Here is a 115,343-nt window from a genome sequence, read left to right as displayed (position 1 = left end):
GCCAGGCCGCTGACGCCGCCGTTATAGGTGGCGGCCGGCTGGTCTTGCAGCTGGACGATGTAAGCCTTGCGCTCATCTTGCGCGACAGCGGACAGGGTAATGCTGGACAGCAGCGCCAGCACTGCCAGTGCGGCTGGACGTTGTTTCAAATTCAGTTTCATGGATTCTGTTCCGGTTCAGGTTAGCAGGGAGATTCAGCGCGCGCGGCGACGGCGGCTGGCCAGGGCCAGGCCGCCCATGCCAAGGCCGAACAGCGCCAGGCTGCCCGGTTCCGGGATCGTCGCGATATCGTCGATCGCAAAGTTCGCCATGCCGCCGCCGCGGTAGCACTTGCCGTCGCTGTTGCACTCCAGGCCGAACACCAGCACGTAGCTGTAGTAATCGGTCAGCTTGCCCAGGTTGAAATGCTGGAAGCTGAACTGGCCATTCTCCGGTGCGGCCAGCGCCAGGCGCACCAGCGGCCCCATTTCTTCATCCTTGGCGTTAAAGCCTTGCACCAGCAACTGGCCGGCCATGTCCGGGAAGCTCTCCTGGCCGGCGCCGACGAAGCTGGCGTTCAGGCTGCCCAGGCGGAAGGAGGAATTGTCATTACGGCCGAAGTAGAAATAGCCATCGTTGAGGCCGGTGTAATACTGGCTGACATTGTTGACCGGGCAGTTGCCCGTGGCGCAGGTTTCCGGTTCGCTGCCTTTGACAAAGGCCCCCACCATATCGCCCTGCTGCTCGCCGCCGTAGGCTTCCATCCAGTAGTCGCCAATCTTGACATGCTGGCCGGCCAGCATGAAAGGCGATTGCGGATTGCCCTCAAAACTCAAAGTCCCCGCCTGGGCGACGCCGCCCATGGCCAGCACTGCCGCCAACAGGATGTGACTGACTGCTTTTCCTGCGCGAGGTGTTTGATTATTAAAAAATTTCACCGTCGATTCCTCTGCGAATTGTGATCATGAAAGGGCGTACGGAACTTTTGGTCCGCTCCGCCCCGGCTCCACTAAACGTTCTACTTATGAGCAACTTTACTTGCGGAAATTTTGGTAAGCGCAAGTTGCCGGTAGGAAGCATGATTCATGCCAAGATAATAATTATCAAAGGAATCAATGTGTTATCTTGGCAAGATTTATTTAACTACAAAAAGTGTAAAAATTTCCGACACTTTGCATACGAATGCACGACAAATAGCCGACACTTGGCCGGCTGCTTGGGAATCGGGACGGGAATTAGCGGTCGAGTGCGCCGCCCAGCTGGCATTTGCCGGCCACGCACTGCGCGCCGGGGTCGGCGATGAAGCGGCAATCGCTGGCCATGCCGGAGCGGGCATTGGCATCGCTGCGCTCCTTGCGGTAGCGCTCCGCCAGCTGCGCCACCTTGGCCGGGTCGCTGCGCGCGGTCGAATAGGCAAGGTAGCCTTCCGGCCCGCCGCAGGATTTGGCGCCCAGCGCCACCGTGCGGCACTGCTGGTCGCTGCTGCAGGCGGCATCGCTGCCCAGGGCGCGCAACTGCGACAGGGTGTCGGGGTTGGCGTGGCTGCAGGCGGCGGCGCCCAGGCAGGCCAGCAGGATGGCAAGTTGTTTCATCAGAATTGCTCCGAATGCGATGGCCTATGATCGGTCCTGCCGCCCGCCCGGTCAACCGTGCCGGCAGCGGGTGCAATAAAAAATCCGCCCTGGCATGCGCCGCGGCGCACACCAGGGCGGACTGTCGCCAGCCGTCGTTTAGTCCTGCAGCTTGGCGGCCGCTACGCGGTCGGTCTCGGCAATCGGCACGGCCGCGGCGCCGGTGCTGACATTGACCAGGGTGGTGGCCTGCACCACCCCGTTCAAGTCCAGGAACTGGGCCGCGCCGACATAGCTCTGGTTATTGTCGAGGCCGGACCAGCTGACGCCCACCGTGGTGTTGTTGCCCGCCACCACCTTGCTCGGCACTGCCACCACGAACTTGCCGCCCGTGTCGGCCGTGCTGACCACCCACGATGCCAGCTTGTGCTGCATGGCTTCCGGCGTCGTGCTGCCATACGCCACCACGCACACGTTGTAGGTGCCCGCTGCGGGCGATGCCAGTTGCACCGACTCGTTGCTGCCATCGTTGCCGGAGTAGCTCCAGGCGCCGCCTGGCGTCAGCACGCCCAGGTCATGGTCGTCCGAGGCCCCGGAATCCTTCTGGAACAGGGCGAACTTGGCGGCCACGGCGCCGGCCGGGACGCTGACCTTGTAGACCTTGACGTTGGCCGTATCGGCACCGGCCGTGCACAGGGTTTTCAGGACGGCCGAGCTGGTCGACTTGGCTTCCAGCGTCACCGCATCGCCATAGCTGGCGGCCTTCAAGCCGCCTTTGGCATAGCCCATGCGGCCGGAGAAGCCGGTCAGGACCGGGAACAGGCGGCTGCCGGACGCTTTGTCGCCGCTCAGGATCGCCGGCGCCGTCACCGCCTTGCCCACCTTGGCCTGCACCGGAATGCGCACATTATGGCTGCCATCGTTCCAGGCCAGGCTGCCGAACTGCCAGGCGTTGGCCGGTGCGCCGTTCGGGGTCAGCTTGACGGTGAAACTGCCGCTCTGGCCGGTGGCCAGCGTCAGCGACGACGGCGAAACCACGACGCTGAAGCCAGGCAGCGACGCCGTGGCGGTATAGGTGGCTGCCGGTCCCACATTGGTCACCTTGCGGCGCACCGTGGTGCCAACCCCGCCCAGTGCCGTGGACACCGTGATCGAAGGCAGGTTCAGGTTATAGGTCTCGTCCAGCGTGCCGAAGTTGCTGCAGTCGGCGGCCGGTACGGCTGGCCGGTTGACCTTGCACTGGTACTGCACGTAGTCGGCCTTGCCCATGTCGTACACCAGGCCCGGGTCGACCGCCTTGTTCGGATCCACATGGCCGGCGCCTTGCGACCATGGCAGCAAGCCGTTCTGCGCGCCCGGCAAGCCATCGTTCAGGGTCGAATAGGTGGTGGTCATCAGGGCCGACTTGACGGCGGCCGGCGACCAGTCGGGATGCGCCTGGCGCAGCAGCAGGGACAGCCCCGCCACGTGCGGGCTCGACATCGACGTGCCCTGGTAGGACTCGTAAGCGGCCGGCGGCACGAAGCTGCCCGCGACCACCGCGCTGTGCTGGGCCGGTGTCAAGGCCGCCGACACGCTGGCGATGATGTCCACCCCTGGCGCGGTCAGGTCGGGCTTGAGCACGTTGGCGTCGCCCATATTCGGGCCGCGCGACGAGAAGCCAGCCATCACCGGCGCCGGCTTGCTGCCCGGGTAGAAGGTGCCGATGGCGGTCGTGGCGGCGGCGCCCTGTGCCAAGGCATACGCCTTGATGGCGGCGCCGTCGGCAGCGGAGATGTGCACGCTCGGCACCGAATGGGCTTCGGCCACCAGGCCGCCGCCGTTGTCTGCCATCACCATGCCGACGCCGCCGGCATTCAGCACAGCCAGGCTCTTGTCGACACGGGCATTGGTGCCGCGGGTGCAGATCACCACCTTGCCGGCCACCTTGGCCGGATCCAGCATCACCTGGCCGGCCGGCGGCGAGCTGCTGAAACACAGGTTGGCGTTGCCGCCGCCCAGGCCGGCGTCCTCGGCACGCACCAGGGCCGTTTGCGGCAGTGCCTTGGTGTTGAGCGAAGCGCCGGTATACTTGCTGCCGCTGCCCGTGGTGGCATCGGCCACCAGGTTGCGGTCGTGGGTCGAAGCAGCCACCGTGGTCAGCCATGGGCTGATGTGGGCCACCGCATTGGCTGGGCCGCTGTTGCCGGCCGAAGCGGCAACGAACACGCCCGCCAGCGAAGCGCGGTAGAACGCCTGTTCGACCGCATCGTTGACCGTGTTCTGGGCGCCGCTGATCGAGAAGTTGATGGCGTTCACGCCATCCTTGACCGCGTCGTCGATGGCCTGCACCGAATCGGAGTTGAAGCAGCTGTTGGAGGCGCCGGTGCCGTCGTCGGCAGTGGGATCATCATAGGTCCAGCATACCTTGTAGGCAGCCACGCGCGCGCGCGGCGCGACGCCGGAGGCCGGGCCCATCGGGATGCCGGCCACCACGGCAGGGACATTGCTGTTGCCGGCGGCGGTAGAAGCAGTGTGGTCGCCATGGCCGCCATGGCCGCTCGTTACGCCATCGCCGCCGACATTGGAATCGCGCGGCGAATAGAATTCCGTCCAGTTCTTGGGACGGCCGCTGGCCAGGAAGCCGGCGTTGTAATACTTGGCGCCCACCAGCTTGTTGTTGCAATGGATGGCCGGATCGAAGCCCTCGCCCGCCGCGCAGCCGCCGGTAAACGAGGCCGGCGCCGTGTTGTAAGCCAGGCTGCCGCCGGCATCAAAGGTCGGCACGCCATTGCCGTCGACCCGGTCGGCAAAGGCCGGGTTTTCCGGCCAGATGCCGCCGTCGACGATGCCGACCACCATGTTTTCGCCTTTGACCTGGCTGCCGCCGGCAAATTGCGACCACAGGCCGCCTGCCGTGCTCAGGCCCAGGAAGCGCGGCGTGGAAATGGTATCCATGCGGCGCACCGCATCGGCCTGCACGTCCGCCACGGCTGGATTGCCTTTCAGGGCCAGCACTTCGCTGTCGGTAAGCAGGGCGGCAAAGCCGTTCAGCACCACATCGTAGTTGGCAATCACGACCGGATTGCCGACGCTGGCCAGGACGTCGGCTTTGCGGTCGCCCAGGTAGCGCACATAATTCTGTACTTTGGGATCGCGGTAGTCGAACACCGCGCCCGGTGCCGGCTGGGTGGCCGGATAGCCGCTGACGCCGCCGACATAGGTGGTGGCCGGCTGGTCGCTCAATTGCACGATATAGGTTTTGCGCGCCTCTTGCGCGCCGGCGCCCACGGTCAAGCTGGACAGTACGGCCAGCACCGCCAGCGCCGCAGGACGCAGTTTCATGGTCATTTTCATTTGGATTCCCGGATCAGGTTAGCGAAAGAGCCGCGGCTTAGCGCACACGGCGGCGGCGGGCGGCCAGGCCAAGGCCGGCCATGCCCAGGCCGAACAGCGCCAGGCTGCCTGGTTCGGGAATCGTGACGATATCGTCGATAGCGAAGTTGGCCAGGTTGGAGTTGCGGTTGCAGCTGCCATTGGCATCGCAGGAGTAGCCAAGCACGCGCACAAAGGCGAACTGTTCCTTGATCGAGCTCAGGTCGAAAGTACCGAACTGGAACTGGCCGCCGCTCGGGCCGGACAGGCCGAGCTGGCGCGCGCCGCCCAGCGCCTGGCCCAGGGCGTCAAAACCTTGCAGCACCAGCATGCCGGCGACAGCCGGGAAGCTGGCCTGGCCGGTGCCGATGAAGCTGGCGCGCAGGCTGCCGAGGCGGAACAGGGAATCGTTATTCTGGCCAAAGTAGAAATAACCGTCATCCAGGCCGGTATAGTACTGCGATGCATTATTGACCGGGCAGCTGACACCGAAGCAGCTGGCAGGATCGCTGCCGTCGACAAAGGCGCCGACCAGGTCGGAAGTCTGGCTGCCGCCATAGGACTCGATCCAATACCCGCCGACCTTGATGTGGTCGCCGGCGAAAACGAAGGGCGAATCGACCTGCCCTTCAAAATTGAGCACTCCTGCCTGCGCCACACTGCCTGCGGCCAGTGCTGCGACGCACAGGAATTGTTTGATCGCCTGGGCTGCGCGATGTGTTTGGATCTTAGAAATATTGGCCACGGAATCCCCTGGATGGTTGAACTCTCGAAAATGGCAGCCTGCCTCGTGGACAGCTGCCTGACTCAAATCTATTGCCTACAACACAACTTTACGCACGGCTATGCTGCCGCGTGCGGGAGGGCGCACGCAAAAATCATGCCCAATCAACATTTCCAAAAGAATCAACCAGTTGATGAAGTGCCATTATTGGCACTTCATCAAAGTGTAAAAATCTTCGACAAATCTGCAAGCGGCGGGATGGGGAATTGCGCCACGGCGTGGGCGCGGTTGTTGACGCCGAGCTGGCGGTACAGGCGCTGCAGGTGGTTCTTGACGGTCAGGGGACTGATGCCGAGCAGGCGGCCGATTTCCCCGTTGTTCTTGCCCTCGCGCAGCCACTGCAGGATTTCAGCCTGGCGCGGCGAGACGGCTGGCGCCGGGGCCGCGCTGGCGATGCGCTGCAGCGCCAGGTGCAGGTAGGGCAGCAGCAATTGCAGCAGCCAGGATTCGCGTACGCCGGCCGCCGCCGGCATGCCAAGCAGGACCATGGCACTGCCGCCGCAGGCCAAGGGCCCGCAGCCGTGCAGCAAGCCGTGCCCCATGGCGCCGGCCTGCAGCGCCAGCGGCTGCCCGCCGCCCTGTTGCCACTGGCGCAGCCAGGCCGGGGCCGGCCCTTGCCGGGCGTCGCACAGCAGGGCGCTGGCGGAGGCCGCCAGCACGCTGCTGTGCAGGCACTCCACCTTGCGCGCCCGGCCCTGCTCGTCGAGCTGGATGCACAGCAGTACGCCATGCGGCAACAGGGCCTGCAAGGCGCCCTGGCTCCACAGGAATAATTCGCCCTGCGTGGCCAGGCCATGCGCGCCATCGATGGCGTGCAACAGGTATTCCTGCTCGCGGGCGTCGGAATTCAGCATTGGGCGTGGAAGCGGTAGCCGCTGCCGCGCACGGTCTGGATCGCTTCATGCATGCCGCTGGGTTGCAGCGCATTGCGCAAGCGCCCCACATGGGCGTCGACCGTGCGTTCGTCGAGGAAGACATGGCTGCCCCACACCTGGTCCAGCAATTGCGCGCGGCTGTGCACGCGGCCCGGGTGGTGCATCAGGTAGTTCAACAGGCGGAATTCCACGCGCCCCAGGTTCAGCTGGCGGTCGCCTGCCGTCACGCTCAGGGTATGCGGATCGAGGCGCAAGCCCGCCACCTGCAAGGCGCCCGGCATGCCGGCTGGACGCCGGCGCCGCAGCACCGCATGCAGGCGGGCGATGGTTTCGCGCGGCCCGAACGGCTTGCAGATGAAATCGTCGGCCCCGCTTTCCAGCGCCAGCACCTTGTCCTGCTCGGCGCAGCGCGCACTCAGCATCAGGATCGGCAGTTCGCTGGTGCGCGGCGCCGCGCGCCAATGGCGGATCAGCGACACGCCCGACTGGCCCGGCAAGTCCCACTCCAGCAATACCGCTTCCGGCAAGCTTCCCTGCAGTGCGGCAAGCGCCGTCATCGCATCGCCGTGGCACTGTACCGCATAGCCCGCCTGCCCCAGGTTATGGGCCAGCAGTTGCTGCACAGCGGGGTCGCTGTCGATGACGAGAATGTTGAAGGACATGGCAAAAAACGCAGGTCGTTATGCGGAAAACTATGAATCATGCCAAGTCCTGCACGCTAATACAATTTTAATTAAGTATTAATATTCTGCCGAAATAAATCCCCCCACTCCCTCTGTGCCATCCAAATGAAAAAGCACCTTGGGAGCCCAAACTCCCAAGGTGCCTGTGGTGTTTGTGCAACCGCGCTGCTTATGCGCGGCGGCGAACCCAGGCCAGCATCAGCAGGCCCAGCGCCGCCAGCGCCAGCGACGCCGGCTCCGGCACTGCGGCCGGGAGCGCCACGCTGGCGATTGCGTCATTGATGCTGAGGATCTGCAGGTCGGGGCTGCCGTCCGCTGCCGCGACAAACATCAGGTCCAGGATCTTGCCCTTGATCGGGTTCTGGTCGATGTCATAGGCCACCACGCCGAAATTGGAATTCAGCAGCGCCGAAGGATCGCCGGAAATCGTCAGCAGGAAGCTGAACACGCCACCGAACACGCCCTGGTACAGCACATCGTTGGGGCTGCTCGAATTGAGCATGGCAAAACCGCCCGGCACCGCGGCGGCATCGCCCCAAGGCGAAAAATTGGCCGGGTCCATATTAAAGCCCTGCAGTTGCGCCATGGTTGCAGTCGCGGCAGGCGCCCCGTCCACGCCATTGAAGGTGAAGTCCAGGTAGCCTTGGCGGCCGGCGCCGTAAATGGAGGTATCCAGCGTCACCAGGCGCATGACGTCCGCCATGGCGTGGCTGCTGGCGCCAAAGGCCAGCAACAGCGCGGCGATGCGCAGGAATCGGGTCAGAAGCTTGTTTTGCATGGTTCAGGTCCTCAGAAACTGCCGTTGTAGACTTTTGGCGTGTAGTTGACGGCGACACGGCCCGGATTATTGAATTGCAGCTGGACGGTTGCCTGGGCACCGGCAGCCAGCGCCGGCGCGGCGGTGATGTAAGGCATGCCGTTGATAGAGCCGCTGGCATTGGCCAGGGTGACCCCGGCCGGCAGCCCTTGCAGCACATACTGCAGCGGTGCGGCCATGTCGGCGCCGCTGCTGTTGGTCAGCCAGGCAGTGGCGGTGGCGATGCTGCTGAAGCGGCCCTGCACCAGGCCGGAACGCTGGATCTGCACACTCGAAGTCACGTCCACGTACGATGGCGCCAGGTTCAGGCTGATCACCACCGGATCGTGGTCGGAAGCGCGGTAAGGCAGCGTGTTGTACAGGGCCTGGGCGGCGGCATTCTTGCCATCGAGGTTGAAGTCCAGCACTTCCGGCTCGTCGGCGTTGGCGTTCCACTCCATGGCGCCGGCTACCTGCGAACTCATGGCAGCGCTGGCCAGGGCGTGGTCCAGGTAGCCGCTCTCGCCGCCGAATACATAGGAATGCGGCATGCCGTTCGGGCGCACGAAGCGTTCGACCTGGTTCTCGAAGCGCAGCGGGCGCTCGGCGGCGGTCAGGTACATGATCGGGTCTTCCATGCCGTAGGCATTGAAGTCGCCGATCAGCAGCACATCCGGGTCGCCGGCCGCCGCCACCACTTGCGGCACGAAGCTTTCGGCCAGCTGCTGCGCCTGCGCCATGCGGTCCGCGTTGTAGCAGCTCTGGCCGTCATTCTGGTCGGCATTGGCGCCGCTGGCGCCGTTGCAGCGCTTGGATTTCAGGTGGTTGACGATGACGCTGAACTTCGCGCCGTTATTGGCCTTGAAGGTCTGCGCCATCGGCGGCCGGTCATTGACCTGCGCCGCATCGGACAGCGCAGCGCCCGCCAGCGCCACCTTGGCCGGCTTGTAGATCATCGCCACCCGGATCGCATCGGTGCCGGTCGCAGGCGGCTTCGGCACATAAGCGTATTCCACCCTGCCGTATGCCGAGTTCAGGCTGTCCACCAGGTAGCTGGTGGCATAGTCGCCGTTGTTCTGGATCTCCATCAGGCCCACCACGTCGGCATCGATCGCCTTCAGCCCGGCCACGATCTTGTCGCGCTGGCGCACGAACTCTGCCATATTGTCGGCGCCGCGGCAGTTGGCTTTGCTGTTGCCGCTGCCCAGGGTGCAGCCCTGGCCGGTCTGTCCCAGCACATCGGTGCCGTCCATGAAGGTGGTGAAGAAGTTCAGCACGTTGGCGCTGGCCACCTTCAGGTTGCCAGCCGCCACTTCCGGCACCGGGGTGCGTGGATTATCGCGCGAGAAGACCGGCGCTTCGGTCGGCTGCAGCTTGAAGCCCGCGCCGCCGCTGCCCAGGGCGCCGAAATCGATCACGCCGGTCAGGCCGCTGACGGTATAGCCGACGCGCACCGTGCCGTCCTGGTCCAGGTAGGGCACCGTCGCCGGCGTGACGAACAGGCCGTCGTCCAGCGTGATCATATTGGCGGCATTCTGCGCCGCCAGCGCGAGCGCATCCGCGCTGCGGGCCGGATAGCGGTTGGTCGGGATCTCGCGGCGTCCGGCAGACAGCGTGAGTTCGCCGCGGCTGGCCAGCGAATCGGTAGCGTTGACGGTCAGCGCGCCCGGGAAGCGCACCAGCATGCCTTCCACATTGGCCAGGCTGGTGCTGGACAGGTCGATATTGGCCGGGGTAATGCTGTTGCCGGTGCTCTGGGTGAGGACGCTGGTCACGCTCGACAGCTCGGTATAGGACCGTGTTGCCCCGCTTGGCTTGTACTCGGTCACGGTGCCGCTCACGCGCACCAGGTCGCCGACCTTGGCCGCCATCGCAGCCGCCCCCATGTAGACGAACATGCCGTCGGAAGTATTCGGGTCGCCGTCGCCGGCCACGTCCTGGATGAAGAAGCCGCTGCCGACCGTGGCAGTCACCACGCCCTCGGTGGTCAGCTTCGCACCGCTGAACGGGCTGCTGGCGCCCGAGCCCTGGATCTGCGGTACCGGCACCACCGTGCCGGCGCCGACTTCCACGGTCAGGCTGACCGTGCAGCTGGCTTCCTGCCCCTGGTCGTTGGAGAACTTGACCGCAACCGGGTAAGTGCCCGCCGCCAGCGATGGCGAGGCCAGCAGCGACACGCTGGCACTGCCGCCAACCCCGCCCGCAGGAAGCAGCTTGCCCAGGCTCAGGCCAGGCACTGCGGCCGACGTAAGGAGCGCGTCGTTGACGATGCCGTCGGCGTCGGAGGCCGACAGCGCGATGCTGCCGCCGGCGCCGAAGTTGAGCTTGGCGGCGGCCGGGCATAGCGGCACGATTGGCTGCGGCAGCGGCCCGTTGTCGCACATATTGGCCGGCGAAGCGGCCGTGCGGAATTGCGGTGCGACGGCGCTGAAGTCGGCCGCGTTGTTGTTGCTGTCGGTGCAGCCGTTGTTGGCGCGCAGCAGGCTGGTGGTGGCGCTCATGCCGGTCGCGGCAGCTGTTTCGGAGAAGTTGGCCGAACCGTAGCCGACCACGTCCTGGATCGATGCGCTGCCCGGCTGCGCGCCGCTCAGCGCCGTATTGTTATTGACCAGCGCTACCTTGCCGGACGCGCCGCTCATGTTCACGCTGGCGCTGTAATGGTCGGCCGCGAAGTCGGCGCCGACCGCGACATTGCTGCTGGCCAGTTTGAGCAGGAAGTATTTGCCCGGGTCGATGCTGGTGCCGGCCGGCAGTTCCGCCTTGCCCCAGGTGGTGCCGCTGGCAGACGCATACTGGATGGTCCAGCCGCCCACGGCCACCGCAGCGCTGCCGCGGTTGAACAGTTCAACGTAATCGTAGCGCAGGGTAGCGCCGTTATTGCCGCCCGCGCCGTACATCTGGCTGATCACCACGTCGGCAGCGAAAGCCGGCTGGCAAGCCAACAGGGCGGCCAGCGCGCTAGCGCGCAAAGGAATGCGTTTGTCCATGAAAATGAATACCCCCAGAATATGTACCAAAAGGAATTTTTTATTGTTCTTTTGCATATTAACTGTTTGATATGACTAGTTGGTGACACACGATTAGTCCAAACGGACTAACGGGGATAGGGCCGCGCCAGCGGGTCTCCTATGAAAAGGCCCTGCGCGGGCCATGCCACGCTGCGCCAATAGGCTTCGATCGCGGTGGCTCCGCTGAGGTAATGCTGCAACAGGATTTGCGGATGAGGAAATTTCTGCCAGTGATTGCAGGGCTCGCTGACCGTGCCATAGCTGGCGGTGGCGCCCGCCTCCAGCCAGCGCAGGCTGCTCATCTGGCCGCTGCCCAGCAGGTCGCCGCCATAGGACGTCAGGTGGTCGGCCAGGGCGCCGGGCAGGAAGCGCAAGGTCTCCAGCTTGCCGACCTGTGCCAGTCCGGTCTGGTAGAGCATGACATCGCGGGCTCCTTCCAGCACGTCCTGCTGCAAGGTGTGGATCGTCAATTTGCGCGCCGGGATGGCGCCGCTGGGCGGAAAGAAGCGCGCCCGGGTATTGCGCGCCGCCTCGCTGGTCTGCAGGAAATAGGCGCCCGCTTGCGGCACACTGAAACCGGCCGCCTTGCCGCGTTCGGCCACCGCGCGCGCCACCTCCAGCGGTTCGGCCGGCAACAGCATCGACAGCCGCATGCCGGGCGGCAGCAGCTTGCCATTGAAATAGGGATTTTTGCGCCCGGGCGCGCAGCTGCGCTCGCATTGCGCCGCATCGAAGCCCAGTGTATAGGCCGAGGTCAGGCTATTGCATTCCACCGCATAGGGAGCGGTCCAGGCAAACAGCACGGCGCGCGCGTCGCCAGGCAGCTGGCGGTCGATTTCGGTTTTCAGCCGCGCAAAGGCATCGGCATCGAGGCGATGCGGCTGGCCGGGAATACTGACATGGGCGATGCGCGCCGATGGGATGCCGCGCAACCGGGCGTAGTAAGCGCCCAGTGCCACGCTGGCAGGATCGGCATCGTTGACCACCAGCCCAAGCTGGGCCGGCTGGAGTTGGGCGCGCGCCCCGGCTGCCGACAGCAGGAGCGCGGCAACAATGCAGCGTCTAGCCGCGATGGTAGACATCCTCGAAGCGAACGATATCGTCCTCGCCGAGGTAGCTGCCCGACTGCACTTCGATCAGGTGCAGCGGCAGCTTGCCCGGATTCTCCAGGCGATGGCTCATGCCGATCGGGATATAGGTCGATTCGTTCTCGGTCAGCAGGCTGACCTTGTCGCCGCAAGTCACGCGCGCCGTCCCCGATACCACCACCCAATGTTCGGCGCGGTGATGGTGCATCTGCAGCGACAGCTTGCCGCCCGGGTTGACGATGATGCGTTTGACCTGGAAGCGCTCGCCCACGTCGATGCCTTCGTACGAACCCCAGGGACGATACACCTTGGTATGGTGCAGATGCTCGGTGCGGCCGCTGGCTTTCAGGTGGTCCACCACCTGCTTCACGCGCTGCACATGGTCCTTGTGCGCCACCAGCACCGCATCGGAAGTCTCGACGATCACCAGGTCCTGCACGCCGATTGCCGCCACGATGCGGCCCTCGGCGCGCACCAGGCAGTTCCTGGCATCATCGGTGTACACGTCGCCGCGCGTCACATTGCCGTTGCCGTCGGCCTCCAGCACGTCGACCAGCGCCGACCAGGAGCCCACGTCGTTCCAGCCGATCGCCGCCGGCGCCACGACAGCCTGCCTGGTGTGCTCCATCACCGCGTAGTCGATGGAATCGGATGGGCAGGCCGTGAAGGCCGCCTCGTCGAGGCGGCAGAAATCCAGGTCGCGATAGCCCTTGCTGACCGCTTCCTCGCTGAATCTGGCCATCTCGGGCTGGAATTGCGCCAGCTCCTTCAGGAAGGCGTCGGCGCGGAACAGGAACATGCCGCTGTTCCAGAAGAAGTTGCCGGCATCGATAAAGCCCTGCGCCGTCTCGCGGTCCGGCTTCTCGACGAACCTGCCGACCTTGTAGCAGCCTTCGGCCGGCAGCGGCTCGCCGCTCTGGATATAGCCATAGCCCGTTTCCGGCGCGGTCGGCACGATGCCGAAGGTGGCCAGTGCGCCGCCTTCGGCCTGGGTCGCGGCGCGCTCGATCGCAGCGTAGAAAGAGTCCACGTCCTTGATCACATGGTCGGCCGGTAGCACCAGCATGAGCGCTTGCGCATCGATCGCCTGCAGGTAATGGGCGGCGGCGGCCACCGCCGGCGCGGTATTGCGCCCCACCGGCTCCAGCAGGATGCCAAGCGGGCTGACGCCGATTTCGCGCATCTGCTCGGCCACCAGGAAGCGGTGCTCGTTGCCGCACACGATCAGCGGCGCCATCATGCCGTTGCGGCCAGCCAGGCGTTGCACGGTCTCCTGCAACATCGTCTTGTCCGATACCAGCGGCAGCAGCTGCTTCGGCAACGCCGCGCGCGACAAGGGCCACAGCCGGGTACCGGCGCCGCCGGACAGGATGACGGGATAAATTTTCATATTAAAGTTGTCTCTTTGGCAACATTATGCGCGGCACGCCGGGTCGCACGGCGATCCCGCGCATTAGCCCAGCCTCCGCCTTCTGCTTGCGAAATATGCTGCATTTCGCCAGCGCGGTCGACACTATACTCTTTGAACACGATTAATTCGTCGAGTGTAACGTCCGGTAAGACTCGAGTATATTCGAACAACACGCTGCGCACTACCCTTGCCCCGCTGCGAATGTGGCTGCCGTGGCCAATCCACGTCGGCCCGATGATGGTGGCGCCGGCCTCGATGCGGCAACCGGAGCCGATATAGACCGGCCCGATGATGCGGGTGCCATGCCAGTCGATGCTGGTGTTCAGGCCGACCCACACGCCCTCCTCCACCTGCACGCCCGGCACCGTCATGTGCGCCACGCCGCCGGTCAGCACGCCTTGCAGCACTTCCCAGTAATCCTTGACGCTGCCGATATCGATCCAGTCGAATTTGCGCGTCTGGCAGTAGAACGGCAAGCCGCGCTGGGCCAGCAGGGGGAACAGCTCGGAGCCGATATCGAACTCCTGGCCGGAGGGAATCAGGTCGATCACTTCCGGTTCGAACAGGTAAATGCCGGTGCTGGCGCAATTCGACTTGGCCTGCGCGCGCGATGGCTTTTCCTGGAATTCGAGCACCCGGCCGCCGCCGTCGCTGACCACCACGCCATAACTGCTCACCTTCTCCCACGGCACTTCACGCGTAATCACGGTGGCCAGGGCGCCCTTGCGCCGGTGTTCGTACAGTGCCGACTTCAAATCCAGGTCGATCAGCGCGTCGCCGCACAGCACCACCACCGTCTCGTCGAAAAACCCGCCGAACTCCTGGATCTTCTTGATGCCGCCGGCGGACCCGATCGGCTGCGGCACGACCTCGCCCTGGTCGTTGGTATAGCCTTCAAAGGAATAGCCGATCTGCACGCCGAACTGGTGCCCTTCGCCGAAATACTCTTCGATCTTCTCATGCAGGTAGCTGACATTGACCATGATCTCGCTGACGCCATGCCGCTGCAGGTGCTCAACCAGGTAGGCCATCACGGGCTTGCCGAGGATCGGGATCATCGGCTTCGGCAGTTCATAGGTCAAAGGGCGCACCCGCGTGCCCTTGCCGGCCGCCAGAATCATCGCTTTCATAGGTTGTCCTTTTCCAGAATCAGCTCGGGCGCCGAGTACAGCCGCTCATAAGCTGCCAGCAGCTTGGGCGCCTCGTATTCCCATTCAAGTTCATTGACCACACGGTTGCGCCCATAAGTACCCATGCGCGCGCGCCGCTCCGGATCATCCAGCAACTCCACAATCTTCAGCGCCATGTCGACCGGGTCGTTCCTGGCCGCGTACAGCGAAGCTTCCTGCGCCGATACACGGCCCTCGGTCAGGTCGAACTGCACGATCGGCTTGCCCAGCGCCATGTACTCCATGATCTTGTTCATGGTGGACTTGTCGTTCATTTCGTTGGCAACGTCAGGATTCACGCACACATCGGCCGTGTTCAGCATTTCCAGCAACTGCTGGTCGGGCACCCGCCCCGTAAACGTCACGTACTCGGCTACGCCGAGCTCGCGCGCCAGCGTTTTCATCTCCTCCAGCGAAGTGCCGCCGCCAACCAGGCCGAAATGCACGTCGCGCCGCCCCATCTCGTGCACCACCACGCGCACGCTTTGCAGCAGCAGGTCGATGCCTTCCTGCGCCCCCATCACGCCGACATAGCCGACCAGGAAACGCCTGCCCTGCTTCAGCTGCTGCAGCGGCGGCAGCACGCGCAGGCGGTCCAGCTTGGGTCCGCTGCGCACCACGTACACCTTGTCGGGATCCATGCCGCCGCGACCGATGGCGATGCGCTTATACGAATCGTTGGTGGCAATCGACACGTCGGCGGTGCGGAACGACAGCCGCTCCAGCCAGACCATCAGCTTGTAGAAGAAGTCGCGCCGCCCGAACTTGGCTTCATACAGTTCAGGATTGATGTCATGGTGGTCGAACAGGAAGCGCTTGCCCAGCAAGAACTTGAAGAAGCCGCCGACCAGGAACAGCAGGTCGGGCGGATTGCAGGCATGGATGACGTCGAAACCGTGGCGTAACAGCACCTTCCACGCCAGGCGCGAACTATGGAACAGCGCCGCCGAATACTCGATGGCATAGCCCAGGGCGCCCTGCGCCTCCATCGGCAGCTTGTAGCGGTAGATATGGATGCCGTCCAGTTCCTCGTAGCGCGACTCATAACCCTTGCCGGTCGGGCAGATGATCGCTACCTGGTAGCCATTGGCATGCAGCGTCGTCGCTTCCTGCCATACGCGCCGGTCAAACGGCGATGGCAGGTTTTCGACGATGATAAGCACACGGCGCTGCTCTTCGCGGTTACCAGCAGATGCCATCGTACGCCCCTTCGCTCTGCTTGCCCGAGACGCGCACCAGGTCCACCAGGTGCTGTCCCGGCCGCAGCTTGTCAGGTACGGCCTGGAATTCCGGCGCGCCATTGCCGATCACCACCGTGTCGGCAAACGCAAGGACCGCATCCATCGAATCGACCATCAGCCGCGAGATGTGGGGAATGATGTTCATGATGTAGTCCTGGTTGGCGCCGGTCAGCGCCGCCAGCTTCACATTCCTGTCGTACAAGCGCAGGTCGTAGCCCTTGCCGATCAGGTGCTCGATCACGTCCACCAGCGGCGATTCGCGCAGGTCGTCGGTGCCGGCCTTGAAAGAGAAGCCGAGGATGCCGACTTTCCTGCCCGGCTTTTCCATCACCATCTTCAAGCCCTTTTCCACCTGCTTGTGGTTGGATGGCAGGATGGCGTTCAGCAGCGGCAGTTCCAGGTCGAGCTGGCGCGCCTTGTAGATCAGCGCGCGCACGTCTTTCGGCAGGCAGGAGCCGCCAAAGGCAAAACCTGGCTTCATGTAATACGGCGAGAGATTCAGCTTGGTGTCCTTGCAGAAGATCTCCATCACCTCGTGGCCGTCAATGCCGACCGCCTTGCAGATATTTCCGATCTCATTGGCGAAATCGACTTTCAGCGCGTGCCAGGTATTGTCGGTGTACTTCACCATTTCCGCCGTCTCGACGTCGGTGCGCACCACCGGTGCATCCATGCCCGCATACAGCTGCAGCAGCAGGTCGCCGGAGCGCTCGTCGGTCTCGCCGATCACCGTCTTCGGCGGGTGGTGGTAATCGTGCACCGCCGTGCCCTCGCGCAGGAATTCCGGATTGCCGCACACGCCGAAATCGATGCCCGCACGTTTTCCGGACGCCTGCTCCAGCGTCGGAATCACCAGCGAACGCATGGAGCCGGGCAGCATCGTGCTGCGCGCCACCACCACGTGGAAGCTCTCCTTCTCGCGCAGCGCATGGCCGATCTGCTCGCACACCTTGCGTACCGCGCTCAGATCGAGGTTGCCGTTCATCTGCGATGGCGTGCCGACGCACACCAGCGAGATCTCGCTCGACATCACGGCATCGCGCACACTGTCGGTAGCGCGCAGGCGGCCGTCACGCACCGCATTTGCAATCATCTCGCCGATATCCTTTTCGATGATCGGCGTCCGTCCTTCGTTGATCAGCCCAACCTTGGTGCGGTTCGGGTCGACCCCGATGACCGTATGGCCTTCTGCCGCCAGGCAGCCTGCCGAAACTGCACCTACATAGCCCATGCCAAAGATACTGATCTTCACGATGACGCTCCTTCCAGTAAGGTAATTTCGGTCACGATCGTGCTGGTGCCGCGTATCGCTCCGCGCCACGCTGCTGTCGTGATGCCGGCTTTGCTGTCAAAGCTGCGCGAGATCCATCCCGCGATTGGCGCCGTGCTGGCGCAATGGAGTTGCGGCCCATTCCCGAACCGGCATGACATGTGCAAACCCTTATCCCGCTTGGCGATATGCAAAGCTTGCCCAACCGTTTCGGCATGGCAGCCTTCTGCAAAATGCCAGTGCAGGGCTACCTCGTGCTCGCCAAAACATTCTAGGATATCTTCAACAACGAGCGCGTTCTTTTGGGAATCGAAACGAATGATGCGCCGGTGCATGACAGGATCGCGCAAGCGCATATAGCCGTCTTGTTTTCCCTCAAAGAAATGAGTCGCGTCGTGCGACAACGCCACAGCGTTGGCCTTACGCAGCCACATGAAGTTGCCGCCGATTTCCGACTGGTCCAGCCCATCGACTTGCACGGTGTTATGCGCCGCAGTACTGCGGAAATAGTCGCGCCACTGGCGCTGCGTGTGGTAGGCGTAAGTACCGGGATCGACCAGCATTTCCTGCCCGCCCATGGAGAGCGTGAAGGCCAGCGCATCGGCATGCCCATGCGCTGCCAGCGAGAGATAGCCCAGCGGTCCGCAATCGACCACGATGCGCACTTCCTGCGGCGTGCCGAAATCCTTTCCAAGCAGGTAATAGCCGCCTTGCGGGAAAGCCAGGCGCGGCGTTTCCCGTTCACCCGGCACGCCAGACGGCAACGCGGCCCAGCGCGCATCGGCATCGGCGAACAGCCAGCGGTTGCGCTCATCCAGCGCGCCGGCCTTGGCCTTGAAGTCGGCGCGCCCGAACAGCAGCGCCGCGCTGGCAAGCAGGGAGCGGTACGGCGCTGCGCCAGATGCGTCCAGGCGCAGCATGCGGGCATCATCGGCATCGCCGGTCATCGGCACATTGCCGCCCACGTCCATCAGCGCCGCGAGGAATTCCGCCATGCGCTCAAGGCGAGCCAGCCACCCGGGCGGGAAGCTGGCGCCGTTGGCTTGCGCGGCGAGCTGGCATAGCAGCATCATGTCCATCACCTCGTGGTGATAATAGATCGCCTGCTCCTTGTTGACGCCATCCTCCCAGTTCTGCTGCAAGCCCTGCTCGGCCAGGCCGCGTTCGGCGCGCGCGCGCCAGCGTACGCTCTCGGGCCAGCAGGGCCATTGCACGCTCGCGATGTACAGGCCCATGTACTCGCCGAGCAGATGGTTGTTGGCGGACGAGTGGCGCGACAGGTGGTGGCTGATAAAGTGGCAGTGCTTGTAGACCGCATTCAGCCAGCGGTGACGCCAATCGTCGTCAAGGCTGCCGTCCAGCAGTTGCCAGGCGGCCGACCAGTTCAGCAGGCGCACGCCGAGCTCCAGCGAACTGGCCCAGTGCACGCCTTGCGGATAGGGGCATTGATCGAGCCAGGAAATGAGCAGCGTGCGCGCACCGTCGCGGTATTTCCGCTCGCCGCTGCAGCGCCATGCCTGGGCCAAGGTCACCAGCTCCAGGTGCCGGCTCGGCTCCCACAGGTATTTGATATCGCCCACCAGCGACGCGTCGCGGTAATCGATGGACGGCCCCGGCGCCATCGGCGCGCTGGTGCCGCTGCGCGGGTCGCGGTTCCACTGCGGCGGAAAGCCCAGCGGCGCCCCTTCCAATGCAAACACGTTCCAGCGCCCTGCCAGCAGCGCATCGGCTGCCATGCACAGCGCGCCGGCCTCCACCTCCGCTGGTGCGGCAAGAAAGGCGGCGCCGAAACGATCCAGGGCCGGCACCGGCGGATAGCTGGCCAGCCCCAGCCCCATCGCGGCGGCTTTGCGGCGCGCCAGCTGGTGCATACGCCAGACAACTTCGGCAGGCCCCATCAGTTTGAGGCGATTGATTTTCCAGGCCAGTGCAGTCATTGCGGCAAAAATCCCAGTTCGCGATACAGCCGCTCAAGCCGCGGCAATACGGCATCGCTGCTGAAGGTGGATTCCACCTTGCGCCGCGCTGCCTCCCCCATGCGCCGCGCCAGCGCATCGTCTTCCAGCAGTTGCGCCAGCCGCGCCGCCAGCGCATCGACATCGCCCGGCGCAACGAGGAAGCCCTCCACGCCGTCGGCCACCGCTTCCGGAATGCCGCCCACCGGCGTGGCCAGCACGGGCAGGCCGGCCGCCATCGCCTCCAGCACGCTCATCGGCAAACCTTCGTTATACGAGGGCAGCGCGTAGAGGGAGGCCAGCGCCAGCTGCTGCCGGCGGCTTTCCGCCCCGACCCAGCCCAGCAGGTTGAGCTGGCTGGCAATACCCAGCTGCGCGGCGCGCTGGCGCACCGCATCGAGCTCGCCATCGCCGCCCAGCCGCAATTCCAGCACAGCGACCTGCGGCGCCACGCGCGCCGCCGCCTGCAGCAGGTCGTAGCTGCCCTTGCGCCGCCCCAGCCGGCCCAGCGACAGCACCGCGCCGCGCCGCCGCTGTTCCCAGGAACTCGCGGCCGGCAGCAGCACCGGGTTGTATATCGCCTCGACATGCGGGTTGCGCGACATCCCCTCCACCCAGCAGCGCCATGCCTCCGACAGCACCACCACGCGCGTGCTGCGGTCGAAAATGAAACGCACGAAGCGCTTGCGCCAGGGCCCGCACTCCTCGCCGTAGAACATCGCAAACTCCGCTCCGTGCAGGTGCAGGATCGCCGGCACGCGCGCAGCGAAAGCCAGCAGGAAAAAGCCCGACTTGCGCCAGAAGCTGGCGCGCGAAGCCACGTGCACGTGCACCAGCCCGACCTGGCCGCGCAACAGCATCGCGGCAAACGCCGCGTAGGCAGCCAGCATCGCGCGCAGCTTGCGCCACCGGCTGCCATCGCAATGCGTGGCCAGGTAGCGTACGCCGAAGCGCCGCAGCATGCCGGCCTGCTGATACACCCTCACCACGGAAGCGATGCCGCCCATGGTGTCCATCCCGGTTCCCAGCATGACGATGGTTTTCATGTACGCTGTCCGTCCTTCCATTCATTGACCACCCAGCGGAACTTGCCGGCCGCCGTATTCGGCAGCTCGTCGCGCAGCACCACCCTTACCTGCACCGTCGCATCGACCAGGTGGCGGATGTTGTGCAGCAGCTTGTCCTGGTCCGCCTGCGAGAAGCGCACATCGGGCACCAGCCGCAATTCCCAGATGCCCGGCCCGACCTGGGCCACCTGCGACTTGCGCACGTTTTCCACGCCCTTGAAGGCAAAAGTCAGTACCGAAGGACTGACTTCGGAACCGTCGCCGCCGGTGATGCGGTCTTCCAGCTTGCCGCTGACCGGCTCGATCATCGGGAACGGCCGGCCGCACAGGCAATGGCCGTGGCGCCAGCGCGTACGGTCGCTCAGGCGGTAGCGCACCAGCGGCATCGCCAGGTTATGCAAGGTGGTGCCAACCACATGCCCGTAGCCGTCGGTCGGCTCGCCATGGTCGTCCAGGATTTCAACGTGCGAATAGTCCGGATTGACGTGCATCGAACCGTACTCGCACTGCGTGGCAAACGCCACCCGCTCCGCCATGCCGTACATGTCCATGATCTTTCCGGCCAGGCGTTCGCGGATCAGTTCCTGCTGGTGCGGGTACAGCGGCTCGGAAGCCGTGAACAGGCGGGGAATGGACAAGGACGTGCCGCGCCGCTCCAGCTGCTGCGCCAGCGTGTAGGCGGTGGACGGGTAAGCCTGCAGCATGGCCGGCGCGAATTCGCGCAGCTTGTCGATGATGGGATCGATGCAGCGGTCGGTCAGGTGGCGCGACGACAGCAGCAGCTGGCGGTTGTAGCGGTTCTCGAACCAGAACGGCGGGCGTTGCCGCTCCAGCCCGGCCACCATGTCGCCGCGCAGCGTGGCGCGCGGCATGCCGTCGACATAACCGCCCCAGCTCCAGTGGCGCTTGATGAAGGCCTGTTCCATCTGCACCGAATGCAGGCTGCGGATGATCACCAGCGGCGTGCCCGTGGTGCCGCTGGTCTTGCCCAGCGCCTGCCATGGACGCTTGCTGCCGCGGTTCGGATACAGCGCCAGCGGATGTTCCAGCAAGGTCGCCTTGTCGACAATCGGGAACAGCTCGCGCAAGGCCTGCCGCGCCTCAACCGGCGAGAAGTCGGTCGTGATGTGCGCATAGTAGGGTAGCTTGCCGATGGCCGCTTGCAGGCTGCGGTGCAACAGGCGGTCGCCCAGCACCTTCAAGGCATAGTCGTCCATCAACTCATGCCGGCGCAGGCGCTGCACCAGGCGCTGGCTCAGCGCATTGTCGCGCACCAGCGCGCGCCCGCCGTACAGGAACTCTTTACGCAATTCGGCCAGCATGATCGCCTCCCACCAGGTTCTGATAGCGCTGCGCCACCGCTGCGCCCAGCACGCGGTAGCTGCGCGCCGCTTCGATATAGGCCGGGCCAGCCGCGGCGCGTTCACGGGCGGCCTGCGGGTCGCGCAGGATGGCCAGCAAGCCTTCGGCCATGGCCCGCGGCGTACTCGCCGCCAGCCAGCCGGCACCGCTCGCGGCCAGCACCGCTTCCTGGTCGGGGATATCGTTGCCGACGCAAGGCATGCCCAGCGCCAGGTACTCCAGCAACTTGGTCGGCGAGCTGACGTCGTACAGTGCGCCGCGCGGCACATACGAGATGGCGGCCTGCGCACCGAGCAGGAATTCCCAGGCTTGCGCGGGCGGCAGCCAACCGGTGACCTGCACCGCATCGGCCAGTCCCTTGGCGCGCGCGGCGCCGAGCAATTGCGGCACATCGTCCTGCTGCGGCGAACTGCCGATCAGCAGCAGTCTCGCATCCGGCAGCTCGCGCCGCACCAGTACCAGCGCATCGAGCACGCGCTCCAGGCAGCGCGCCCGGTCCAGCGTGCCGAGGTAGGCCACCACCGGCCGCCCCTCCCAGCCAGGCCAAGCGCGCGCCGCCGGCCGCAAGCCGGGCTGCGCCAGCGCTTCCATGTCGACCCCCATCGGCACGGCACTGATGCGCCCCGCAGGCACGCCATGCCGCGCCACCAGGGCGGCCATCGCCTCGCTTTGCACGAACACATGGTCGGCGCGCGGCAGCAGCACGCGGTACAGCAGCCAGCGCTCGGCAAGCCCCTTCGCAAGCACGAGGCGCGCCCGCAGGCGGCGCAAGCCGCTGCGGCCCTGCAGCCGCGCCAGCTCATCCTGCGCCCGCTCGATGCGTCCTTCGCTCATCAGGTAAGACAGCCAGTACATCATCGGCAATCCCTTCATGCGCGCCACCAGCAATGCCAGCAAGCCTATGCTGACCATATCGCGCACTTGCACCGCATCGTGGCTGCGGCGGTCAGCGCCAAGCAAGGCGCGCAGGCATAGCCAGAGAAAAGACAGTTCCGCTTTCCAGCGCGCACCGGCCCGCGCCCGCCGTGAAGAGGCGAAGCCCTGGTTATCGGCTGGTGCCGCGCTGCCTTTGCCGACCAGGTGGCATTGCACGCCATGGCGCGGCAGGTATTTGCCAAACAGGGTCGCCACGTCGGCGCGAAAAGTCGGCAGGGGTTCCGGCACGAGCTGCAAGATGCGGACTGGGCGGGCCATGCTTCATCCTAGCAAGAACTGCTCAATTTCAGCGCCCGGTTCGCCTCGCCCTTCCAGCTTTCCCGCGGCCAGCCGCACGCGCTGCGCCAGCTCCTCGCGCCGAGCCGGATGTTCGAGCGCATGGGCCAGCGCCTGGCGCATCGCCTGCACATCGTCGTGCGGCACAAAGCCGGGATAGTCTGCGCCAAGATACGCTTCGATCGCTTCGTGGCGGGTCGCCACCAGCGGCTTGCCGTGCCGCAGCACGCGCAGCAGGACGCTCTGCCCGCATGCTTCGCCGAGGCCGCGCAGCGGCATCGCCACCACGCTGCTGCGCGCCAGCAGGCCTTCAAATTCAGCCTCCGGCAAATCGCGCAGGATGCGCGTGCTGCCGCGCGCCGGCTGGCGGATCTGGTTGCGCTGCGAAGCCACGATCACCAGCGGCGCCGGCAGCGGTTCGGCCGCCTCCAGCAGCAAGTCGTAATCGCGGTTGGAAAAGCCGCCGGCGAAAATGCTGCCGTCGTCGCCCTGCGGCGAAGCGCGGCCATCGAGTTCCTGCCGCCACAGATGGCAATGCACGTCGTGCTCCGCCATGCCGACGTTCTGCACCAGGTTGCGCGCCTCGCCCGGGGAGAAGGCGATAAAGCCCAGGCCCGGCACGCGCAGCGCTCGCAGCACGCGGTCGGCAAGCCGGCGCGCCCGCTTGCCGTGCACGAAGCAGCTCATCACCAGCAGGCGTTCGGGTCGCGGCAGCAATCGCGCCTTGACCAGCGCCAGCACCGGCAAGGCTTGCCAGCCGACGACCAGTACGCGATCCGTCCGCTTCCATAAGCCGAAACAGCGCAACAGCTTTGGCGACAACATGGACATCACGATCGCGCGCTTGCCGCTCATGCCCTGCGCGCCGGATGCCACGACTGTCACCTGCGCACCGCGCTCGCGCAGGTACCCGGTGATGTCGCGATAGCTGCCGGCTTGCGGCAGGAGCACGTGGATCATGGCCGCCGGCCCTCCGCCACCACTTCGCGCAGGATCTGCAGGTACTGCCGGCTCACCACGTCCGCGGTATGCTCGGATGCGTAGCGCAAGGCGCCGCCGTCCTGCAGGGTGCTGTAGTACTCCGCGTCGTCGTACAGGCGGTTGATGGTGGCCAGCATGGCCGGCACGTCCTGCGGCATCATGCCGGTCCAGCCGGGGACGATGCTGAAGGTCGACTGCGGGCACAGGACCGGGGTGCGGGTCGACCATGAATCGCACAGGAAGCCCCAGCCGGAATTGCTTTCGGTATAGGAGAACCACGCCGACGACAGGCGCTGCAAGGCTTCGGCACGGGTCACGCCTTCCACGTGTTCGACGCGCTCGCCAAGGCGCTCCTGCAATTGTTTGACGATGTGGGCGTAGGGCCCGCGTCCGATGACCACGAAACGCTCCACCGGCGTGTGCTCCAGGATGGCCGGCACAGTCTCCAGCCAGCGCTCGCAATTCTTGTGGCGGATCAATGAACCGACGTAGATCATTTCCCCCTGCCGCCGTTCGCGCGCCGGCCGCCAGTCCGCCGGCCGCTGCGCGCAATGTGCCGCGTAATATGCCCGCCTTCCGCGCAAGCCGAGCGCCGCCAGTTGCGGCAGGTCGGCCGGATCGTTGCTCATCAGCGCATCGACCTGCCCGCACACCTGCCACCAGCGCATGCGCCCGGCGACGCGGCCGATCGCCGGCACGCCGCCGTAATAGCGCCGCCGCAGCAGTTGCACCGGATCGGCCGATTCCACCCGCAGCAGCACCGGCACCGGATACAGCGGGCGCAGCATCTCCAGCAGCGGCAAGGTGTGGAAGGAATTCACCAGCAGCACATCGGGCTTGAAGGCATCGGCGATTTCACGCACCTGCGGCAGGTAATGCTGCGCTTCGTGCGACAAGGCACGCAGGCTGGGGAAGATGCGGTGAATCGGCACGCCCTGGAAATTCTCGTATGCCGCGCCCGGCTCCGAACTCTTAAGCGCCGACACGCGCGACGTCACGACTTCCACTGCCACGCCCCTCGCAACCAGCGGCGGCAGCACATACGCCACCTCGTCGAAGGTAGGATTCAATCCTGGATAGATGGCAAGCACTTTCATGTAGCCTCGCGCAGTAGTTGGCGTCCCAGCACTCGATTGATGAGCTGTCGATCTTTCTCATCAATTGCACCCGACAATAACAGCGCTACCGTAAAAACGGCGCACAACAGCAGGGTTCCCACAGCAGCAGCAAGCACGCCTTGCCCCGGCAACAGCCATGCCACAACGGCTGCCGCAGCAATCGCCAACAGCGCGCGCGCCCACCAGCGCAATCCCAGCGGCCATGCAAATCCACGGCGCCGCATGCCGGCCACGACCAGCCCGTTTACGATCAGCTCATTGCCCAGCAAGGCGGCCGGCACCAGCCACAAGCCAAGCGCCACCGAACCGAGCCAGGCCAGCAGGGGCAGCACCAGCAAGGAGCACAGCGACGCCAGCGCCCACATGCCCATCAGGCCAACCGCATTGCAAACCACGTTGAGGATCAGGCGATGCAGGCGCAGCGCCAGCCAGCCGCACAGCACCGCAAACAGCAAGCGGTACTCGCCAAAGCGGCCGCCGCTGGCCAGCTGCAGCACCAGGTCGCCATACACCGCGGCCACCGCCAGCACCGGCAGCAGGCTCAATGCGCTGACCTTGAACACGAAGTGCGCCCAGCGCTGCAATTCGCCGTAGTCGCGATTGCCGGCATAGGCGCCGATCATGCGCGAACGCACTACCGAAAAAATTACCATGCCCGGCATGTAGTTGCGGATGATGTCCGTCAAACGCAGGACGAATCCCAGCCCCGCCATGGCTTCCGGTGCCTGGCTGCGCGCCAGCAGCAGGATCAGGCAGGACGGCGAGTACAGGTATTCGACAATGCCGCTGGCGTAGTTATGCAGCGCCACCGCACGCATTTGCGCACGGCTGGGCGGCTGCCACCCATCCTGCGCCCGGGCCGGCAGCTTGCGCACGGCATGGGCCAGGAAACCCGCCGCCAGCAGCAGCGCACCAAGGCTTGCTGCCAGCTCGGCCAACAACAGCTGGCGCGCCGTGCCGCTGCCCATTGCCAGCAAGGCGCAGGCGATGACCGCGCCGCGCAGCAGCGTGACGATTTGCATGCGCGACTGCAGGGCCAGCGCCTCCAGCGTGTTGTCGCGCAAGATGCGCATCACGCCTTCCACCACCAGCAGGATTGCCGCCACGCCGGCCAGCTCAGGCGGGAAGCTCGCTGGCAGCCAGCCCTGCCCGCGCGCCGACAGCAGGCCGCCGGCAACCACCGCCAGCAGCAGCAGGCGGCTGGCGGCGACGGCAACCACCAGGCGCGCCAGCGCATGGCGGCTGCCGCGCAAACGATATTCAGGCAGGAAGCGCAGCAGGACCCAGTCGAGGCCAAAGCTCGACAAGCCAAGCACGAGTTCCACCAGCGCCATGGCGATCACGTAGTGGCCGAATTCGACAGCCGGCAGGACGCGTGCCGACAGCCCGAGCACGCTGGCTGTCAGCACGGCGGTAGGCACCTTGCCTACCAGGAAGGCGGCAATATTGCGCCGCGTTTGGGAACCCGAGTATGGTGCTGTCATAGCATGGCTCTGTCCCCCTGGCGGCTCAAGGCAGCGGCAAGGTGATGGTCTGGCTGCCCACCGTCAGCACGCGGCTGGTGGTGCCCGTGGTCAGATTGACCGCCGGCTTCTTGCAGCCCACATCCAGCAGCACCACGAATTCGCCCTTGAGTGCAGCCGGGCGCGTAAATGCCGCATGCTCCTCGATGCCCGTGCGCGGCGCCGGCCCGTCGCGCTTGACCAGGCTTGCCCCCGGCGTGAGCGAACTCACGCACAGCGAACGGTCGCCATTGACGATGGTGGCCGTGCCGCCTGAATTGACCGTGATCGCTACCGCGGCATGGAAATTCCACTCCCAGGCATGGGCCACCGGCGCCGTCAGCGTATCCATCACGACCGCTGCGTCCTGGCTGCGGAAGTACCACACCTTGCGGCGATTGAGCGACAGCGCACCTTCAAACGCCGGCGTGGCGTCGCCCTCCACATAGTCCATGGCGGAGGTAGTCGAGAAGCCGGTGATCTTGCCGTTGCGGCCCAGGTTCACCGTATTGCCCTCGATCCGCTGCCCTATGCCATTGTCGTAAGTGACCGCATTATGCGACTTGGTGGCGCGGTACCAGCTGCTCCACAGCGGTGAGCCGTACCAGTCGTAATACCCGGCCTCGATCAGCAGCCGTTTGCCCCCGCTGTTGAGCACGATTGAATTCTGGTCGCCATGGCTGTGGTTATACGAGCCGTAGGGGCTGGACTTGAAATACAGCGAAGTGCGTTTCGTGTCCGCCAGGGAACTGTGCATCGCGGCCCATCCCACGCTCGGATAGAACGCGCCGTTCGGCGGCGGCACCGCGGTCGTGACGGTGCTGACCGGCAGCGGCGATGGCGCCTGCAGCAGGGTCAGCGGATCTTCCACCCCGGCCATGCCGTTGTAGTACCACTTGGCCGCCGGCGTATTGAAGCGCGAAGCAAAAGCCTTCAGCAAATAGGTATTCGGCACGTCCTCGTGGCCATCGCCAAACACATGGTTCGGCGCCCCAGGAGGAACGAAGTGTGCCATGAAGCGCAGGAAGCCGTCCGACCAGGGCTTGCGGTAGATCGACACCCCCAGCGCCTGGCTCAACGGGTCCCAGATCTGCACCGAAAAGTCGGCTGCGGCCTGGCCATATGCGGTACCGTTGGCATAGCCGCCTTCCGGGCCGCTCCAGGTGTAGACCTGGTGCACATAGGTGCGCACTGCGAAGTCGAACCAGGTCTGGGCCGCCGGCACGTCGCCCAGGTTCAGCGCAGCGATCAATGCCAGGAAGCCCAGCGTATTGCCGCCGTGCGCATCGTATGGGTATTGGTCCATGCGCCCGTTGCTGCCCGAAAGGTCGTTGTAGATATCGCTCGTGCGGCGTGCAATATTCGATTGCCAGCTTGCCTTGCGCGTCGCGTCGAGGTTATTCCACAGCATGTCCAGCGCCTTCGACAGCGACATGGCAATGGTACGGGTAGCCTGGTCCTGGTTGGCATAGCTGGTTGGCCCGGTCGGGCTCAGTGCGGCCAGTTCATCGCCCCGTTTGATCGCTTCGTTCAGGTATGCGGTGGCAATCGCTTCCCCCTGCTTCAGGCGGTACAGCAGGGCCGCTGCTTCCACCTGGTGCGAAGTGCGGTTGATGCGATTGCGGATGTCGGAATTCTGGTTGCTCAGCGCCGTCGTCATGGTGCCGCTGCTGATGAGCGGCCAGTCGCTGTCCTTGACCGGCGCCATGGTCATGCGCGACTGCACGGTTTCGATCAGGCGCCGCACCTGGTCGCCGCGCTCGGTGACCATGGCCGAGTTCCATTTCAGGTAAGGCAGGAAAGTCGGCGACAGCATGCGTGAACGGCCATGCCGCAACACATTGTCGCGCAGGGTTGCATTGTCGTACACCTCGAATTTGGTGGCGCTGCTGTCGATGGTGAAACTGCGCACCGTCGACCAGTCCTTGGCCACCGCTTCCGCCAACGGCACCACCGCCGCTTCGGCCGCGGCTTCGATCTGCGCCAGGTTGGAACCGGCCGCCTTGGCCTTGCTGCGCGCTGCCGCATCGGCATCGTTCATCGCCTGGGTGCGGGTGAAGGGCGCAACTTTCCAGGTATAGATGCCGGCAGTGGGGAACGCATGGGTCGGCAGCAGCCAGTTGCGCGGCACCACATACTTGACCGGCGATGCCGTGCCCGGCGGCTGGATGATCACCAGGTACCACGTCGATGACGTGGCAATCGGATAACGCGACCAGGAAAAGCCGGGGGGGTTCTGTGGCTGCAATTGCATTTTGTCCGGCGCCGGGCGCACGGCTTCGATGTTGGCAGAGATCGCCCAGTCAGCGCGACTGGCGGGGGCGAAGGTGGTCAACGCTGCGAAAACAGCATAGGGCAAGAGGGAATATTTAACGAATTTCATGTGATACTCTCCAGACAATTTCGTTTGCGAATCAATAAGTTAACCGCGATTTGATCCGTCACAACAAGGAAAGTCTACATCACGCATTTCACAAATTCGTTTCTGTGCGACAAAAGTTTTGTAACAATGTCGCCCAAAAATGACACGATTCCCTAGCCTTGGGACGAGCCGAACCGGCACAACTGGACTATCGTCCCCATGCACATCATCAGGAGCAGCTGGGCGGTGGGTTCATCCATCAGCGCGCGGTTATAGACCAGCATCATCAGGAACAGCAGCATGGCTGCGACGCAGGTATCGGCCAGCGCGAGCTGGGCCACGCTACCTTGTTTTCGGCGCACGTAGCGCCAGGCAGCTAGCAGGGAAAACAGTAGCATGGAGCCGTAAGCGAGAGCGCCCAATAGGCCCACATCCCAAAGCAAAATGCCGAGCGCCGTGGCATCGAGGTGCAAGGGCTGGTACCGTTTGGCGACCTCCCCTGCCCCGAGCAAGCCGGACGGTTTGGACGCGCCCGGCCCGTACCCGACCAGGCGGCGCGGCACCGTTGCCAGCGGGTCGTTCGACCATAGCGCAAGCGAGGCGGCGCGGCTGATTTCACCGGTGCGGTAGTTGACGTTGTTGGGGTCAAAGAAGTAGCCGCCGCCACGGTCGAGTTTCTCAGCCATATTGTGCGCCGACTGCACCTTCTTGCCCCAATACAGCGTTTCGTACACGGTGTACGTGGTGCCGACGAAGGCTGCGACCAGGACGGCGAAGCCGATGAAGGCGCCGATGCTGCGCAGGATGCGCCGCCGCAGCACCCAGGCCAGCACCAGCGGCAACCAGATGAAGGCCGCTTTCACTTCGCCAAGCAGGATGATGGCGAAGCCGATCGCCTGCAACGCCCACATCGCCTTGCCCGACATCTGGCCGGCGTTCCAGCGTGCCGCGGCATAGCCCATCGCCAGCACGGTGAACAGGACCATGATGGCGCTATTGCCGCCAAAGCCGGGCGTACCGCCGAAGGTGCCGACAATCGAATCGAAGGTAGTGGCCGAGGCGACGAAGAAATGCTGGTACAGCACCACGGGCACCTGCACCAGCACCACCCAGAACATCATGCGCCAGCTGGTCTCCAGGTGGCTCTCCTTCCAGCGGAACCAGTACAGCGCAAACAGCACCGAGAACATCGGCAGCATGGCTTTCGCCGCCGAAAAAATCTGCGACTTCGGGACCCGGTTGAATACCAGGCTGATGACAAAGGCCGCCACGAACAGCAGCGCCGCCAGTTCAACCGTGGAGCCGTCGCCCTTGCGCATGCGCCGCTGTTCGCGCTTGTGCACCACCAGGTCGAGTAGCGCGCGGCAGAAGAACAGGATGGCCAGGCCGAAGGCAAGCCAGGCCGCCGGCCGCAACTTCAGGAAATACACGGCAGAACCCTGCAGCAGGAAGGTCAGCACGAAAAGGCACCAGAACATGCCGTGCAGCGGCAGCACGAACAACATCAGCACCGACAGCACCGCCGTGCCGACGATGGCCACCAGCGGCGGCGAATCAAGTCCGCCGACCACGCCGACGAAGATCGCCAGCAGGATAAAGGGCAGCAGCAACATCAGGGGCAGTCCGCGATTCGGGCGTACCAGGGCATGCGCGCCGGCTGGCACGGCCGCCGCGGCTGGCGAACGGTGGAACAAAGGCAAGCGCATCGTCCTCCCCCTAGCCGCCGAAGACGCCGACCAGGCGCTCGCGCGCCGGCTTGTCGAGCGCCGCCAGCAAGGAGCGCACGAACTGGTCTTGCAGCGCATAAGCCGCACCGGCTTCAGCGCCGATGCTCGACACCCGCACCAGCATCCCGTCCGGCACCGTGCCGCTCAAGCCGTAGCGCAGCTCCTGCAAACGCTGGTCGACACCGGGCATGGTGGCCTTGCGCCCGACCGTGATCCAATAGGTAATCGGCTCCTGCCGCGCACCGGCAACAGCGAACAGGCGCTTTACCGGCAGCACCCCGCTGCCCGTATCGAGGCTGCTTTTCTCGCCATCGCGCACGGTAAAGCCCTGCGCCGTGTAGCACACCTCCGGCTTGTGCACGCCCATATTGTCGCTCTGGTCGCCGCCGTAGGCGATCGACAGCATGATGCGCTCGCCATTGCGGTTGATATAGGTGCGCCCCAGCGTCTGGTTGTAGATCTTGTCCAGCTTGGCCTGGGTGGCAGGATCGACCTGCAGCGGCATCACCCGCGTATCGACCTGCCACTCGCCAAAGCTGCGCGGCACCATCTGTTCCAGGCTGAAGCGCCCTGCCGTGTCGGCCATGCGTGCGGTCGGCGTCAACGCCCGCGTCACCGCTGCCGAACAGACCATCAGCGCACCCAGCACCACGCTCACCATCATTGATTTTTTCATGAGTTGCGCCACCTGACGAACCATTGCAGGAAAGCGTCCACGCCGATAATCAGCAGCAGCGCCGTAATGAACAGCACCATGCCGGCAAAGCCATGCAGGAAGCCCTGCCCTGCCGCGTCGCCGAGGTAATAGGTCACCAGCGACAGCGTAATCACGCGGATCACGTTGGCGGTGAAGGAAATCGGGATGATCAGCAAGGCCAGTGCCACATTGCGGAAAGCCGAGGAATGGCGCACCACGTTCAGGTAAAACAGTCCCAGCGCTTCCAGCGTCAGCAGGGTTTGCAGGCCGGCGCAGGCATCGGCCACCAGCAGCTGGTACTGCCCCACTTGCAGGATCACGCCGCTGCGCGCAATCGGATAGCCCGCGGCATACATCAGATGTTCGGTGGCCCAGGACACCGCCATCTTCATCGGCATGGTCAGCATGCCGACCAGGGGACCGGGCAAGGGCACCATGAAGGCCATGAAGAAGAAGGCAAACCATTGCACGCGCAGTGCGCCATGCCCGCATTTGAGCATCAGCACCGCAGCCAGCAGCAGGATGAAGGAGGCAATCTCGAACGCGATGATGCCTTGCGAGCGGCCCAGTATGTACGCCAGCAGGCCGACACCCAGCACCGGCCAGCCGAGGGTGGAAGGCTGGCCATCGGCACGCGCCAGCATGGCCGGCCACTGCCGGTACATCAGCCACAGTGCCAGCAGCAGGATGATCGGGCCGTGCGCCTGTTCCTCGGTGGCCCACAAGCCGCTGAACAGGCGGTAGAAGGTGGGAACGTACAGCACCAGCATGCCGGCCAGCACCGGCGCCCAGTCGGGCAGCGCATCACGCAAGGCGGCGCGTATCGCGGCTTGCGGGCGGATCGCCAGGCCCGGGTCCATGTCAGAACTCCAGCAGCACCGAGCCTACGACTTCGGCGCCGGCATACCGCACCTGTTCGCTGAGCGCCGCCACGTCGTACAGCGAGGTGGCGTTACGGTGCACCACCAGCAGCACGCCGCGGGCGCGCGCCATCACCGGCAGCGCATCGTGGGCGGTCAGCACATCCGAGGTGTCGTACAGCACGATATCGTGCAGCGCTTCGAGCTGGGTATTCAGGCCGGTGAAATCCTTGCGCGCCAGCAGTTCGGCCGGATTCGGCGGCAGCGTGCCGGCGCCCAGCACGGCCAGCGACTCGAAGGCATCGATACGCGTCACCGCCGCCATGGAGGCGCGCCCGGCCAGCATGTCGGACAGGCCGCTCTTTCCCTGCAGGTTGAAGATCTCGTGCTGCGACGGCTGGCGCAGGTTGGCGTCCACCAGCAGCGTGCTCTGCCCCAGCTGCGAGAACACCACGGCCAGGTTGGCGGCGAAGAGGCTGGTGCCCGAACCGGGCTCGACCCCGACGATCGCCAGCGACTTGTGGCCGCGTGCGAACCAGCGCAGCATCAGCTGCCCGCGCACCGCGCGCAGCTTTTCCACCTGGCGGCTGAACGGGTCATAGGCCGCCACCAGGCGCGAAGAAAAGTATTTCTCGCCGGCCGGGACGTAGGGATAGTCGAACTGGCGCGCCAGCACTTGCTGGATATCGGCGGCGCTGACCATGCCCAGCGCCTGCGCCGCTTCGCCGAAGCGGACCCCGGTTTCCTCCTGCATGCGCAGCACGGCATCGGTATTTTCCGGGGTCAGCTTGCCCGCTTCCTGCAGCAGCGCGCCGATGGTCGCATCGCCCACGCCGTGCGGCGAAGCGGGATTGAAATGCAATGGGCTGTTCATTCAGCTCCTCCTCAATTCAGGCGCAGCGTGCGCGGCGCATGCAGGTGCGGCAGCCCGAAGCGGCGCTGGCGCGGCGGATTCCAGTCGATCGTGGCCAGCACAGGAATGTGCACCACCTCGGCCAGGTCGGCTTCCGACCGCACCCGGCGATCGAACATCTCGGACAGCATGGCAATGCCGATGCCCAGCATGGTCCCCAGCAGCAGCGACAGCACGGTGTTCAGCACCACGCGCGGACCGGCCGGCTCGATCGGCGCCACGGCGGGATTCAGCACCGACACGTCGGACTGGTCGTTGCCGCCCTCGATGCGGGTCTGCGACGAGCGCTGCGAAGCATTGTCGAAGGCACGCTGGGCGCTCTCGACATCCTTGTTCAGCACATTCATTTCATCGCGCTGGCGATTCAGCTGCAGCACCTTGGTCTTCTGGTCCGCCAGCGCCGTGCGCAAGGCCGCTTCGCGCTGGGCAAAGACGTTGGCGTTGTTGCTGACCGAAGAAGTGACCAGTGCGGTCTGCTCGTTCAGGCCGGCCCGCAGGCGCGCCACTTCCGCCGCCGCGCTCTGGTATTGCGGGTGGTTGCGGCCCAGGCGCTGGCCCATTTCCGCCAGCTTGGATTCCTGCTGCGCCAGGTTCACGCGCAGGTTCTGTATCACCGGGCTGGCCGTTACGTCGGGCGAAGCGCTGCCGGAGCCGTGCGCCACCGCCTGCCGCGAATTGGCTTCCATGGCCTGCGACTGCGCGGCCACCAGTTGCGCCGACAAGTCGTTCAGGCGCATCGACTCGACATCGAGCCGGTTGTCGACGCTGACGATGCCATGATCCTGCTGGTATTTGGACAGCTTGGCCTGCGCCACCTCCAGGTTATCGCGCAGCACTTTCAACTGGGAGTTGAAATAGTTGGTGGCCTTCTTCAGCGGCTCCACCTTGAGCTGGACATTGATCTTCTGGTACTCGTCGGCGAAGGCATTCGCCACCGCCGCCGCAAACTGCGGGTCGGAAGCCTTGAAGGTCACGTTCAGCACCGAGCTTTCCTTGGCCGGCACGATGTCCAGCTTCTTTTGCAGCAGCTCGGCCAGCCAGTCGCGCACCGTCCCCTTGCCGCCGGTCGACTCATTGAACTGGGCGATGACGGCCGGGCTTTCGGCCAGCTTGAGCTGGTCCACCACGCGCAGCGCGACATTCTTGCTGCTGATGATGTCGATCTGCGTTGCCATATAGCCGGGCATGAGCTGGCCCGGCAAGGCCATGCCGGTCAGCGGGTCGACGCCCTTGTAGTTCATCACCAGCGAACTGGTCGCCTCATACGTCTTGGGCAGCAGCAGGCTGACTACGAGGGTGGCGGCCACCGTGACCAGCAAGGTCAGCAGCACGATCTTCTTGCGCGCCTGGAGGATCAGCAGGAACTGGGCGAAATTCATAAATCCTCCTTAGAACCAGCTTTCCTTGATGAAGATGACGTCGTCGGTCTGCACCACGTCTTCATTTTTGGCAGCGATCACCTGTACCGCACCGTCGCCGCCGCGGCGTTTGATCTTGATGCCGCTTTCAGTGCCGCGCGGGGTCAGGCCGCCGCCCACCGCCAGCGCCTGGCTGACCGTCATGGTGCGCTCCAGCCGGAAGGAGCCGGGACGCTGCACTTCGCCATAGATGTAGAAGCGCGGCGAACGTTCGGCATAGATCACATCGTTGGGGCCGAGTTCGATCTCCTTGTCCAGCGCCCCATTGCGCACCATGTCGACCACGTCGATCACCGTCTTGCTGGTCTTGCCGTCGCGGGTACGCACCACGCTCACCGTATCGCCGCCATCGGCATTGAAGCCGCCCGCCTGCGCCAGCATGTCCATCACACCGCGCTTGCCGCCGTCGAGCGGATAGCGTCCGGGGCGGTTCACCATGCCCAGCACCGACACCTGGGCGCTCTGGATCTGCGAGACGATGATGCTGACCTGGGCATTTTTCAGGTAGCCCTTCTTCACCAGCTGCTCGCCAATCGCACGCTCGGCCTGCTGCACCGTCATCCCGCTGACCTTGACTTCCCCCAGCAAAGGGAAAGTGATCTTGCCCGATTCGCTGACCCGGGTTTCCGTCGCCATGTCCGGGTTGCCGAACACGGAAGCCTTGATGACGTCGCCAGCCCCCAGGGTCAGGTCGGCGGCCTGCGCCAGGCCTGCACCGAGCATAAAGGCCATGGCCACCATCCACATCAGTAGTCGTTTCATGATTGCTCCTCGATCTGGTTGTTATTTCAGGCCAGCCACGCCGCGTTCCAGGGCATTGGCCGGGGCGCCCGCGTCCGCCACTGGCGAGGGCTGGTTGATATAGGCAATCTTGGCGCTGGCGCGCAGGCGCTTGACTTCCTCCTCCGCCGCGTCCTTGCCCTTCTTGGCAGCCAGGTACTGCTCGATCTGCGGCCGCGCGGCATCCAGTTCCACCGGCGAGGAACGGATATCGGCAATGGTGACCAGCATGCTGCGTTCGCCTTCGCGCACGATGAACAGCTGGCCTTTCGCAAGCGCCAGCAATTTGGCCGACAGCTCAGGCGGCAACTCCGAGCCGCTGCGGCTCAATTGGGCTTTCTGGTACTTGACCTTGTGCTGGTCAAGCCAGGCCGCCACTTCGTCGAGCGAACGGGTCTTGTCCATTACCGCCTTCAACTCATCGGTCACCTCGCGCGTCGGCAGGACGATTTCCCGCATATCGAAATGCTTGCGCTGCGCAAAAAATTGCGGGTTCTGGCTGTAGTAGGCTTCCACATCCGCCGCGCTCGGCTTACCCGGCGTGCCCAGGCGCTTCTGCATATAGGCTTGCGCCAGGATCACCGAGCGTGCCCTTTCGATTGCCTGCACCACGCGCGGATCGCGGTCGACTTTCTCTTTCGCCGCTTCGCCGATCAGCAACTGGCGGTCGATCAGCGCCTCCAGTGCCTGCTTGCGTGCGGCTTCCTGTTGCGTGGCTGGAGCATTGCTGCGCGACAGCTCGTCGTTCAACTGCATGACGGTGATTTCCTCACCGTTGACGTTGGCCAACGCCTGGCCTGGTTTCTGCTCCACCTTGCTGCTGCAGGCTGAAACCAGAGCAACCAGGATGCCGGCGAACGCCATATTCGGGTTGATGTGCTTCAAAATATCCTCCCTCGACTGTTGCAACTCATTCTAATAGCGCGCCAAGCGCGCACGATTGACTCAGTACGCGTTTTGCCGGTTCAACACCACCTTGACTGTCCGCAAGACGATCCACAGGTCGAGCCACAGCGACCAGTGGCGCAGGTAGTCCAGGTCATAGCGGATACGCGCCTCCATCTTTTCCAGGGTCTCCGTTTCGCCACGCAGGCCGTTGACCTGGGCCCAGCCGGTGATGCCCGGCTTGACCTTATGGCGCAACATATAGCCCTTGATCAGCTTACGGTATTGTTCGTTATGGGCAACGGCATGCGGGCGCGGCCCGACAATGCTCATTGATCCCTGCAGCACGTTGATAAACTGCGGCAATTCATCCAGCGAGGTGCGGCGCAGGAAGGCGCCGATCTTCGTGATGCGCGAATCGTGGGCCGTGGCTTGCCGCACCACCGGGCCATCTTCGGTCACACGCATCGAGCGGAACTTGTAGACGATGATTTCCTCGCCGTACAGGCCATAGCGGCGCTGGCGGAAGATCACCGGGCCCGGCGAGCTGATCCACACGGCCAGCGCAATGACCAGCATCAGCGGCGCCAGTGCCATCAGGATCGCACTGCCGATGATCACGTCGCTGGCGCGCTTGACGATGCCGTCGAAGCCGACAAACGGCGTTTCGCAGATTGCCACCACCGGCATGCCGCCCACGCTGTCGAAGCGCGCCTGCATCAGGTCGAACACATAAATGTCGGGCAGGAAATAGACCGAGGCCGTGGTGTCCTGCAATTCATCGAGCAGCTTGCGGATGCGCGGCTGCGCCGAAATCGGCTGGCTGATAAAGATCATCTTGATGTGGTGGTCGCGCACGAAGCTGGCGACCTCCCCCATATTGCCCAGCACCGGATGCGACAGGCCGGACTTGCGGCGGTCGGCAGTACGGTCGTCGAAAAAGCCGCGCACGCTGAGGAACAGGTTGGGCATGCGCTCGACGGTGCCTGCGAACTTGGTGCCCACCTCGTTGGCGCCGACAATCACCACCGAACGCACCTCGCTTTCCTTGGCCGGATCGGTGCCGACATGGCGTGCCGCCAGGTGGCTCATGAGCAGTGCAAACGGTGTGGCCAGGAACCAGCTGAACACCACCGCTTCGTCGTAGTGGTAGGCCAGGCCGCTGACATTGCCTAGGAACACCAGGATCACGGCGGTGACGATCCAGCCCATGAAGATGTCGCGCGCATACGCCGTGATGCGGCCGCTGCGCCAGGTGCGGTAAGGATCAACGTGCTGGTACACCGCCGACGAGATGAAGAAGGCCAGCACCATCAGGACCAGCGAATATCCGGTAAACGGCTCCCCATACACCATCGATGTGGCATACAGCATCCCCATAATGATCAGCGGATCGAGCACGCGCTGGAAAAAGGAGACCAAGGGAATATCGTTTACCGTCATCGTCGCTCCTTGTCATTAAAACTGCATGGTCGCCATGAATGAAACGCCCTTGGCCTTGTAGCTGCCGGTACCGATCAAGGGCGTGCCGGTACGGCGGTCCTTGAAGCCGGTAACGCTCAGCTGGACCTTGCGCCAGGGCTGGTAGACCACGCCGATATTGGTGCTGCGCGTGGTGTCGCTCGGGTCGCCGTCGAAGCTGACATAGGGCATGCGCTCGAACTTCCGTTTCTCGCGCTTGAGGCCAGCGTTGGCTTGCACCTTGGCTGAAAGATCCCAGGTGGCATTCAGGCTGGCCCCCTTGTTGACGCTGTTGTTCACCACAATGCTTTCCACTGCGGCAAACTCGCGCCAGGCCTCGGCGGTGAAGCGCAGCTTGCTGCGCGGCCGCCAGTTCACGGTGGCACGGCCATTCAGCCCGCTGGTGTCGCGCTCGGTGAAGGTATCGTGCTTGCGCTTGGCGTAGCCGGCCAGCAATTGCAATTGCGTGATATCGCTGTACAGCCAGTTGACATTGGCTTTCAGTTCGTCCTGCGTATAGTTCTGGTCGAGGAAGGTGGCGCCAATGCGGCGCGGATTCAGGAAACTGCCTTTGATATGGCGCGCCACCAGGCCCACCCGGCTGCCGCTCGATGCGTGGTAATCGATACCGGCTTCGCTGCGGTCTTCCTTGCGGTTGTTCAGGCTTTGCGCTTCCAGCTCGTAGTCGAAGCGGTCGCGCTGGAAGCCGGTGTAAATGCGCCAGCTGGGATGCATGCGCCAGCCGCCGTTGGCATATTCGCGGCGCTGGGTGCGCAGGTTGCGTTGTTCCGAATGGAAATCATTGAACGGGGTCAGTACCTGCTGGTAGCTGCCGCCGATATTGCCGTCGAAATGATTGCCGACCACCCACGCCCAGTCCAGGCTGAAATCTTTTCCGTTGTAATCAAGCTGGTCGTAATGATCGAAAGTCACGCGCGAGACTTTCGCCTGGCCGGTAATTTTCTGGCGGCCGATCGGGCGCTCCAGCGCGATGCCTGCAATCGCCTGGGTTGAGCGGTCCGAACGCTGGATCGCATCCGGCGTATTCTCCGGCAGGCGCAGCAGGTTGTCGTCGTAAGTCTGGCCGACGCTGATAAAGGGCTTGAAGGTTTCGCTGATATCCGCCTGCGCAGGACAGCACGCCAGGGCGGCAGCCAGCGCCAAGGGAGTTGGCAGGATGCGCATATTATTTTTAGCCTTATTTAACACTACCAATAGGTCCAGCTGCCGGTCACCATGATCCAGGCAGCCAGCAAGCCGTTCGTCACGGCATGTCCCAGGATGGGAGTCCACAGCGTTTCGCTGCGCATGTACAACCAGGTGTAGGCGATGCCGGCGATGATGCCGGCCAGCCACAAGTTATGTTCGATACCGAACAGAAGAACTGAAATCGTCGTCGCGCGCAGGCCGGCACGTGCAGGCCGCAGCAAAAGGAAGTCACGCTGTTCAAGCCAGCGCAACAGGAAGGAACGCCAGAACAGTTCCTCCATCAAGGGCACCACCAGCGCTGCGCCGAAGGCACGTACGACAACCAGCGGCCAATCGATGCGGCCATCGCTGCCTGCGGCATCGAAGGCGCGCGGCGTTCCCAACTGCATCCAGCCCGCATCGAGCGCGATCCACAAAACAAAGACGCCGGCGCCAACAGCGATCGCGGCAAAGGCATCGCGCCGCGCAGGCAGCTCACGCAACTCCCGGTAATGTTTGCGCCACGCGAGCAGCATCGCCAGCACCAGTGCAATCTTGGCGGGATACAGCCAGCGCAGGGTGTTCGCGTGCGCACCGAATCGTTCAAGCACGTCGACGAAGATGATGAAAACAATGAAGGTGGCAAACGGCAGCACGCGCGGCATCGCACTGCCGCTATTGGTGCGCAGCGCGAGCACGGGCGCGGCAGCCGCAATCGCTTGCGGCTGTTGGGAAATGCGCTTAGGTGGCTGCTGTAAAGTCACAATATCTGCCTTCCCGTTGGAAATGCCGAGGCAGGACTGCCTCGGCATTAAGGTTGTCAGATATTACAGCGGGCAATCGTGCGCAAGCGCACGAAAGTGAGAACGTGCAAAGATTGGATTGCGTTACATCAAACGTTGTTGCGGCCTTCGATTGCTTCCCAACGTTCCAGCGCATTCATCAGCTCTTCCTCAATCTGCGCAACGCGCTCGTTGAGGCGCTTCGCTTCCGCCGGCGTCTTCTTATAGAAGTCCGGATCGGACAGCGCGAGGTTCAGCGCAGTCTGCTCATCTTCCAGTTTGGCAATGAGTTGTGGCAACTCTTCCAGCTCACGCTGCTCTTTGTAACTGAGTTTTTTGCCTTTTGCCTGCGCTGGCGCTTGGGCCGCCGAGACTGCCGCAGGGGCCTGCTTCGCTTCGTTCTTTTTCGCCCCCTGTGCCGCAGCACTGGCATCGCGCACGCGCTCCCAGTCACTGTAGCCGCCCACGTATTCTTTCCACCTGCCCTCGCCCTCGGCAACGATCACTTGCGTGACCACGTTATCGAGGAAGGTGCGGTCGTGGCTGACGAGGAAGACGGTGCCGGCGTAATCCTCCAGCAATTCTTCCAGCAGTTCCAGGGTATCGATGTCGAGGTCGTTGGTTGGTTCGTCCAGCACCAGCACGTTGGCTGGCTTGGCGAACAGGCGCGCCAGCAGCAGGCGGTTGCGCTCGCCACCGGACAGGGAGCTGACCAGCGAACGCGCGCGCTGCGGTTCGAACAGGAAGTCACCCAGGTAACTCATCACGTGCTTGCGCTGGCCATTGATCTCGACCCAGTCGGAACCCGGCGCAATGGTGTCGGCCAGCGTGGCGTTGTCGTTCAACTGGGCGCGCATCTGGTCGAAGTACGCCACCTGCAGCTTGGTGCCCTGCTTGATCGTGCCGCTGTCGGCCGACTCTTCGCCCAGGACCAGTTTCAGCAGCGTGGTCTTGCCGGCGCCATTGGGACCGATCAGGCCGAATTTATCGCCACGCATGATGATCGAGCTGAAGTCCTTGACGATGCTCTTGGCGCCGTAGGATTTGCTCACGTTCTCAAGCTCCGCCACGATCTTGCCGGAACGCTCGCCGGTGCCGACTTCCAGGCGCACCTGGCCCTGCTGGTCGCGGCGTGCGGCGCGCTGCTCGCGCAAGCGCTCCAGCCGGCGCACACGGCCTTCGTCACGCGTGCGGCGCGCCTGGACGCCCTTGCGAATCCAGACTTCTTCAGCCGCCAGGACTTTGTCGAACTTGGCGTTCTCGATTTCCTCGACGGCCAGCTGTTCCGCCTTGCGCACCTGGTAGGTGGTGAAATTGCCCGGATAGGACATCAGGTTGCCGCGATCGAGTTCGATGATGCGGGTCGCCACATTGTCCAGGAAGGAACGATCGTGGGTAATGAACAGGATGCTGCCCTTGAAATCGCGCAGCAGCGATTCCAGCCAGGTAATGGAGTTGAAGTCCAGGTGGTTGGTCGGTTCATCCAGCAGCAGCACATCCGGGGCGCCGACCAGTGCACGCGCCAGCGCAGCGCGCTTCTTGGTACCGCCGGAAAGGGTTTCGATCAGCACCGCGCCATCCAGGTTCAGGCGTCCGAGCACGGTTTCCACCTTGTTTTTCAGGTTCCAGGCATCGCCTGCATCCAGCTTGACCTGGATGTCGTGCATGCGCTCCATCAGCGCATCATCATCGCCCTGGCCGAACTTGCCGGTCAGCTCATCGTATTCTTTCAGCAGTGCCGGCAACTCGCCCAGGCCGGATGCCACCGCGTCGTGCACGCTCTGGCCAGCCTCGAATTGCGGCTCCTGCTCGACGTAGACGACTTTCAGGCCCTGCTGCATGACCAGCAGGCCGTCATCCAGCTTCTGGATGCCGGCAATGATCTTCAGCAGGGAGGATTTACCGGTGCCGTTACGCCCGATCAGGCCGACCCGCTCCCCGGTTTCGAGGGAAAATTCAGCGTGGTCCAGCAGGGCATGGTGGCCAAAAGCCAGTTGTGCAGATGTTAATGAGATGACAGCCATTGGGGTGCGATGTGTGACGGGAAAAGACGCATTTTACCTGTTGCCAGCCCGTCAGCTATAATTGCGCTCGCTTTGCGTCCTCCCCGTAGCACAATGGATAGTGCACATGCCTCCTAAGCGTGGGATACTGGTTCGATTCCAGTCGGGGGGACCAACAGCAACCGCGCGGTTAAAGCGGGAACAAACAGGTCCGCAATGCACTAGTCTACAATTACCTATTTGGCAATTATCTTGACCACTGCTGGAGACCGGCACCGTACGTACGCAATCAAGCACAGCCCGGACAGCAGCATCATCCAGGTGCCCGCTTCCGGCACCGCGAATATCCGCCACACTTCCATGTCGCCGTAGGTGACGTTGGGTGATTTGTAGTCGCGCCCATCGAGCAGGCTGGAATCGAAATTGCTGCGCTCGGGATCGATGTAGGAATACATGATCGAATAGCCGCCGTTGGTCAGGTCCCAGGGCACGTACAAGTCGTGACCGGCGCCGAATACCGGTCCGGTCCTGGCATCGTTCCAGGTCTGGAAGGAACCGACCGTATCCAGCGCGTAAGTGCGCGGTGTCTGGCGATGCATCTGGCGCGACGTCAGGTTGAACAGGAAGCCGGTGCGCTTTTCATCTTCGGTCGTGATGTGGAATTTCCCGGACGAATCCCAGCTTTGCGGGTTGTAGCCGCCCACCTTGAACATTTGCCCAAGCTCATTGGTGGCTTCCATCACGGTAAAGGTACGGCCCTTGCCGTCCACTGCCGCGTGGAAATCCGCTGCGGTTTGCCCATCGCGCTTTTTATATAAGCGCTCCAGCCGGATCGGGCCATTACCCAGCCAGGTCGATAGCTGGGCGATCTCCGCATCAGTCAATAGCGGCGTTGCGCCTTGCGCCGTCGATAGTACCAGCAGAAAGATAGCGCCCATCAGGCGCGCGAGAAGTTTAGCCATGGCATTGCACCTCCACGGCCGGACTATATCACTTCGTTAAAACTACGCGGGCACGACTGCCGTGACTTCGATCTCTACCCTTGCACGCGCCTCCAGCAGCCCAGCAACTTCGACTGCCGTCATGGCCGGATAGTGCTTGCCGATCAACTCACGGTAGATGGCGCCGATCTCCCGGTAGGCGCCCATGTATTCGTGCTTGTCGACCACGTACCAGGTCATGCGGGCAATGTGCTCCGGGCCGCCGCCTGCTTCTCTCAGTACGGTCAGGATGTTCTCGATTGCCTGGCGTACTTGTCCGGCGAAATCATCTGTTTGGAATTCGCAATTTGCATCCCAGCCGATCATGCCGCTGACAAAGACCATGCGGCCGGTGGCCGCGATGCCGTTGGAATAGCCGCGTGGACGCGCCCAGCCCGGCGGTTGTAATACTTGCATGGATACTCCTTAGCCTTCGCGCAGCAGTTCGCGCGCGATGATCAATTGTTGTACTTCGGTGGCGCCCTCATAAATCCGCAGCGCGCGGATTTCGCGGTACAGGCGCTCGACCGGATGCTCGCTGACCACGCCCAGGCCGCCGAACATTTGCACGGCGGCGTCGATCACCTGCTGCGCCGTTTCGGTGGCGGTCATCTTGGCCATGGCGGCTTCTTTCGTCACCTTCCGGCCCTGGTCGCGCTGCCAGGCGGCGCGGTAGGTCAGCAAGGCGGAAGAATCAACGCCGGTGGCCATCTGCGCCAGCTTCGCTTGCGTCAGCTGGAAGTCGGCCAGGGTCTGGCCGAACATCTTGCGGCTTTGGGCGTGCGCCAGCGCTTCGTCCAGCGCGCGGCGGGCCAAGCCCAGTGAGGCAGCGGCGACCGAGGTACGGAACACGTCCAGCGTTGCCATCGCTACCTTGAAGCCCTGCCCGGCCTCGCCCAGGCGCTGGCTGGCGGGAATGCGGCAGTTGCTGAACTTCAGGCGTGCCAGCGGGTGCGGTGCGATCACGTTGATGCGCTCCGCGATCCCGAAGCCTGGTGCGTCCTTGTCGACGATGAAGGCGCTGATGCCGCGTGCGCCGGGCTGTTCGCCGGTGCGGGCGAAAACCACGTAGAAGTCGGCGATGCCGCCGTTGGAAATCCAGGTCTTTTCGCCATCGAGCACGTAATGCTCGCCATCGCGCACGGCGGCGCACTGCATGGCGGCGACGTCCGAGCCGGCCTGCGGCTCGGACAAGGCGAAGGCGGCGATTGCTTCGCCTCGCGCGACGCGCGGCAGGTAGGCCTGTTTGTTGGCGTCGCTGCCGAACAGGCTGATGGCGCCGGAACCCAGGCCCTGCATGGCGAAGGCGAAATCGGCCAGCCCGTTGTGGCGCGCCAGGGTTTCGCGGATCAGGCAGATGGCGCGGGTATCGATGGCATCGAGCGCGCCGCCATATGCGGTGCCGCCGATGGCGTGGCGCAGCCAGCCCGCGTCGCCCAGTGCGCGTACCAGGGAACGGCATTGGGCATCGGTGTCGCTGCCGTGCGCGTCGCGCACATGGCCGGCGGCCCACGCATCGAGTTCGCGTTCCAGCGCGGCGTGGCGCTGTTCGAAGAAGGGCCAGCCAAGATAGGATTTATCGGCCATTTCAATCGCCCTCGAATACCGGTTTCTGTTTCGCCACGAAGGCGTGGTAGGCGCGATGGAAGTCGTTGGTGGCCATGCAGATCGCTTGCGCCTGTGCTTCCGCCTCGATGGCTTCGTCAACGCCCATATTCCACTCCTGCTGCAGCATCTTCTTGGTCATGCCGTGGGCGAAGGTTGGACCGCTCGCCAGGCCTTGCGCGAAGGCTTGCGCCGCAGCGAGCAGGCTTTCAGGCGCGTGCAGGCTGTTGAAGAAGCCCCAGCGCTCGCCTTCCGTGCCGGACATCGAGCGGCCGGTGTACAGCAATTCGGCCGCGCGGCCCTGGCCGATCACACGTGGCAGCAGGGCGCAGGCGCCCATGTCGCAGCCGGCCAGGCCGACGCGCGTGAACAGGAAGGCGGTCTTGCTGCGCTCCGTCCCGAGGCGGATATCGGAGCCCAGGGCCAGCATGGAGCCGGCGCCGGCGCATACGCCATCGATGGCGGCGATTACCGGCTGCGGGCAGGCGCGCATGGCTTTCACCACGTCGCCGGTCATGCGGGTGAAGGCCAGCAGGCCGGGCATATCCAGCCTGGTCAGCGGACCGATGATTTCGTGCACGTCGCCGCCGGAGCAGAAGTTTTCGCCGGCGCCGGCAATAACGATGACCTTGACGTCGTCGGCATACGCCAGGGCGCGGAACAATTCGCGTAGCTCGGCGTAGGAGTCGAAGGTGAGTGGATTCTTGCGCTCAGGGCGGTCCAGGGTGAGCGTGGCGACGCCTTGCTCCACCGTGAACTGGAAGTGCCTGGCCTGGTAGCCGGCGAGTTGCGCGCGGTTGCCTGGCAGGTGTTGCGGTTCCCCTTGCAGGTATTTCATGGTTTGTCCTTTTGTTCGCGGGCGTACAGGTGGCCCTTCATTTGCGACAGCAGCTCGATCAGCTGTCCTTTGTCTTCTTGCGAAATCTCTTGCAGCAGTTCGGCGACCCAGCTTTCGTGGACCTCGGCCATCTGTGCGAAAGCTTTGCGGCCGGCGTGCGTAAGCTTGACGCTGAAAGCGCGGCCGTCTTTCGGGTCGGGCACGCGGGCCACCAGGTTTTCCTGCTCCAGCTGGTCGGTGATGCCGGTGATATTGCCGCCGGTGACCATCATGCGCTTGGAAAGTTCGCCCATGCGCAATCCTTCGGGATGGCGCTCCAGCTGCGCCATCAGGTCGAAGCGCGGCAGCGTGATGCCGAACTCGCTGCGCAGGCGGCTGCGGATCTCGGTTTCGATCTTGTTGGTGCAGGAGAGCATGCGCAGCCACAGTTTCAGCGACTGGTGGTGGTCGTTGGTCAGGCGGCTTTCCAGGTCTAATTGCATCGTTCTGGTTTCCTTACATGACTTCACCGCCGGCGACGGCGATGGATTGGCCGGTCATTGCGCTGGAGGCCGGCTGGCAGAGCCAGGCCACGGCACTGGCGACTTCTTCGACCTGCACCAGTTTCTGCTGCGGGTTGCCGGCCGCCAGTTCGGCGCGCGCCTGCTCTTCGCTGCGGCCGGTTTTCTGCATGATGTTGGCGACGGCATCCTGCACGATGTCGGTTTCGGTGTAGCCGGGGCAGACGGCGTTCACCGTGATGTTCCTGGTCGCCAGTTCCAGCGCCAGTGCCTTGGTCAGGCCGACCAGACCATGTTTCGCGGCGACATAGGCGCTGACATACTTGTAGCCTTTCAGGCCGGCGGTGGAGGCGATGTTGATGATCCTGCCCCAGCCTTTTTCCAGCATCTGCGGCAATACCGCCTGCGTGCAGTGGAAGGCGCCGGTCAGGTTCACGTCGAGCATTTGCTGCCAATGCCGGCTGCTGGTTTTCGCGAACGGCGCGGGCTGCGCCTGTCCTGCATTGTTCAACAGGATGGTGATGGGGCCGAGCTGCTGCGCGGCTGCGGCGATTGCTGTGTGGACGGCTGCTTCATCAGTCACGTCCAGCACGCACGTTGCCACCCTCGACGCATCGATTTGTGCCGCGAGCGCCGCTGCGGCGGCGGCGAGCGAAGCGCCATCGCGGCCGGCGATGGTCACGCTGGCGCCCTGTGCCAGCAGCGCCCGCGCGCAGGCGAGGCCGATGCCGCGACTGCCGCCGGTAATGAAAGCGTGGTGGCCGGTGAGCTGCATCACTCAACCCTCCAGCAATTTGGCCGCCACCTGCTGCGGCGACAGCCCGGCGCTGGCGGCTGCCTGCTGGCGTTCCCGTTCAAGGTTGCGCTCAAGCTGCTGCTTGCCGGCCAGGTACTGCTTCGGCCAGGTCACGGGCGTGTAGCCAAGCCTGGCCGCCTCGCCCAGCGTCCAGGCGGGATTCGCGAGATGCGGCCGCCCTACCGCGCAAAGATCCGCACGGCCTGCGGCGATGATGCCGTTGGCATGGTCGGCCTCGAAGATCGAGCCCACCGCAATCGTTGGAATCCCCGCTTCATTGCGCACGCGGTCCGCAAACGGCGTCTGGAACATGCGGCCGAAAACCGGCTTTTCGAGCTTGCTGACCTGCCCCGACGAACAGTCGATCATGTCGGCGCCAGCCTGCTTGAACAGGCGCGCAATCCGTACCGCATCATCCGGCGTAATGCCGCCTTCCACCCAGTCATGCGCCGAAATGCGCACGCTCATCGGCTTATGCGCCGGCCATGCAGCCCGCATGGCCTTAAACACACGCAAAGGGAAGCGGCAGCGGTTCTCCAGCGAGCCGCCGTACTCGTCCCCGCGCTCATTGGTCAGCGGCGAAATGAAGGATGACAGCAGGTAGCCGTGCGCGCAGTGCAGCTCAAGCCAGTCGAATCCGGCCTCCTCCGCGGCCAGCGTTGCGCGCACGAAATCGGCTTCGATGCGGCGCATGTCTTCCCCGCTCGCGGTGCGCGCCACTTGCGACACGCCTGCCAGGTATTGCTGCTGCGAAGCCGCCACCAGCGGCCAGTTGCCTGTATCCAGCGGCAGGTCGATGCCGTCCCACATGGCGCGGGTCGAGCCCTTGGCGCCGGCGTGGCCAAGCTGCAGGCCAATCCTGGCGTCCGTGCTTTGGTGGATGAAATCAACGATACGCTTCCAGGCCATCGTGTGGGCCGGAGCATACATGCCGGGGCAGGATGGCGTGATGCGGGCGTCGGCGGAGACGCAGGTCATTTCCGCCATCACCAGTGCTGCGCCACCCATCGCGCGCGCACCCAGGTGGGCCATGTGCCAGTCGCCGACACAGCCGTCGACAGCGCTGTACTGCGCCATCGGCGACACCATGATGCGATTCTTCAAGACCAGGCCACGCACTTTGTAGGGGGTGAACATGGGCGGAATCGAGCGCCCCGCAGGCAGCACGGGCGCCGCAAGCCCGGCTTGCGCAAAAGCGCGTTCGGCCTGCCAGCGCTCGAAGCCGGCCACGTAGCCCTTGTCGCGCACGCGCAGGTTTTCATGCGACAGGCGCTGGCTGCGGGTCAGCATCGAGTAAGCAAACTGCGGCGCTTCCATGGCGGTGTAGCGCTGCACGTTCTCGAACCACTCCATCGAATTGCGGGCGGCGCTCTGGATCTTCAGCACTTCGACAGCTCGCACCTCCTGGTAGGTGTCCAGCGCCTCGCGTACGCTGCCGCGCGTGTCGAAGCAGCGCGCCAGTTCGATCGCATCTTCCAGCGCCAGTTTGGTGCCGGATCCGATCGAGAAATGCGCGGTGTGCGCGGCATCGCCCATCAGGACCACCGGCACGCCGTCATTCCAGTGCACCCAGTTCCGGCACACGATACGCGGGAATTTGATCCACACGTTCGAGCCGCGCAAGTGGGCCGCATTGCACATCAGCTTGTGCCCGTCCAGCCGCTCGGCGAACAGTTTCTCGCACCAGGCCAGCGCTTCTTCCTGCGACATGTCATCCAGCCCGGCTGCGCGCCACACCGATTCCGGCGTCTCGATGATGAAGGTCGAGGTCTCGCCGTCGTACTGGTAGATATGCGCCTGGAACCAGCCGTGCTCTGTTTGCTGGAAGTCGAAGGTGAAGGCATCGAATTTCCGGGTCGTTCCCAGCCACACGAAGCGGCACTGGCGTGCTTCGATCACCGGCTGGAACGCCGCTTCGTAGCGGGTGCGTACGCGCGAATTCAGGCCGTCCGAGGCAATCACCAGGTCGGCGTCATAGTGCGCCGCCAGCTCCTGGTCGTCCTGCACATCGGTCTCGAACACCAGTTCCACGCCCAGCTCTTCGCAGCGCTGCTGCAGGATATTCAGCAGGCGTTTGCGGCCGATGCCGCAGAAACCGTGGCCGCCCGAAGTGACCTTCTGCCCTTTGAAGAATACGTCGATATCGTCCCAATGGTTGAAGGACTGCAGGATCTCGCGCGCCGTCTTCTCGTCGGCCGCCACCAGGTTGCCCAGCGTCTGGTCGGAAAACACCACGCCCCAGCCGAAAGTATCGTAAGGCCGGTTGCGCTCCACCACGACGATGCGGTGCGTCGGATCCTGCTTCTTCATCAGCAGGGCGAAATACAGGCCGGCAGGGCCGCCGCCAATACAAACGATATTCATGCGATTCCTCAGGTGCTACGGAGTTTGAAGCGCTGCAGCTTGCCGGTTTCAGTGCGCGGCAGCGACGACAGGAAGCGGATCGAACGCGGGTATTTGTACGGTGCGATCTGTTCCTTCACGAAGTCCTGCAGCTGCGCCGCCATTTCGGCCGACGCTTCAAAACCGGGCTTCAGCACGACATGCGCTTCCACGATCTGCCCGCGCTCCTCATCGGGCTTGCCAACCACGCCGCATTCCGCCACGGCAGCATGGCGCAGCAGGACGTCTTCCACTTCGGGGCCGGCAATGTTGTAGCCTGCGGAGATGATCATGTCGTCGGTGCGCGAGCGGTAGAAAAAATAGCCGTCCGCATCCATTTCATAGGCGTCGCCGGTCAGGTTCCAGCCATTCAGGACATAGTCGCGCTGGCGCGGATCGTCCAGGTAGCGGCAGCCGGTCGGCCCTTTCACAGCCAGGCGGCCGACGATGCCGGGGCCAACCGGCGCGCCCTGGTTATCGAGCACGCAGGCGCGATAGCCGGGAATCGGCTTGCCGGTGGCGCCCGGGTGAATATCGTCGCCGGCAGCGGAAATGAAGATATGCAGCATCTCTGTCGCGCCAATGCCGTCGATCATGCGCAGCCCTGTGGCTTGCTGCCAGGCTTCGCGCGTCGCCACCGGCAAGGCTTCGCCGGCCGAGACAGACTTCTTCAGGCTGGACAAGTCGTACTTGCCGGCCAGGGCCGCCATCTGGCGGTAGAAAGTGGGCGCGGTAAAACAGATGGTGGCACTGTATTTTTCGATCGCCTGCAGCAGCGTTTCCGGCGTCAGCTTTTCCAGCAGCACAGCCGCGGCGCCCACGCGCAGCGGGAATAGCAGCAGGCCCCCAAGCCCAAAGGTAAAGGCCAGCGGCGGCGTGCCGATGAAAAGGTCAGCGGCGCCCGACTTGAGGATATGGCGCGGGAAGCAGTCGCAAATGGCCAGCACGTCGCGCTGGAAATGGATGGTGCCTTTGGGGACGCCGGTGGTGCCGGAGGTGAAGCTGATCAGGCAGATGTCGTCGGCCGCGGTGTCACACGCCGCTGCGCTCGCAGGCTGCACTGCCATCAGCGCATCAAGCGAGCGTTCCGGCGCAAGGCCGGCCTGCGCATCGGCCGGCACATTGAACCACAGGGTACGTTCGGGACGGTTTGGCACCGCTTCAATCTCTTCGCGCAGGGCATGGGCGCACAGCACCGCCTGCACCTGCGACTTCTGCATGATGACGCCCAGTTCACGCGCGCGCAGCAGCGGCATGGTGGGAACGGCGATCAGTCCGGCCTTGAGCACCGCCAGCACGGCAGCAGCCATCACCGGGTGGTTGGCGCCGCGCAGCAGCACCCGGTTGCCGGGCACCAGCCCCATTGGGCCGCGCAGCACATTGACGATACGGTCGACCTGCTGCTGCAGTTGCGCATAACTCCAGTTGATGCCGTCGCCGCGCAGGGCCAGGCGCGCGCCGCCGCCGGCAGCGACGGCCTTATCGAGGATCTCGGCCACGCAGTTCAGGCGCGCCGGATACTGCAACTCGGGGAGGTCGAACACCAGGTCCGGCCATTGGTCAGCCGGGGGAAGGTGCTGGCGCGCGAACTGGTCGAGATGCGCGCTCGGTTCTGCTGCAGTGGGTCTGTTCATGGTCGCCTGGGTAAGGTTCAGTTGAAAGTACAGCCTGCGGTGCAGACTACTTTAAACTTAAACTATATTTACCGCAAGGCCTGCTTGTTCAGCTTTGGCGTACCAGCGAGGATTGGTGCAGCACCGCCCGGATCACGTCCGTCAGCGCCGCCTGCACGGCTTCGTTGCTGGTGTGGCCGCCCATCAACGGCTTCAGCGATGCTGCAGCGCCGTACAGGCCCAGCGTGGCGCAGCCGGTATGCAGGCGCTCCAGCCGCACGCGAACCTCGGCCTGCTCGTCGTGCGCCAGCAGTGCATTGATCTCGTTGCCGGCCGCAGTCAGCTGGTTCTGGAAACCGGTCAGGTAGACCAGCAGGCGGTCGGCGGCAATCCCCAGCCGCACCAGGGTGGCTGCCGGCTCCTCCGCCCGGTGCTCGTAGCCGTTGGCCGCCTGGTCGAGGAAGGCGCCAAGGTGGGCGCGCACCTGCTCCGACTGGAACGGCTTGACGATATAGCCGGTGGCGCCGGCCAGGGTGGCCTGCTGCACTGTTTCCTTGTCGGTGGCGGAAGACACCAGCACGAAGGGCACTTCGGCAAGGTCGCCATGGCCGCGCACGCGCTGCAGCAGCTCGATGCCGGACAGGCGCGGCATGCGCAGGTCGCAGAAGACGATGCCCGGGCGCACGCCTTCCTCCAGTTGCTGCCAGGCGTCGGCGCCATCCTCCGCTTCGACGATTTCGAACTTGCCGCAACCATCGATCAGGTGCATCAGCACCATGCGTGAGACTACATCGTCGTCGACTACCAATACTTTCATTCTCTCTCCGCTTTTATTTTAGTGACGCGTTGGGGATACGACGTGTTCCAGCAGCAGCCGCAGGCGCGGCAGCTTTTCGCGGATCGCCGGCCACATGGCGCGATCCGCAGCGCGTTCCAGTTCACCGCACAGCGCATGCAGCTCGGCCTCGTCCAGATAGGCGGCGCTGCCCTTCATGCCATGGAACAGGCGCCCGGCCGCATCGGCATCGGCTGAAGCCAGTGCCTGGTCCATTTCGCGCAGGCGACCCGGCAAGTCGGCGATGAAGGCATCGCGCAGGCGCAGCTTGAGGGCTTGCCCGGCCTGGCCCGGCATCGGCGCCGGCGGCGGCAGGTCGCACACGCCGAACATGGCATCGAGCTCCGCCACCGAAGGGCGTTCTTCATTGCTGGCCCGCATCCGCGGCAGCTTCATGCCGCGCGCAAGCTGGCGTTCGATAGCGCGTTCGAGCTGCATGTGCAGCGCGCCTTCGTCGATCGGCTTGGTCAGGAAATCATCCATGCCGGCCGCCAGGTAGCGGCTGCGGTCCTCGTCGCTGGCGTTGGCCGTCAGGGCCACGATCATCAGGTGCGGATCCAGCACCGGCGCTTCGCGCGGGCCGCCGGAACGGATCAGGCGCGTGGCAGTGGAGCCGTCCATTTCCGGCATGCGGCCGTCCATCAGGATCAGGTCATAGCGCTGCTGGGCGCAGGCGGCCAGCGCCAGCGCGCCGTTGCCGGCGATATCGACCTTATGCCCCAGGTCTTCCAGCATCATGCGTACGATGATCTGGTTGGTCGGGAAGTCTTCCGCACACAGCACGCGCAGCTGATGCGAGTGCGGCTCGCGCGCGACATGCGGCGCCAGCGGCGGCGCCACGCCGTTGCGCAGCGGAACGGTAAAGGCGAAGCTGGAACCGGCGCCCGGGGCACTGACCACATCGATCGAGCCGCCCATCAATTCCACCAGCTGGCTGCTGATCGCCAAACCAAGGCCGGTGCCGCCGTAGCGGCGGGTGGTGGTGGTGTCGCCCTGTTCGAACTTCTGGAACAGGCGCGGCAAGGCGTCCGGCGGAATGCCGATGCCGGTATCTTCCACCACAAAGCGGATGCGGTGCCCTTCCGGCCCGCTGCTCTCGCGCTCCACCCGCAGCGACACCTTGCCGCGCTCAGTGAACTTGAAGGCGTTGCCGACCAGGTTGACCAGCACCTGGCGCAGGCGGGTCGGGTCGCCGACCACGAATTCCGGCAGATCCGGCGCGAAGTCGACTTCGAAGCCGACCATATTGGACATGGTCTGTTCAGCGAACAGGCTGACCACGTTTTCCACCATGCTGGCCAGCGCGAAGTCGATCGTTTCGATATGCAGCTTGCCGGCTTCGATCTTGGAGAAATCCAGCAGGTCATTGATGATCCCCAGCAGCGACTGCGCATTGCCCTGGCCGCGCTCGATCTGTTCGCGCGTGCGCTCGGCCAGCGCGTTGTCGCGCAGCGCGAAGCCCAGCATGCCGATCACGCCGGCCAGCGGGGTGCGCATTTCATGGCTCATATTGGCCAGGAATTCGGACTTCTGGCGGGTAGCGTCTTCCGCCCGCTGTTTGGCCAGCGACAGGTGCTTGTCGCGCTGCTCCAGCTCGCGCTTCTGCTCCTGCAGCAGCTGGTTTTTCAGTTCCACCTCGGCCGTGCGCAAGCTGACCTGTTTTTCCAGCTGCAGCTGCTGGCTGCGCAGCGCACGCACGCGCATATGGTAGGCGGCCCAGGCGCCGCCCATCGCCACCACCAGCATGCAAAGCCGGAACCACCAGGTTTTCCAGTACGGCGGCGCGATATTGATTTCCAGCGTGGCGGCATTGTCGTTCCAGATGCCGTCCTTGTTGGCTGCCTTGACGCGGAACTGGTAGGTGCCGGGGTCGAGGTTGGTATAGGTCGCGAAGCGCTTGCCCGCATCGGTCACCACCCAGTCCTTGTCGAAGCCGACCAGCTGGTAGGCAAAGCGGTTGCGCTGCGGCGCGGCGTAGTGCAGCGCCGCGAATTCCAGCGAGAATACGGAGTCGCCTTCGCGCAGCGACAAGGAACTGGTGTATTCGATGGCCTGCTGCAGCACGCCCCTGTTGGCGCCGCCCTGGCCCGGGCGCACCGGCTTGTTGAAGATCTGGAAATCGGTGATCACCGCGGTCGGCGCCGAACTGTTTTCCCGCACTTCCTGCGGATCGAATGCGGTGATGCCGTTAAAGCCGCCGAAGTACAGCGTGCCATCGGCCGCGCGCAAGGCGGAGCCGTCGAAATAGGCGCCCTCGATAGTGCCGTCCACGCCCGAATAATTGCGCACCTGGCCATTACCCATGTCGAGGCGGGAAATGCCGGTATTGGTGGACAGCCACAGGTACTTTCCACGGTCCGGCAGGATGCCGGCGATCGCATCGTCGGCCAGGCCGTCCTTGCGCAGGAAGCGGCGGAAGTGCACGCTGCCGTCCGGGCGCCGCTCCATGCGGTTCAAGCCTGCCGCGGTGCCGATCCACAGCATGCCGTCGTCGTCCTCGAACAGGTAGTGCACCTCGTTGTGGCTCAAGCTGCCCGCGTCGTTCGGGTTGTTGCGGAAGTGCGTGAAGCGGCCGGTCTTGCGGTCCAGCAGGTCAAGGCCATTGAAGGTGCCGATCCACAGATTGCCGCGCCGGTCTTCCAGCACCGGGCGCGAGACGCTGTCGGCCAGGCTGTGGACGTCGGCCGGATCGTGACGGAAGGTCAGCACGCCATTGCTGGACGGGTCGATGCGGTGCAGGCCGTTGCGGGCGGACGCCCAGACCATGCCTTCGCGATCGCCGAACAGGAAGCGGATCACGTCGTTCTCCGGATCGCCGTGCGACAGCATCAGCGGACCAAAGCGGCGCGCCTTGATATCGAAGCGGCGCACGCCGTTGCGGCTGCCGACCCACAGCACGTTACGGTCGCGCGGGTCATGCATCAGGGCCGTGACCTGGAACTCAATGCTGTCGCTGCCGGTACCGGTGCGATACAGCACGGTCTTGCCGGTCACCGGGTCGTAGTAATTCAGGCCATCGCTATTGCCGACCCAGATCTTGCCGTCGCCGGCGTCGAGCAAGGCGCGCACCTTGTTGTCAGTCAGCGTAAACGGCTGGCCCGGATCCTTGACCAGGCGCGCAAAGCCGCCGCTGCCCAGGTCGACCCGGCTGACGCCGCGATACCAGGTGCCGACCCACAAGGTGCCGACGTTGTCGCGGAATAGCGAAAACACATAGTTGTCCGCAATGCTGTGCGGGTCGCCCTGCTGGTGGCGGTATTGCACGAAACGGTCGTCCGACTGGCGCCAGCGGAACAGGCCGCCGGTCTGGCTGCCGACCCATAGCGTGCCGTCCTGGTCCTGGTAGATGCGCTTGACGGTACTCTGCGGCAGGCCTTCCGCCGCCCCCAGCACGCGCCGCTGCGGATACTTGCCGTCCAGCGTCCAGCGCTCGATGCCGTTCTGCGTGCCGACCCATAGCACCTGGTCGCGGTCCACCAGCAAGGACTGCGCGCCGCGTGCGCCGGCTGCCTTCAGCGGATAGTGGATGAAATTGCGCGCGCCGGCCTCCAGCATGTCGACGCCGGCCGAGGTGGCAACCCACAGCCTGCCCTGCTTGTCGCGCGCCAGCGCGTTGACCTGGTCATGCCCCAGGCTGTCCGCTTCGGTGCGTTCATGATGGTAAATGACGAACTTGCCCGAAGCCGGATCGAAGTGCTGCAGGCCGTCGGCGGTGCCGATCCACAGGCCATCGCGGCCGTCGTCGATGATGGCCTTGATATGGCGGTTGCCGCTGCCGCGCTTTTCCGGCTCGCGCGGCAGGTGGTGGGTGAATGCCTGGGTCTTGGGATCGAACAGGTCAAGACCGCCGTCGGTGCCCACCCACATGCGCCCGCGCGGATCGAGGTGCAGCACGCCAACCCAGTTCTCGGCCAGGCTGCGCTGGTCGCCCACGATATTGCGGTAGACCGTGACCTTGTAGCCGTCGAAGCGGCTCAGGCCTGCCTGGCTGCCGAACCACATGAAGCCCTGGCGGTCTTGCATAATCGCCAACACCGATTCCTGCGCCAGGCCGTCGTCCACGTCCAGCTGCTCGAAACGCAGGGTGCGCGGCGGCGCCGCCAGCGCCGGGAGGGCGAGCGTGCAAGCCAGTGCCAGTGCGGCCAGGCGCGTGATCAGTCGACGTACATTTCCAGCCACAGGGGTCAATAACCAGGAAGAAGCGGGGCAAAAGCTGCCATTTTACTATTTGTCGCCATCACGACCCGAAAAATGCCAGGACGTCGGCTCGCCGCGCCTGGGTATCGCGCTGGCCAAGGCGGATCAGCTCCTGGGTGTAGCTCGATTCAAACAGCAGGTAGGACGCCAGCGCCGAGCCACGCGCTTCGGTGGCGCCGATCCCGGACAGCATGGTGCGGATCGGCGCCGGCAGGCTGCCGATATGGCGCGCCGCCAGGTCGTCCAGCCGTTCCGACGGTGCAATCACCAGCAGTTCCACTGGCCGCAGCGGGGTCTTGGCCAGCAACTCCTCCGGCAGCACGGACAGGGTCTGGTTGACGCGGTTCAGGCGCTCGATGTCGACCGCCAGCCCGTCCAGGAAGATGGAGGACATGGCGTGGCCGGCAATCTGCGCCAGGCTTGGGTAGCGCGGCGTTTCCGTCATCTGGCGCGGCGGTTCGGTCAGGCGGCCGGCACCGACTACCAGTACCTTCTGCGCGCCAAGATGGATGGCCGGCGAAATCGGCGCCAGCTGGCGCATCGAACCGTCGCCGCAAAATTCCAGGTGGCCGCCCATGTACAGCGGCGTGGCCGGGAAGATGAAGGGAATCGCCGACGACGCCAGCAAATGCTCGACGCCGATCTGGTCCTGCATGGCCACGCGCTGCATCCGCACCCAGGGCGCGATTTCAGCGGCGGTCTGGTAGAAGGTGATGTGCTGGCCGCCGGTGTAGGACGAGGCGGTGACGGCAACCGCGTGCAGCAGGCCCTCCTGCAGGCAGTTGTCGAGGCGCGGCAGGTCCAGCATCCGGTGCAGCAGATTCACCAGCGGCGTGTTATCGAGCAGCGACTGCGGCGGCGTCGCCCGCCATTTTCGCAACAGCCAGCCGAATGAGAGCAGCGACAACCAGCGCGCACCGGAACGCAGCACGCCCAGCGAGTCGGCGCGGTAGACCTGGTTCGCTTCGAAATTGCTCCACACATCGAGCAGCTTCTGCACGCCTTCGCCGAAGTTGTCGGCACGGCAGGCCAGGGCGGTAGCGTTGATGGCGCCAGCCGAAGTGCCGCAGATGATCTGGAAGGGATTACGTGCCGGCGGCCATCCCTCTTCCCACAGGATTTCGGAGATCGCCTGCAAAACACCAATCTGGTAAGCCGCACGGGCGCCGCCGCCCGTCAGGATCAAGCCCGTTTTCTTTTTCATGCCCATTTATCAAGGGTAACATGCTGGCTGCGGGGCGGGAATGCCTGGCGCCCCGCCCGCCCTTAGCCTGTCGCGCGCCCGTCACTCGCCGCGCACGATGCCTTCGCGGCGCGGATCGGCGCCGCCGAACCAGCCCGCCGGCGTGCGCTGCAAGCCTTGCAGGCCCGAGTTCATTTCGACCTGGCGCACTTCGTGGCCGCGCGCTTTCAGCTGCTCCACCACTTCAGCCGGCACCCTGCCCGCTTCAACCTCGGTCGGGCCATTGCGGCTGCCGAAATTGGGCAGGCTGATGGACTGCTGCACGTTCAGTTTCCAATCCAGCGTGCCGACCAGCACCTTGGCCACGTAGTTGATGATGGTCGAGCCGCCCGGCGAACCGGCAGCCAGCACCAGTTTCCCCGTCTGTTTGTCGAACACCAGGGTCGGCGACATCGAACTGCGCGGGCGCTTGCCCGGCTGCACGCGGTTGGCGACCGGGCCGTTTTCATCGGCCGAATCCCACGAGAAATCGGTCAGCTGGTTGTTCAGCAGGAAGCCGTCCACCATCTGGCGCGAGCCGAAGGCGTCTTCCACCGATGTCGTCATCGAGATACCGTTGCCAAAGCCGTCCACCACCACCAGGTGCGAGGTGGATGGTTTGTCCAGCGCGGTATCGTCGCCCCAGGCCACTTTGACTTCGGCCGGCACGCCGGCGCGGGCGCGGCCCATCGACCGCTCGCCGATCAGGGTGGCGCGCTGGCGCAGGTAGGATTTATCCAGCAGGCCGCTGGCGCCCTTGCCGGGCAGCGGCACGAAGTCGGTGTCGGCCACGTAGCGGTTGCGGTCCGCGTAGGCCAGGCGCTCGGCTTCCGACATCAGGTGGATGGCGTCGGCCGTGATCACGCCGTTGACCGGCGCGTAGTCGCCGATCCTGCTGTTTTCCAGGATGCCGAGGATCTGTGCGATCGCCACGCCGCCGGACGATGGCGGCGGCATGCCGCAAACCGTGTAGACGCGGTAGTCGGCGCACAGCGGCTCGCGTTCCTTCGCCTTGTAGCCGGCGATATCGGCTGCCGTCAGGCCGCCGGGATTGCTCGGATGGCCCTGCACTTTGGCGGCGATGTCGCGTGCGATGTGGCCGCGGTAGAAAGCATCGGCGCCTTCAGCGGCAATCTCACGCAGCGTCTTGGCCAGGGCCGGATTTTTCAGGACGTGGCCGACGGGCCAGGGCTTCTTGTCCTTATCGAAGAAATAGGCGGCAGCGACCGGGTCGCGCTGCAGGTAGCGTTCGCTGGTCAGCAAAGCGTTCAGGCGCGGGCTGACTGCAAAGCCGTCCTCGGCCAGCTTGATGGCAGGCGCGAACAGCTTGGGCCAGGCCAGCTTGCCATACTCCTTGTGCGCCAGTTCCAGCATGCGCAGCACACCGGGCGCGCCGACCGAACGGCCGCCGACGACGCCATCCGCGCGCGGCAACGGCTTGCCGCTGGCGTCCTGGAACAGCGTTTCGGTGGCGACTGCGGGCGCGGTTTCGCGGCCGTCGAAGGAGCGGACTTTCTTGCCGTCCCAATGCATCATGAAGGCGCCGCCGCCGATGCCGGAGGATTGCGGCTCGACCAGGGTCAGTACCAGCTGGGTGGCGATGGCGGCGTCGACGGCGGAGCCGCCCTGTTTCAGCATCTGGTAGCCGGCTTCGGTGGCCAGCGGGTTGGCTGCGGCGACCATGAATTTTTGCGCGGACCACCCGGCTTTCTCCTGCCAGCCGGTGGCAATTTCAGGAGCGCGGTTGTCTTGGGCGTGGAGCGGGAGACTGGTGCAGCAGAGCGCTGCGAGGGCGAGGGCAATGGCTTTCATTTCTAAATGCTACACCAATTCGCCCTCGCCTTGCCGAGCTTACTTCGGCTGCATGCGGATCGCCCCATCCAGGCGGATCGTCTCACCATTCAGCATGGTATTTTCGATAATGGACTTCGCCAGCGAAGCATATTCGAACGGCTTGCCCAGGCGCGGCGGGAACGGCACCATCTTGCCCAGCGCATCCTGCACTTCCTGCGGCATGCCCAGCAGCATCGGGGTCTCGAAGATACCCGGCGCAATGGTCATCACACGAATGCCGGAACGCGACAGGTCGCGCGCCATCGGCAGCGTCATGCCCGCCACACCGGCCTTGGACGCGCCATAGGCCGCCTGGCCGATCTGGCCATCAAATGCGGCCACCGACGCGGTATTGATGATCACACCGCGCTCGCCCCACTCCGCCGCCTCGGTCTTGCCCATGGCGTCGGCAGCCAGGCGGCACATATTGAAGGTGCCGATCAGGTTGATGCTGACGGTGCGCGCGAAGGAGTCCAGCGGATGCGGGCCATCCTTGCCCACAGTCTTGATGGCAGGCGCCACGCCGGCGCAGTTGACCAGGCCGCGCAAGGTGCCCATGGCGGTCGCCGCAGCCACCACGGCCAGGCCGTCCGCTTCCGACGTGACGTCGCATTTGACGAATTTGGCTGCGCCCAGTTCAGCGGCCAGCTTTTCGCCCGCTTCCACCTGCACGTCCGCCAGCACGACTTTGCCGCCGTTGTCGACGATCATGCGCGCGGTCGCCGCGCCCAGGCCCGATGCGCCGCCGGTAATGATGAATACTTGGTCCTTGATTTGCATGCTTTGTCTCCCCTATTCACTTTACGTTACGTAAACGTCAATCGAGGCGTATTGTAGCCGAATTCAGTAGCAAGTCATCCATCCGCCGCTCTGGGAACACACTTTTCCGCCCGGGCTGATGACCTGCCCCGGCGGCCCGTGGTAATAGGTGCCGCTGGCGTCGCGGCAGCCGCCGGCATCGCACTGCACCGGGATCGGCATGCTGGGACCGGGCAGCGGCGTCGCCGGCGGCAGTGAGGGCTGGCCTGCCCGCGGCAGTTGAGCGATGGCTGTTGGAGGCGCATGCGGATCGCGTTTGCTGAGCATGGGCGCCCAGGTCAGGGAGGGGTCGGGCGCCGGCGCGATGCGCGGGGTGGGCGTGACTGTCATCGGCACCGGCCGGCGCGGCATATTCTTGCGGGCAGGCGCGGTACGGCAAGGCTCCCGCAGCAGGTGCTTGCCGTCGGCGCTGAGCCGGCACTCCGGCAAACGCCGGTAGTCTTCAAGGGATTCGGTGCCAGCGGCCGGGCCGGACAGCCCGGCGGCCAGCGCCAGCAGGAGTGGAAAATTCATGATGCCCTCCGCAGCGTACAGCCATCATACGCCGCGCAAGGCGGAAGCGGCGCGGCTTACCTGGCCGCCGGGGCCTCGCCCGCTTGCGCCGGTACCTCGGCCGCCGCTGGCGCCACAATCGGCGCCACAACCGGCGCCGCAACCTGCGGCGCCGCAGCCGAAGCCGGGGCCACCACCTGTTGCTGCGCCTGCATCGGCGCCATGGTCACCGACAGGATGCCCGTGGCCGGCAGCAGCGGCACCAGCAGCAGCGCCACGATGTTGATGATCTTGATCAGCGGGTTGACGGCCGGGCCGGCGGTATCCTTGTACGGGTCGCCCACGGTATCGCCGGTCACCGCCGCCTTGTGCGCGTCGGAGCCCTTGCCGCCGTGGTTGCCGTCCTCGATATACTTTTTCGCGTTATCCCAGGCGCCGCCGCCGGTGGTCATCGAGATTGCCACGAACAGGCCGGTGATGATGGTACCCATCAGCAGGCCGCCCAGCGCGCGCGGGCCGAGCAGCATGCCGACCAGGATCGGCACCAGCACCGGGAGCAGCGAAGGCGCGATCATTTCCTTGATGGCGGAAGCGGTCAGCATGTCGACCGCCTTGTCGTACTGCGGCTTGCCGCTGCCGTCCATGATGCCCTTGATGTCGCGGAACTGGCGGCGCACTTCCACCACCACCGCACCGGCGGCGCGGCCTACCGCCTCCATTGCCATGGCGCCGAACAGGTAGGGAATCAGGCCGCCGATGAACAGGCCCACGATCACCATCGGGTCGGACAGGTCGAACGTCATCGACATGTTGCGCGACTCCAGCGCGTGGGTATAGTCGGCGAACAGCACCAGCGCCGCCAGGCCGGCGGAACCGATCGCATAGCCCTTGGTCACGGCCTTGGTGGTATTGCCCACCGCATCCAGCGGGTCGGTGATGGCGCGCACGGAATCGGGCATGCCCGACATTTCGGCGATGCCGCCGGCGTTGTCGGTGATCGGACCGTAGGCGTCCAGCGCCACCACGATGCCGGCCATCGACAGCATGGAGGTCGCGGCAATCGCAATGCCGTACAGGCCGGCCAGTTTGAAGGAAACCAGGATCGCCACGCAGACGGCCAGCACCGGCCAGGCGGTGGACTTCATCGACACGCCCAGGCCCGCGATGATATTGGTGCCGTGGCCCGTGGTGGAAGCTTCCGCGATATGGCGCACCGGCGTAAATTCGGTGCCGGTATAGAACTCCGTGATATAGACCATCAGCCCGGTCAGCACGATGCCCACCACGGTCGCGCCCAGCATCTTGTAGCGCATGTCGTCGTCAGGCCACACCATCCAGGTCACGACCACGAAGCCGATCAGGGACAGGCCGGCAGCCCACCACAAGCCGGTGTACAGCGCGGACATGATCTTCTTGCCCGGCTTCGCCTTGACCATCGAGCAGCCGATGATGGAACCGATGATGGACACCGCACCAAGCAGCATCGGATAGATAGCCGCCTGCGCCGGCGCGCTGGTGATCATCAGCGCGCCAAGCAGCATGGTCGCGATCAGGGTCACCACATAGGTTTCGAACAGGTCGGCCGCCATGCCGGCGCAGTCGCCCACGTTGTCGCCCACGTTGTCGGCGATCACCGCGGGATTGCGCGGATCATCCTCGGGAATGCCCGCCTCCACCTTGCCCACCAGGTCGGCGCCGACGTCGGCGCCCTTGGTGAAGATGCCGCCGCCCAGGCGGGCGAAGATAGAGATCAGGGAAGCACCGAAGGCCAGGCCGATCATCGGCTTCAGCACTTCATGCACATTGAGCGACGGGGCAGGCGCAGACGGAGCGCCCATCACGGTGAGGACCCAGTAGAAACCGGCCACGCCCAGCAGGCCCAGGCCGACCACCAGCATGCCGGTGATGGCGCCGCCCTTGAAGGCGACATTCAGCGCCTCGTTCATGCCCACCGACGCAGCCTGCGCGGTACGCACATTGGCCCGTACCGACACGTTCATGCCGATAAAGCCGCAAGCGCCGGAAAGCACGGCGCCAAGAAGGAAGCCGATGGCGGTCTTCATGTCGATCGCCGCCCCGATGGCTACCAGCAGGACAACGCCGACAATGGCGATGGTGCGGTACTGGCGGGCCAGGTAGGCCGCAGCACCCTGCTGGATGGCTGTCGCGATTTCCTGCATGCGGGCATTGCCCGCGTCCTGCCGAAGAATCCAGCTGCGCGCCCACAGCCCATACACAACCGCGAGCACGCCACACGCAATCGCGAACCACAAACTTGCTGCCATAAATAGCCCCCTTACGTTATTAGAATCAAAAGCTACAAAACGAACTCGGTACGACCGAACTACGTACTGCGAAACTTTGACACTTCACGGCCAGGGGGCCGCTAAACCGGCAAGCCGGTTCAAAAAAGCGGGCACTTGGCCCGCTTTTCATTGAGTTTTAGCTGTTCAGGGCCGCGAACGCACGGTCGCGGATCTCGTCAACTGGACCAACGCCTTCGATCTTGCGATATTTAGGCGCACCAGGCTGGCCCGATTTGGCCCACTCGCCGTAGTAGCCGAGCAGGACTTCGGTCTGGTTGTGGTAGACGTCCAGGCGTTTCTTGACGGTTTCTTCCTTGTCGTCGTCACGCTGCACCAGGTCTTCGCCGGTGACATCGTCCTTGCCTTCGACTTTAGGAGGATTGAATTTGACGTGGTACACACGGCCCGAAGCCGGGTGGCTGCGGCGGCCGCTCATGCGTTCGACGATCTGGTCGTCCGGCACGGCGATCTCGAGGACGTAGTCGATTTTGACGCCTGCGTCCTTCATCGCGTCGGCTTGCGCGGTGGTGCGCGGGAAGCCGTCAAACAGGTAGCCGTTGGCGCAATCCGCTGCTTTCAGGCGGTCTTTCACCAGGCCGATGATGATGTCGTCGGAAACCAGCTGGCCCGCGTCCATTACTTTCTTGGCGGCCAGGCCCATTTCAGTACCTTCCTTGATTGCGGCACGCAGCATGTCGCCGGTGGAAATCTGCGGGATGTTGTACTTTTCCTTGATGAAGTTGGCCTGGGTGCCCTTACCGGCTCCTGGTGCTCCTAACAGAATGAGACGCATGAATGTTCCTAAACGATTTAATAATAATTTTTGATGATGCCTTAGCCACCTTGCTAGAAACTTACCACAAAAGTTGGCTTATCCGCCACTTTTGTAGAGTGCCTGCACACGCGCCAGGTCTTCCGGGGTATCCACGCCAGCGGCCGGGGCGGAATCGGTCACGTGTACGGCAATGGGGTATCCATGCCATAGCACGCGCAGCTGCTCCAGGGCTTCAATCCCCTCCAGCGGCGACACCTCCAGCGCCGGGTAGGCTTGCAGGAAGTCGTTTCGATAGGCGTAAAGGCCGATATGGCGCAGCGGGACGTAGCCGGCCGGCAGGGCCGACTTGTCCTGGGCGAAGGCATCGCGGTGCCACGGGATGGTGGCACGGCTGAAATACAGTGCGCGGCCCTGCTTGTCCAGCACCACCTTCACCACGTTCGGGTTGAAGGCGTCGGCTGCATCGTGCAGCGGGTGGGCGCAGGTAGACATCGGCACGTCAACGCCGATGCGGGCAGCTGCAGCTTGCAGCAGTTGCGGGTCGATCAGGGGCTCGTCGCCCTGCAGGTTGACCACTACGGCATCCATCGGCAAATTCATGGCACGCGCGACTTCGGCGATGCGGTCGGTGCCCGACGGGTGGTCGGCGCGGGTCATGAAGGCTTCGATGCCGTACTGTTCGCAGGCGTCTTTAATAGAGGTGTGATCGGTAGCCACCACGATGCGGGCAGCACCGGCTTCCCTGGCGCGTTCGGCGACGCGCACCACCATCGGCTTGCCGCCCAGGTCGGCCAAGGGCTTGTTGGGCAGGCGGGTCGAGGCCAGGCGGGCCGGAATGATGACGATAAAGGACACCGTTTACTCCGTGGTGTCTGGCAGGGAGCGCGCCTCGTCGGCCCACATGATCGGGATGCCGTCGCGAATCGGGTATGCCAGGCGATCGCCTTTGCAAATCATTTCCTGGGCTTTTTTGTCGTACTCCAGAGGGCCCTTGCACACAGGGCAGACCAGGATATCAAGCAGGCGTGCGTCCACGTAGTTTCTCCACAATTTGATCGGCCAGCGCCGCGTCGATACGGGCGCTGACTGGAACGACCCAGATTCTTGGATCGTTGCGTAATTCTTCAATTTGCCAGCATTTTACTGCATCCTTCTCCGTCACCAGGATAAAGTCGGCCTCGATTTTGGCGAAAGGACGGTCTTTAAAGTCGTGATGGTCGGGCAGCGGCAGCTCCTGCGGCTTGAGTCCTGCGCTGCGCAGCATGGCGAAGAATCGGCCAGGATTGCCGATGCCTGCCGCAGCGGCCACGCGCGCTTCGGTGCGTTGCGCCAGCTCGGCCAGAGTCATGCGCTCGCTGCGCTCGGAGAGCCGCTCGGCAACGTCGCCCGCAAGGCGCATCTGCCACGGAGACCCCGCCTGCACGCCCGAAGGCGCGACGTCGGCGCATAGCTGCGCCGGCAATTCCGGTGCATTGACCACGGTGAAATCGCGTTTGCGGGACGGCGCTTCGCGCAGCGGTCCTGCCGGCAAGGTCCAGCCATTACCGGCGCCACGGCCGTCAAACAGCACGATTTCGACGTCGCGCGCCAACGCGTAATGCTGCAAGCCGTCGTCCGTGACGATAACGTTGACTTCGGGATGGGCCGCAAGCAGCGCCTTGCCCGCCGCCGCACGTGCACGGCCAACGAAGACCGGGCAGCCGCTACGGGCTGCAATCAGGACCGGCTCGTCGCCCACCTCGGCAGGCGTCGACCCGGCGCTCACTTCGCGCGGCGCGGCATCCTTGCTGCCAAACCCGCGCGAAACAACGCCCGGCCGGAAACCGGCTGCGCGCAGTGCATCCACCAGCCAGATGGTCAGCGGCGTCTTGCCCGTGCCGCCAATAAAGATATTTCCCACGACGACGACCGGTACCGGCAAGCGCTCGGCGTGCGAGACGCCAACCGCATACAGACCGCGGCGCAGGGCAGCCAGTCCCCGGAACAGCAGGGACAAGGGCCAGAGCGCGCATGCCAGAGCGCCCCGCCGCAGCCACTCGCGCGAGAAGGTCGTCTCGAGGGAAGAGGCCATTACCTGGCCTGGGCCGTCTGCGCCTCGAAGGTCACGCGCTCAAAGCCAGCCACCCGCGCCGCTTCCATCACGTTGATCACCATCTGGTGCATCGCGAACTGGTCGGCGTTGATCTTGACGATCGGGTTGGCGTCCTTGGCAGCGGTCTTCATCTGCTCGGCCAGGCCGGCTACGTCATGGAACGCCACCGGCGTGCCGTTGATGGTGTAGTTGCCCTTGGCATCCACCGTCACGTTCAGGTCATTCGGCTGCTCCACCGTCTTTTCCGCCTCGGCGGTCGGCAAAGTGATTTTCAGCTCGGTGAACTTGCTGTAAGTGGTGGTGATCATCAGGAAGATCAGGATCACCAGCAGCACGTCGATAAACGGGATCAGGTTGATCTCGGGATCTTCGCGCTTCTGGCCGCGGCGGAAATTCATCGCCATAAACTGGTCCCCCGCTTATTTGCGGGTGTTGTGGACGACGTCCACGAACTTGACCGCCTGCTGCTCCATGTCGATGACGAAGGAGTCAACCAGTGCGCGGAAGTGGCGATAGAACACCAGGGTCGGCATCGCGATCGCCAGGCCGAAACCGGTGTTGTACAGCGCCACCGAAATACCGTGCGCCAGTTGCGCCGGGTTGGCGCCGGCAGAATTCTGCGAGCCGAAGATCTCGATCATGCCGACCACGGTACCAAACAGGCCCATCAGCGGTGCCAGGGTAGCAATGGTGCCGAGGGTGGTCAGGAAGCGCTCCAGTTCGTGCGCTACTGCACCGCCCACCTCTTCGATCGATTCCTTCATGACATCGCGTGGGGCGTTGACATTACGCAACGCTGCCGAAAGAACAACACCGAGCTGGGACGATTTTTCCAGCTTGGCGATAATTTCATTGTTGATGTTTCCGCTGCGATAGACGCGCACAACCTCGTCCAGCAGTGTCTTCGGAATGATGCGCGAACGGCGCAGATACATCAGGCGTTCGACGATCAACGCAAGGGCAACAATGGAAGCGATCAGCAGAGGCCAGATTGGCCAGCCGGCGGCCTGGAAAATTGCGAGCAAGACATACTCCTAAGAAAGAAAACCTAAACGCGCAATGTAGCGTGTCGAGAGCTATCAGGCAAGTGTGCGCATTCTTCACATTTTCTGTGGACAACATTGTTGGCAATCCAACTATTTTGCGTTAACCCCATGATTTGATTATGATTTTTTCTAATGCAAAAATTTTCATCAGCTCTGGAAGGGGCAGTTCTACACATATTCTGTGGACAAAATTGTGGGGAATGGCGGCTTTTATATGCTAAGCCTTTGATCGCAAAGCGAATTATTCTCAAGCACAAAAAATGCGCAGTGGCACTTTTCCTGCTTATCCCCAGCTGTGCACTTCTTCACATATTCTGTTGATAAGATTGTTAGCAAGGCTATGCTTGAGGGGTGAAGTACTTGATCCATAAGGACTTTCTTGCCATGCGTAAAAATTTCGCATTGTCATGTCCGGATTCGTTCCCGCCCCCGAAGTGGACATTTTTGCCGCTTCTGCACAAATTCTGTGGACAAAAGTGTGAGCAAGGCCGCAGGAGGTGATGCAAGTCTTTGATATGCAACGACAATCACGCTGCGCTCAATTTTGAGGCAGCAACTTTCCCCACAGCTTCTGTGGATAAAATTGTTAGCAAGGGACAGACTGGAGTGCCAAGTCCTTGATTTCTAAAATGAAAGTTACCCTGCAAACATTTTCATCACGCAAGTTCTGACGGCGAAAAGTTCCTCACACATTCTGTGGATATCTTTGTGCGTAACAGCCGTTCGCTATCGCAAAGTCCTTGATCTATAAGGAAATTCGCAAATTGCCCGCTTATGAAGCATTGACGTTTACCCTTAATAATCAGGTGTTTACAAAAAATACTTGCGATATGAAGTGATATATGACATAAGCATGACCGCTTTCAAAAAGTGTGGACAGGTCAATGATCAACAGCCCCGAACCCAACCAGGTTATTTCAGTCAGCGCCCTCAACCAGGCCGTCGCACGCCTGCTGGAGCGCTCTTTCCCCTTGCAGTGGATATCTGGGGAAATCTCGAATTTCACTCGAGCAAGCTCGGGCCATTGGTATTTCACGCTCAAGGATGACGCCGCCCAGGTGCGCGCCGTCATGTTCCGCGGCCGCGCCCAGTACGCCGGTTTCGTGCCGCGCGAAGGCGACAAGGTTGAGGTGCGGGCCCTGGTCACCCTGTACGGGCCGCGCGGCGACTACCAGATCAATGTGGAGGCAATCCGCCGGGCCGGCGTAGGTTCCTTGTTTGAAGCCTTCCAGCGCCTGAAAGAGCGCCTGGCCGCAGCCGGCTTGTTCGATACCGAACGCAAACGCGCCCTGCCCCTGTTCCCGCGCACCATCGGCATCGTCACCAGCCCGCAGGCGGCGGCCCTGCGCGACGTGCTGATCGCCCTGCGCCGGCGCGCGCCGCACGTCAACGTGGTGCTCTACCCTACCCTGGTGCAGGGCCAGCAGGCCGGCGCCCAGATTGCGGCCGCCATTGAGGCCGCCTCGCGCCGGGCGGAATGCGATGTGCTGCTGGTGGTGCGCGGCGGCGGCAGCATGGAAGACCTGTGGTGCTTCAACGAAGAAGTGGTCGCTTACGCCGTGGCCAACTGCAATATGCCGGTGGTGTCCGGCGTTGGCCACGAGACCGACTTCACCATCTGCGATTTTGCCGCCGACGTACGCGCCGCGACGCCGACCGCCGCCGCCGAACTTGCCGCGACGCCGCGCGCCGACTGGCTCGGTTCCCTGCGTGCCGACGCCACCGACCTGCGCCGCGCCATGCGCCGCGCCCTCAGCGATGCCACCCAGACCCTGGACAACCTGCAGCGCCGCCTGCTCAGCCCGACAGCCCGCATCGCACAGCAGCGCCTGCAGCTGCAAAGCCTGTCCACCGCCATGATGCACGCCACGCGCAACCCGCTGCAGCAAGCCCGCTTCACGCTCGACCGGCTGGCCGGCCGCCTGGCTGCGCGCAAGCCCGACGCCAGCAAAGCGCGGGCAGCGATGGAAGCCCTGCAGCACCGCGCCGGCGCCAGCATGCGTTCGCAACTGCTGCAGCGGCGCGATGCGCTGAACGCGCTGTCGGCACAACTCGAATTATTGAATCCCCAGCGCACGCTGGAACGCGGCTACGCCATCGTCACCGACGCCGCCGGAGCCGTCTTGCGCGACCCGGCGCATATCAAGCCGGGACAATCGCTGGGCGTCCGGCTGGCCGAGGGCGGCGCCGAAATCGGCGTCGCCACCGTGCAGCCAACGCTTACCTAGCGTTCGTATTACAATAGTCGCCGTTTCGGCAAAAATAACTTTTCGTCTCAATCAAAAGGAAACATTCATGGAACATACCCTGCCACCACTGCCGTATGCAATGGACGCGCTGCAGCCGCACATCTCCAAGGAAACCCTGGAATTCCACTACGGTAAGCATCACCAGGCTTATGTCACCAACCTGAACAACCTGATCAAGGGCACCGAGTTCGAAAACCTGTCCCTGGAAGAGATCGTGAAGAAGTCTTCCGGCGGCGTGTTCAACAACGCAGCCCAGGTTTGGAACCACACCTTCTACTGGAACTGCATGGCTCCCAACGCCGGCGGCGCACCTACCGGTGCCCTGGCTGACGCCATCAATGCCAAGTTCGGTTCCTTCGACAACTTCAAGGCTGAATTCACCAAGTCCTGCGTCGGCAACTTCGGTTCCGGCTGGACCTGGCTGGTGAAAAAGGCTGACGGCTCCGTCGAGATCGCCAACACCTCCAACGCAGCTACCCCGCTGACCGGCGCCGACAAGCCGCTGCTGACCTGCGACGTATGGGAACACGCTTACTACGTTGACTACCGCAACGCACGTCCAAAGTACGTGGAAACCTTCTGGAACCTGGTGAACTGGAACTTCGTGGCCCAGAACTTCGCTTAATCGCGGTTCTTCGCCAACAAAAAAAGCTCGCGATAGGCGAGCTTTTTTTTCGCCCGATTCGGTGCCAAAGATTCGGTGCCAAGATTCGGTGCCAGGTCTGTCAATTGGACAGACAGCGCTCCCATTTGATACTTCTCAATACGCGAATTCCACCGAAATTGCGTATTGAGATTTGTCAAAGAAACCGCTCGCGTGTCCGAATGACAGACCTGGCACCGAATTTATTCAATAGCGCGGCTTGACGCTGATCACGACTTTACCGAAGTGGTTGCCGGAGGCGAGGTGCTGGTAGGCTTCGCGCGCCTGGTGGATGTCGAACACACGGTCTACCACCGGCTTGATGTTGCGCTGGGTGACCAGGCGCGACAAGTCTTCCTGCATTTTGCGGCTACCCACATAGATGCCGCTCATGCTCTTGCCGCCGATGACGATCCCGAGCAATTGCAGGCTGGTTTCGAAGCCGCCACCCAGGCCGCCAATCACCGCCAGCTTGCCACCCATGCTGGCCGATGCGATCGAGCGCGCCACAGTGTCCTGGCCGCCCACTTCCAGCACCAGGTCGACGCCCTCGCCATCGGTGGCGCGCAGCACTTCTTCCTGCCACTCGGGAGTCTTGCGGTAGTTGATCAATACGTCGGCGCCCATTGCCCGTGCCCGTTCCAGCTTGGTGTCGCTGGACGAGGTGACGATGACGCGTACGCCTGCGGCCTTGGCCAGTTGCAGTGCCCAGACCGACACGCCGCCAGTGCCAAGCAGCAGCACGGTCTCGCCCGCTTTCAGGCCGCCTTCCACGAACAGCGCATTCCAGGCCGTGACGCCGGCGCAGGTCAGCGTGGCCGCTTCTTCATAACTCAGGTGCGCCGGGACGGCAGCCAGGCCGCCTTCGTGCATCACCAGTTCTTCCGCCAGCACGCCGTTGCCGCCCGCACCCAGCGTCACCGCCGTCTTGCCGGGAGTGACCTTGCCCTCTTCCCAATCAGGGAAGAAAGTGCTCGCTACACGGTCGCCGACGCGGAAGCGCTCCGCGCCCGGGCCGACTTCAATTACCTCGCCGGCCGCGTCGGAACCGGGCACGACGGGACCTTCGCCGCTGGTCGGATAGGTGCCCTGGGCCACCATCAGGTCGCGATAGTTCAGCGAAACGGCGTGCACTTTGACGCGCACTTCATGGAATTGCAGTGCGCGTTTAGGCAGCTTGATCGCTTCCAGGCTGTCGATCCCGCCGCCAGGGGTGATTTGGTAAGCATGCATTTGGAGCTCCTTGCAGGTTGTGGTTAAGTGAGAAGAACTATATAGTTTCCCTACACTCCACAGTGGTGGAGTTTTCTCGACATATTGTCGACTAAATGGAAACAATATGAATGAACGCCTGAATGGCATCAACGTCTTCGTGCAGGCGGTGGAGGCCGGCAGCTTCTCCGCTGCCGCGACCCGGCTGCACCAGACCCGCTCCGCTGTGGCCAAGTCCATCGCGCGGCTGGAAGAGCGGCTTGGGGTGCGCCTGTTCCACCGCACCACGCGCAGCCAGAACCTGACCGAAGCCGGCCAGTCTTATTACGAGCGTTGCGTGCGTGCCCTGGCCGAACTGGATGCGGGCGAGGCCTGCATCGGCACCGGCCGCAGCGAACCGACCGGGCGCCTGCGCATCAGCGTGCCGGTGCTGTTCGGCCGCCAGTTCGTGGCGCCGCTGATGATGGACCTGGCCCAGCGCTACCCGCAACTGACCATCGATATCTCATTCAACGACCGGGTGGTGGACCTGCTGGACGAAGGCTTCGACCTTGGCCTGCGCGTCGGCCCGCTGCCGAACAGCAGCAGCCTGGCCGCGCGCCACCTGGGCCAGCAGCGCATGCTGATCTGCGCCGCTCCTTCTTACCTGGAGCAGCACGGCGAGCCAAAGAGCCTGCAGGAGGTGGCCGGGCACGTCGGCATCCTGTACTCGCGCGGGCGCGTGGTGAAGGAGTGGACGGTGTCGACGCCGGATGGCCGCACGCACGACCTGCTGCCGCGGCAGCGCATGCTGCTGGATGACCTGCAGGTGATTGCCGATGCGACGGCGCGCGGCATGGGACTCGCCTGGCTGCCCTGCTGGCTGGTGGCCCCGTACGTGAAACGGGGCGAGTTGAAAGTGCTGTTCGATTGCGGGGAAATGGAAGCCTCACAGATGCATCTGGTGTGGCCCCATACCCCTTACATGCCCGCCAAGCTGCGCGTCGCGATTGACACGCTGCTTGAGGTCACGCCAATCTATCTGGCAAGCGCAGAGCAGAACCCGGCCCTGCCCCACATACGCCAGCGCAAGGACAAGCCGAACACGCGCTCCAAGACCCCGCCTGGCTAGCGGGATCCTCCTGGCCGGCCGGGCTTACATCTTCCAGTGCAAGCCAGCCGAGACCGAACGACCGGTCTGGACCGTACCGAAATTGCTCACCTGCGCGTTACCCGCATTGCCGAAGTGGTAGTACTGCTGCTGCAATTCGTTGGTCAGGTTGACCCCACTGATATCGAACGACATGTTCTCGTTGATTTTGTAGGAGATCTGGAAGTCCACGCTCTTTTCCGGATGACGCCAGATGCCGATCGGATTGGCAAACAAGGCGGCTTCGTTGCTGGCCAGGAAGCCGGAGCGCCAGACATAAGACAAGCGCGCGCTGACCGGGCCCTTTTCGTATGCCAGGGTGGCGTTGTAGGAGCTCCTGGAAACGCCGAAGAACGGTGTCTCGAGCTGGGCGACGATGACCCCGGCGTCATTGGCGTCGGGGACGTTCTGCGACGAGCTGAGTCGCGTATAGCTGCCCTGGAAGCCCAGGCCGTCGAGCAGGCTCGGCAGTCCTTTCGGGAAGTAGATCAAGCCCAGCTCGGCGCCCTTGATCGTGCCGTTGGAGGCATTGACCGGCGAATTGATGACGTAGTCATAGCCGTTCGTATGGTCGCCGCCCGAGGTCGAGTTGCGGAACGGGTCGTTCGCCGGATCGACGTGAACCTTGTGACGCAAGTTCACGACCAGGCCGTCGATCTTGCGCTTGAACACAGTACCGTAGAGTGCGCTGTCCTTCTGGAAATACCACTCGGCCGTCAGGTCAAGGTTCTTGGAGCGCGTCGGTTTCAGGTCCGGATTGCCGCCGCTGCCCGAGCCATATCCCACCTTTGAAACGTCGTCAGCGAGCTGCAGGACCGGATTCAGGTCACCGAAGTTCGGGCGGCGCAGGGTTTCACCGTAGTTGGTACGCAGCACGACGTCCCTGGACGCGTCGTAAATCAGCGTCATGCTGGGCAGGAGCTTGCTGGTCGACTTGCTGGCACTGGACGAGGTGACCGCCTTGGTGCTGGCATCCACCTTATAGAAGGTCATGTCGGTATCGACCTTGACGTAGCGCACGCCGAAATTGCCGCGCAGGCGATGGCCGAACAGCTCGTTTTGGGTATTCCCCATCAGGAAGAGGTTGCGCGTCTTTTCATCGATCTCGAACGTCTTCTGCAGGCCCAGCTTGTCCGTCGTCTGGAAGTTCGTATCGGTCGAATTCATGAGCTTGCGCCAGTCGTCGATATGGTCGCGGATGTAGTAGGCGTTGGGCTCGACCCATGTGCGCGGAACATCCGAGGTGTCGCTGCCGAAGTTCGAGTTGGTGGAGGAATACTCCGGACCCAGCGAGGCCAGGTTGCGGTTCAGTGTGCCCGATTGGGTCCGGTTAGCCTCGGACGCCTTGCGGTCGTCGAAGCGCACGCCGAACTGGATCGTCTCCAGCGCCCCCCAGTTGGCATCGTAGACGCCCGACAGGTTTGCCGTCGCAGCGCTGCCCTTATTGCGGTTGGCGGTATCGAAGAACTGCGCAACATTCCACTTGGCCGGGTCGGCCAGGTCGGCATCGTTATTGAAGTGGAATGCCGTGTTGCTGCCGCCGGCATTGAAGTCGACGTCGATAGACGGTGCAACGCGATCAATCCGGGTGGCGGTGAATTCCGAGTGATAGCTGCTCGATTGGTACGACAGGTCACCATCGAGCTTCAGGCGGTCGCCAAGGTTCCACTTGCCGTTCACGGCATAAACGCGGGAATCGGTTGCCGACGTGGTGTAGTCGCCGCTGTTGAAGCCGTAGACGTTATTCACATGACGGCTCTTGATCACGTTCGTTCCCGGGAACGTCGTGATCGTCCCCGCCGGATTGCTGCCGAGGTCCCCCCACCAGTCAACAAAGCTGAACAGCAGCCGGTTGAAGGATTTGTTGCGATAACCGTTGTACATCGATTCGAAGGTGTAGACCGAATCACTGTCCGGTTTCCACTGCAAGGCGATATTGGCGGCGGGACGCTTGCGCTCGCCCTGCACGTCGCTCTGGAAAACGGCGTCGCGCGCCAGGTAATAAGGATAGGCTTTGCCGTCGAAATCCAGCGTTGAACCTTCTGCCATCGGCAAGCCTGCATGGGTTCCAGGCGTCCAGATTTTGTTGTCGAAGATGCGCTGCAAGGGCGTGTAACCGGCGGGAACTTCAGCGGCATTCGGGCTGGTAAACGGCACCATGGCACCCGGCGTCACGCTTTCATTGCGGTATTTCGTCCTGGTAGCCGCCAGATTGACCAGGGCGCCGAATTCGCCGACGCCGGTTTGCCAGCGGTTGCTTAACATGGCGCTGAGCTGCGGGTTCGCTTTTTTCGCGGGATCGAGGTAGGTTTCACGCGCCGAAAGCGAAAATTTCGGACCCTTGAAATCAAACGGCCGCAGCGACTTGACGTCAACCTGGCCAGCAATGCCGGTTTCCAACTGGCTGGCATCGCGCGTCTTGTAGACGTCGATCTGGCGCACCAGGGTCGAGGGGATGTCCTGCAGCGCGACCTGCGTGCCGGAAGCGGTAAAAATGGAGCGGCCGTTCCAGGTGGTCTGGAGGTCGGGCAGGCCGCGGATGGACAGGGTGCCGACTTCGCCGCCGGCGCGATTGGTGACCTGGATCCCCGTTACGCGCTGCAGCGCTTCGACGACATTGTTATCGGGCAGCTTGCCGATGTCTTCGGCAACGATCGATTCCACCACCTGGTCATTGGTGCGCTTGATCGCCAGGCTCTTGATCAGCGATGCCTTGACCCCGGTGACGACGACGGTTGAAGTGTCGGTCGGCTCCGCCTTTTCGGCGGCTTCCTGCGCCCAGACCGAGGCGCTGCTCAGCAGGCCAGTGGCCAGCATGCAGGCGACGGTGGTTTTCAGATTTAACTGGTGCTGCATTTGCGGTCTCCATGAGTTGGTTTTTGTGGAACCGACTGTAGGGAACTGGCGGAATGCAATCCAATTAATTCTTTTCCGACTTTAATACCGGTTTTGATATCAAGCGAACGGCTGCCCTAGGGAGAAAGCGCGCTCGTGCGTGCCCTGCGGCACCCCGGGCCGGGGCGCCTTGTAGCCTTGCCGCAACAGCTTTTCAGCTGCCGCGTTCGACGTCGTCGCGTTCCTGGCGTTTGGCGTCGGGCATCGATTCGACATGGTCGACATCGATATCGCCGCCATCCGGGGCCGGCGTATCACGGCCGACGCTGGCGCGTTCGCCGGTGCCCTGGGCATCGGTATCGCTGTCGAGTTCGGTGTCGCCGGGGCCTGGCGGGCGGGCGCCCTGCAGGTCGCTGCCGGAATCGGACGAGTCGCTGGGGCCGAGTGCCCCGGTGCCGTGACCCTTGTTGACTTCGCGGTCAGGCTGGGCTGGCATATTGTCCGGGTCGAGGGTACTGGTTCCTGACATGATGTCCTCCTGTTTCCAATAATCTAACGATTTCGGGCCCAAGGCGGCGCAGTGTTGGAAGATGCCAACACTGTGTTACATAAGCAATAATTCTGAAACATCTTCGGCTGTATGGCATTTGTACCAAATTTCCCCTTTAAGTATAAGGTTTTCCCAAGACGTAGCTTTCAAAAAAGACGGAACTCATCCTTGTCCGGGTCTTGCGTTCGGGGTTTGATGCAGATCAAAAAGGCATTTACCTTAGGTCAACACTAGTACAATTCAGGCTTGAACAAATTGCACAGGAGTGCCTGCAGAATGAGTAGTTTTGACGCAACCAATAAGCGCCTGAAAAATATTCATACTCGCATCCCGGAGTTCCCGGAAGACCTGGTACGCCTGCTGCGCATGACCTATCACGTCCAGAAACGCATGAAGGATCTGGCGAATTCGGTGTTGCGCAAGTATGACCTGGTCGATGCCAGCTATATGGTGCTGGCGGTGCTGTATGGATCGGAGAGTGAAACTTCGACCGCGTCCAACCTGGGCGAAGCCTGCATGGAAAAGCCGGCCAACCTGACGCGGGTTTGCAACGACCTGGAAGCGCAAGGCCTGATCACCCGCGGCAACCGCCCTGGCGACCGCCGTTGCGTGATGATTACCCTGACCGACGCAGGCCGCAACCTGATCGAACAGGTCATGCCGGAAGTCTGGACGCGCACCACCCGCGCCTACGACGGCTACAACGGCGACGACATCCGCGTGCAGGAGCAGCTCTTCAAGCGCCAGCTTGCCAACCTCGACGTCAGCGCATAAATGAAAGTCGGGGTCAGCTCCGGCAATCGGACATTCGCGCAGCGAATGTCCGATTGCCGGAGCTGACCCCGACTTTCATAAAAAAAGCCCGCTACGGCGGGCTTGCTTCATTTCTGGGGCTTGGTGTGCTTCATTGCGTAGTAGAGGTGCTGCCACCAGTGCTCGCGTGATTGCACGCTCTGCATGCACTGGCGGTCGATCTCTTCCTTGAAGACCTGGTCGCGGCATTGCTTGCTGGCCAGCGCATTGCGCTGGTTCTCGGCATTCACTACCGCGACGACGAGCCAGAACACCAGCCCCGACAGCAGGACCACCAGCGTCCAGGCAAAGTGGTTGACCCAGCTGCGCTGCACCAGGCCGGCCTCGTCAGGGGCCGACTCCCGGAATGCACGCATCACGCCTTCTTCACGTTGTTCCATGTCTTACTTCTTGCTTGCTGCAGCTTTGGCTATCAGGTAGTCCGCAACTGCCAGGGCGGCGGCCTGGGACTGGTCTTCCGGCTGGTTCGGACGGCCGGCCATCGATGGGGAGGTGACGAAACGGCCATCAATCACCAGGGTTGGCGCGCTGTCCACCTTGTACTGGGCGATGATGCTCTCCATACGCTTCATTTTAGACTCGACGCTGAAGGATTTGTAGACGCTTTCGTATTTGGCCTTGTCGACGCCGGCGCTGACCAGCACGGCGGTGACGTCCTGCTCGCGCATCAGGCGCTTGTGCTCTTTGTGGATGGCGTCGAACAGCTTCTGGCCGGCTTCCGTGCTGCCCATGGTTTCCAGGGTCACGTAGGCGCGTGCCAGCACGTCTTTTTCACCGCGGGCGAAGTGGATGCGGCGGAAGTGGATCTTGTCGGCGTTCTGCTTGACCCAGGCCGACATGCGCGGTTCGAGCGCGAAGCAGTGTGGGCAGGTGTACATGAAGAACTCGACAACCTCGACCTTTTTGCCCTGGGCTTCAGTGCGTACCGGGGTATCGAGGACCTTCCAGTCAACGCCCTCTTTCGGCTCGGCGGCATAGGCGCCGGCAGCGGTGAACATCAGGGCGGCAGAAGCAATCAGCAGTCGCAGCAAGCGCATGGTCATCCTTACAGGTAAATGGTAAACGCCGCGAGATTACCATTTTTTGCGCGCTGTGATCAGCCCCGCGGGCCAAATTGGCGCCGGCGGGGCATTTTTAAGCCTGATTTAAGTGCCTGGTGACCTGCCACGCTCGAATCGAGAACGCTTGCCGCGCGGTTCGACGCGCATGGCCGCGTTGCAAATGCTCGCAATAGCTCGCTATTGCTGCGCTTTGCGCCTTGCCCTGCACGCCGCCCGCACGTCCTTCGCTCCCGATTCTCCCGTTTCAGGCCACTAGAAGTCGTAGCGCGCCGAAACTTTCAGTTGGCGGCCACTGTTCGGGTAGATGCCGCCGCGGCAGCTGAACGCCTGGCTGTAGTGGTCTTTGTCGAACAGGTTCAGCGCGCTCAGCGCCAGCTCCCATTGGCCGAACTTGCGCGCGTAGCGGCCATCGACCACGGTGTAGGCCGGCATGCGGGCATCGCAGCTGTTATCAAAGTCGCTACCGTAACGCTGCTTGCCTACGCGCTGCACGCCGATGTCGGCGCTCTGGCCGTCCGCCGGCAGCCATGCCAGGCGCACGGTCAGGATGTTCTTCGGCACCAGCGCCAGCTCGCGCCCGGCGTTAGGGCCGGAGCGGAATTCGGCTTCCACTTGCTGGAAGTGGCCCTGCACTTGCCATTCCGGCGCGAGGCGGTAGCTGCCATCGAGCTCGAAGCCCTTGCGCTGGGTCGGCGCCAGGTTGGTGTTGACGAAGATGGTCGGGTCGAAATAGATCTCGTTGTCCAGCTTATGGCGGAAGACGCGCGCGTCGAGCTTGGCATCGCCAGCCGCGTAGCCCAGGCCGATCTCGGCGTCGTGCGACACCTGGGTTTCCAGCGGTTTGCCTGGAACCGGGGTGAAGGCATTGTCGTCGACGTTGGCGACGCGGTAGCTCTGGCCAACTTTGGCCCAGGCGGTCAGGCCTGGCGCGGCCAGCATGCTGCCCTGCGCTTCCCAGGCGTTATGCGCCTGTTTCTGGCTGTAGTTGGCGCCGAATGGAACCGAATCGGCGGAATCCTTGTCGAACAGTTCGCGGCGCACGCCGGCGGCCAGGCGGAATTGCTGCGGGCCGGAGAACTTCATTTCGTCGCGCAGGTAGAAAGCCTTGCTGCGCTGTTCGACGTCGGCGGCCGAGAAGAAAGCATGGGTCACGCGGTTCCAGCGGCTGAAGTCGAAGCCTGCCACCAGCTCGTTCAGCAGGCCGTCGAACTGGCCCAGGTGGCGCACGCGCGGCGAGAACTGGGTCTGCTTGCTGTCGTAGGCCGATTTGAAGCCGCTGTAAACGCCTTCCGATTCTTTCTTGCGGTGCGACAGTTCGGCCGCCAGGTCGAAGGCGCCGACCTTGTGCTCCCAGGCGGCGGTGTAACGGTCGCTATCGAGCTTGCCGAAATCATTCGGGGTCAGGGTCTGGCGCGGTTCGAGCAGGAACTGGCCCTCGCTCAGGCCACCGGCAAAGCGCTGGTCCTGGCGCGCGATATCGGCGCGCAGCGAGAAGCGGCCAACGCCGGTGTTGAACTGCACTCCGCCGTTGATGCGCGACTGCTTGAAATCATTGTTGTCGCGGTAGTTGTCGGTGCGCTGGTGGCCGGCCGACAGGTCGAATGCGTAAGAGTCGAAGCCCTGTGCCAGGCTGGCGCGCACTTCGCTGCTGTTGAACTGGCCCGCTTCGGTAAATACGTTACCGCTGCGCTCACCGGCTTGCGGGCGCTTGGTGGTGATGCGGATCACGCCGCCGGTCGCGCCTTCGCCGTACAGCACGCTGGCGCCGCCGCGCATGATGTCGATGCTTTGCACGCGGTCGATCGGGATGGTGGACAGGGTCGCTGCCAGCTGCTCGTTCTCGTTCAGGCGCACGCCGTCCAGCACGATCACGACGTTCTGGTCGCTGAAGGTGCCGAAGCCGCGCAGGTCGAGGCCGAAGTCAGGGCTGCCGGTCAGGCTTTGGCGGCCATACACGCCGCCGATCTTGCGGATCGCCTGGTTGACGTCCGATACGCCGGCGCGGCGGATATCGGCTGCGCTAATGGTGGTGGCGCCGATCGGCAACAGCGATGGGTCGCTGGCGAAGCGGGAACCGGAAATGACAACGGTGTCGGTTTGGGATTGAGCCTGGGCCGGTGCGGCGAAGCATACGGCAACAGCTACGGCAAGCGCGCAGCGCGAGGAGATGATGGTCATGACTGTTTGAATGAGTATTTTCCGCCTGCCTCCCCGCAGTCGGAATCCACAGAAGTCGAGCCCTGTACGGGTGCGCTTCCACCTCCCTGGCCGGTATCCGGGCTGGCAAGACTGACCGTTCCACCTTCCTGCGTGTTCATTGATGCAGTGGTTGTTTGGCGCGGCCTGCCGTCATGACGACGGCGCTTGCGTACCGTTGCGGGGGCAGCACATTGCGTTTCCCGTTTAACTGCCCCCACGAACAGGGGGCGGGCACCAAGGCGGCCACATTATACGCTGCTTAGGCTATAGTGACGCGTTGCCAAATTGTTACGGGAGATCCATGCGTACTTTCATCGCGCTCGCCGCCGTCGCCCTGCTGGCCGGCGCCGCAGCACCGCAAGCCGAGATACCGACTGCGCCGCGCAATGCCGCCGCGGTTTCCGTGCCCAGCGCGCCCAATGCCTGGGGTGGCATGCGCACCGGGCAGGAAGCCACGCTGTCGGAGCGCGTGGTGGATTACAAGATCGAGGCCAGCCTCGACCCGGTCAAGCATACGGTCGAAGGCAGGCAGCGCCTGACCTGGCGCAACCGCAGCAGCGAACCGGTGCGCAGCGTCTACCTGCACCTGTACCTGAACGCCTTCCAGAATCCGGGCAGCACCTATTTCACCGAGCAGCGCAAGAGCGGCAACAGCTTCCGCTCCGGCGTCGATACCAAGGACGGCGAATGGGGCTATATCGACTTGCGCAGCGTGCAGCAGAACGGCGCCAGCGTGCCGTGGAAATTCGTGCAGCCCGATGGCGGCCCCGTTACCGACCGCACCGTGGTGCGCATGGACCTGCCGCAAGCAGTCGCGCCGGGCGCCAGCACCACGCTCGATATCGGCTTCTTCGACCAGTTGCCGCGCGTGGTATCGCGCACCGGCTACTTCGGCACTTTCCACCTGGTCGGGCAGTGGTTCCCCAAGATCGCCGTGCTGGAATTGCCCGGTGAACGCGGTGCCACGGCGCCGCGCTGGAACGCCCACGAATTCCACGCCGAATCCGAGTTCTACGCCGACTTCGGCAACTACGACGTCAAGCTGACCGTACCCAAAGGCTATACCGTGGGCGCTACCGGCGAACTGCAAGGCCAGCCTGTCGAAAAAGAAGGCAAGCTGACCCACCACTTCGTGCAAGGCGACGTGCACGATTTCGCCTGGACCGCCGACAGCCGCAGCGCCAAGCCGCTGACCGACACCTGGATTGGCGCCGGCAGCCCGCCGGTGAAGATCACCGTGCTGTTTCCGCCGGAATATGCATCGAACGCAGCGCCCGCGCTGAAAGCCACCAGGGATTCGCTCGATTACTTCTCGAAGACGCTCGGCCCCTACCCTTACAGGACGGTGACCGTGGTGATCCCGCCGTACAACGCGCGCGAAGCGGCCGGCATGGAATACCCGACCTTCTTCACCGCCGATGCTTACAAGGACGTCACCCCGGGCACGCTCAGCGCCTTCGAACTGGATTTCGTCACCATCCACGAATTCGGCCATGGCTACTTCTACGGCATCCTCGCCAGCAACGAGTTCGAAGAGCCGATGCTGGACGAGGGGTTGAACCAGTACTGGAACACGCGCATGCTGTCCGACCTGCGCCGCACGGTCGATGCCACCACGCCCCTGCTCGGCAAGCTCGGTTTTGCGCCGCGCTTCAACGTCTGGGACGTAGAGCGCGCCATGACCCCGCGCGAAGAACCGTCCGACCCGCTGGGCGCCAGCGCCTTCCATCGCCTGCAGGGCGTCGGCCCGGTGTATTCCCGCACTGCGACCACCATGCACGATCTCGAAGCGCAACTGGGCAGGGACGTCATCGAGCGCGCTTTCAAGGAATACTACCGCCGCTGGAAATTCCGCCATCCGAGCCTGGCCGATTTCCGCGAGGTCTTGAGCGAAGTAAGCGGCAACCGCAGGCTGGTGGAGCAGGTATTTGCGCAGCAGGTGTACAGCGTGAACCGGGTTGACGACCGCATCTCCAAATTCACCAGCGCTGAAGTGCTGCCGCTGCCAGGAGTGCATGTCGAGAACGGCAAGCACGTCGAATTGACAGAGGAGGAAGTTGAGAAACGGATCGGCAAGCAGCGCAAGGGTTGGAAGGAGCAATACCCGGATGCCAAGGAAAACCAGGGCCCCTATCCCTACCACACGATCGTGACGGTACGCCGCCGCGGCGCCGACGTACTGCAAACCCTGGTCGTCACGTTCGCCGACGGCACCACGGAAATCGTGCTGTGGGACGGCGCAGAGCGCTGGCGAACCTTCGAATGGACCAGGCCGTCCAAGGCCGTGTCGGCGGAACTCGACCCGGGCCGCCAGCACTACCTCGACGCCAACAAGCTCGATGACAGCCGCACGCTCAAGTCCGATGGCCGCGCCGCGCGCCGCTGGAGCTTCGACTTCGCCGCTATCGTCCAGACCCTGCTCTCCTTCATTGCGACCTTATGAAACTGACCGCCAACCTGAAAAACGCAAGCCGCGCCGCCCTGCAATGGCGGCTGCTGGCGACCTGGATCGTGGCCGCGCTGCTGCCTACCCTGCTGCTCGCGGCGCCGATGTGGAGTTCCCTGTCCGGCATCCTCGACCAGTCGGTGCACGCGCCGGAACTGGCCAAATCGCTCGACGTGCTAAGCCTGGCCGACATCATGGCTGAACTCAAACGCAATAGCCTGTCGCTGCAGGCCGGCGGGATCGCCGCGCTGGTGCTGACGCTGCTGCTCTCGCCGCTCCTGACCGGGGTCATCGTCACTGCGGGCCGGGCGCCGGAAACGGCGACTTTCCGCCAGCTGTTCGCAGGCGGCGTGGGCGAGTACCCGCGCATGTTCCGCACGCTGCTGTGGGCCGTCATTCCGCTTGGACTGGCGCTGGCCATCGGCGCTGCAGTGGCCGACAGCGCGCAGGACTTTGCCGAGAAGGCAAGCCTTGAATCGGATGCCGACAGGTGGGTGCTGTTCGCCAATGTGCTCGGCGTCCTGCTGCTCGCCCTGGCCAACCTGACGCTCGATGCCGGGCGCGCCCAGTTGGCCATCGACCGCCGCCGCACGTCTGCGGTCAAGGCCTGGTGGTCGGGCCTCAAGCTGCTGCTGCGCCGCCCAGGCGCCATGCTGGGCAGCTATGCCTTGCTGACCGTGGCGGGCCTGCTGCTCGCGGGCCTGTTCGTGCTGGCGCGCTTCAACCTGGCAGGCAGCAACGGCTTGCTGCTGCTGGCCGGCTTCCTGCTGGCGCAGCTGGTGGTGCTGGCGATGGCGTGGATGCGTGCAGCGCGGCTGCTTGCGCTGATGACGCTGTCTGCAACGAATCGCTGACCGGAGTATATTGGTGGGCATGACAACCTTGCCCACCTTCTTCCTGTCCCACGGCGGCGGCCCATGGCCCTGGCTGCGCGACCAGTTCGGCAACGCCTACGACCAGCTGGACGCGTCGCTGCGCGACCTGCCGCGCCAGGCCGGCGGCAAGCCGAAAGGTCTGCTGGTTGTTACCGCGCATTGGGAAGGACGCCACTTCCTGGTGTCGTCATCGGCCAAGCCGTCGATGATCTACGACTACGGCGGTTTTCCGCCGCATACCTACCAGATCCAGTACCCCGCGCCGGGTTCGCCGGCACTGGCTGCGCGCGTGATCGAGCTGCTTGGCGAGCGTGCCCGGCTTGACGCGGAGCGCGGCTTCGACCACGGCACGTTCAGCGCCATGTACCCCGCCTTCCCGCAAGCGGACGTGCCGATCGTGCAGCTCTCGCTGCGCCATGGTCTCGATCCGGCCGAGCACCTGGCTGTCGGGCGCCTGCTGCGGCCCCTGCGCGATGAAGGCATCCTGGTCGTCGGCAGCGGCCTGAGTTACCACAACCTGCGCGCCTTCAACGCCGCCGGCGCCGAGGCCTCACGCGTATTCGACGCCTGGCTGCGCGAAACCATGGCGGCGGCGCCGGCCGAACGCACGGCGCGCTTGCTGGAGTGGGAGCGTGCTCCGGCAGCGCGGATGGCGCATCCGCGCGAGGAACATTTGCTGCCTTTGATGGTGGTGGTGGGTGCGGCCGAGGATGCGGCCGCCGAGGTGGTGTATCACGAAGACCGCTTCATGGGGGCGCTGGCGGTCAGCAGCTTCAAGCTCGGCTAAGGATCAAGCGCCGCGCTTGCCCTTCATGCGCTCGGCTTCCTTCTCTGCTGCCTTGCGCTCCGCCTCCTCCGCCTTGACGCGCTCCGCCTCGACATGGATTGCCAGCGCTTCAGCGCGGGAAGCCGGCGTTTCCAGCGAAATCCGGCCCAGCGCACCGCTGCGGTAATCCAGCAGCAGCATGTGCGAGGCTTTCTCGAAGTCCCAGTCGCCGCCCCTCAGGCGATAGCTGCGCAGCTGCGCCACGCGCTCGATCAGGGCCACGCCATCCATGGCCGAGACATCGGCCTTGTAGCGCGCCTTCAGCAGTTCCGGATAGCGCTTCAGCAGTTCTTCCGCCAGCCATACCGCCACTTCTTCCTCGATCAGCGCATTGGCGCCGATCGCGTGCGAAGCCGCCAGCGCCAGGCCGTCGGAGGGCATTTCGATCTTCGGCCACAGCAGGCCCGGCGTATCGATCAGCACCGTCTCCAGGTCCAGGTAGATCTTCTGCTGCTGCTTGGTCACTGCCGGCTCGTCGCCCACTTTCGCCACGCGGCGCTTGAGCAGCGCGTTCATCAGGGTCGACTTCCCGACGTTGGGAATCCCCATGATCATCATGCGCAGCGGCTTGATCGCTTCGTTGCGGTGCGGCGCCAGCTTGCGCGCCTTGGCAATCACCTTGGCCACGTCGGACGGCTTCTTGGTCGTCATGGCGTAGGCGGTGACGGTCTTGTCCTGCTCGAAATGGCGGATCCAGGCCGCGGTGGCGTCGGGGTCGGCCAGGTCGATCTTGTTCAGGATCTTCAGGCAGGGACGCTGGCGGAACTTGCGCAGCTCCTCCACCAGCGGATTGCAGCTGGCCGCAGGCAGGCGCGCGTCAACCACTTCGATGACGACATCGACGTCGGCCATCTGTTCCGCCGCCTTTTTCTTGGCGGCGTTCATATGCCCGGGGAACCATTGGATAGACATGCTCTTGCCTTACGAATCGAATGAACAATCCGCCATTTTACCTCAAGACCACCCTGCCGAACGAGGTGTCGGTCCGGGCGCCGCTGGCCTTGGGCGAGATGCCGAAACGACAAGTTTGCAGCCAGCTTACCGCATCGCGCACCACCGCGGCATCGAAATGCGCCGCCTCCGGCACGATACGCCGGGCCTTGCCCTCGGCGTCGACCAGGAACCGCAGCTTGATGGAGGCGCGGCCATCGGGCCGCTGGTCGAGGTTATCGTAGCGCAGGAAGCGCTGCGACGGGCCGCAGCTGCCGGGCAGCAGCATGGGCCGCAGCGGCGCCGGGCCTTCCAGCGTCCAGGCGTACTGCAGCGGGAAAACCGTGTCCTCGCGTGCCGCGGCCAGGCCCGGTTTGAAGCGGCAGCGCGCCAGGCCGGCCAGCGCCGCCTGGTCCAGGATGCCCCAGCCGCTGCCCTGCCTCACCTGCGCATTGCGCACGGCGCCGTCGGCGCCAAGCTGGAATTGCAGCGTGGTCGTGCCCTCGACTTCATAGCGCACGGCTTCGCGCGGCCACTCAGGCAGGGTGCAGCTGGCCGGCGTGGCCAGCGATTCATAGGGAAAGGCGCTGGCAGCGGCCAGCGCAAGCAACAGCGACAGCATCTCAGATCTCGGCCAGGGCCTTTACATGGGCGACCACGCTGCGGCCCAGGGCCGACAGGTTGTAGCCGCCTTCCAGGCAGCTCACGATGCGGCCATGCGCATGCTGGCGCGCGACCTCCATCACCTGCTGCGTCATCCACGCGTAATCGGCTTCCACCAGGCCCATGCCGCCCAGGTCGTCCTCGCGGTGGGCATCGAAACCGGCCGAGATGAAGATCATCTGCGGCTTGAAGGCATGCAGCGCAGGCAGCCACTTCTCCTGCACCAGCGCGCGCACCGTGTCGCCCTTGGATCCAGCCGGCACCGGCACGTTGACGCGGTTGGGCGTCTCCGGCAGCACTTCGCAATAGGGATAGAAGGGATGCTGGAAAAAGCTCACCATCAGCGCGCGCGGCTCGTCGAGCAGCGCTTCCTCGGTGCCGTTGCCATGGTGGACGTCGAAGTCCACCACCGCTACGCGCTCCAGGCCGCGCACCTCGAGCGCATGCTTGACGGCGATCGCCACATTATTGAACAGGCAGAAGCCCATCGGCTCGGTCGGTCGCGCATGGTGGCCCGGCGGGCGCACGGCGCAGAAGGCATTATCGATTTCACCGTCGATCACGGCATCGGTTGCGGCCACCGCGGCGCCGGCCGCGCGGCGCGCGGCTTGCCAGCTATGGGCATTGAGCGAAGTGTCGCCGTCGATCGGGTAGTACTGGCCAGCCGAAGGCAGGTGATCGCGCACGATGGCGATGGCGTTGGCGCTATGGTTGCGCGCAATCGAAGTCTCATCCGCCAGCGGTGCGTCGCGGTGCTGCAGCAGGTCGTCGATGTGGGCATTGATCAACTGGTCGGCAATGGCTTGCAGGCGCGCCGGACATTCGGGATGCCAGTCGCCCATTTCGTGGCGCTGGCAGTCGGGATGGCTGTAAATTGCTGTGCTCATGAATCGCGTTCTCGCATAGAATGCGAGTAATCTACCATGCGGCGCCAGCTCCACCAAACCACGTACCAAAACCATGTATACCAAATTACACGCCGTAGCGCGCCAGGTCGGACAGGTCATCGTCGGCAAGGAGCTGCAAATACGGCAGTCGCTGACCTGCCTGCTGGCTGGCGGCCACCTGTTGCTGGAGGACTTGCCGGGCGTCGGCAAGACCACGCTGTCGCACGCCCTGGCGCTGTCGCTGGGCCTGCAGTTCAACCGTATCCAGTTCACCAGCGACCTGCTGCCGGCCGACGTGGCCGGCGTTTCGATCTATGAACGCGAGCTGAATGCCTTCAGCTTCCATCCCGGCCCGATCTTCACGCAAGTGCTGCTGGCCGACGAAATCAACCGCGCCACGCCGAAGACCCAATCCGGCCTGCTGGAAGCGATGGAGGAACGCCAGGTCTCGGCCGATGGCGTCACCCGCCCGCTGCCCGAACCGTTCTTCGTGATCGCGACGCAGAACCCGACCCACCAGGTCGGCACCTTCCCGCTGCCGGAATCGCAGCTCGACCGCTTCCTGATGTGCATCTCGCTCGGCTACCCCGACGCTGCCGCCGAACGCGCGCTGCTGATGGGCGAAGACCGGCGCCAGATGCTCAAGCACCTGGCGCCGTCCATGACGCCGGCCGAATTGTTCGCCGCCCAGCAGGCGCTGCGCCAGATCCACGCCGCGCCGGCCCTGATCGATTATGTGCAGGCGCTGGCGCAGGCTTCGCGCCAGAACGGTTTCTTTGCCGAAGGCCTGAGCCCGCGCGCCGCGCTGGCCCTGCTGCAGGCGGCGCGCGCCTGGGCTGCGCTGGAAGGCCGCGACCACGTCATGCCGGAAGACGTGCAGGCCGTGCTGGTGCCGGTCTGCGCCCACCGTTTGCGGCCGCTCAAGTCTTCGCACGGCACCGCGCTGGCCAGCCGCGACCTGGTGCTGCAACTGCAGAAATCGGTAGCGGTATAAGCCATGCTTGCTCCAGCGAGGAGAATGCTTGACCGCTGGCTGTTCCAGCTGAAGGAAAAGGAAGCCGGCGAAGTGCAGCTGGTGATGCGCCGCGTCTTCATCCTGCCGACCAAGCCGGGGATCGCCTTTGTCGGCCTGCTGTTGATCATGCTGGTCGGCTCCATCAACTACAACCTGGGCCTTGGCTTCGTGCTGACCTTCTTCACCGGCTCGTGCGCCATCGTCGACATGTACATGACGGCCAAGAACCTGGCCTTCCTGCACCTGGCGCCGGGCCGTGCCCAACCGGTGTTCGCCGGCGACGAAGCCCAGTTCGAACTGCTGGTGCGCAATGCCACGCCGCGCGACCGCTATGCGCTCTGGCTCGGTTTCCAGGACGAAGGTGAGCCGCGCCAGGCGATCGACGTCGCCGCCAAGGGCAGCGCGGCCGTGGTGCTGTCGCGCCCGACGACGCAACGCGGCTGGCTGGCCGCGCCGCGCGTGCGCCTGTTCACCCGTTTCCCGCTTGGCCTGTTCGGCGCCTGGTCATATTGGCAGCCGGATTTGAAAGTGCTGGCCTATCCGCAGCCGGAAACGGCGCCGCCGCCGCTGCCGACCACCGGTGCGGCGCGCGAAGACGGCTACGGCACCGTGGGCCTGGATAATTTCTCCGGCATCCGCAGCTACCAGCCGGGCGACCCGATGCGCCACCTTGCCTGGCGCCAGATCGCGCGCCTGCACCCGGCCGACGGCGGCAACCTGGTGAGCAAGCATTTCGAAGGCGGCGCAGTATCCGACCTGCTGCTGGACCTGGGCGCACTGCCGCAGCAGCTCGATATCGAAGTACGCCTATCGCGCCTGACCGCCTGGGTGCTGGAAGCGGAGCGGCGCACCCTGCCTTATGCCCTCACCATCGGCGGCCGCGAGATTGCACAAGGCCTGGGCGAAGCGCATTGCGCCGAATGCCTGCGGGCGCTGGCGCTGTACGGCAAGGAGGGCGCATGATTGCCGGCCTGTCGAACATGGCCGGCCGCCTGACGCGCGACAAAGCCGATACCTTGCTGCTCCTGCTGGCGGCGGTGATGGTGCTGGCGCCCCACTTCGGCCACCTGCCGCTGTGGACTTCGGCCACGGTCTGCCTCACCCTGGCCTGGCGCGCCGCCATTACCCTGCGCGGCAGCCGCCTGCCGCCAATGTGGCTGCTGCTGCCGGTATCGCTGCTGGCCATGGGCGGCGTCTACCTGACCTTCCGCACCCTGCTCGGGCGCGAACCGGGCGTCACCATGCTGACCCTGCTGCTCACCTTCAAGCTGCTGGAAATGCACGCGCGGCGCGACCTGTTCGTGGTGATCTTCCTCAGCTTCTTCCTGCTGCTGACGAATTTCTTCTACTCGCAATCAATCCTCACGGCGCTGGTGATGATCGCCACCATCATCGTACTGCTGTCGGCGCAGATTACCTTCCAGCTTAGCGGCGCCGTGCCGCCGCTGGCCGCGCGGCTGAAGCTGGCCGGCCGCATTTTCCTGATTGCCGCGCCGCTGGGCGTGCTGCTGTTTGTCGGCTTCCCGCGCATCCAGGGGCCGCTGTGGGGCCTGCCGGGCGATGCCGCCGGCGGCAAGAGCGGCATGTCCGACAGCATGTCGCCCGGCTCCATGACCAACCTGGCGTTATCGGAAGAAGTGGCATTCCGCGCGCAGTTCTTTGGCGCCGCACCGCCGCCGGAACAGCTTTACTGGCGCGGTCCGGTGCTGAGCAACTACGACGGGCGCGCCTGGACCCGCATCGGCCGGCCGCTGCATCCGGTGGCCCAGGTGCGGCTGGCGCGGCAACTGAGCTGGAAAGGGCCGGCCTATCCTTACGAGGTGACACTGGAACCGGGCCGCCGCCAGTTCCTGTTCATGCTGGAACTGAGCGAGCCTGGCCCCAACATCGATGGCGCGGGCGCCGCTTACACCGCCGAACTGGAACAACTGGTGGAGGCCAGCAGCGACAAGCGCCTGCGCTACAGTTCCGTGGCGCACCCGGCTTACCTCGCACAGCCGGCTCTTGAACCGCCGGCGCTGGAGACCTGGCTGCAGCTGCCGCAAGGCTACAACCCGCGCACCTTGCGCTATGCGGCCCAGATCCAGGCGCTGCGCGCCGAACGCGGCGACGATGCCGCCATCGCCGCCGTGCTGGACATGTTCCGTAAAGGCTTCGAATACACGCTGGAACCGGGCCGGCTGGGCCGCGATGAAATCGACGAATTCCTGTTCGATTCGCGCAAGGGATTCTGCGAACACTTTTCCGGCTCCTTCGTCTACCTGATGCGCGCAGCCGGCCTGCCGGCACGCGTGGTGAACGGCTACCAGGGCGGCGAACAGAATCCGGTCGACGGTTATTACACGGTGCGCCAGTCCGACGCCCATGCCTGGAGCGAAGTCTGGCTCGGTCCCCAGCGCGGCTGGACCCGCATCGACCCGACCGCCGCCGTGGCCCCGGAGCGCATCCGCAGCAGCCTGGCGCAGGCCTTGCCGCGCGCAGCGCCTTTCGGATTGCAAGGCTTGGCCGACCTGGCGCGCGACAAGAGCTCGTGGCTGGCGCAGATGCGTTTTGGCCTCAGTGCGATGAATAATGCTTGGAATCAATGGATCCTCGATTACAATCCAATGAGGCAGCAAGATTTCCTTAGAGAACTGGCCGCAGCCTTTGCCGACTGGCGCTTGCTGGCCGGACTGGCCCTGTGCGCAGCACTAGTGCTGTTGATGAAATACCGCCGCACCGAACGCACGCGCGATCCGGTCGATGCGGCCTACCGCGCCTTCTGCCGCCAACTGGCGCGGCATGGCTTGGACAAGGCGCCGGACGAAGGCCCACTGGGCCTGGCCCATCGCGTGCGGCAGTCGAACCTGCCGCGCGAGAAAATAGCGGCCATGACAGCATTCCTGGAGCTGTATGGCGCGCTCAAATACGGCGTACCAGCGGCGCAAAAGGATAACCCGGTCGCACGACTGCATAGTTTGCTGAAGCAATCCCGATGAGATTTTCAAAAAAATTCCCCACCACCGCGCTGGCCGTGGCCTGCCTCGGCCTGGCCTTGGCGCCGGCCGCCGGCGCCGCCGTCCACAAACCGGCCAAGGTTAAAAAAGCAGCGAAGAAACCGGCCCTCGATTACAGCGGCGAATTCGTCAACTTCGGCCAATGGAAAGAGGTGCAGCAGTTCATGGGCGAGCTGGAACTGAAGCACGGCGTGCCGATTGCAGAATCGGAAAAGCTGTTCCTCGAACTGCGCTATATCGACGCGGCGGTGCAGCTGGTCAAGCCGGCGCCGCCGGGCAAGCCGAAGAACTGGCAAGCCTACAGCAGCCGCTTCATCGAGCCCAGGCGCATCAATGCCGGCGCCGAGTTCTGGAACGCCAACCGCAGCACCCTGGCGCGGGCCGAGGCTCAGTATGGCGTGCCGGCGGAAATCATTGTCGGCATCATTGGCGTAGAAACCATCTACGGCCGCGACATGGGCAGGTTCCGCGTGCTCGACGTGCTGGCCACCCTGGCCTTCTCTTATCCGCTGGCGCCGAACCGCGAAGTGCGCATGGAATTCTTCCGCAGCGAACTGGAAGCGGCCATCGTGTCGTCGCGCCAGGCCGGGATCGATCCCTTGTCGCTGACTGGCTCGTATGCGGGCGCCGTGGGCATGCCGCAATTCATGCCGGGCAATATCTATAAGCTGGGCGTCGACTTCGACGGCGACGGCAAGGTCGACCTGCGCAATTCGCCGGCCGATGCGATCGGCAGCGTCGCCAATTTCCTGGTTGCGCACGGCTGGAAGCGCGACGATCCGCCGCGGCTGGCTTATCCGGCAACCGTATCACCTGAGCGCGGCTGGGAAAAATATCTTGGCGGCGGGCTGGAAGCCCAATACAGCGGCGCCGACCTGCTGGCCGCGGGCGTGCACCCGGACGCGGACCTGCCGCCGGGCCTGTACGGCCTGGTTGATCTGCAGAATGGTTCCGACCCTACCGAATACTGGGTCGGAAGCAATAATTTCTTTTCAATCACAAAGTACAACCGAAGTTATTTCTATGCCATGTCCGTAATCGAACTCGGCCGTGCAGTAAAGCTTTCAATGAAGGAAACTTTGTAACTGCGTGTAACTTGTGTGATATACAAGAGTGTAGAATTACCCTAACACAAAAATTCAGGTAGAATTCTCTCAGAATGTTGCGATAGGACAACGCGTTTCGAGAGCAATATACTATTTTTTGTTGCACGCAAGTACTGCTGACCGCTCTGTTGTACAATTGTGTATATATTATGAAACTTGTTAAACAGGAATCCGTCTCAGGATTTGGGTCGTTAGCAGGACAACTTTAGAGAAGGAACAGAAGACATGACCAACCAAGTCGGTAATGATATGAACAGCGAGTCGGAAGGCGATGATCTGCTGCAGTACAACCCGAACCGTCTGCTCGACACCCTGATCGAAAACCTCCGACTGAAGAACGATGCGGCCCTGTCGCGCGCTCTGGAAGTCGCACCGCCTGTGATCTCCAAGATCCGCCACCACCGCCTGCCGGTTGGCGCATCGCTGCTGATCCGCATGCACGAGGTTTCCGACCTGAGCATCCGTGACCTGCGCTACCTGATGGGCGACCGCCGCAATAAGTTCCGCATCAGCGACAAGCAGTTCAAGCCGAAAGAAGGCGTCGGCTCCGAAAACAAGGGCTGATGCCAGTCCTTGGTTTCCCCTCCCCGCCCGGGGAGGGGAAGCGTGGCTTCGCTTATGCCGGGAACACCCCGGTCGATAAATAGCGGTCGCCGCGATCGCAGACGATGAACACGATCGTCGCGTTTTCCACTTGCTGCGAAATGCGCAGTGCAATCTCACAGGCACCCGCTGCCGAAATCCCGCAGAAGATACCCTCTTCAGCAGCCAGCCGGCGCGCCATGCGTTCCGCCGCCGCCTGCGACACGTATTCCACCTGGTCCACGCGCGCCTTGTCGTAAATCTTTGGCAGGTAGGCCTCCGGCCATTTGCGGATACCCGGGATCGACGAACCTTCTTCCGGCTGCGCGCCGATGATGCGCACATTCCCGTTCTGCTCCTTGAGGTATTGCGACACCCCCATGATGGTGCCGGTGGTGCCCATGGCCGATACGAAGTGCGTCACGCGGCCTTCGGTATCGCGCCAGATTTCCGGACCGGTGGCTTCGTAGTGGGCGCGCGGGTTGTCGCCGTTGGCAAACTGGTCGAGGATGATGCCCTTGCCATCCTTCTGCATCTGCTCGGCCAGGTCGCGCGCGTATTCCATGCCGCCGGTTTTCGGCGTCAGGATGATGTTGGCGCCGTAGGCGGCCATGCTCATGCGCCGCTCTTCGCTCAGGTTTTCCGGCATCAGCAGGATCATTTTGTAACCGCGGATGGCAGCGGCCATGGCCAGTGCGATGCCGGTATTGCCGCTGGTCGCCTCAATCAGGGTGTCGCCCGGCTTGATCTGGCCGCGCTCTTCGGCCCGGCGCAGCATCGACATGGCGGCGCGGTCCTTGACCGAACCGGCCGGGTTGTCGCCTTCCAGCTTGCCGAGGATGATGTTGCCGCGCGCGGCCGCTTCCGCGCCGGGGATGCGTACCAGCTGCACCAGCGGCGTGTTACCGATGGTATCGGCGATTGTTTTGTATCCCATGGTTCCTGCTGTGTAATGTTCTGTCAAACGACCATTTTATCCGCTTCGGCGGCGAGGTGCAGGGACATGAAGACATAGCCCTGGCTTTCGCCATCGATCCGGAACAGGTCGGGAATCTCGCCCGTCTGCACGAACCCGCACTTGCGGTATAGCGCGCGGGCCGGGGCGTTGCCCGTCAGGACCTCCAGGTCGACCCATTCCAGGCCCTGCCCGCGCGCCCATTCGGCTGCCGTTTTCACCATCGCGGCGCCAAGCCCGTTGCGGCGCGCGGCGCGGTGCACGCCCATGCCCAGCAGGCAGCGATGGCGTGCCGCTGCTTCGGGCCGCGAACGCAGGTCGATGTGTCCCATGATTTCCCCTTCGCGCAGCGCGACCCAGACCCGGCGCCAGCCTTGCTGGCCAAAGCTGGCCAGCAGACCGGTACTGAAGCCGTTGATCTTCTCCGGCGGGAAGCCGGCGCTGGTGCGCGACATGGGCTGGAACAACGGGGCGCCATCACGCCCGTTATCGAGCAGGTGGTCGTTCAGATAATGGAAGAAGGCGGCCAATTCTTCTGCTTGCAGCGGCCGGATGGTAAAGGTCATGGTAAATCATAGCAGGCCGGGGTAATTGCATTAAACTACATGCATTAATAGAGGAGCCTTTCCCCATGAGCGACACCGAAGTCATCTCCATGCCGTCCACGCTGGAGAGCCGCAGGCACCAGGTCAACCCGGTGCTGACCGAGCAGGAAATCAAGCGCCTGCACCGCTTCGGCACGGTGCGCCAGTATGCGCGCGGCGTGCGCATTCTCGAAGCCGGTCACACCTGCTTTGGCCTGATCATCGGGCTGAAAGGTTCGATCACGATCTGCAAATATGACGGCCTTGGCAACTCCGAATTCCTGACCGAGCACGGTCCCGGCGAATTCACTGCCGAGGTATCGCAGCTTTCCGGGCGCCCTTCCCTGGTCAACGCCACCGCCAAGGACGATGTCGAGGTGCTGGAAGTGTCGCCGGAGAACCTGCGCGCACTGGTGATTGCGGAAGCGGAGCTGGGCGAGCGCATCGTGCGCGCCCTGATCCTGCGCCGCGTCGGCCTGCTGGAGACCGAAGGCGGCGGCCTGGTGCTGGTTTCCCCGCCCGGAAATGCGGCCCTGTTCCACTTGCGCAGCTTCTTGAGCAGCAACGGCTACCCCTACCGCATCCTTGATCCGAAAGACGACGAACAGGCGCGCGCGCTATGCGAATACTACGAACCGGGTCCGGAAGACTGGCCGCTGGTGGTATGCCCGGACGGCGTGGTGAAAAAAAACCCAAGCAACGCGGAAGTCGGCTATTGCATCGGCCTGCTGCCTGAAATCGACACCGAAAAGCTGTGGGATGTAGTGGTGGTCGGCGCCGGACCTGCCGGCCTCGCGACGTCGGTGTACGCCGGATCGGAAGGCTTGTCCGTGCTGGCACTGGAACAGCGCGCCTACGGCGGCCAGGCTGCCGCCAGTGCGCGCATTGAAAACTATCTTGGCTTCCCGACCGGCATTTCCGGCCGGGCCCTGGCCGGCCGCGCCTTCGTACAGGCGCAGAAGTTCGGCGTGGAGGTCGCGATCCCCGCCCCGGCCACGCGCCTGCTGTGCGACAGCTGGCCGCTGCGCGTGGAAATCGCCGGCGGACAGGTGGTGCGCGCCAAGACCGTGGTGCTGGCCAGCGGCGCGCGCTACAAGCGCCCTGCCCTCGACAATATCGGCGAATTCGAAGGGCGCGGCATATACTTCTGGGCTTCGCCGATCGAGGCCAAGCTGTGCAAGTCGGAAGAAGTGGTGCTGGTTGGCGGCGGCAACTCCGCCGGCCAGGCGGCGGTTTTCCTCTCCGGCTTTGCCTCCAAGGTGCATATGGTGATTCGCGGCTCCGGCCTGAAGGCCACCATGTCGACTTACCTGATCGACCGCATCAAGGCGACGCCGAATATCGAGCTGCACACGCATACCGAGATCACTGCGCTGGAAGGCAATGATGACGGCCTGTCCAAGGTCAGCTTCCTGTGCAAGGAGACCGGTGCAGTCGATAGCTGCGACGTATGCCGCCTGTTCCTGTTCATCGGCGCCGACCCGAATACGGCCTGGCTGGCCGATTGCGGCGTGGAGGTTGACGCGCAAGGGTTCATCCGCACCGGCTTCGACGCCATCAAGGACCAGTGCCGCGCCAAGATGACGCTGGCCGATGCGCCGCAGCGCGCTCCGCTGGAAACCAGCGTGCCGGGCGTATTTGCCATCGGCGACGTGCGCTCGGGCTCCACCAAGCGCGTCGCCGCAGGTGTCGGCGAAGGCGCGGCCGTGGTGTCGCAGATTCACGCCTTCCTGGCCAACCTGCCTGTCACATCCCCTTGAAACGGTGCTGGAAGCGCTGGCTGACCGGCAGCCGCGCTCCATGCCCGCGTAAAGTAAGCCACATCGCGTTGTCGCCGTCGCGCACGGCGGCGGCAATGCGCTTCACCGCTACCACGTAGCTGCGGTGGACCTGCCAGAATCCCGCTCCTTCCAGCGTTCCAGCGAGCTCCTTGAGCGGCGTGCGGATGTGCGCCTCCAGTCCCTGCGCCACCACGCGCGTGTACTTGTCCTCAGCGACAAAGTACAGGATGTCGGACAGGTCGATGAAGTGCACCGCCTGCCCTACCGACGCCTGGATCCATGAAGGCGCCTGCGTCCCGGCGGTCGCGGACAGCGCGCTTGCCGCGCGCACGTCGGCAGTGATTCGGCGCAAATCCGGCGGCGGCAGCAGCACCCGCTCGCGCAGCCGCCCGACTGTGCGCGCCAATCGCGCAGCATCGACCGGTTTCAGCAAATAGTCATGCGCGCCCTGCTCGAATGCGGCCAGCGCATGCTCGTTGTATGCGGTGACAAACACCACGTGCGTGCGCGAGCCGAATGTGGCCGCGAGCTGCAGCCCATCCAGTCCAGGCATGCGGATATCAAGGAAGGCCACGTCCGGCGCCAGTTCGCGTGCCAGCCGCAGCGCCTCGAAGCCGTCCGCAGCATCGGGTAAAAGCTCCGCCTCCGGCCACAGCGCGGCCAGCAGCTCGCGCAGCTCCGCGCGCAGCAGCGGTTCGTCATCGGCGATCAGGATGCGTGGTTTCATGCGCGCCCCTCGACCGGCAACAGCAATTCCGCCTCAGTGGCGCCGTCGGCTGCCTGCCGCAGTTCGAAAGCGGCCCGGCCGCCGTACAGCGCCTGCAGCCGTTCCCGTACATTGCGCAGCCCGACTCCGCTGCCCAGCAGCGTCGTGCCCTGCCCGCGCTGCAGCCCCCCACCGTCGTCGCGCACGATGATGCCCAGCCTGCCGTCGCCGCGCAGCGCCGCCGCGACGCTTACGCATACGGCGCCCGGTTTCGGTTCGACACCGTGCTGCACCGCGTTTTCCACCAGCGACATCAACATCATCGGCGGGACCGGCAGGCTGCCCAGGTCCCCAGGGCAATCGAGCCTGGTCGCAAGCCGCGCGCCGAAGCGGATTTCCATCAGGGCCAGGTAATGGCCCGCCAGCTCGCACTCGCGAGCCAGCGTGGATGACGATGTGCGCATGTCGGGCAAAGCGGTGCGCAGGTAGGCAATCAGGTGATCCAGCATTTCCACCGCGCGCTCCGGCGCATGGCGCGCCAGGTAGCGCGTATTGGCCAGCGTGTTATAGAGGAAATGCGGTTCCACCTGCGCCTGCAGCGACTTCAATTCCGCCTGCAAAGCGGCGCGCTGCAGTTCCGAAATTTCGAGGGCGCGCGCCTGGCGATGGGCATACATCAGCGGAACTGCCAGTACAACGGTTCCGAAAGCCAGCGCACTGCCCAGCATTTGCGCCGGCGACAGCGCCAGCAGCAGGAAATAGCCTGTCCCCTTGATGTAGGCCTGCATCGCAACGACAGCAGCGATCAGCTGCAGCAGTGGCTGGGCTGCCCAGCACCAGGTCCAGCCAGCCTTTGGCGGCAGCATCCAACGCAGTGCGTGCGCGCCGGCCAGCACGATGGCTGCGTCGAGCAGGAGCGCGCCGAACAAGGCAAGCCGGTCATAAGAGCCGGCAAAGACGGCCAATCCAGCCACCAGCAAGAACATTCCCGCACTGGAAGCGCCTTCCCGCAGGTTCACGGACAAGAGTTGGCGCAATGCGGCATGAGGTCCATTCTGCATCTTACAGGCTCGGATTGGTGTGCTGCGCGCGCCAGTACTCGCGCGGCGGCATTTTGTCGACGGGTACGTTTTTGTCGACCACTTCCATTTTGAGGTCATCGATCCAGACAGTGCCGCCGCCTGCGCCATTCACGCCAAACAAAACGAAGTCCGCGTGCTCCGCAACATCCAGCGTAACGCTGCGCAATTGCCAATCGGTAGTGCCCTTGATCGGCTTGTCCTGGCTATTGTAAAAACCATCCATCTCGCCGTTTTCCAGATCCACCCGCATCCACAAGCCACTCCAGGCACCGATGCTGTCGGTGCGGACCTGTGCCGAGAAGCGCACGCGCTTGCCGCGGTACTTGTCGGCAGCAACGGTCTGCATCAGCGTAGCCCATGCCTTGCGATCATCTGTTTTCGCGCGCAGGAATTTCGCGAAGCTGCCGCGCCGGAAGCCATTGGGGTCGGCGCCTATTTCATAGAGGTCCGGGTTTTCACCGGCGAGGTACCAGCTCTTGTCCAGGCTTGCGGTTGGCTGGGCCAATGCCAGCAAGGAAACTGAAGCGACAGCGGCGAGGAAAACAACATGGGGTTTCATGGGGCGGTAGTTTCTCATGGCATGACGACATTGTCATGTCCATAACTCTGCCCCAGGCCGCAGGCGTCGGGGGAAGCATGCGATGAACGCTTCACCTTGCCGATAAATGGCGCCGCCTGCGGATTAATGCAGCAAGGTTCAGGCTATTTTCGAGCGGCTTCCTTGCGCGGAGCGGCGCCTTCGCGCGACTTGCCATTGACCATCAGCCCGGCCTCCGACAACTTCATGGCGTTCTTCTCTCCTATGCCTTTGACGCGCTGTTCCAGGTCGGCCCAATCCTTGAACTCCCCTTTCGCGCGTTCCGCCATGATGGCTTTGGACTTGGCCGGACCGATACCCTTGACGCTATCGAGTGCGGCCTGGTCGGCTTTGTTGACGTCAACCTGGGCGAATGCCATGCCCATGCAAGCGACCAGCGTGGCGACGGCGAGCACTAATTTCCTGATCATGATTGCCTCCATAAGTGGACACGAGAAGACCTCGTTCAGCCACAACGCGGCCCGCGCCATCCGGCTGACACGGGCCGCGCGCTATTTGAGGCAGATCAATCAACGCACAACTAATTCCACACGACGGTTCTTGGCCCGGCCTTCGTCGCTGGCGTTGCTGGCCACCGGCGCCATATTGGCGACACCACGCGGCATCATGCGGTTGGCGGGAATGCCGTACTTCGAGGCCAGCGCATCAGCCACGGCCTGCGCGCGCTTTTGCGACAGCGCCAGGTTGGCATCGAACTCGCCCTGGTCGTCGGTGTGGCCGACGATGAAGACTTTCATCTTGGGCTGCGCCTGCAGGGCCTTGGCCATCTGTTCCAGCTGCTCGCTCGATTGCTCGCGGATCACGGCCTTGTTGGTGTCGAAGGTCACGCCATACAGCGCCACCTTGCCATCGCGCTGCAAGCCCTCCTGGATGGCGCGCGTATCGACAGTGACCTTGCCGCCTTCCATCACCGTCGGTTCGACGATCTGCACGAACTGGCGCACGCGCTGGTAGTCCGTGTATTCGGACAGCGCGACCATTACATAGGTATTGCCGCCAGGTCCAGCCTTGGCTGCGCTGACCAGGTGGAAGCGCGGCTGGTTGGCGCTATTGAAGGTACTGCTGACATACGCGTCGAACGACTTCCAATGCACTTCGCGCGGCAGCTCCTGCACCAGGTGCTGAACCTTGGCCTTCTCGCATTGGTCGGTCTCGCAGGCGTACAGGATCTTGAAACCGGCAGCGCTCAGCGCCTGCTGGTAGTTGCGGTGGATTTCCAGCGCACTGCGCCCTTTCGGCCCCCAGTAATAGCGGTTGGCCGTCTTGCCTTCCACCTTGTGCAGCACCGGCTTGCCTGCCTCGGCATCGACAACCCGGGCCTGGCCCAGGTTCTCACCGCCGTACATATAGAGCATCGAACCCTCATAGCGGTGCAGCAACGGGTGGTCGCTGCCGCCGGCAATGTCCTTGCTGAAGTTCGGCTGGGCGTAGGCCTGGAAGGAAAGCGCTGCCAGGGCGGCAAAAAGAATGGTTCGCATGGTATCGGCATCCGTTTGGAGGGATTGCCAATATAACAAAAACGCGACAATTGGCGCGCAAATTCGAGATTGCAATGACGCAACGAAACCTGCGGTGCCATACTTATATTTTTTGCAACCGAGATCAGCATGCGATCATTAGCTGCCCTGAAATCCGACCTGATGCGCATCGCGCTGTATGCGGTGCTGTCGCTGGCACTGGTTCCAGGCATTACCTTTGTGTTCAGCGGCCACGTCCTCAAAACGTGGGACGGGGAATTCCTTGAATCGATCGAAGGCGACATGCGCAAAGCCAACGTCGCCCTGGCGGAACGCGAGCAGGTGCTGGCGCGCTTCCGTGCCGATCCACCCTCCACGGTTTGCGGCAACAGCGACCCGGCGATGGCCGAGTACCGCTCCCGCGCCTGCGAATCATGGGGCCATCAATGGCAATTCTACTGGGCGCACAACATCTCGCTGATCATGCTGGTTGGCGGCGTGCTGCTGGCAGCCCTGGTCGCCCTGCTTTGCCTGGCGGCGCAGCGCGGCCGCGACGCCCAGTACCGCAGCCTGTTGCTGGGACAACGCCTGCTGTCCTGGTCGGGCTCCTTTGAAGTGGTGGCGCAAAACGCCATGCTGGCCTGGCTTTCGTTCTGGCTGACCGCCTGGTTCTTCCATATGTATTCGATCAAGCTGGTGGCCATTACCGGCATTGCCGCCGCAGCCGCCGCGCTGCTGGCCGTCACGCAGATCTTTGCGCGACCCAAATGGAAGTTCGAAGTGGAAGGTGAACTGGTGCGTGAACAGGATGCACCGGCACTGTGGCAGCGTGTGCGCGGCCTGGCTGGGATGCTGGGTACCGCCCCGCCACGCCAGATCATCGGCGGCATCGACACCAACTTCTTTGTCACCGAAAGCCCCATCGTGCTGGGCAACGAAACGATCGACGGCCGCACGCTGTTCGTCAGCCTGCCGTTGCTGCGCGTGCTGGACCAGCGCGAAGCCGACGCCGTGCTGGCGCACGAACTGGCGCACTTCAGCGGCGGCGACACCGAGCGCAGCGCAAAGCTCGGACCCGCCCTGTCGCAATTCGACGGCTACCTTGGCGCCATGCGCGGCAACTTGATGACGCTGATCGCCTACTACCCATTGGCGCTGTACCGCACGGCGCTGGAACTGGGCTTGATGCGCGAAAGCCGCGAGCGCGAATTCCTCGCCGACCGCGCAGCGGCGCAGGCGGTATCGGGACGTCCGCTGATTTCGGCGCTGATCAAGATCTCCGCCTATGGCAATTACCGCGGCCACATCGAGGAAGACCTGTTCCAGCGCAACGACCGCCACGAAGGCGAAATCGGCATCGCCACTTACGTGGCGCAGGGCCTGAAGCCTTTCGCCTGTTCCGAGCAGTTCCAGGATGCGATGCAGGGCGCGAACGTACCGCACCCATTCGACTCGCACCCCAAGCTCAGCGAACGCATGGAAAATGTCGGCAGCCCGATTCCAGGCACCCTGTTTGGCGCTGTGGTCGCAACGGCGGTAACGAACAGCTGGCACAGCGAGATCCTGACGGCGGACGCCATCGAAGGCCGCTTATGGAATGCCTACGAATCTCGTTTCGCCAAGGCGCACGAGCACACCCTGGCGTACCGCTACCGCCCATCCGATGACGCGGAGCGCGCGATCGTGCTGAAGTATTTCCCGCCGCGCGATTTCGGCCCGATCGTGGTGGCGTATGAAGGCATCACCGTGAACGCCGACCAAAGCATTTTCGGCTGGGAGCAGGTCACGAACATGAACTACGAGGACGGCTTTGGCGGCGACGTCCTGACGCTGACCCTGGCCGATCCGGACAGCGGCAAGAGCAAATCGAAAAAGGTGAAGTTGCCAGGAGTGAAGCCCCAGCGCGATGAGCTCAAGCAAGCGCTGGGCATGTACAAGCACCGCCACGAAGTCTCGCGCCAAAGCTCAATTTAGGCGAATAGTTCGTCGCGGGTGACGGTGGCGGTGCCGAGCTTGCCAACCACGATGCCGCCTGCGCGGTTGGCGGTGTCGACGGCGTCTTGCCAGCCGGCGCCGGAGCCGAGCATGGCGGCCATCGTGGCAATCACGGTGTCGCCTGCGCCGGAGACGTCGAACACTTCGCGGGCGCTGGCATGTACGTTGAAGATGCCGTCGTCGGTGAACAAGGTCATGCCCTCTTCCGACCGGGTCAGCAGCAGCGCGTCCAGCGACAGTTCGGCGCGCAGGTTCTGCGCCTTGGTCACCAGTTGCTCTTCGCTGTTCCAGGAGCCGACGATGCGTTTCAGTTCTGATTTGTTGGGAGTCAGTACGGTGGCGCCTCTGTAAGGCGAGAAGTCGTCGCCTTTCGGGTCGACCATCACGATCTTGCCGGCCGCGCGCGCGGTGGCGATCATTTCGGCCACATCGACCAGGCCGCCCTTGTTGTAGTCGGACAGCACAATCACGTCGTATTCCGGCAGCAGGGTCTTGAATTGCACCAGCTTGTTGCGCAGCACAGCGTCGCTTGGCGGTTCTTCGAAGTCGATCCGCACCATCTGCTGCTGGCGGCCGATCACGCGCAGCTTGATGATGGTGGAGATGGCGCTGTCGTGCTTCAGGTAGCTGTGAATGGCGCCGCTTTGCAGCAGCTGCTCCACTTCCGTGCCTGCTTCGTCGGCGCCGACGATGCCCAGCAGGCCGGCATGCGCGCCCAATGCCGCGGCATTGCGTGCGACGTTGGCGGCGCCGCCCAGGCGGGCTTCGCGGCGTTCGATGCGCACCACGGGAACCGGGGCTTCCGGCGAAATCCGGCTGACGTCGCCGAACCAGTAACGGTCCAGCATGACGTCGCCGGCGACCAGGATGCGTACTTTGTCGAGTGCGGGCGCTTTGCTCATATTCAGTTCATCACGTTGAGTTCTTCGGTGCGGCGCGGCGGGTAGGAATCCCAGCGGCTGCATCCCGGGCAGTGCCAGTAGAACTGGCGGGCTTTGAAGCCGCAGTGGCTGCACTGGTAGCGGGCCAATTTTTGCGTGTAGCCGTGCACCAGGTTTTTCACCATCGACAGTTCGGACAGCACCGAGGCCGGCGCATCCATCATGCGCGCTTCCAGCAGCTTGTCGAGGCCGAGCAGGGTCGGGGTGCGGCGCAGTTCATCGAGCACCACCTGCTTGGCGGCGTCCACGCCATCGAGTTCGATGACGGTCTTGAACACCACTTCCAGCAGGTCGATCGAGGACGCCTGTTCCAGGTAGGATTTCAGCAGGCTGACGCCTTCCTGCGGGCGGCCCACCTTGCGGTAGCCGTCCATCAGGCGGGTTGCCACCAGCGCGGTGTGCGGTACGGATTGCTGTTCGACGCGGCGCCAGGTAAGCAGCGCGGCTTCGGTATCGCCTTTGGCCAGCTGCGCGTCGCCGCACAGGATGGTGGCGCGTACGCTCGAACGGTCCGCTTGCAGCGCCTGTTCCAGCAGGCTTTCCGCTTCGTCGGGCTTCATGTGCACCAGCGCGTCCTGCGCCAGTTCACAGTAGAACTGCGAGATTTCTTTCTGGCGCGAGCCGGCGCCGGCTTCCTGCAGCGCGAGCGCGGCTTCGATGGCGCGCTTCCACTCTTTCTCGCGCTGGTAGATTTCCAGCAGCGCCTTGCGGCCCTGCACTGCGTAGGAAGTGTCGAGCAGGCGGGTATAGGTCTCTTCGGCGCGGTCCAGCAGGCCGGCCTTCAGGTAATCCTGGCCCAGCTCATATTCGGCGTGGGCGCGCTGCTCGGCCGGCAGGTCGGGACGCGACAACAGGTTCTGGTGCACGCGGATGGCGCGTTCCGTTTCGCCGCGGCGGCGGAACAGGTTGCCCAGCGCGAAGTGCATGTCGGCGGTTTCCGGATCGAGCTTGACGATCTCGATGAAGGAGTCGATAGCCTTGTCCGGCTGGTCGTTCAGCAGATGGTTCAGGCCGCGGAAGTAGCCGCGCGGCAGGGTGCGCGATTCGGACACCACGGCGCGGATGTCGACGCGTGCGGCGATCCAGCCAAGGGCAAACATAGCTGGGATGCCCAGCAGCCACCAGAGTTCAAAATCCATGTTTTTTCTTAGTGCTGGGTGTTGATGCTATCCGGCAGCGGGCGCTCGTTCACTTGCATGGCCGCGCTCTGCAGGGATTGGATAGTGGATTTCTGCTTGTTCGATTCGCGGCGCTGGCGGAACAAGGTAGGAGTCAGCGCGAGGATGCACAGGGCGGCGCCGGCCACGAAAAAGGCCAGCAGCATCAGCACCAGCGGGCCGCGCAGCTCGTAGTTCAGGAACAGGTGCAGGTCGACTTCCTGCGTATTTTTCAGGGCAAAACCAAAGAACAGGACAAACAGGACAACGCCGAAGGCGGTGGAGATGAATTTCATCGTCAGTTCCAAATTAAAAAGGGGCAGGCAAATGCCCGCCCCTTCATTCTACTGTGCCAGAGACTCAGTCCTCAATGATCGGTTGCCCGACCATCGCATCGACCCGCTCGCGCAGCTGCTTGCCAGGCTTGAAATGCGGCACCCGTTTTTCAGGGACCATCACTTTGTCGCCGGACTTAGGATTGCGTCCAATGCGTGGCGGCCGCGAATTCAGGGCGAAGCTGCCAAAACCACGGATCTCGATGCGCTGGCCGTCGGCCAAAGCGTTGGTCATCGCATCGAGAATGGTCTTGACGGCGTACTCCGCATCTTTGGCCACCAGCTGAGAGTAACGCTCAGCCAGGCGGTTGATCAATTCGGACTTAGTCATCTAAGTGCTCGTAGATTAGTTCTTGTTGTCGAACTTGGCTTTCAGCAGCGCGCCCAGGCTGGTGGTGCCGGAAGCGGCGCTGGAGTCAGCAGCCATCTTCGACATCACTTCAGCGGTGTCCGCACTGTCTTTAGCTTTGATCGACAGCTGGATCGAACGTGCCTTGCGATCGATGTTGATCACCAGGGCTTCCACGGAATCACCAACCTTCAGGTGGGTGCCGGCATCTTCCACGCGGTCGCGGGAGATTTCGGAAGCGCGCAGGTAGCCTTCAACTTCTTCGGACAGCTGGATCACGGCGCCTTTTGGCTCAACCGACTTAACGGTACCGGTAACCAGGGAGCCCTTGTCGTTCATGGCTGCGTAGTTGTTGAATGGATCGCCTTCCAGTTGCTTGACGCCCAGGGAAACGCGCTCGCGCTCAACGTCGATTGCCAGAACAACGGCTTCCAGTTCGTCACCTTTCTTGAACTTGCGTACGGCTTCTTCGCCGGACTCGGTCCAGGACAGGTCGGACAGGTGCACCAGGCCGTCGATGTTGCCTGGCAGGCCGATGAACACGCCGAAGTCGGTGATCGACTTGATTGCGCCCTTGACCTTATCGCCCTTCTTGTGGGTCACGCCGAAGTCGTCCCAAGGGTTTGCCTTGCACTGCTTCATGCCCAGCGAGATACGACGACGCTCTTCGTCGATTTCCAGGACCATGACTTCAACTTCGTCGCCCAGCTGCACGACTTTGTTAGGAGCCACGTTCTTGTTGGTCCAGTCCATTTCCGACACGTGAACCAGGCCTTCGATGCCTTGTTCAACTTCAACGAACGCACCGTAGTCGGTCAGGTTGGTGACTTTACCGAACAGGCGGGTGCTCTGTGGGTAACGACGGGACAGGCCGGTCCAAGGATCGTCGCCCAGTTGCTTCACGCCCAGGGACACACGGTTCTTCTCTTGATCGTACTTCAGGACCTTAGCGGTGATCTCTTGACCAACGGTCAGCACTTCCGATGGGTGACGCACACGACGCCATGCCAGGTCGGTGATGTGCAGCAGGCCGTCGATGCCGCCCAGGTCAACGAACGCACCGTAGTCGGTGATGTTCTTGACGACGCCGGTAACCACGGTGCCTTCTTTCAGGGTTTCCATCAGTTTCTGACGCTCTTCGCCCATCGAAGCTTCGATGACGGCGCGGCGGGACAGAACGACGTTGTTACGCTTGCGGTCCAGTTTGATAACCTTGAATTCGAGGGTCTTGCCTTCGAACGGGGTGGTGTCTTTAACTGGACGGGTGTCTACCAGCGAACCTGGCAGGAAAGCACGGATGCCGTTGGTCAGAACGGTCAGGCCGCCCTTGACTTTGCCATTGACGGTACCAACGACGATCTCGCCGGATTCCATTGCTTTTTCCAGTGCCAGCCACGATGCCAGGCGCTTGGCCTTGTCACGCGACAGGATGGTATCGCCGAAACCATTTTCCAGCGATTCGATGGCCACGGAAACGAAGTCGCCTACTTTGACTTCCAGTTCGCCTTGGTCATTCTTGAATTCTTCAACAGGAATGAAAGCTTCCGATTTCAGGCCGGCGTTAACGATCACAAAATTGTGGTCCAGACGCACGACTTCAGCGGAGATCACTTCGCCAGAGCGCATGTCTTGACGCGACAGGGACTCTTCGAAGAGGGCTGCAAAACTTTCCATTATTTATTTCCAGGTTAGCCAGTAAGACCCGCACGATGCGGCTTCAACTGGGTTGAGGGTTGAACAAGAACAGCTATTTATTTATGGGTGGCGGTCCACCATTTCAACACCTGCTCGGTCGCTTCATCAGCGTTCATGGCAGACGTATCGAGGAGGAAAGCACCCTCTGCCGGCGCCAGCGGCGCAATGGCCCGGTTCATATCCCGGTCGTCGCGCGCTTTCAAATCCATCAGCAGGTCTTGCATACTAGCAGAAATTCCCTTTCCGATCAATTGCTTATAGCGGCGATCGGCGCGCGCTTCGACGGAGGCGGTCAAAAACACCTTGAGGGGGGCGTGCGGGAAGATGACGGAGCCCATGTCGCGGCCGTCGGCGACCAGGCCGGGGGTCTTGCGAAAGCTCAGCTGCAGGCCGTACAGGGCCTGGCGCACGGCCGGCAGGGCAGCGATTTTCGATGCCGTATTGCCAACTTCCTCGGCGCGGATGGCGTCGGTGACGTTTTCTTGCGACAGGTAGACGGCGTCGCCGGCGAAATGGATGTTCAGGTGCTCGGCCAGCTTGGCCAGGGCATGCTCGTCGTTCAGGTTGGTTTCGCGGCGCAGGGCCTGCAGCGCGGTCAGGCGGTACAGGGCGCCGGAATCGAGGAGGTGGAAGCCAAGCTTGTCCGCGACCTTGTGGGCCACGGTGCCCTTGCCGCTAGCGGTCGGGCCGTCGATGGTGATGACTGGGATGTTCGATGTTGGCATATGGTTAATTATTAAACCGGTAAACCCGGGTACGACCCAAGGGTCGGACCCGCCGTATCCGCAGTCTGCGGCTTCGGAGGAGTCTGACCCTTGGGTCAGACCCAGGTTTACCGGTTTTGGCTAAAAGTTAAACGCTACCACGCTTCGCGATCGACGCGAACGCGGTGAAATACTCGGGGAAGGTCTTGGCGACGCATTTTGGATCATTGATGCGAACCTTGGCGCCCTTGCGGATGAACCCATCCAGCGAAGCCAGCGAGAAGCACATCGCCATGCGGTGGTCGTCATAGGTATCAATCGCGGCCGGCAGCAGCACCGCCGGCGGGGTGACGGACAGCCAGTCAGCCCCCTCCTCCACCTTCGCGCCCAGCTTGCGCAACTCGGTCGCCATCGCCGACAGGCGGTCGGTTTCCTTCACGCGCCAGGAAGCGATATTGCGCAAAGTCGTAGTACCTTCCGCATACAGCGCCGCCACGGCAATCGTCATCGCCGCATCCGGAATATGGTTGAAGTCCATATCCACCGCCTTCAGCGGGCCATTTGCGCTGGCTTCAATCCAGTTGTCGCCCATCACGATGGTCGCCCCCATCTGCTCCAGCGCCTGCGCAAAGCGCACGTCGCCCTGGATCGAGTTGTTGCCCACGCCCTGCACCCGCACCGGGCCGCGGCCAATCGCGCCGGCAGCCAGGAAATAGGAAGCGCTTGAGGCATCGCCTTCGACGTGGATGGCGCCCGGGCTCTTATAGGTCTGCCCGGCAGGGATGGTGAACGACGCCCAGCCATCCTGCTCCACCACGGCGCCAAAGCGGCGCATCAGGTTCAGGGTGATTTCAATATAAGGCTTGGAAATCAGCTCGCCTTCCACCTCGATGGTCACGGCATGCTCGCGCGCCATCAGCGGCGCCACCATCAGCAGCGCGGTCAGGAACTGGCTCGACACATCGCCGCGCACCGACAGGCGCTGCGACTTGAACTCGCCGCTGCGGATGTGCAGCGGCGGGTAACCCTTGTTCATCGTATATTCGATGTCGGCGCCGGCGGCATTCAGCGCGTCGACCAGGTCGCCGATCGGGCGCTCGTGCATGCGCGGCACGCCGTGCACCTTGTAGTCGCCGCCGATCACGGCCAGCGCCGCGGTCAGCGGACGGATCGCGGTGCCGGCGTTACCCATGAACAGGTCGGCGGTGCGCAGCGGCCAGCGGCCTTTCACGCCCTGCACTACGTGCACCGTGCTTTCGCCCTCGCGATGCTCGGTCCACTCGACGCCCAGCGAGCGCAGTGCAGCCAGCATCACGGCGGTATCGTCGGAAGCCAGCAGGTCGATAACGCGCGTCTCGCCTTCGGCCAACGCGGCCAGCAGCAGGATGCGGTTGGAGATGGATTTCGAGCCTGGCAGGCGCACCGCGCCTTCGGCTCGCGCGACCGGCAGCAGGTCGAGGTAATGCGGATAATCAGTCATGCGTGTTCCTTATTCTGCCGCCGCATCTTTCGGCTGCGGCGGCTCAGCCGCCTCGATGGTCTCGATCCATTGCCGGCGCGCGCGCTGCGCGTTGACGTAGGTGGCTTCCAGGGCGGCGGCGTCGCCAGCGGCGAGGCTGGCGCGCAAGCGGGTTAATTGTGCCAGATAAGCATCCAGCTCAGTCAGGAGTGCGGCCTGGTTGGCGAGGCTGATGTCGCGCCACATTTCAGGCGAGCTGCCGGCGATGCGGGTGAAGTCGCGGAATCCGCTGGCAGCATATTGGAACAGCAAATCCGAGTGGGGCTTGCGTTCGATGTCGTCTACCAGCGCGTAGGCCAGCAGGTGGGGAAGATGGCTGACGGCGGCGAACACTTTGTCGTGCTCTTCCGGGGTCAGGGTATGGATGATGGCGCCGCAGGCTTTCCAGGCGCTGGCCACGCGCTCGACTGCGGCGGGGTCGTTCTCGGCCAGGGGCGTGAGGACGGTTTTCTTGCCTTGGTACAGGTCGATGATGGCGGCGTCGGGGCCGTTGGTTTCGCGGCCGGCGATGGGGTGTCCGGGAATGAATTGGCGCACTTTATCGCCCATGACGGCGCGGGCGGCGGCCACCACGTCGGATTTGGTGCTGCCGGCGTCGGTGACGATGGTGCTGGCGTCGAGGTGGGGCAGGATCGAGGCCAGGATGCGGGCGGTTTGCGCCACTGGCGCGGCGAGCAGGATCAGGTCCGCGCCGGCAATTGCTTCCTCAAACCGGTAGCCGGCCGGTGTCTGACCCTGCGGGTCAGACACCGCTTTACCGGTTTCGGCGGCCGAGTCGATGATGCCCAACTCGAGCGCCCGCGACAGGAACGCCTCCGAGCGATCAACGCCAACGACATGCTTAACAGCGCCAGCCGCCTTCAGCGCCCGCGCAAACGAGCCGCCGATCAGGCCAACGCCGAAGATAACAACCTTATTAAGCACGATCCTCCGCCAGCGCCTTGCGCAGCGCAGTAATCAGCACCGCATTCTCCTGCGGCAGGCCGATGGAAATACGCAGCCACTGCGGCAGGCCGTAGTTGCCCACCGGGCGCACGATCACGCCCTGCTTCAGCAGCGCCAGGTTGATACGCGCACCGGCCGCGTCATCCGAACCAACGCGCACCAGGACGAAGTTGCCGTACGACGGCACAAACTCCAGCCCCATATCCTTGAACGCTTCCACGAACTGCTCGTAGCCCGCGGTATTGTTGGCAGCCGACTTGGACAGGAATTCCTTGTCGTTCAGCGCCGCAATCGCAGCAGCCTGCGCCAGCGAATTCACATTGAACGGCTGGCGAATACGGTTCATCAGGTCAGTCACTTCCGGCTGCGCCAGCGCGAAGCCTACGCGCAGGCCGGCCAGGCCGTACGCCTTGGAGAAGGTGCGCGACACCAGCAGGTTGGGGTACTTCTTGACCCAGGCTGCCGACTCGTACTGGTCTTCCTTCTTCAGGAATTCGTTGTAAGCCTCGTCCAGCACGACCACCACGTTCGCCGGCACCTTCTGCAGGAAAGCTTCAATCTCGGCGCCGGTGACGAACGTGCCGGTCGGGTTGTTCGGGTTGGCGATGAACACCAATTTGGTATCCGCTTCAATGGCGGCAGCCATCGCATCCAGGTCGTGGCCGTGGTTCCTGGCCGGCACCACGATATGGCGCGCGCCGATACCCTGGGTCGCCAGGGCGTACACGGCGAAGGAGTACTGCGAGTACACCACGGACTGGCCGCGCTCGACGAAAGCGTGGGCGGCGATTTCCAGGATGTCGTTGGAGCCGTTGCCCAGGGTGATCCAATCCATCGGCACGTCGTAGCGCTTGGACAGCGCCATTTTCAGGTCGAAGGCATTGGCATCAGGGTAGCGGCCCAGTTCAGCGGCGGCAGCGGCCATCGCCTTCTGCGCCGATTCCGGCACGCCGAACGGGTTTTCGTTCGATGCCAGTTTAACGATGGATTCTTCCTTCAGGCCAAATTCACGTGCCACTTCGGAGATAGGCTTGCCAGCCTGGTAAGGGGCGATTGCGCGAACGTATTCAGGGCCGTAAGTCTTGGACATGGATCTAATCACTTATAAAGGTCAGGTGAGGCTGGTCGGGTAGGAGCCCAGCACTTTGAAGAAGGCAGCATTGTCCTTGAGTTCAGCCAATGCCTTTGTCACGGACGGGTCTTGAACGTGCCCTTCAACGTCTACATAGAAATAGTATTCCCAGGTGCCGATGCGGGCCGGGCGCGATTCGAAGCGCGTCATCGACACGCCATGCTTGGCCAGGGGCGCCAGCAGCTGGTACACGGCGCCAGCCTTGTTCGGCACTGCCAGGATCACGGAAGTGTGGTCGCGGCCGGACGGGTTGGTGAGCAGGCTGCCGATCACCACGAAGCGGGTGCGGTTGTGCGGATCGTCCTGGATGTGGGCATTGACCACGCCCAGGCCATACTGTGCGCCGGCGTGCTCGCTGGCGATGGCGGCGATGGTCGGGTCGTCGCCGGCCATGCGTGCCGCTTCGGCATTCGAGGCCACGGCGCGGCGCTCGATATGCGGGTAGTTCTGGTTCAGCCACACCTGGCATTGGGCCAGCGCCTGCGAGTGGGCGCAAATCACCTGTACCCCTTCCATGGTGCCGGTCCTGGTCATCAGGCTGTGATGGACGGCAATCGCGATCTCACCCGAGATCAGGCAGGGCGTGGCCAGCATCAGGTCCAGCGTGCGGTTGACCGCACCTTCGGAGGAATTTTCGACCGGCACCACGCCGAAATCGGCGGTACCGGCTTCAGTGGCGCGGAACACCTCGTCGATGGAGACGCAAGGAATGCCATCCACAGCGGTGCCGAATTGGGCGTACACCGCCTGTTCGCTGAAGGTGCCGGCCGGGCCAAGATAGGCCACGGTCACGCGGCGCTCGAGCGCGCGGCAGGCCGACATGATTTCGCGGAAGATGGTTTGCACTTCGCGCGCGCCCAGCGGGCCCGGATTGCGGTCGGCCACGCCGCGCAGCACCTGGGCTTCGCGCTCGGGACGGAACACGGGCGCGTTGGTTTCGGCCTTGACGTGCCCTACTTCCTGCGCCACTTTGGCGCGGTCATTCAGCAACGCCAGGATCTGCGCGTCGATCGAATCGATCTTCTCGCGCAAGGGTTTCAGTTTATCGCTCATTATCTGCCTGCAAATTCGTTGAGGTAGTCGACCAGCGTTTGCACGCCCTCGATCGGCATCGCGTTATAGATCGATGCCCGCATACCACCGACGGACTTGTGGCCCTTCAGCTGCAATAGCCCGCGCGCTTTCGCACCGGCCAGGAATGCTTCATTTTTCGATTCGTCGCGCAGGTAGAACGGGATGTTCATGCGCGAGCGGTATTCTTTTGCGACGCGGTTCTGGTAGAAGTCGTCGGCATCGAGTGCCTGGTACAGCAGCTCGGCTTTCTCAATATTACGCTTTTCCATGGCGGCCACGCCGCCCTGCTTCTTCAGCCACTGGAACACCAGGCCGGCAATATAGATGCCGTAGGTGGGTGGCGTGTTGTACATCGATTCGTTTTCCGCCACGTTCCTGAAGTCGAAGGCGGACGGGCAGAATGGCAGCGCCTTGCCGATCAGGTCATCGCGCACGATGACCACGGTGACGCCGGCCGGGCCGATATTCTTTTGCGCGCCCCCGAAAATCACGCCGTACTTGCTCACGTCCACCGGGCGCGACAGGATATGCGACGACATATCGGCCACGATATCGGTCTCGCCCTGCGCGGTCGGCACGAAATTGAACTCGACACCGTCGATGGTTTCATTGGTGCAGATATGCAGGTAGGATGCGCCGGGAGTCAGCTTCCACTCCGCCTGGTCCGGCACGCGGTCGAAGCCGGTGGCTTGCGACGAAGCGGCCACGTTGACGCGGGCATAACGCGCCGCTTCCTTGATCGACTTGCCGGACCAGGAACCAGTCTGCACGAAATCGATGGTGCTGTCGGCGCCGCCGCACAGGTTCATCGGCAGCACCGCATTCTGCGACAGCCCGCCGCCCTGCATGAACAGGATCTTGTAATTGTCCGGCACAGCCAGCAGCTCGCGCAGGTCGCGCTCGGCCGCCTTATAGATCGCAATGAATTCAGGACCGCGGTGGCTCATCTCCATGACCGACATCCCGCTGCCGTGCCAATCCAGCATTTCAGCGGCCGCCTGTTGCAGCACTTCCTTTGGCAGCACGGCCGGGCCGGCGGAGAAATTGTAGATGTTCGCCACTTCGAGACTCCTTACTTCGTTTGTTCGACAATGCGCTTCGCGCGCTCCTGCATCAGCTTTTGTGCGGCCTGGGCGCTTTCGCCCATCAGCACCGGCATCACTTCCAGCGACTTCTTGCCGACCGGACTGCGGTAGAAAGCCGTCAGGGCCTTGACGTCTTCCTGCGTGAAATGCTTCGCATACAGCGGCACCACCTGGTTGTACAGCTCATCGACCATTTTCGGATCGTTCAAATCCTTTTGCAGGGCGGCGGTGATGACCGGCATGCGGCGCTCCACAGTCGCCAGTTCGGCCTTGCGCTGCTCGTCGTTGAACTTGGGGTTATTGCGCACCACCGCTTCCGCGCGCATGCGCAGGATCTGCGGCAGCGCCTTCGCCAGGTTCTGCAGCGAGGCAGCCATATTGGCGCGCGCTCCGGTGGTATCCATCAACTCGCGGATCGATGCTTCGCTCGGCGGGGCTGCATGGGCGGCGGCGGCGAAAGCAAATATTGCGGCGGCAAAGGCGAACTTTTTCATGCGGGCTCCTTAATTTTTACGGGACTGCTCCACAACTATTTTCTTCATTGCTTATTTGTTTTTCGAATTTGGCAGCTATAAAAACTAACGGGCCCGGCCTGATCACTCAGACGGGGCCCGTTGCGGGTCAGCCTTATTCGGCTGCTTCGCCGCCTTCTGCTTCCGCCTCCGGCTCGTCCGCGTCTGCTTCGACGATGCGCTGCAAGCCCGAGAGCTTGGTGCCGTCCTCCACCGCAATCAGGGTCACGCCCTGGGTGGCCCGGCCCATCTCACGGATCTCCGAGACGCGGGTGCGGATCAGCACACCGCCGGTCGTGATCAGCATGATCTCGTCGGTCTTGGTCACCAGGGTCGCCGCCACCACCTTGCCGTTACGCTCGGAGGTCTGGATCGCGATCATGCCCTTGGTGCCGCGGCCGTGGCGGGTGTACTCGGCGATCGGGGTACGCTTGCCGAAACCGTTCTCGGTTGCGGTCAGCACCGACTGCTCTTCGTTTTCCGCCACCAGCAACGCGATCACGTTCTGGCCTTCTTCCAGGTTCATGCCGCGCACGCCGCGCGCGGTACGGCCCATCGGACGCACGTCGTTCTCATCGAAGCGCACCGCCTTGCCGTTGTCGGAGAACAGCATCACGTCGTGCTTGCCGTCGGTCAGCGCGGCACCGATCAGGAAGTCGCCTTCGTCCAGGTCGACCGCGATGATGCCGGCCTTACGCGGATTGGAGAAGTCCTTCAGCGGGGTCTTTTTCACGGTACCCAGGCTGGTCGACATGAAGACGTAATGGTCTTCCGGGAAGGTGCGGTTTACGCCCGACAGCGGCAGCACCACGGTGATCTTCTCGTTGTCCTGCAGCGGGAACATGTTCACGATCGGCTTGCCGCGCGAAGTGCGCGAGCCTTGCGGCACTTCCCACACCTTCAGCCAGTACAGGCGGCCGCGGTTGGAGAAGCACAGGATGTAATCGTGGGTGTTGGCGATGAACAGCTGGTCGATCCAGTCTTCATCCTTGGTCGCTGCCGCCTGCTTGCCGCGGCCGCCGCGCTTCTGGGCGCGGTATTCGGACAGCGGCTGGGCCTTCATATAGCCCATGTGCGACAGGGTCACCACCATGTCCTGCGGCGTGATCAGGTCTTCGGTTTCGAGGTCGGTCGCGTTGTTCTCGATATTCGAGCGGCGCGGATCCTTGTCGCCGAATTCCAGCATCGAGGCATTCAGTTCTTCGGTAATGATGGCGGTCACGCGGGCCGGCTTGGACAGGATGTCCAGCAGGTCGGCGATCAGGGACATCACGTCCTTGTACTCGTTGACGATCTTGTCCTGTTCCAGGCCGGTCAGGCGCTGCAGGCGCATTTGCAGGATCTCGCCTGCCTGTTCGTCGGACAGCTTGTACAGGCCATCGGACTGCAGGCCGTAGTGCTTCGGCAGGTGCTCAGGACGGAAGGCTTCGATACCGCCCTGGCCTTCTTCGCCGGTGCGTTTCAGCATTTCGCGCACGATGGACGAATCCCAGCCGCGCGCCATCAGTTCCTGTTTCGCGATCGGCGGCGTTGGCGCTGCCTTGATGATGGCGATGAAATCGTCGATGTTGGCCAGTGCAACCGCCAGGCCTTCCAGCACGTGGCCGCGTTCGCGCGCCTTGCGCAGTTCGTACACGGTACGGCGCGTGACGACTTCGCGGCGGTGCGACAGGAAGGTCGCCAGCAGGTCCTTCAGGTTCATCAGCTTCGGCTGGCCGTCCACCAGGGCGACCATGTTCATGCCGAAGGTGTCCTGCAGCTGGGTCTGCTTGTACAGGTTGTTCAGCACCACTTCCGGCACTTCACCGCGTTTCAGCTCGATCACCACGCGCATGCCCGACTTGTCGGACTCGTCGCGGATGTCGGAAATGCCTTCCAGCTTCTTGTCGCGCACGTTCTCGGCGATGCGCTCCAGCAGGGACTTCTTGTTGACCTGGTATGGCAGCTCGTCCACGATGATCGCGGTACGGCCGCCTTCCTTGCCGTATTCCTCGAAGTGGGTCTTGGCGCGCATCACCACGCGGCCACGGCCGGTGCGGTAGCCATCGCGCACGCCGGACACACCATAAATGGTGCCGCCGGTCGGGAAGTCCGGCGCCGGAATGATCTCGATCAGTTCGTCGATCGAGCAATCCGGGTTGTTCAGCACGTGCAGCGCGCCGTTGATCACTTCCGTCAGGTTGTGCGGCGGGATGTTGGTGGCCATACCCACTGCAATACCGGACGAGCCGTTGATCAGCAGGTTAGGAATCTTGGTCGGCAGGACGGTAGGCTCTTTCTCCTTGCCGTCGTAGTTGGGCGCGAAATCGACGGTTTCCTTGTCGATGTCGGCCAGCAGCTCTGCCGAAATCTTGTCCAGGCGGCACTCGGTGTAACGCATCGCCGCGGCGTTGTCGCCGTCGATGGAACCGAAGTTACCCTGGCCGTCGACCAGCATGTAGCGCAGGGAGAAATCCTGCGCCATACGCACCAGCGTGTCGTAAATCGACGCGTCGCCGTGCGGGTGGTACTTACCCATGACTTCGCCCACAACACGGGCGCACTTCACGTAAGGGCGGTTCCACACGTTGTTCAGTTCGTGCATCCCGAACAGGACGCGGCGGTGTACTGGCTTAAGGCCGTCGCGAGCGTCCGGCAGAGCTCGGCCTACGATCACGCTCATGGCGTAATCGAGGTAGCTCTTGCGCATCTCTTCTTCGAGGGAAATTGGGATTGTTTCTTTTGCGAATTGATCCATTGGCGGGTCGATCTTTTGTCTAGGCGTACAAGCCTGCGATTTTAGCATGGCGCCAAGGCGGCCGGATGAAAGTCATTGGGTTGACACAAATGCACCGTATTATGGCCCCTGCGTTGCAACAAAACAACATTTTGGTCAGATGCGCGAAACTGGCTTTTTCCTCTACTTTTGATGCAGTTTTGCGAAATATGGCAAAATGGACGAGAAACTAATGAAAAAGATAGTTTTAAAAGATAGTTTTAACAGCGTTACCCCCGTTTAAGGAAAAGACCAATATGAAGAAAATCCTCGCCACCATGTTTGCTGCGTCTTCCGTTCTGGCCGGCCCTGTGCTAGCACAAGACAAGCCAACCGCTCCTCCGTTCGCACCAGTAACCCAGGACATCAAGGCCGCGACGCCTAAGAGCGCCTATGTGCAGGATGCCCGTGGCGTCATCGCCCGCAATCCATTCGGCCTGTGCTGGCGCACCGGCTACTGGACCCCGGCCGATGCCGTGCCAGGTTGCGACCTGCCGATCTGCACCCCACCGGAAGAGCTGAAAGATGGCAAATGCGTGCTGCCACCTCCACCACCGGTCGCGCCAGAGCAGCCGCCAGTCGCCGTACCGCCAGTAGCAACCCCGGCAGCACCGACCGCGGCACCGACTGCTGAGAAGGTTTCGTTCGCATCCGACGCATTCTTCGACTACGACAAGGCCGTGCTGAAGCCAGAAGCGAAAGAAAAGCTGGACGACCTGGTCAGCAAGCTGAGCGGCATCAACCTGGAAGTAATCATCGGCGTCGGCCACACCGACTCCATGGGCACCGACCAGTACAACGACAAGCTGTCGCTGCGTCGTGCTGATGCTGTCAAAGCGTACCTGCAGAGCAAAGGCGTGGAAGCCAACCGCGTGTACTCCGAAGGCAAGGGCGAGAAGCAGCCAGTAGCGGACAACAAGACCGCCGAAGGCCGCGCCCAGAACCGCCGCGTGGAAATCGAAGTTGTAGGCACCAAGAAGTAATTCCCGGCGCCTCAGCGCTATTGGAGCCCCGCCCTGTGCGGGGCTTTTTTTGGTTCTTCACGGATTACCGGGAAACGCGGCTTTGATCTTCAAGAAGAAGAATTCGGAGTCGCGATACCCATAAGCCATCCGCTTCATTACCTTGATCC

Annotated in this window: 98 protein-coding genes, 1 tRNA gene and 1 riboswitch (1 of these 100 running past the window's edge); of the genes, 16 read left to right on the top strand and 83 right to left on the bottom strand. The window is 63.5% G+C overall.

Annotation, left to right across the window (positions count from 1 at the left end; all coding sequences use genetic code 11):
* From ASE26_RS09450 to ASE26_RS09290, 33 genes are all read right to left on the bottom strand, one after another.
* Window positions 1-161 carry the 5' end (the start) of a S8 family serine peptidase gene (locus ASE26_RS09450; protein WP_057246091.1) on the bottom strand. The gene continues 3,010 nt to the left of window position 1, outside the view, so the window shows 161 of its 3,171 coding nt (coding positions 1-161); it begins with the start codon at window positions 159-161; its stop codon lies beyond the left edge, outside the window.
* A 33-nt stretch (window positions 162-194) separates the two neighbouring features.
* A complete protein-coding gene (locus tag ASE26_RS09445) occupies window positions 195-917 on the bottom strand; it encodes an NF038120 family PEP-CTERM protein (RefSeq protein ID WP_156398183.1) in 723 nt (240 codons plus the stop codon).
* A 297-nt stretch (window positions 918-1,214) separates the two neighbouring features.
* Complete coding sequence (locus ASE26_RS09440; RefSeq protein ID WP_055937334.1) at window positions 1,215-1,571, bottom strand: hypothetical protein; 357 nt, start codon at window positions 1,569-1,571, stop codon at window positions 1,215-1,217.
* Window positions 1,572-1,709: 138 nt separating this feature from the next.
* Window positions 1,710-4,874, bottom strand: coding sequence for a S8 family serine peptidase (locus ASE26_RS09435; RefSeq protein WP_055937332.1), 3,165 nt, complete (start codon window positions 4,872-4,874; stop codon window positions 1,710-1,712).
* 49 nt (window positions 4,875-4,923) lie between these two features.
* On the bottom strand, window positions 4,924-5,649 hold the full coding sequence (locus ASE26_RS09430; protein WP_055937329.1) for an NF038120 family PEP-CTERM protein: 726 nt from the start codon (window positions 5,647-5,649) through the stop codon (window positions 4,924-4,926).
* Between the two features lie 197 nt (window positions 5,650-5,846).
* A complete protein-coding gene (locus ASE26_RS09425) occupies window positions 5,847-6,542 on the bottom strand; it encodes a LuxR C-terminal-related transcriptional regulator (protein WP_055937325.1) in 696 nt (231 codons plus the stop codon).
* The gene (locus ASE26_RS09420) at window positions 6,536-7,225 is read right to left on the bottom strand and encodes a response regulator transcription factor (protein WP_055937320.1); all 690 of its coding nucleotides are present in this window, start codon (window positions 7,223-7,225) and stop codon (window positions 6,536-6,538) included. Before ASE26_RS09420 ends, ASE26_RS09425 begins: the two co-directional genes overlap by 7 nt.
* A 190-nt stretch (window positions 7,226-7,415) precedes the next feature.
* Entirely contained in the window at window positions 7,416-8,024 is a 609-nt protein-coding gene (locus ASE26_RS09415; RefSeq protein WP_055937317.1) for an NF038129 family PEP-CTERM protein, read from the bottom strand.
* Between the two features lie 11 nt (window positions 8,025-8,035).
* Complete coding sequence (locus tag ASE26_RS09410; protein ID WP_055937567.1) at window positions 8,036-11,029, bottom strand: ExeM/NucH family extracellular endonuclease; 2,994 nt, start codon at window positions 11,027-11,029, stop codon at window positions 8,036-8,038.
* A gap of 107 nt (window positions 11,030-11,136) precedes the next feature.
* Window positions 11,137-12,132, bottom strand: coding sequence for a TIGR03790 family protein (locus tag ASE26_RS09405; RefSeq protein ID WP_055937314.1), 996 nt, complete (start codon window positions 12,130-12,132; stop codon window positions 11,137-11,139).
* Window positions 12,113-13,528, bottom strand: coding sequence for a mannose-1-phosphate guanylyltransferase/mannose-6-phosphate isomerase (locus tag ASE26_RS09400; protein ID WP_055937311.1), 1,416 nt, complete (start codon window positions 13,526-13,528; stop codon window positions 12,113-12,115). Before ASE26_RS09400 ends, ASE26_RS09405 begins: the two co-directional genes overlap by 20 nt.
* The gene (locus ASE26_RS09395; protein WP_055937308.1) at window positions 13,525-14,679 is read right to left on the bottom strand and encodes a sugar phosphate nucleotidyltransferase; all 1,155 of its coding nucleotides are present in this window, start codon (window positions 14,677-14,679) and stop codon (window positions 13,525-13,527) included. The genes ASE26_RS09400 and ASE26_RS09395 overlap by 4 nt, the downstream gene beginning before the upstream one ends.
* Window positions 14,676-15,917 (bottom strand): glycosyltransferase family 4 protein, encoded by a 1,242-nt coding sequence (locus ASE26_RS09390; RefSeq protein ID WP_055937305.1) that lies wholly within the window; start codon window positions 15,915-15,917, stop codon window positions 14,676-14,678. Before ASE26_RS09390 ends, ASE26_RS09395 begins: the two co-directional genes overlap by 4 nt.
* Window positions 15,901-17,211 carry a nucleotide sugar dehydrogenase gene (locus tag ASE26_RS09385; RefSeq protein WP_055937302.1) on the bottom strand — a complete coding sequence of 437 codons (1,311 nt, stop codon included), beginning with the start codon at window positions 17,209-17,211 and terminating at the stop codon, window positions 15,901-15,903. Before ASE26_RS09385 ends, ASE26_RS09390 begins: the two co-directional genes overlap by 17 nt.
* Window positions 17,208-19,166, bottom strand: coding sequence for an alginate lyase family protein (locus tag ASE26_RS09380; protein ID WP_057246089.1), 1,959 nt, complete (start codon window positions 19,164-19,166; stop codon window positions 17,208-17,210). The genes ASE26_RS09385 and ASE26_RS09380 overlap by 4 nt, the downstream gene beginning before the upstream one ends.
* Window positions 19,163-20,230 carry a glycosyltransferase family 4 protein gene (locus ASE26_RS09375; protein WP_055937295.1) on the bottom strand — a complete coding sequence of 356 codons (1,068 nt, stop codon included), beginning with the start codon at window positions 20,228-20,230 and terminating at the stop codon, window positions 19,163-19,165. The genes ASE26_RS09380 and ASE26_RS09375 overlap by 4 nt, the downstream gene beginning before the upstream one ends.
* Window positions 20,227-21,573 carry a phenylacetate--CoA ligase family protein gene (locus tag ASE26_RS09370; RefSeq protein ID WP_055937292.1) on the bottom strand — a complete coding sequence of 449 codons (1,347 nt, stop codon included), beginning with the start codon at window positions 21,571-21,573 and terminating at the stop codon, window positions 20,227-20,229. Before ASE26_RS09370 ends, ASE26_RS09375 begins: the two co-directional genes overlap by 4 nt.
* On the bottom strand, window positions 21,554-22,807 hold the full coding sequence (locus ASE26_RS09365; RefSeq protein ID WP_055937289.1) for a glycosyltransferase: 1,254 nt from the start codon (window positions 22,805-22,807) through the stop codon (window positions 21,554-21,556). Before ASE26_RS09365 ends, ASE26_RS09370 begins: the two co-directional genes overlap by 20 nt.
* 3 nt (window positions 22,808-22,810) lie before the next feature.
* Entirely contained in the window at window positions 22,811-23,785 is a 975-nt protein-coding gene (locus ASE26_RS09360) for a glycosyltransferase (protein ID WP_057246087.1), read from the bottom strand.
* Complete coding sequence (locus ASE26_RS09355) at window positions 23,782-24,903, bottom strand: glycosyltransferase (RefSeq protein WP_055937283.1); 1,122 nt, start codon at window positions 24,901-24,903, stop codon at window positions 23,782-23,784. The genes ASE26_RS09360 and ASE26_RS09355 overlap by 4 nt, the downstream gene beginning before the upstream one ends.
* Complete coding sequence (locus tag ASE26_RS09350; protein WP_055937280.1) at window positions 24,900-26,408, bottom strand: lipopolysaccharide biosynthesis protein; 1,509 nt, start codon at window positions 26,406-26,408, stop codon at window positions 24,900-24,902. The genes ASE26_RS09355 and ASE26_RS09350 overlap by 4 nt, the downstream gene beginning before the upstream one ends.
* Before the next feature lie 25 nt (window positions 26,409-26,433).
* The gene (locus ASE26_RS09345) at window positions 26,434-28,809 is read right to left on the bottom strand and encodes a heparinase II/III family protein (protein WP_229207291.1); all 2,376 of its coding nucleotides are present in this window, start codon (window positions 28,807-28,809) and stop codon (window positions 26,434-26,436) included.
* Window positions 28,810-28,961: 152 nt separating this feature from the next.
* Window positions 28,962-30,494: a hypothetical protein gene (locus ASE26_RS09340; RefSeq protein ID WP_055937276.1), complete on the bottom strand. Its 1,533-nt coding sequence runs from the start codon at window positions 30,492-30,494 to the stop codon at window positions 28,962-28,964.
* Window positions 30,495-30,504: 10 nt separating this feature from the next.
* The gene (gene epsI / locus ASE26_RS09335; protein WP_055937273.1) at window positions 30,505-31,191 is read right to left on the bottom strand and encodes an exosortase-associated protein EpsI, B-type; all 687 of its coding nucleotides are present in this window, start codon (window positions 31,189-31,191) and stop codon (window positions 30,505-30,507) included.
* Window positions 31,188-32,072, bottom strand: a complete 885-nt coding sequence (gene xrtB, locus ASE26_RS09330) for an exosortase B (protein ID WP_055937270.1) — start codon at window positions 32,070-32,072, stop codon at window positions 31,188-31,190. The genes epsI and xrtB overlap by 4 nt, the downstream gene beginning before the upstream one ends.
* 1 nt (window position 32,073) lies before the next feature.
* Window positions 32,074-32,946: a chain length determinant protein tyrosine kinase EpsG gene (epsG, locus tag ASE26_RS09325; RefSeq protein ID WP_055937267.1), complete on the bottom strand. Its 873-nt coding sequence runs from the start codon at window positions 32,944-32,946 to the stop codon at window positions 32,074-32,076.
* 11 nt (window positions 32,947-32,957) lie between these two features.
* Complete coding sequence (gene epsF / locus ASE26_RS09320; protein ID WP_055937264.1) at window positions 32,958-34,364, bottom strand: chain length determinant protein EpsF; 1,407 nt, start codon at window positions 34,362-34,364, stop codon at window positions 32,958-32,960.
* Between the two features lie 9 nt (window positions 34,365-34,373).
* Window positions 34,374-35,165 carry a polysaccharide export protein EpsE gene (gene epsE / locus ASE26_RS09315; protein WP_055937262.1) on the bottom strand — a complete coding sequence of 264 codons (792 nt, stop codon included), beginning with the start codon at window positions 35,163-35,165 and terminating at the stop codon, window positions 34,374-34,376.
* A 21-nt stretch (window positions 35,166-35,186) separates the two neighbouring features.
* Window positions 35,187-36,068 (bottom strand): EpsD family peptidyl-prolyl cis-trans isomerase, encoded by an 882-nt coding sequence (locus ASE26_RS09310; RefSeq protein WP_229207290.1) that lies wholly within the window; start codon window positions 36,066-36,068, stop codon window positions 35,187-35,189.
* 60 nt (window positions 36,069-36,128) lie between these two features.
* On the bottom strand, window positions 36,129-37,511 hold the full coding sequence (locus ASE26_RS09305) for an undecaprenyl-phosphate glucose phosphotransferase (protein ID WP_055937259.1): 1,383 nt from the start codon (window positions 37,509-37,511) through the stop codon (window positions 36,129-36,131).
* A 15-nt stretch (window positions 37,512-37,526) separates the two neighbouring features.
* Complete coding sequence (gene epsL / locus ASE26_RS09300) at window positions 37,527-38,714, bottom strand: XrtB/PEP-CTERM-associated polysaccharide biosynthesis outer membrane protein EpsL (protein ID WP_055937255.1); 1,188 nt, start codon at window positions 38,712-38,714, stop codon at window positions 37,527-37,529.
* A 23-nt stretch (window positions 38,715-38,737) separates the two neighbouring features.
* Window positions 38,738-39,481 carry a CAAX prenyl protease-related protein gene (locus ASE26_RS09295; RefSeq protein ID WP_229207289.1) on the bottom strand — a complete coding sequence of 248 codons (744 nt, stop codon included), beginning with the start codon at window positions 39,479-39,481 and terminating at the stop codon, window positions 38,738-38,740.
* 128 nt (window positions 39,482-39,609) lie between these two features.
* Entirely contained in the window at window positions 39,610-41,523 is a 1,914-nt protein-coding gene (locus ASE26_RS09290) for an ATP-binding cassette domain-containing protein (RefSeq protein ID WP_055937252.1), read from the bottom strand.
* A 79-nt stretch (window positions 41,524-41,602) separates the two neighbouring features.
* Between ASE26_RS09290 and ASE26_RS09285 the strand changes: the two genes are divergently transcribed.
* Window positions 41,603-41,677, top strand: a tRNA-Arg gene (locus tag ASE26_RS09285).
* A 61-nt stretch (window positions 41,678-41,738) separates the two neighbouring features.
* On the opposite strand, the gene ASE26_RS09280 is transcribed toward ASE26_RS09285, so the two are convergent.
* The 21 genes from ASE26_RS09280 to ASE26_RS09185 form a co-directional block, all read right to left on the bottom strand.
* On the bottom strand, window positions 41,739-42,464 hold the full coding sequence (locus ASE26_RS09280; protein ID WP_055937249.1) for a PEP_CTERM-anchored TLD domain-containing protein: 726 nt from the start codon (window positions 42,462-42,464) through the stop codon (window positions 41,739-41,741).
* A 42-nt stretch (window positions 42,465-42,506) separates the two neighbouring features.
* A complete protein-coding gene (locus ASE26_RS09275) occupies window positions 42,507-42,899 on the bottom strand; it encodes a RidA family protein (RefSeq protein ID WP_055937246.1) in 393 nt (130 codons plus the stop codon).
* A 9-nt stretch (window positions 42,900-42,908) separates the two neighbouring features.
* Entirely contained in the window at window positions 42,909-44,069 is a 1,161-nt protein-coding gene (locus tag ASE26_RS09270; RefSeq protein ID WP_055937242.1) for an acyl-CoA dehydrogenase family protein, read from the bottom strand.
* Window position 44,070: 1 nt separating this feature from the next.
* Window positions 44,071-44,925 (bottom strand): enoyl-CoA hydratase family protein, encoded by an 855-nt coding sequence (locus ASE26_RS09265; protein WP_055937239.1) that lies wholly within the window; start codon window positions 44,923-44,925, stop codon window positions 44,071-44,073.
* A complete protein-coding gene (locus ASE26_RS09260) occupies window positions 44,922-45,407 on the bottom strand; it encodes a MarR family winged helix-turn-helix transcriptional regulator (RefSeq protein ID WP_055937236.1) in 486 nt (161 codons plus the stop codon). Before ASE26_RS09260 ends, ASE26_RS09265 begins: the two co-directional genes overlap by 4 nt.
* Window positions 45,408-45,420: 13 nt before the next feature.
* Complete coding sequence (locus ASE26_RS09255) at window positions 45,421-46,200, bottom strand: SDR family NAD(P)-dependent oxidoreductase (protein WP_055937233.1); 780 nt, start codon at window positions 46,198-46,200, stop codon at window positions 45,421-45,423.
* Between the two features lie 3 nt (window positions 46,201-46,203).
* A complete protein-coding gene (locus ASE26_RS09250; RefSeq protein WP_055937230.1) occupies window positions 46,204-48,585 on the bottom strand; it encodes a bifunctional salicylyl-CoA 5-hydroxylase/oxidoreductase in 2,382 nt (793 codons plus the stop codon).
* Window positions 48,586-48,593: 8 nt separating this feature from the next.
* Window positions 48,594-50,237, bottom strand: coding sequence for an AMP-binding protein (locus ASE26_RS09245; RefSeq protein ID WP_055937227.1), 1,644 nt, complete (start codon window positions 50,235-50,237; stop codon window positions 48,594-48,596).
* A gap of 88 nt (window positions 50,238-50,325) precedes the next feature.
* Window positions 50,326-51,033, bottom strand: a complete 708-nt coding sequence (locus tag ASE26_RS09240; RefSeq protein WP_055937224.1) for a response regulator — start codon at window positions 51,031-51,033, stop codon at window positions 50,326-50,328.
* Between the two features lie 18 nt (window positions 51,034-51,051).
* Entirely contained in the window at window positions 51,052-55,230 is a 4,179-nt protein-coding gene (locus ASE26_RS09235; RefSeq protein WP_229207288.1) for a hybrid sensor histidine kinase/response regulator, read from the bottom strand.
* 58 nt (window positions 55,231-55,288) lie between these two features.
* Window positions 55,289-56,458 carry a patatin-like phospholipase family protein gene (locus ASE26_RS09230; protein WP_055937221.1) on the bottom strand — a complete coding sequence of 390 codons (1,170 nt, stop codon included), beginning with the start codon at window positions 56,456-56,458 and terminating at the stop codon, window positions 55,289-55,291.
* Window positions 56,459-56,533: 75 nt separating this feature from the next.
* Window positions 56,534-58,282: a gamma-glutamyltransferase gene (gene ggt, locus ASE26_RS09225; RefSeq protein WP_055937218.1), complete on the bottom strand. Its 1,749-nt coding sequence runs from the start codon at window positions 58,280-58,282 to the stop codon at window positions 56,534-56,536.
* A 39-nt stretch (window positions 58,283-58,321) separates the two neighbouring features.
* Window positions 58,322-59,083, bottom strand: coding sequence for a 3-hydroxyacyl-CoA dehydrogenase (locus tag ASE26_RS09220; protein ID WP_055937216.1), 762 nt, complete (start codon window positions 59,081-59,083; stop codon window positions 58,322-58,324).
* 63 nt (window positions 59,084-59,146) lie between these two features.
* On the bottom strand, window positions 59,147-59,635 hold the full coding sequence (locus ASE26_RS09215; protein WP_055937214.1) for a hypothetical protein: 489 nt from the start codon (window positions 59,633-59,635) through the stop codon (window positions 59,147-59,149).
* Window positions 59,636-59,691: 56 nt separating this feature from the next.
* The gene (locus ASE26_RS09210) at window positions 59,692-61,899 is read right to left on the bottom strand and encodes a sodium-translocating pyrophosphatase (RefSeq protein ID WP_055937209.1); all 2,208 of its coding nucleotides are present in this window, start codon (window positions 61,897-61,899) and stop codon (window positions 59,692-59,694) included.
* A 157-nt stretch (window positions 61,900-62,056) separates the two neighbouring features.
* Window positions 62,057-62,713: an adenylate kinase gene (gene adk, locus ASE26_RS09205; protein ID WP_055937206.1), complete on the bottom strand. Its 657-nt coding sequence runs from the start codon at window positions 62,711-62,713 to the stop codon at window positions 62,057-62,059.
* 78 nt (window positions 62,714-62,791) lie between these two features.
* A complete protein-coding gene (kdsB, locus tag ASE26_RS09200; protein ID WP_057246085.1) occupies window positions 62,792-63,550 on the bottom strand; it encodes a 3-deoxy-manno-octulosonate cytidylyltransferase in 759 nt (252 codons plus the stop codon).
* Between the two features lie 3 nt (window positions 63,551-63,553).
* Window positions 63,554-63,730 carry a Trm112 family protein gene (locus tag ASE26_RS29780; RefSeq protein WP_082507565.1) on the bottom strand — a complete coding sequence of 59 codons (177 nt, stop codon included), beginning with the start codon at window positions 63,728-63,730 and terminating at the stop codon, window positions 63,554-63,556.
* The gene (gene lpxK, locus ASE26_RS09195; RefSeq protein ID WP_057246084.1) at window positions 63,711-64,766 is read right to left on the bottom strand and encodes a tetraacyldisaccharide 4'-kinase; all 1,056 of its coding nucleotides are present in this window, start codon (window positions 64,764-64,766) and stop codon (window positions 63,711-63,713) included. Before lpxK ends, ASE26_RS29780 begins: the two co-directional genes overlap by 20 nt.
* Window positions 64,766-65,185: a biopolymer transporter ExbD gene (locus tag ASE26_RS09190; RefSeq protein ID WP_055937552.1), complete on the bottom strand. Its 420-nt coding sequence runs from the start codon at window positions 65,183-65,185 to the stop codon at window positions 64,766-64,768. Before ASE26_RS09190 ends, lpxK begins: the two co-directional genes overlap by 1 nt.
* A gap of 21 nt (window positions 65,186-65,206) precedes the next feature.
* Window positions 65,207-65,812 (bottom strand): MotA/TolQ/ExbB proton channel family protein, encoded by a 606-nt coding sequence (locus ASE26_RS09185; RefSeq protein WP_055937198.1) that lies wholly within the window; start codon window positions 65,810-65,812, stop codon window positions 65,207-65,209.
* Between the two features lie 905 nt (window positions 65,813-66,717).
* On the opposite strand from ASE26_RS09185, the gene xseA reads away from it, so the two are divergent.
* On the top strand, window positions 66,718-68,061 hold the full coding sequence (xseA, locus tag ASE26_RS09180) for an exodeoxyribonuclease VII large subunit (RefSeq protein WP_055937195.1): 1,344 nt from the start codon (window positions 66,718-66,720) through the stop codon (window positions 68,059-68,061).
* A 67-nt stretch (window positions 68,062-68,128) separates the two neighbouring features.
* Entirely contained in the window at window positions 68,129-68,707 is a 579-nt protein-coding gene (sodB, locus tag ASE26_RS09175) for a superoxide dismutase [Fe] (protein WP_055937191.1), read from the top strand.
* 225 nt (window positions 68,708-68,932) lie between these two features.
* Here sodB and ASE26_RS09170 read toward each other — a convergent pair whose 3' ends face one another.
* A complete protein-coding gene (locus ASE26_RS09170) occupies window positions 68,933-69,958 on the bottom strand; it encodes an NAD(P)-dependent alcohol dehydrogenase (RefSeq protein WP_055937188.1) in 1,026 nt (341 codons plus the stop codon).
* 106 nt (window positions 69,959-70,064) lie between these two features.
* On the opposite strand from ASE26_RS09170, the gene ASE26_RS09165 reads away from it, so the two are divergent.
* Window positions 70,065-71,048 (top strand): LysR family transcriptional regulator, encoded by a 984-nt coding sequence (locus ASE26_RS09165; RefSeq protein ID WP_057246082.1) that lies wholly within the window; start codon window positions 70,065-70,067, stop codon window positions 71,046-71,048.
* A gap of 24 nt (window positions 71,049-71,072) precedes the next feature.
* Here the strand turns inward: ASE26_RS09165 and ASE26_RS09160 are convergent, their stop codons facing one another.
* Both ASE26_RS09160 and ASE26_RS09155 read right to left on the bottom strand, forming a co-directional pair.
* Complete coding sequence (locus ASE26_RS09160) at window positions 71,073-73,922, bottom strand: TonB-dependent receptor (RefSeq protein ID WP_057246080.1); 2,850 nt, start codon at window positions 73,920-73,922, stop codon at window positions 71,073-71,075.
* A gap of 193 nt (window positions 73,923-74,115) precedes the next feature.
* The gene (locus tag ASE26_RS09155) at window positions 74,116-74,430 is read right to left on the bottom strand and encodes a hypothetical protein (protein WP_055937179.1); all 315 of its coding nucleotides are present in this window, start codon (window positions 74,428-74,430) and stop codon (window positions 74,116-74,118) included.
* Between the two features lie 297 nt (window positions 74,431-74,727).
* Here ASE26_RS09155 and ASE26_RS09150 point away from each other — a divergent pair, with 297 nt between their 5' ends.
* Window positions 74,728-75,225: a MarR family winged helix-turn-helix transcriptional regulator gene (locus ASE26_RS09150; protein ID WP_055937177.1), complete on the top strand. Its 498-nt coding sequence runs from the start codon at window positions 74,728-74,730 to the stop codon at window positions 75,223-75,225.
* 107 nt (window positions 75,226-75,332) lie between these two features.
* On the opposite strand, the gene ASE26_RS09145 is transcribed toward ASE26_RS09150, so the two are convergent.
* From ASE26_RS09145 to ASE26_RS09135, 3 genes are all read right to left on the bottom strand, one after another.
* Entirely contained in the window at window positions 75,333-75,644 is a 312-nt protein-coding gene (locus ASE26_RS09145; RefSeq protein ID WP_055937174.1) for a hypothetical protein, read from the bottom strand.
* 3 nt (window positions 75,645-75,647) lie between these two features.
* Window positions 75,648-76,301 carry a thiol:disulfide interchange protein DsbA/DsbL gene (locus ASE26_RS09140; RefSeq protein ID WP_229207287.1) on the bottom strand — a complete coding sequence of 218 codons (654 nt, stop codon included), beginning with the start codon at window positions 76,299-76,301 and terminating at the stop codon, window positions 75,648-75,650.
* A 276-nt stretch (window positions 76,302-76,577) separates the two neighbouring features.
* Entirely contained in the window at window positions 76,578-78,503 is a 1,926-nt protein-coding gene (locus tag ASE26_RS09135) for a TonB-dependent receptor (protein WP_057246078.1), read from the bottom strand.
* Window positions 78,504-78,573: 70 nt separating this feature from the next.
* Window positions 78,574-78,778, bottom strand: a riboswitch (cobalamin riboswitch).
* 47 nt (window positions 78,779-78,825) lie between these two features.
* On the opposite strand from ASE26_RS09135, the gene ASE26_RS09130 reads away from it, so the two are divergent.
* From ASE26_RS09130 to ASE26_RS09120, 3 genes are read left to right on the top strand one after another with little or no spacing between them, the layout of a single operon-like run.
* Complete coding sequence (locus ASE26_RS09130; RefSeq protein ID WP_055937164.1) at window positions 78,826-80,967, top strand: M1 family metallopeptidase; 2,142 nt, start codon at window positions 78,826-78,828, stop codon at window positions 80,965-80,967.
* A complete protein-coding gene (locus ASE26_RS09125) occupies window positions 80,964-81,824 on the top strand; it encodes a hypothetical protein (RefSeq protein WP_055937161.1) in 861 nt (286 codons plus the stop codon). Before ASE26_RS09130 ends, ASE26_RS09125 begins: the two co-directional genes overlap by 4 nt.
* A gap of 19 nt (window positions 81,825-81,843) precedes the next feature.
* The gene (locus ASE26_RS09120) at window positions 81,844-82,632 is read left to right on the top strand and encodes a class III extradiol ring-cleavage dioxygenase (protein ID WP_055937158.1); all 789 of its coding nucleotides are present in this window, start codon (window positions 81,844-81,846) and stop codon (window positions 82,630-82,632) included.
* Between the two features lie 3 nt (window positions 82,633-82,635).
* Here the strand turns inward: ASE26_RS09120 and ylqF are convergent, their stop codons facing one another.
* From ylqF to ASE26_RS09105, 3 genes are read right to left on the bottom strand one after another with little or no spacing between them, the layout of a single operon-like run.
* On the bottom strand, window positions 82,636-83,583 hold the full coding sequence (gene ylqF / locus ASE26_RS09115) for a ribosome biogenesis GTPase YlqF (protein WP_082507564.1): 948 nt from the start codon (window positions 83,581-83,583) through the stop codon (window positions 82,636-82,638).
* A 37-nt stretch (window positions 83,584-83,620) separates the two neighbouring features.
* Window positions 83,621-84,223: an energy transducer TonB gene (locus ASE26_RS09110; RefSeq protein ID WP_055937152.1), complete on the bottom strand. Its 603-nt coding sequence runs from the start codon at window positions 84,221-84,223 to the stop codon at window positions 83,621-83,623.
* 1 nt (window position 84,224) lies between these two features.
* Window positions 84,225-85,151, bottom strand: a complete 927-nt coding sequence (locus ASE26_RS09105) for a histone deacetylase family protein (protein ID WP_055937149.1) — start codon at window positions 85,149-85,151, stop codon at window positions 84,225-84,227.
* A 73-nt stretch (window positions 85,152-85,224) separates the two neighbouring features.
* Here ASE26_RS09105 and ASE26_RS09100 point away from each other — a divergent pair, with 73 nt between their 5' ends.
* The 5 genes from ASE26_RS09100 (at window position 85,225) to ASE26_RS09080 (ending at window position 90,832) form a co-directional block, all read left to right on the top strand.
* Window positions 85,225-86,145 carry a MoxR family ATPase gene (locus ASE26_RS09100; protein ID WP_055937146.1) on the top strand — a complete coding sequence of 307 codons (921 nt, stop codon included), beginning with the start codon at window positions 85,225-85,227 and terminating at the stop codon, window positions 86,143-86,145.
* 24 nt (window positions 86,146-86,169) lie between these two features.
* On the top strand, window positions 86,170-87,129 hold the full coding sequence (locus ASE26_RS09095) for a DUF58 domain-containing protein (protein WP_229207286.1): 960 nt from the start codon (window positions 86,170-86,172) through the stop codon (window positions 87,127-87,129).
* The gene (locus ASE26_RS09090) at window positions 87,126-89,144 is read left to right on the top strand and encodes a DUF3488 and DUF4129 domain-containing transglutaminase family protein (RefSeq protein ID WP_055937140.1); all 2,019 of its coding nucleotides are present in this window, start codon (window positions 87,126-87,128) and stop codon (window positions 89,142-89,144) included. Before ASE26_RS09095 ends, ASE26_RS09090 begins: the two co-directional genes overlap by 4 nt.
* On the top strand, window positions 89,141-90,247 hold the full coding sequence (gene mltB, locus ASE26_RS09085; protein WP_055937137.1) for a lytic murein transglycosylase B: 1,107 nt from the start codon (window positions 89,141-89,143) through the stop codon (window positions 90,245-90,247). The genes ASE26_RS09090 and mltB overlap by 4 nt, the downstream gene beginning before the upstream one ends.
* Before the next feature lie 246 nt (window positions 90,248-90,493).
* A complete protein-coding gene (locus ASE26_RS09080; RefSeq protein WP_055937134.1) occupies window positions 90,494-90,832 on the top strand; it encodes a hypothetical protein in 339 nt (112 codons plus the stop codon).
* Between the two features lie 52 nt (window positions 90,833-90,884).
* On the opposite strand, the gene cysM is transcribed toward ASE26_RS09080, so the two are convergent.
* On the bottom strand, window positions 90,885-91,787 hold the full coding sequence (gene cysM, locus ASE26_RS09075; protein WP_055937131.1) for a cysteine synthase CysM: 903 nt from the start codon (window positions 91,785-91,787) through the stop codon (window positions 90,885-90,887).
* A gap of 23 nt (window positions 91,788-91,810) precedes the next feature.
* Complete coding sequence (locus tag ASE26_RS09070) at window positions 91,811-92,371, bottom strand: GNAT family N-acetyltransferase (RefSeq protein WP_057246076.1); 561 nt, start codon at window positions 92,369-92,371, stop codon at window positions 91,811-91,813.
* A gap of 65 nt (window positions 92,372-92,436) precedes the next feature.
* On the opposite strand from ASE26_RS09070, the gene ASE26_RS09065 reads away from it, so the two are divergent.
* On the top strand, window positions 92,437-94,149 hold the full coding sequence (locus tag ASE26_RS09065; RefSeq protein WP_055937125.1) for an FAD-dependent oxidoreductase: 1,713 nt from the start codon (window positions 92,437-92,439) through the stop codon (window positions 94,147-94,149).
* Here ASE26_RS09065 and ASE26_RS09060 read toward each other — a convergent pair.
* The 5 genes from ASE26_RS09060 to ASE26_RS09040 all read right to left on the bottom strand — a co-directional run bounded on the left by ASE26_RS09060 (window position 94,136) and on the right by ASE26_RS09040 (window position 98,034).
* Window positions 94,136-94,897: a LytTR family DNA-binding domain-containing protein gene (locus ASE26_RS09060; RefSeq protein WP_055937122.1), complete on the bottom strand. Its 762-nt coding sequence runs from the start codon at window positions 94,895-94,897 to the stop codon at window positions 94,136-94,138. The two genes, ASE26_RS09065 and ASE26_RS09060, sit on opposite strands and share 14 nt — an antisense overlap.
* Complete coding sequence (locus ASE26_RS09055; RefSeq protein ID WP_055937119.1) at window positions 94,894-95,937, bottom strand: sensor histidine kinase; 1,044 nt, start codon at window positions 95,935-95,937, stop codon at window positions 94,894-94,896. Before ASE26_RS09055 ends, ASE26_RS09060 begins: the two co-directional genes overlap by 4 nt.
* Window position 95,938: 1 nt before the next feature.
* The gene (locus tag ASE26_RS09050; protein WP_055937116.1) at window positions 95,939-96,517 is read right to left on the bottom strand and encodes a hypothetical protein; all 579 of its coding nucleotides are present in this window, start codon (window positions 96,515-96,517) and stop codon (window positions 95,939-95,941) included.
* Between the two features lie 143 nt (window positions 96,518-96,660).
* Complete coding sequence (locus tag ASE26_RS09045; RefSeq protein WP_055937549.1) at window positions 96,661-96,966, bottom strand: helix-hairpin-helix domain-containing protein; 306 nt, start codon at window positions 96,964-96,966, stop codon at window positions 96,661-96,663.
* A gap of 99 nt (window positions 96,967-97,065) precedes the next feature.
* A complete protein-coding gene (locus ASE26_RS09040) occupies window positions 97,066-98,034 on the bottom strand; it encodes an OmpA family protein (RefSeq protein WP_055937113.1) in 969 nt (322 codons plus the stop codon).
* A gap of 129 nt (window positions 98,035-98,163) precedes the next feature.
* On the opposite strand from ASE26_RS09040, the gene ASE26_RS09035 reads away from it, so the two are divergent.
* Entirely contained in the window at window positions 98,164-99,987 is a 1,824-nt protein-coding gene (locus tag ASE26_RS09035) for a M48 family metallopeptidase (RefSeq protein WP_082507562.1), read from the top strand.
* Here ASE26_RS09035 and rfaE1 read toward each other — a convergent pair.
* The 13 genes from rfaE1 to gyrA form a co-directional block, all read right to left on the bottom strand.
* Window positions 99,984-100,910 carry a D-glycero-beta-D-manno-heptose-7-phosphate kinase gene (rfaE1, locus tag ASE26_RS09030; RefSeq protein ID WP_055937107.1) on the bottom strand — a complete coding sequence of 309 codons (927 nt, stop codon included), beginning with the start codon at window positions 100,908-100,910 and terminating at the stop codon, window positions 99,984-99,986. The two genes, ASE26_RS09035 and rfaE1, sit on opposite strands and share 4 nt — an antisense overlap.
* A 2-nt stretch (window positions 100,911-100,912) precedes the next feature.
* A complete protein-coding gene (lapB, locus tag ASE26_RS09025) occupies window positions 100,913-102,088 on the bottom strand; it encodes a lipopolysaccharide assembly protein LapB (RefSeq protein WP_055937103.1) in 1,176 nt (391 codons plus the stop codon).
* An 8-nt stretch (window positions 102,089-102,096) separates the two neighbouring features.
* A complete protein-coding gene (locus ASE26_RS09020; protein ID WP_055937100.1) occupies window positions 102,097-102,402 on the bottom strand; it encodes a lipopolysaccharide assembly LapA domain-containing protein in 306 nt (101 codons plus the stop codon).
* A gap of 64 nt (window positions 102,403-102,466) precedes the next feature.
* A complete protein-coding gene (locus tag ASE26_RS09015) occupies window positions 102,467-102,772 on the bottom strand; it encodes an integration host factor subunit beta (RefSeq protein ID WP_028100433.1) in 306 nt (101 codons plus the stop codon).
* 15 nt (window positions 102,773-102,787) lie between these two features.
* Window positions 102,788-104,464, bottom strand: coding sequence for a 30S ribosomal protein S1 (gene rpsA / locus ASE26_RS09010; RefSeq protein ID WP_055937096.1), 1,677 nt, complete (start codon window positions 104,462-104,464; stop codon window positions 102,788-102,790).
* Window positions 104,465-104,541: 77 nt separating this feature from the next.
* Window positions 104,542-105,210, bottom strand: a complete 669-nt coding sequence (gene cmk, locus ASE26_RS09005) for a (d)CMP kinase (protein ID WP_055937093.1) — start codon at window positions 105,208-105,210, stop codon at window positions 104,542-104,544.
* A gap of 127 nt (window positions 105,211-105,337) precedes the next feature.
* Window positions 105,338-106,669 (bottom strand): 3-phosphoshikimate 1-carboxyvinyltransferase, encoded by a 1,332-nt coding sequence (gene aroA / locus ASE26_RS09000; RefSeq protein WP_055937090.1) that lies wholly within the window; start codon window positions 106,667-106,669, stop codon window positions 105,338-105,340.
* Window positions 106,670-106,678: 9 nt separating this feature from the next.
* On the bottom strand, window positions 106,679-107,632 hold the full coding sequence (locus ASE26_RS08995) for a prephenate dehydrogenase/arogenate dehydrogenase family protein (protein ID WP_055937086.1): 954 nt from the start codon (window positions 107,630-107,632) through the stop codon (window positions 106,679-106,681).
* Window positions 107,625-108,743: a histidinol-phosphate transaminase gene (gene hisC / locus ASE26_RS08990; protein WP_055937083.1), complete on the bottom strand. Its 1,119-nt coding sequence runs from the start codon at window positions 108,741-108,743 to the stop codon at window positions 107,625-107,627. Before hisC ends, ASE26_RS08995 begins: the two co-directional genes overlap by 8 nt.
* A 21-nt stretch (window positions 108,744-108,764) precedes the next feature.
* Window positions 108,765-109,838, bottom strand: coding sequence for a prephenate dehydratase (gene pheA / locus ASE26_RS08985; protein WP_055937080.1), 1,074 nt, complete (start codon window positions 109,836-109,838; stop codon window positions 108,765-108,767).
* Window positions 109,838-110,920 carry a 3-phosphoserine/phosphohydroxythreonine transaminase gene (gene serC, locus ASE26_RS08980; RefSeq protein WP_055937077.1) on the bottom strand — a complete coding sequence of 361 codons (1,083 nt, stop codon included), beginning with the start codon at window positions 110,918-110,920 and terminating at the stop codon, window positions 109,838-109,840. The genes pheA and serC overlap by 1 nt, the downstream gene beginning before the upstream one ends.
* An 11-nt stretch (window positions 110,921-110,931) precedes the next feature.
* On the bottom strand, window positions 110,932-111,438 hold the full coding sequence (locus ASE26_RS08975) for a DUF2059 domain-containing protein (RefSeq protein WP_055937073.1): 507 nt from the start codon (window positions 111,436-111,438) through the stop codon (window positions 110,932-110,934).
* 133 nt (window positions 111,439-111,571) lie between these two features.
* Window positions 111,572-114,193: a DNA gyrase subunit A gene (gene gyrA, locus ASE26_RS08970; RefSeq protein ID WP_055937068.1), complete on the bottom strand. Its 2,622-nt coding sequence runs from the start codon at window positions 114,191-114,193 to the stop codon at window positions 111,572-111,574.
* 275 nt (window positions 114,194-114,468) lie between these two features.
* On the opposite strand from gyrA, the gene ompA reads away from it, so the two are divergent.
* Window positions 114,469-115,194, top strand: a complete 726-nt coding sequence (ompA, locus tag ASE26_RS08965) for an outer membrane protein OmpA (protein ID WP_055937065.1) — start codon at window positions 114,469-114,471, stop codon at window positions 115,192-115,194.
* The last annotated feature ends 149 nt before the right edge of the window (window positions 115,195-115,343 follow it).

The sequence above is a fragment of the Duganella sp. Root198D2 genome (assembly GCF_001428585.1).
In the GTDB taxonomy this organism is placed as follows: domain Bacteria; phylum Pseudomonadota; class Gammaproteobacteria; order Burkholderiales; family Burkholderiaceae_D; genus Rugamonas.
The sequence above is the reverse complement of the archived record's forward strand: the minus strand, read 5'-3'. Positions and strand labels throughout refer to the sequence as shown.

Excerpts from the sequence above, each read along its gene's own strand:
- ASE26_RS09440 (WP_055937334.1), bottom strand. The coding sequence starts at position 1,571 with ATGAAACAACTTGCCATCCTGCTGGCCTGCCTGGGCGCCGCCGCCTGC.
- ASE26_RS09435 (WP_055937332.1), bottom strand. The coding sequence starts at position 4,874 with ATGAAACTGCGTCCTGCGGCGCTGGCGGTGCTGGCCGTACTGTCCAGC.
- ASE26_RS09425 (WP_055937325.1), bottom strand. The coding sequence starts at position 6,542 with ATGCTGAATTCCGACGCCCGCGAGCAGGAATACCTGTTGCACGCCATC.
- ASE26_RS09420 (WP_055937320.1), bottom strand. The coding sequence starts at position 7,225 with ATGTCCTTCAACATTCTCGTCATCGACAGCGACCCCGCTGTGCAGCAA.
- ASE26_RS09415 (WP_055937317.1), bottom strand. The coding sequence starts at position 8,024 with ATGCAAAACAAGCTTCTGACCCGATTCCTGCGCATCGCCGCGCTGTTG.
- ASE26_RS09410 (WP_055937567.1), bottom strand. The coding sequence starts at position 11,029 with ATGGACAAACGCATTCCTTTGCGCGCTAGCGCGCTGGCCGCCCTGTTG.
- ASE26_RS09405 (WP_055937314.1), bottom strand. The coding sequence starts at position 12,132 with ATGTCTACCATCGCGGCTAGACGCTGCATTGTTGCCGCGCTCCTGCTG.
- ASE26_RS09400 (WP_055937311.1), bottom strand. The coding sequence starts at position 13,528 with ATGAAAATTTATCCCGTCATCCTGTCCGGCGGCGCCGGTACCCGGCTG.
- ASE26_RS09395 (WP_055937308.1), bottom strand. The coding sequence starts at position 14,679 with ATGAAAGCGATGATTCTGGCGGCCGGCAAGGGCACGCGGGTGCGCCCT.
- ASE26_RS09390 (WP_055937305.1), bottom strand. The coding sequence starts at position 15,917 with ATGGCATCTGCTGGTAACCGCGAAGAGCAGCGCCGTGTGCTTATCATC.
- ASE26_RS09380 (WP_057246089.1), bottom strand. The coding sequence starts at position 19,166 with ATGACTGCACTGGCCTGGAAAATCAATCGCCTCAAACTGATGGGGCCT.
- ASE26_RS09375 (WP_055937295.1), bottom strand. The coding sequence starts at position 20,230 with ATGAAAACCATCGTCATGCTGGGAACCGGGATGGACACCATGGGCGGC.
- ASE26_RS09370 (WP_055937292.1), bottom strand. The coding sequence starts at position 21,573 with ATGCTGGCCGAATTGCGTAAAGAGTTCCTGTACGGCGGGCGCGCGCTG.
- ASE26_RS09365 (WP_055937289.1), bottom strand. The coding sequence starts at position 22,807 with ATGGCCCGCCCAGTCCGCATCTTGCAGCTCGTGCCGGAACCCCTGCCG.
- ASE26_RS09360 (WP_057246087.1), bottom strand. The coding sequence starts at position 23,785 with ATGATCCACGTGCTCCTGCCGCAAGCCGGCAGCTATCGCGACATCACC.
- ASE26_RS09355 (WP_055937283.1), bottom strand. The coding sequence starts at position 24,903 with ATGAAAGTGCTTGCCATCTATCCAGGATTGAATCCTACCTTCGACGAG.
- ASE26_RS09350 (WP_055937280.1), bottom strand. The coding sequence starts at position 26,408 with ATGACAGCACCATACTCGGGTTCCCAAACGCGGCGCAATATTGCCGCC.
- ASE26_RS09345 (WP_229207291.1), bottom strand. The coding sequence starts at position 28,809 with ATGAAATTCGTTAAATATTCCCTCTTGCCCTATGCTGTTTTCGCAGCG.
- ASE26_RS09340 (WP_055937276.1), bottom strand. The coding sequence starts at position 30,494 with ATGCGCTTGCCTTTGTTCCACCGTTCGCCAGCCGCGGCGGCCGTGCCA.
- epsI (WP_055937273.1), bottom strand. The coding sequence starts at position 31,191 with ATGAAAAAATCAATGATGGTGAGCGTGGTGCTGGGTGCGCTGATGGTC.
- xrtB (WP_055937270.1), bottom strand. The coding sequence starts at position 32,072 with ATGGACCCGGGCCTGGCGATCCGCCCGCAAGCCGCGATACGCGCCGCC.
- epsG (WP_055937267.1), bottom strand. The coding sequence starts at position 32,946 with ATGAACAGCCCATTGCATTTCAATCCCGCTTCGCCGCACGGCGTGGGC.
- epsF (WP_055937264.1), bottom strand. The coding sequence starts at position 34,364 with ATGAATTTCGCCCAGTTCCTGCTGATCCTCCAGGCGCGCAAGAAGATC.
- epsE (WP_055937262.1), bottom strand. The coding sequence starts at position 35,165 with ATGAAACGACTACTGATGTGGATGGTGGCCATGGCCTTTATGCTCGGT.
- ASE26_RS09305 (WP_055937259.1), bottom strand. The coding sequence starts at position 37,511 with ATGACGGTAAACGATATTCCCTTGGTCTCCTTTTTCCAGCGCGTGCTC.
- epsL (WP_055937255.1), bottom strand. The coding sequence starts at position 38,714 with ATGCGCATCCTGCCAACTCCCTTGGCGCTGGCTGCCGCCCTGGCGTGC.
- ASE26_RS09290 (WP_055937252.1), bottom strand. The coding sequence starts at position 41,523 with ATGGCTGTCATCTCATTAACATCTGCACAACTGGCTTTTGGCCACCAT.
- ASE26_RS09280 (WP_055937249.1), bottom strand. The coding sequence starts at position 42,464 with ATGGCTAAACTTCTCGCGCGCCTGATGGGCGCTATCTTTCTGCTGGTA.
- ASE26_RS09275 (WP_055937246.1), bottom strand. The coding sequence starts at position 42,899 with ATGCAAGTATTACAACCGCCGGGCTGGGCGCGTCCACGCGGCTATTCC.
- ASE26_RS09270 (WP_055937242.1), bottom strand. The coding sequence starts at position 44,069 with ATGGCCGATAAATCCTATCTTGGCTGGCCCTTCTTCGAACAGCGCCAC.
- ASE26_RS09265 (WP_055937239.1), bottom strand. The coding sequence starts at position 44,925 with ATGAAATACCTGCAAGGGGAACCGCAACACCTGCCAGGCAACCGCGCG.
- ASE26_RS09260 (WP_055937236.1), bottom strand. The coding sequence starts at position 45,407 with ATGCAATTAGACCTGGAAAGCCGCCTGACCAACGACCACCACCAGTCG.
- ASE26_RS09255 (WP_055937233.1), bottom strand. The coding sequence starts at position 46,200 with ATGCAGCTCACCGGCCACCACGCTTTCATTACCGGCGGCAGTCGCGGC.
- ASE26_RS09250 (WP_055937230.1), bottom strand. The coding sequence starts at position 48,585 with ATGAATATCGTTTGTATTGGCGGCGGCCCTGCCGGCCTGTATTTCGCC.
- ASE26_RS09245 (WP_055937227.1), bottom strand. The coding sequence starts at position 50,237 with ATGAACAGACCCACTGCAGCAGAACCGAGCGCGCATCTCGACCAGTTC.
- ASE26_RS09240 (WP_055937224.1), bottom strand. The coding sequence starts at position 51,033 with ATGAAAGTATTGGTAGTCGACGACGATGTAGTCTCACGCATGGTGCTG.
- ASE26_RS09230 (WP_055937221.1), bottom strand. The coding sequence starts at position 56,458 with ATGGGCATGAAAAAGAAAACGGGCTTGATCCTGACGGGCGGCGGCGCC.
- ggt (WP_055937218.1), bottom strand. The coding sequence starts at position 58,282 with ATGAAAGCCATTGCCCTCGCCCTCGCAGCGCTCTGCTGCACCAGTCTC.
- ASE26_RS09220 (WP_055937216.1), bottom strand. The coding sequence starts at position 59,083 with ATGCAAATCAAGGACCAAGTATTCATCATTACCGGCGGCGCATCGGGC.
- ASE26_RS09215 (WP_055937214.1), bottom strand. The coding sequence starts at position 59,635 with ATGAATTTTCCACTCCTGCTGGCGCTGGCCGCCGGGCTGTCCGGCCCG.
- ASE26_RS09210 (WP_055937209.1), bottom strand. The coding sequence starts at position 61,899 with ATGGCAGCAAGTTTGTGGTTCGCGATTGCGTGTGGCGTGCTCGCGGTT.
- adk (WP_055937206.1), bottom strand. The coding sequence starts at position 62,713 with ATGCGTCTCATTCTGTTAGGAGCACCAGGAGCCGGTAAGGGCACCCAG.
- lpxK (WP_057246084.1), bottom strand. The coding sequence starts at position 64,766 with ATGGCCTCTTCCCTCGAGACGACCTTCTCGCGCGAGTGGCTGCGGCGG.
- ASE26_RS09190 (WP_055937552.1), bottom strand. The coding sequence starts at position 65,185 with ATGAATTTCCGCCGCGGCCAGAAGCGCGAAGATCCCGAGATCAACCTG.
- xseA (WP_055937195.1), top strand. The coding sequence starts at position 66,718 with ATGATCAACAGCCCCGAACCCAACCAGGTTATTTCAGTCAGCGCCCTC.
- sodB (WP_055937191.1), top strand. The coding sequence starts at position 68,129 with ATGGAACATACCCTGCCACCACTGCCGTATGCAATGGACGCGCTGCAG.
- ASE26_RS09170 (WP_055937188.1), bottom strand. The coding sequence starts at position 69,958 with ATGCATGCTTACCAAATCACCCCTGGCGGCGGGATCGACAGCCTGGAA.
- ASE26_RS09165 (WP_057246082.1), top strand. The coding sequence starts at position 70,065 with ATGAATGAACGCCTGAATGGCATCAACGTCTTCGTGCAGGCGGTGGAG.
- ASE26_RS09160 (WP_057246080.1), bottom strand. The coding sequence starts at position 73,922 with ATGCAGCACCAGTTAAATCTGAAAACCACCGTCGCCTGCATGCTGGCC.
- ASE26_RS09155 (WP_055937179.1), bottom strand. The coding sequence starts at position 74,430 with ATGTCAGGAACCAGTACCCTCGACCCGGACAATATGCCAGCCCAGCCT.
- ASE26_RS09150 (WP_055937177.1), top strand. The coding sequence starts at position 74,728 with ATGAGTAGTTTTGACGCAACCAATAAGCGCCTGAAAAATATTCATACT.
- ASE26_RS09145 (WP_055937174.1), bottom strand. The coding sequence starts at position 75,644 with ATGGAACAACGTGAAGAAGGCGTGATGCGTGCATTCCGGGAGTCGGCC.
- ASE26_RS09140 (WP_229207287.1), bottom strand. The coding sequence starts at position 76,301 with ATGCGCTTGCTGCGACTGCTGATTGCTTCTGCCGCCCTGATGTTCACC.
- ASE26_RS09135 (WP_057246078.1), bottom strand. The coding sequence starts at position 78,503 with ATGACCATCATCTCCTCGCGCTGCGCGCTTGCCGTAGCTGTTGCCGTA.
- ASE26_RS09130 (WP_055937164.1), top strand. The coding sequence starts at position 78,826 with ATGCGTACTTTCATCGCGCTCGCCGCCGTCGCCCTGCTGGCCGGCGCC.
- ASE26_RS09125 (WP_055937161.1), top strand. The coding sequence starts at position 80,964 with ATGAAACTGACCGCCAACCTGAAAAACGCAAGCCGCGCCGCCCTGCAA.
- ASE26_RS09120 (WP_055937158.1), top strand. The coding sequence starts at position 81,844 with ATGACAACCTTGCCCACCTTCTTCCTGTCCCACGGCGGCGGCCCATGG.
- ylqF (WP_082507564.1), bottom strand. The coding sequence starts at position 83,583 with ATGTCTATCCAATGGTTCCCCGGGCATATGAACGCCGCCAAGAAAAAG.
- ASE26_RS09110 (WP_055937152.1), bottom strand. The coding sequence starts at position 84,223 with ATGCTGTCGCTGTTGCTTGCGCTGGCCGCTGCCAGCGCCTTTCCCTAT.
- ASE26_RS09105 (WP_055937149.1), bottom strand. The coding sequence starts at position 85,151 with ATGAGCACAGCAATTTACAGCCATCCCGACTGCCAGCGCCACGAAATG.
- ASE26_RS09100 (WP_055937146.1), top strand. The coding sequence starts at position 85,225 with ATGTATACCAAATTACACGCCGTAGCGCGCCAGGTCGGACAGGTCATC.
- ASE26_RS09095 (WP_229207286.1), top strand. The coding sequence starts at position 86,170 with ATGCTTGACCGCTGGCTGTTCCAGCTGAAGGAAAAGGAAGCCGGCGAA.
- ASE26_RS09090 (WP_055937140.1), top strand. The coding sequence starts at position 87,126 with ATGATTGCCGGCCTGTCGAACATGGCCGGCCGCCTGACGCGCGACAAA.
- mltB (WP_055937137.1), top strand. The coding sequence starts at position 89,141 with ATGAGATTTTCAAAAAAATTCCCCACCACCGCGCTGGCCGTGGCCTGC.
- ASE26_RS09080 (WP_055937134.1), top strand. The coding sequence starts at position 90,494 with ATGACCAACCAAGTCGGTAATGATATGAACAGCGAGTCGGAAGGCGAT.
- cysM (WP_055937131.1), bottom strand. The coding sequence starts at position 91,787 with ATGGGATACAAAACAATCGCCGATACCATCGGTAACACGCCGCTGGTG.
- ASE26_RS09070 (WP_057246076.1), bottom strand. The coding sequence starts at position 92,371 with ATGACCTTTACCATCCGGCCGCTGCAAGCAGAAGAATTGGCCGCCTTC.
- ASE26_RS09065 (WP_055937125.1), top strand. The coding sequence starts at position 92,437 with ATGAGCGACACCGAAGTCATCTCCATGCCGTCCACGCTGGAGAGCCGC.
- ASE26_RS09060 (WP_055937122.1), bottom strand. The coding sequence starts at position 94,897 with ATGAAACCACGCATCCTGATCGCCGATGACGAACCGCTGCTGCGCGCG.
- ASE26_RS09055 (WP_055937119.1), bottom strand. The coding sequence starts at position 95,937 with ATGCAGAATGGACCTCATGCCGCATTGCGCCAACTCTTGTCCGTGAAC.
- ASE26_RS09050 (WP_055937116.1), bottom strand. The coding sequence starts at position 96,517 with ATGAAACCCCATGTTGTTTTCCTCGCCGCTGTCGCTTCAGTTTCCTTG.
- ASE26_RS09045 (WP_055937549.1), bottom strand. The coding sequence starts at position 96,966 with ATGATCAGGAAATTAGTGCTCGCCGTCGCCACGCTGGTCGCTTGCATG.
- ASE26_RS09040 (WP_055937113.1), bottom strand. The coding sequence starts at position 98,034 with ATGCGAACCATTCTTTTTGCCGCCCTGGCAGCGCTTTCCTTCCAGGCC.
- ASE26_RS09035 (WP_082507562.1), top strand. The coding sequence starts at position 98,164 with ATGCGATCATTAGCTGCCCTGAAATCCGACCTGATGCGCATCGCGCTG.
- rfaE1 (WP_055937107.1), bottom strand. The coding sequence starts at position 100,910 with ATGAGCAAAGCGCCCGCACTCGACAAAGTACGCATCCTGGTCGCCGGC.
- lapB (WP_055937103.1), bottom strand. The coding sequence starts at position 102,088 with ATGGATTTTGAACTCTGGTGGCTGCTGGGCATCCCAGCTATGTTTGCC.
- ASE26_RS09020 (WP_055937100.1), bottom strand. The coding sequence starts at position 102,402 with ATGAAATTCATCTCCACCGCCTTCGGCGTTGTCCTGTTTGTCCTGTTC.
- ASE26_RS09015 (WP_028100433.1), bottom strand. The coding sequence starts at position 102,772 with ATGACTAAGTCCGAATTGATCAACCGCCTGGCTGAGCGTTACTCTCAG.
- rpsA (WP_055937096.1), bottom strand. The coding sequence starts at position 104,464 with ATGGAAAGTTTTGCAGCCCTCTTCGAAGAGTCCCTGTCGCGTCAAGAC.
- cmk (WP_055937093.1), bottom strand. The coding sequence starts at position 105,210 with ATGCCAACATCGAACATCCCAGTCATCACCATCGACGGCCCGACCGCT.
- aroA (WP_055937090.1), bottom strand. The coding sequence starts at position 106,669 with ATGACTGATTATCCGCATTACCTCGACCTGCTGCCGGTCGCGCGAGCC.
- hisC (WP_055937083.1), bottom strand. The coding sequence starts at position 108,743 with ATGTCCAAGACTTACGGCCCTGAATACGTTCGCGCAATCGCCCCTTAC.
- pheA (WP_055937080.1), bottom strand. The coding sequence starts at position 109,838 with ATGAGCGATAAACTGAAACCCTTGCGCGAGAAGATCGATTCGATCGAC.
- ASE26_RS08975 (WP_055937073.1), bottom strand. The coding sequence starts at position 111,438 with ATGAAAAAGTTCGCCTTTGCCGCCGCAATATTTGCTTTCGCCGCCGCC.
- gyrA (WP_055937068.1), bottom strand. The coding sequence starts at position 114,193 with ATGGATCAATTCGCAAAAGAAACAATCCCAATTTCCCTCGAAGAAGAG.
- ompA (WP_055937065.1), top strand. The coding sequence starts at position 114,469 with ATGAAGAAAATCCTCGCCACCATGTTTGCTGCGTCTTCCGTTCTGGCC.